This is a genomic window from Solibacillus sp. FSL W7-1464 (assembly GCF_038004425.1).
GTDB lineage: Bacteria > Bacillota > Bacilli > Bacillales_A > Planococcaceae > Solibacillus.
On the sequence record NZ_JBBORC010000001.1, the window covers coordinates 398014 to 513356 of the forward strand.

A 115343-nucleotide genomic window follows, 5' to 3' on the forward strand; every position below is an offset into this window, starting at 1 on the left:
TTTCCGATTCAGGATTTTGCGGGAACAATTGCCACAATGTTTTACCGATAACCCGTTTCGGTGTCCAGCGGCTTGTTGTTAAAAATGACTGGTTTGTTTGAGTAATAAAGCCGTCCTGGTCAAATGTAACAGTCATGAATGATTGGTGAATCCCATTTTTAAGGTCGACTAAATGCTGCTGTTCTTCATCCATCAAACGAACTTCATCATTTGGAATACAAAGAACAGAAATTGCCTGCTCTTTCGCAAAGACTGTCGGCTTCGTATAAAGGGTGCATGTTGTGGGAGATTGCCCTTTTAGCGAAAGAGGAATGTTGTGTAAACATAACGCTGCCGAACTTGTTAAAATGGATTCAATAACATCATCACCTACTTCTGAGAATAGCGTGTCATGTATGGAATTCCCGATTAGTTCTTTTGTCTCTTTTGTCGGATAGTCTAAATGATGGAGATTTCCATGAACGAGTGTACCATTAGGTAAAAGTACAAAAGAAGGGAAAGGGGTATCTAGTAGCGGCTCAGTACTAGTAGAATAGATTTGTTCTTTTGTCATAAGTTAAGTCTCCTTAATTAATTGATTCATTATTGCAATTATAATTAAATAACCTCGTTTAGTCATTTAAGATGAATTTTTATTTGAAAAAAATAATCATGCATAGGATTATTATACCTTATTATTGGGTAATAAGTAGTTAAAATTATGCATCTTTACTAGAAAAATTGTATCATGAATTTGTTTTATTTTTAATGAAAATAATATTTAAGGAAAGAGAAATTTAACGGATTTAGGCGTGAGTATTGCGTTACTTCAATAGCTTTACTAAAATAAAGAAATTATAGTAGTTAGAATTGGAGTAGAAAGAATGAATTTATCGGCAATAACAGTGTCGTTTCCTTTAGATGAAGAAACATATGAAGAAGTACAGCAATTATGTAAAACTGCGGCCGTTTGTGATGGCGTACTATTAAATCAAGTCATGAATTTACCGATAGCAAAAAGCTATGAAATGCGAGGATTTTATGTTCTTGTATATGATGATGAAAAGAATTTGCTTGTCGGAGCAGGTACTGCAGTCGATTTAATGGGGTTAAATACGTATGAATGGTCGATGCTCGTTGCACCAATGTATCGTCAACTTGGAATTGGCACAGCGATATTGAACGTGCTGAAAGAAGGAATGGCGATGCGCGAAAGTGAAGGGGAGCTCGCATTAATCGCGGAAGGCTCGCATTACGGTAAAGAATTTCTTCAAAAGAACGGGTATTTATACAGCTTTTCTGAAGCAACATTGGAAGCTCATGCAGAAGTTCTGCAAAAAGAGGGGCCTGTTACTTTACGCCCGTTTATGCAAAAGGACACGGAAGCACTTGTCGCGATTTTCAGTGATGCGTTTGGCGACATTCGTGAGGAATCATTGGAACTGATTGAGTTTAATACAACGACTGAAGGCCTAGTTATGTGGACAGCCGAAATTGATGGTGAAGTCGTTGGAACAGTGACGACCCGCAAAGAAGGCGAAGTACAGTGGATTACGGCATTTGCGGTTTCCCCGAAGAGACAGCGCCAAGGGATTGGCACGCAGATTTTGAATTTAGTGAAAGATTATTCGCTCCGTTCAGGTGACAAGACCATTTTACTTGATGTGGAAGTCGAAAACATGGCAGCCCTTCATGTATACGAAAAAGCAGGCTTTATGAAGTCATCCCAGCTAGATTATTACATTTATATTGGAATGTAAGCAGTAGATTCAAATGCTTGCAAAGTAAACGTTCATGATTATATGAACGTTTTTTTTATGCAAAAAAAGTACGATTATGAATGTTTTATTCGTTTTGAAGAGTCTTTAAACATGAATTATTCGAACGAAAGTATAGTGGAATTAGGCAATTTTCAAGGAAGGGGGGATATTTTGAAAGTACTGATTGTTTCAATGTCTACTTTGTTTATTGATGCATTACAAATAGCGATTCAGGATAAGCGTCCGACTTGGCAAGTAGATACTTATCCCATTCAAGCTCCTATATTTAATCAGACATTACTGAAAAAAATTAAAGAACAGTGTATTGATATTGTGGTGATTGAAACAACTAATCAGCATTTCGCACTGATCATTGAAAGTTTAAAGAAAGTGAAGGGTCCCGAAATAGACATCATGCTTCTTGTAGATTCTAGAATGGGAGAAGTTTACCATCACTTAAAGGATGAGGAGCGCTGGGCAAGTGTCACAAAAAATACAGGGCTGGACGAATTTTTATTGCTAATGGAATCTTTTAAAAGTAATACACCTCATTTAGTTGAGGTTTCTTTAAAAGAATTGGATAAAAAAATCCTGAAAGATTTAGCAGTAGGCCATACATTTGAATTTATTCAGCGTACAAGAGATTTAACGGCTGAAGAGATTGATCAGGCCCTTCACCGGATTACCACGTATTTTAAAGTACCAAATTATATTGAGTCGATCAGTAAGGCATTTGAGCAGAAAATCATTGCGTATTAATCATATAAGGAGGCAAATAAAATGAAAAACATTTTAAGGGCTGTAGTTGGAGTAGTTATTGGGGTCCTCGTTATTTCTATTGTAAAGATGTTCAGTTAGGAGGGAGATTTGCATAATGACATTTCAGATTCAAAATTTAAGTAAAAACTTTGGTGGTAAAAAAGCGGTGAACAATATTTCAATTCACTTAGAAGAAGGGCAAATCCTCGGCATGCTAGGTAGAAATGGCGCTGGAAAAACAACAACCATTCGAATGATGTTAGAACTGATTCCTAAAGACAGTGGAAAAATCTTATGGAAAGGAAAACCTTTCTCCAAGAAAAATTTAAAAATAGGTTACTTACCGGAGGAACGTGGACTATATGCAAAAATGAACGTTTTAGATCAGATCATCTACTTTGGTATGTTGGAAGGTATGAGCAAAAAAGAGGCGAAAAGAGAGGCACTAAAGTGGTTGGAAAAGCTTGAAATCTCTTATGCGGCAAAAAAGCGTACCGAACAATTATCGAAAGGGAACCAGCAAAAAGTACAATTAATTACGGCAATTATACATGACCCGAATTTTATCATTTTAGATGAGCCTTTCAGCGGGTTAGACCCTGTTAATGCAGATATGTTGAAAAGCGTCGTAAAAGAATTGATTGCTAAAAAGAAAACAATTATTTTCTGTAGTCATCAAATGGAACAGGTTGAATCTTTCTGCAGCCAAATCTGTATTTTAAAGGAAGGGAACCTGATTGTTTCTGATGAGTTAGCGAATGTTAAGAGTTCCTATGATTATCGCTACTTGGAACTGGAAACATCGGCTGCTGACTTGAAGGATTACCTTATGCTTAAACAATATGAATTTACTGAGGAAAACAACCGGTATAAGTTAAAAATTCCGAGAAGCGAAAAAATATATCAGCTCATTCAGGAGTTCGGAGAGAAATTCGAGCTGAATGGGATTTCATTAAAAGAGCCGAGCCTGCATGAAATCTTTATTGAACGGACAGGAGGGATGTAATTGCGTAACTTCAGTATTGTATTCAGCACTGTTTTCAAAGAAGCTGTTAAAACTAAAGCATATGTGTATATTACGCTCGGTCTGCTTGTGCTAAGTGTACTGCTCTTTGCATCCCCAACGATTTTGAGCAAATTCGTGAAGGATAGCTCGGAAGAAACATATAAACTCGTCAATCGTACATCTTTGGGATTAACTGAACAAGATCTTGCCAAAGTAGATGGGAATTGGGAGATTGTAAACGATGCAAGGATAGAAAAGCTAAAAGAAGAGATTAAATCAGAAGAACTGGCAGGATTCTTTGTGTTGGAAGATCGAGTGGATATGATGCAGCTGAATATTTTTATGCCAGAATTGAACAATGAACTACTGCTCATGTTAGAATCCTATATTGAACAAAAGAGAGTGGCATCTATTGTAGAAGCTCAATCCATTCATCCGACGGTTGTTCAGGCACTAAACGCCCCATTACAGACAAGCTTTGGATCATTATATGAAACAGAGCCAAATGCCTTACTTATTGTCTATGGATTGATTGCAATTATGTTTTTGGCCATTTCTATTTACGGGAATAATGTTGCAACAGCAATTGCGTCTGAAAAATCTTCCCGAGTTATGGAAGTCATGATTACAAAGGTAACGCCAGTACCGATGATGTATGGGAAAATTTTAGGCATTGGTCTAGCAAGCTTAGCGCAATTATTCATCTTTATCGGAGGCCTCCTATTATGGGCAAACTTAGGTATTTTTGAGATTCCTGAAGGGTCGTTTGTACAGACTGTAATTGAGACAATTACGTGGGGGACAGCCGCATATATCCTCATTTTCTTCATCATTGGGTACTTCATCTATGCGACATTATTTGCTATTGTAGGATCGATGGTAGGTCGTCCGGATGATTTATCGAGCGCAACAATGCCAATTGTAATTTTATTGATGGCGAGTTTGACAGTAGAAATATTGTTTGTCATGGATTATCCGGAAGGCACTTTGACAAAAGTAACTTCGTACATTCCATTTACAGCACCAATGAGTGTACTGATCCGTATTGTCTATAATACGATTGCGCCGGGAGAAATTATTATTTCAATATTGGTTATGATTTTATTTATTGGAGTATTTGCCGGTATAGCTGCGAAAATATATCCAAAGGGTGTTCTAAAATCAGATAGTTTAACATTTAAACAATTACTTCAATTTAAATGATAGTTGTTAGCGTTCCAATATTTTGCAACGTTTTAAGAGTTTTCTCAAAGGCTAAACCAGCTTTCGGGAAGACTTTTTAATTTCATGTATTAGTATATAATGGATATAAAGTAAATTTATAACGGAGTGTAAATGAGTGGACGGACTAACTATTGAAGCAATCATATTATTTCTTATTCAATACTTGATGCTACTATTTTTTAACACATATGTATTAGACTTGTCATGGTCAAAAAAACAATTACTCACGATTGTATTAATTATATTTTTACCTACTTCTATATTGTTTCAATTTATTGGTGCAATATCGATTCTATACTATTTAGCCATTTTCACATGGATGATTTATCGGAAAAACCGAGTAGTTATTCATATTTTCCATTCGTTAGTAGCCCTTATTTTTTTAGTCATTTCAGATAATATTTCAAGTATAGTGACTTTTCATTTGCTTGGTAGAATCGGCAATGATCAACTGACATTATTCAGCTATATATCATTATTCATCCTATTGGGCATTCTATTTGCTTTTTGTTATAAACGCATTGCAAATTTAATTAATAGGTGGGTATTCCACCGTGTTGTCTCTTATATACTCGTGTTCCTTGGTTTTGTTGCAGTAGTTTTTATGTATATCAATATTATGAAAATTGACCATGGAAATTTTAATGAGAGCGTCCAGGATAATTTGGTAATGTTTCTAACTTATGTAGCGATACTGACAATCAGTATTACTACCATTGTCTTTCTTGCGTTTAAACAATTCAAAATGGAGCAACGTGAACAGCAGATAAATAACTTTGAATCATATGTAGCGTCACTTGAACAAATTAATCAGGATATGCGTAAGTTTAAACATGATTACATCAATATTTTAACTTCTTTACGTATCTTTATTGATGATAAAAACTATGATGGCCTCCATACATATTTTTACGAATACATATTAGAAGCGAGTCATCAGGAACAGTTGAATCAGCACTCGATGATGGTATTGAATAACCTGAAAATCAATAGTTTAAAAGGGTTATTAACGACAAAGATTTTACAAGCTCAATCCCACCAAGTTCCGTTTCATATTGAGATTGTGGAAGAAATCACTGATATCCCGGTAGACCCAATTGTTTTAAACCGTATGGTAGGGATTCTGCTGGACAATGCAATCGAAGCAGCAAGAGAAACTGAAGATGGAGAAGTACGTGCAGCCTTTATTCATATGAAAGATGCGATTTTATTAGTCGTAACTAACAAATTTAATGAATCAACAAATATAAAAGTACATGAAATTTACAAAGAAGGCTTTTCAACAAAGGGAGAAAATCGAGGACTGGGCTTAGCTAATTTACGTCAAATGAAAAACAATTTAAAAAATGTTAGTTTAAACACAAAAATTAGCCCGCCTTATTTTATTCAGGAAATTGAGTTTAAAAAGGGGTAGATTAGATGGATATAGTTATTTGTGAAGATGATCGATTTCAATTGGATAGAACGAAAGAAATAATTGAGAACTTCGCCATGATGGAAGATAACGGCATGAAAGTAGTACTTGCAACTACGAATCCACATGATGTTGTCTCATTTTTAGAAAACGAAAAGGCGGATTGTTATTTTTTGGATATAGATTTAAAAGACGAAATTACTGGGATTACATTAGGAAGCAAAATTCGAGAGGATGATCCAGTTGCTAGCTTAGTGTATATTACAACACATGCTGAAATGAGCTTTCTTACCTTTATCTATAAACTGGCAGCATTAGATTTTATTATTAAAGACAATACGAATACGTTAAAGGAAAAGATACTATCCACTTTAAAAGAAGCTCATCGACGCTATTTAAAATTAGGCGAACAAGAAAGCGTTCAAAAACTGCAGATCAAAACTACGGGACGTACTTATACTATCGATTTCCAAAATATTTACTTTTTCGAAGCATCTTCGGATTCGCATAAAGTGATATTGCATTTGGAAAATGAACATATTGAATTTTACGGTCGTTTAAAAAATTATGAAGGGCTACATCCCGATCTTTACCGCTGCCATAAATCTTTTATAGTGAATAAAAGTAAGATTACAAACATTGATTCAAAAGAAAGATCTATTATGTTAGATAATGGTGAAATTTGCTATGCATCCGCAAGGCTGATTAAAGGTTTATTGAAGGAAACTGTTATAACTTGAAGGGATTTTGATTAAATTTTTAATTTATGAAGATGGCCTCTTTGTGCGTAGTTACGGCGTCTGCCACTGTAAGCGCCGACTTTATAGCGTAACGGGATAAAGCAGGGCACAATAGATTTAGCGAATTCTCATGCCACAATAAAAGCAGCAGTAAAGGCGCATCGTTTACGGTGTGCCTTTATTGCTGCTATGCGGCTTTCTTCAAAATATATTGGAATTAAATAAGAAACTATATGAGAACACTCTTTAATCTTTGAAGAAAAAGACGCATGTTGCTTCACTCACTTCATCAAAAAAGCCTTTTTCGATGGACCGATCAGATAAAGCTCATGCATGGCACGGGTTAAGGCAACATACAGCAGTTTCCGGTCAAGAGGGTTGTCATCATACGGTGTGTCAAATGACGTCAGAATAACCGCATCAAACTCTAAACCTTTTGCCAAATGACTTGGGATGACAAGAAGTTTTTGCTGGTCGATTGCTGAATTTTCATCGAGCAGCTGAGCAGGGATATCCGACTCCTCAAGCTGTTCTATTAACTGAACCGCTTCCTCAGTTGTTTTACAAATGAGTGCAATGGATTGATGCTGATTGTCGCGAATTTTTACAAGCACGTCTTGAATAATAGCGGCATCAAAATGTTCTGCGGTGATAAATTGCGGTACTTTCCCATGACGGACAACCGGTTCAACAAGCGGTAAATCCTCATTCATTTGCATCAGGATTTCATTGGCGACATCCATTATTTCAATGGTTGTCCGGTAGCTTTTTTGAAGAGTAGCATACGTTGCGCGCGGGAATAGAGAGAGCACGGGCTGCCAGTCTGTCAGTGACCGGTAGCTGTGGATTCCTTGTGCCAGATCTCCAACCATTGTGAACATATCCGTTTCAAGGCCTGCTTTTAGTGCTGCAAGCTGAAAATAGCTGTAGTCCTGCACTTCATCGATAAAAACAACGCGCATTTTCCATTTGTCATCAATGCCTTTAATCTTGGCCTGTAAAAAGTAAAGGGCCGCCAAATCCTCCAAGACCCAACGTTCTTTCTGATGCGCTTTTATAAAATGTGCGATTTCTTCCAAAGACCATTCAGGAGCAATTTCACCCAATAAATTACGATTCGTCAAAAGCTCACGGTACAGCTGCTTCACTTTCACTTTCATAAATTTCATCATATAGACTGTTGCAACGGATTTTGCTTCCTGTTTAATTTTTGGAACGCGGGCATCCCGTTCATCGATCAGTTTTGTTACTGTACGACGGCGTTTCTCCGCATCTCGCATGCCATTCAGTGCACGGCCGATTGCATCTTCATAGCGCGTATTCAGTGTCGAGAGCACAGCTGCCGTTTTCCGCTTCACCTCTGTTTGAATTACCTTTTTAATACGCTCAAGCCGTTTCTCGACAGGCATATAATGAAATTCAACCAAAAACAGCTTTCGTAAATGCTCGCCTTTCATAATGCGGTATTTTTCAATGAATACATCATCAAACAATGCGGCAAGCTGCTGTTCATGGTGTTCGATATAGCGGTTCATCATAAGCTCATAAAATGGACTGCCTTTTGTTTTTGAAATTATGGCATTTTCTTGCTGTACGGAAGGGTTCGCAATGAGCTGCTCGAGTTGTTCATTCGGATTTTGCAGTTTTAATTTCAGATTCAGTGCATCAAGCACATATTGCGCATACGTTGTCTGGCAAATTTTATCGACGCCAAGCTCCGGTAATACATCGGCAATATAGTCGATAAATAACCGGTTTGGAGCAAGAATCATCAACTGTTCGGGATTGAAATGCTCGCCCATAGTGTAAAGGAAATACGAAATCCGGTGCAGGGCAATCGTTGTTTTACCTGAACCTGCTGCACCTTGTACAAGGATTGGCTGACGAAGATGTGCGCGAATAATTTCATTTTGTTCTTTCTGGATCGTAGAGACGATTTCAGTTAACCGGACATCGGCTTTTCCTTCAAGCGCTTCTTGCAGGAGTTCATCATTTGTTGTTAGATCGACGTCACGGTAATTGATCAGCTTGCCGTTTTCAATTTTATATTGGCGCTTGGCAAACAAATGACCGGAATGTGTTTCATCCCGGACATCATAAGAAATATCGCCAAGGCGGCCATCGTAATAGACGTTTGCGACAGGGGAGCGCCAGTCAACGATAATCGGTTCATGGGTCTCACTATGGAAAAGTGAAGTCTTTCCGATATAAAGAAACTCCTCGTTTTCGTTTTCACGCTGGAAATGGATTCGTGCAAAATACGGTTTTTGGCGAATCGCTTCCAAACCTTCTTTTTGATTACGGGCAAGTTCGAAAAAACGTGTATTCATTAAAATATTCAGGAAGCTGTCACTGGAGTCCAAATATTCCACATTGGCCATCGCAGTACGGATATTTTCCTGTGCCGTTTCAATATCTCTTTTTGAGCTATTTAAAATCTGGTCCATATAATGGATCGTTTCGTGCAGGCGCTGTTGTTCCTGCTTAAAATCTTGAGCTGTCATTAAAATTTCCCCCTAACGCGTTACCACTTTGCAACATGTTCTTCAATGCAGCCAAGCATTTGCTGGATTTGCAGTGTTTTGCCATCATCGAGCTGAATAAATCCATCGTAATATCCGACCATCTGGTGAACAGAGGAAACGATGAGCTTCGCATTCGTTTCTGCCACACGTTCAAAAAATGGTGTGAAAGTTAAGTTGACGCGACCGCTAAATTTCGTTTTGATCGTCCACGGATGCATGAAATTAGTGCGATCATAGTGAAACAGAACATCTTCATGAATTTTCGTCATTTGACCATCGATAAAGATGGCATTTTCGGTCATGCCTGTCCCATCCGTCCACTTACCGCCAAAGTTTAAACCGATCCGCTGACCACGAACGCGCTGTGAAGCCATGCCCCAGTTCCATGTTGCTTCACGTGGCCAAACACCGCGGCCGTAATCGAGTACAGCAAAGCTTTCTTCCGGTGTGAACGTAAAGGTGCGATTTCCGATTTTTACCGTTCCCGAAGTTGGTAATGTGTGATGTTTCGCCGTAAATTGAAATGTACGTCGATTCCATGGAATGACTACATTGAGGGAATCATCGTCTTTCGGATGTGCTATTGTGAGCTCTGCGTGTAAAGGGTCACCATCAAAATCAGGCGCGGTTACTGTTAAATGGGTCTCGCGGTTGAAGTATGTAAGTTGAATGGACATTTCAGTATTTTTGTAGTGAATTGTTTCCAGTACTTGTGTCGGCATTTTTACTTTTGCCCCAAGCGGAATTAAAATTGTTTTTTCAAAGTAACGTTGTGTTTCATATTCGAGGAAATAAACAAAGCATACAGCCGCGTAATCCATATGACTGATTGTCGCGGAAAATAAAATCTCCTCGCCATATACACACCAGTAATTCCATTTTTTCTTGCGCATAAAATGCCCTGACAAATTACTGTCGATAATAGGTCTTCTTGCAAAACCGATTGCTTCCGGATTTAGATTCCCTTTTTTATCGCAAAGGGCTATAGGAAGAAAAATTTCCCTTTCTGCATGTTGTGTCATCATAATTCCCCCTAACTATTTCATAATTCCGATAAAATAATTGTAGCAGACATTTACAAAAACAGGGGATTTTTGCTCTACATTCACAACACTTTCATAATTAGAAAGTACTCGACATACGCTGTGAAAAAAGGAGAAGATCGTTGCCTACTTATAATCGGGATGCTGCTGTTGCTTATGCAAATAGATGGTGGGACAGCTTTAACCCGGAATATCCGGTATTTCGGGATGACTGCACGAATTTTATTTCCCAGTGTTTACGTGCTGGAGGGGCTCCAATGCGGGGGGCACCGAATCGGGGGCAAGGCTGGTGGATGATCGGGCAACCGGAGCGCTGGAGTTATAGCTGGTCTGTTGCACACTCTCTTCGCTGGTATTTGGAGACATCCACGCAGGGCTTACGCGCGACAAGGGTAAACTCGGCTAGTGAACTGCAGCTTGGGGATGTTATTTTTTATGATTTTACGGGGGATGGCCGTATCGATCACAGTACAATTGTGACGCGCATCAAGCAGGGGGTTCCGTATGTAAATGCCCATACATCCAACAGCAGTGACCGCCTCTATACGTATGAAGATTCCACAGCCTATACCCCGAACATGCAGTATTACTATTTCCATATAGCGGATGAATTTTGAGGGTGCTTATGGGGGAGGAGAGGTGAACTAAGCGGAGTTTTTCCACTTTTTAAAGCTGATGGAGTACCATATTGTGGTAGCCTGACTAATAATGAGTCTTTTTAATAAATTCCCTCAGTGTAATATATTAAATATAGATTATTCATGCTAATGTAATAGTAGTAATTGAAGGAGGATTTGGCGATGACTTTATCAGTAAGAGACGCAGTATTGCAACGCCGTTCGATTAAGCTGTTTAACGGACAGCAAGTTGACAAAAAGGCGGTAATGGAAATTTTGGATGATGCAAAGTGGGCACCGAATCACGGTAACCGTCAGCCATGGCGCATTGTAGTAGGTGCAGAGGAGCAGCTGCCAAAAGTGCATGAACTGCTTCGAGACCTGGCAGTTCCGAAATGGCAGGAGCTTTCGGAAGATGCGCTTGAAATTCAAATGAAAAAATTCACATTGGCCGGTGCGTACGCATTTGTGCTTGTGACAGAAGATGTTCGTCAAAAAGAACGACTGGAAGACTACGCGGCAGCCGCTTGCTATTTACAAAATGTGCAACTGCTGGCGTGGGAAAAAGGCATTGGCACGTGCTGGAAAACACCGGGATTCCTGGACAACCCGAAATTCCGTGAAGCATTAAACGCACAGCCACATGAACGTGTTATTTCGATGTTCCAGTTCGGTTATTACGATAATGTGCCAAATGTAAGAGTACGTAAAGAGCTTTCGGAATTTGTAACGGAATTTGGTCAATAATAGGATTGAATGCATGAGGAAACGATGATTTCCTTGTGCATTTTTTTATGGGGACCAACATGTGTGATTAATTATGACATTTATGTAAAATAATTTACAATTAATTAATTTGAATTCGAGATAATTACATAATAGAATTGAATGCTGTATATAGAAAATAATAAATGAGGAATTCATTCTGATATGGAAAGATTTCACCAAAGGAGTTATTATGCAGTTTAAAAGTTTAAAAACCCGACTAATGATAATCTTGTTATTAGTTGGAATTATTCCTGTTTTAACGATAGTTACATATAATTATTTTGCAACATCAACCAGCTTCGAAGACGCTCAGTTTGATCAGCAACAAGAAATCGAACAAGGTGTTTCCGAATATTTCGAAACAACGGCAGCCGACCTTCAACATTTAGTCGAGCTGTATGCAAAAGATCCGGAAATTCAGCAGTTGTTGACGAATAAAGACCGGGATGCTATTCAATCTGTAGGAGAGGTATTATTTAAAAGATTAAATGCACTGCATAAGCTGACCGTTATGGAGCTTGGTGATGAAAATGGCACGGTTTATTTAAGAGGCCATAATCCTGCAAAGTTCGGGGATGACAAGTCCGATATTCCAGCAATCCAAGGTGCACTTGATGGAAAGGTGTACAGCGGATTTGAATATGGCTCAAGCGGTCTGGCTGTACGAGCATTTGCACCGGTTGAAGTGAATGGGCAAATCGCTGGGACATTGCAAATAGGCCTTGGCAATGAATTTATTGCAGAAGTGCAAAAATTATTCCCGGGTATGTCACTTCAACTTCTGAATGGAGAGGGTGAAATTGTCGAATCCTCAGAAGAAGCGAGTATCGGTACAAAGCTAAGTGGTAAGACAATTGAGGATGTATTGGCCGGAAAGTCGAGCCAATTGAAAAATGACGACGAGCAAATAATCGAAAGCTTTTTACCAATGAGAGACCCGGCAGCTACTTCGGTTATTGGCGGGATCCATCTCAAACAAAATATAGAAAAATCGCAAACCGCGATGGTTAACATGATCAATATGAGTGCTGTGATTTTAATCACCACCATTATCCTATCTGTTCTTGTTGCCTTGTTCTTTAGTCGCTCATTAACAAAGCCTATTCTCAATACATCGCAACTGATGCATATGCTAAGTAAAGGAGATTTGACGCAGCGTATGGATGATCATATTCGTCAAGATGAAATAGGCCGGTTAATGACGGATATGAAAGTGATGCAGGAACAATTGCATGGGACAATTTCGGAAGTTTCCTTGGCATCAAGCAGTGTGACAGTGCAAAGTACAATGCTTGCCCAGTCGACAAATGAAGTTTCTACAGGTGCTTTGGCGATTGCCGAAACGATGGAAGCACTGTCGCGCGGGATAGAGACTCAAACGAATGAAATTGCCGAAGTGTATGAAGCGGTAACGGATTTTTCTGAAACATTGAAAGAAACGACCGAGCAAGGAACAAAGCTTGAAACGCTATCGCGAAACGTTCTTTCCCTTTCATCGGAAGGAACAAAAATGATGGAAACTTCAAATGGACAGATGGAACAAATTCATGACATGATGCATACGGCAATTGAAAAGATGGGAGACTTAGGCCAACGTGTCGGACAAATTTCTTCGTTTGTGAAAATTATTGAAGATGTCGCCAATCAGACGAATCTGCTTGCATTAAACGCGTCAATCGAGGCTGCTCGTGCAGGTGAACATGGTAAAGGGTTTGCCGTTGTAGCCGAAGAAGTACGCAAACTCGCGGAGCAAGTGGGTAATTCGGTAACAGAAATTACAACGATTGTCGGAACCATTCAGTACGGAACGAATGAATTAAGCAATTCATTACAGCAAGGCTTTACGAAAGTTGAAACAAGTTCAAAACAGCTTGCACATACTGCCGAAACGTTCAGGGAAATCGAACAATCGGTACTGAAAATGGACCAGTTTATGAGGCAAGTGCTTGTTCAGCTACAAACGATGAGAAAAGAAGGTCAGGATATTAATGATTCCATGCAGGAAATCTCAGCGATTACAGAGGAAACTACAGCCAGCGTAGAAGAAACGACGGCTACAGTCGTTCAAACAAGTGCCACAATGGAAAATGTTGCGGCAACGACAGAGCAGTTGGCTGAACTGGCCGAGAAGTTGGATGCTATTGTAAAAGAATATAAAGTGTGATGTTTATGTATAAGGAGTTGCCGCATCTTGTCGGCAGCTCCTTTAATTATTCCCTGACGAATAATTTGCGAGGATTGAGACTAACCTGGTATACAATTCATCTAAGAAAGGATGAGATATAAATGAAAAAAGTATTATTTCTGCTCGGGCTTCTATTATTGGCAGGGTGTTCGGAGGAAATAGTCGCGTATGAGGGGATGCCGTTAAAAATTGCTGTTTTAGGGGAGTTTCAAGATCATTACAATACCAATATAGAAATTGTAGAAATTACATTCGAGGCTCTTGAAGAAGCGGTTACGGATTCAACTTTACAATTTGATGCACTTTTTATAACGCCAACTGTTTTTGGACAAGCTTCCAGGGATGAATATATTAAGGTATATGAAGATGCGATCATCCCGATTGTTTATTATGAAGCAGCGAAAGGTCATTTTGCTTTTACGAAAGAGAACATAACTTACGATACACTGCACTTTCAAAATCTGATAAACGGGTCGCATTCAACGCTTTATTTACATAATGAAATTCTAGTAGGTGATGAATTGTCAGAGATAAAATGTGATGTCGATGTTTTTAATTTTTACTTGAATGGTGACCGTTATGATATTATGCTGAAAGAAATTTATGAAAAAATTGAAACATTAACCTGATGCAATGTGAAAAGTCCCGTTACAAAGTTTTATTAGCTTTGTAACGGGATTTTGCTGTTACTAAATAGCGATTTCGATTTCTTCAACGGAGATTTCTTCTGGCTTTGGTGCACGTTTACGGTGAGAGATTACGCCGGAAAGAACCGTCATGAAAAATACACTAGCAACAGTTACGATAATACAAGGGACTAAATAGTCGCGGTTCATCGAAAGCAGAATGTCTGTACGGAACCAGTTTTGAAACGGAATACCACAGCCGAGAAGAACGGCAAAGAATAACACTTTTACTCCGACAGATTTACCTTTCATCTTTTTTATCATTCCATTAATAAAGAGGCGCAGCATAGCTAAACCTAATCCGACAAAAACGAAGATGACCAAATACATCTTGCTGGATTCATCTAAAATAAACGCTTTTCCGATCATAAATGCAATAATGGCCAGTGAAGCAGCTAAAATTATTTTCGATATTTTATTCATATATAATTCCTCCTGAAAAAGTATTGAACAACTTGTTGATTACTGTAATTAGTTTAAAATGAACCGGTATAGGAAGCAATCAACAGAATATTTCAAGGTGTTGAGTGGAGAGGGGAAGTCAGCACTTTTGAGTAGATAAATAAACAAACGGAGCGAAAAAACGTCTCTTTCTTTAATGGGAAAGGGAGTTTACCGCCTGTATGCTATTTCAAAATAAGTTTTGGATGGGGGAGATGGGGAAAAGGTACTTACGAATAATTTAATGGAGGGATGCAAATGTTTTTTGATGAGCCGAAACAGAAAATTGATGTTGCCTATACGAAACAGGAATTGCTAGAAAAACTCCAGGAATTACGCAGACCGGATAATGAACTGGAAGGGACACATATTTATCTTTTAACAAAGGATGTAGACGAATTCCACTCGATTGCACGTGATCAGCAAGTGTCGCTTATTACAACGAATGGTGTCCGCAGTATATTGAAAACAGCTTTGACGAAGGAATCGCCAATAGAAGAGAAAATTCGCCGCCTCGGTTTACCGGAAAACAAGCGGCTGGAATACGAAAAAATTATTGAAGATGGCGGGAAACTGCTCATAACAGGCACCGATCCATTCGATGAAGAAGACTGGACAGGTCACACTCTCGATGATTGGATTACGAACCGCTCCAATCCCTCAAACCTCATTAACAAAGAGGTAATGGATGAACGCCCTGTCCCATTTGAGCCCGAGAAAAAGTATGAGACATTGCCGAATACAACGGTTGCAGGAGATTTTGGCCGCAGCAGTGATATCGATGATCCGGATATTATTCCGTTACAAGACGACCAGCGCATTGTTCGCGACCCGAATACAAAGGAACTTGGCATTTATCAGGCACCGCATGATAAACAAAATTAACAGGAAAGTCAGACTGTTCTTTAAGGGCGGTTTGGCTTTTTATGTGGGATGGGGGAGCAGGAATTTATTAGAAAGTTCGGGGAGAGTATTAGAAAATAACCGGCGTAGACCGTATTTTTAATCGGCAAAGATGCGGGGATTGACGGGGGCTGATTTTATTAGAACAAATGAAAGGGTTATTAGAAAAACGAGGGCAGTTTTTAGAAAATGAGTCAGAGCAGACTATATTTTTGATCTGAAAAGGTACGGGGGAAGACGGGGGCTGATTATATTAGAACAAATGACCGGGATATTAGAAGAAGCGAGGGCGTTATTAGAAAGTCCGGGGAGATTATTAGAAGATCGGTGTATTCGTGGCAAGAAGACTGTATTTTTGCCAGCATCAGGGACAGCGGAAGAAGGAAATCGGATTTTATTAGAACAAATGTACGGGATATTAGAACAACGGCGGAGTATATTAGCAAATGTGGTGGAGATATTAGAACAAAGCGCGGACTTATTAGCACATCTCGGGAATATATTAGAAAATCGGCAATTTATTAGAACAAATAAAAATATATTAGAACATTTTCAAATTTATTAGAAAGCCCATGCCAGCCAAACCGCCAAACCACAATAGAAAAACAGATTTTTAAAGGGAATTTCGTCTTTTTGTAGAATATTTTGTATGGATGTGAAAGGGGATAAGGACATGGACAAAGTAGTAGCTTCTGTACAACAGGCGATTCAGGCAATAGACGATGGAGCTGTATTATTAGTGGGGGGCTTCGGGTTATGCGGTATTCCGGAAAATCTAATTCAGGCGGTAAAAGATAAAGGTACAAAAAATCTGACGGTTGTCAGCAATAACTGCGGTGTCGATGATTTCGGGCTCGGCGTCCTTTTGCAAGACAAGCAGATCACAAAAATCATCGCTTCCTATGTAGGGGAAAATAAAACATTCGAACAGCAATATTTAAATGGTGAGCTAGAAGTGGAGTTGACTCCACAGGGCACATTAGCTGAACGCATTCGTGCTGGCGGTGCGGGCATACCAGGATTTTATACGGCAACAGGTGTTGGTACGCCAATTGCTGAGGGGAAAGAGACGAAGGAGTTTGACGGCAAGACATATTTGCTAGAACGCGCGATTACTGGGAATTTTGCGCTTGTGAAAGCATGGAAAGCGGATCGTTCCGGAAATCTCGTGTTCCGTAAAACATCGCGCAACTTTAACCCGCTTTGTGCGACAGCAGGTAAAGTGACCATTGTCGAAGTGGAGCAGCTTGTCGAAACAGGCGAACTCGATCCGGACGAAATTCATCTGCCGGGCATTTATGTACAGCATATTATCCATAGCGAGTCATTTGAAAAACGCATTGAACGCCGCACTGTAAGGGAGGAAGCATAATGGATGCACGCATGAAAATTATCCGACGCGCAGTGAAGGAAATTCAGGACGGAACATATGTCAATTTAGGTATCGGCATGCCAACTTTGATCGCAAATGAAATTCCGGAGCATTATAACGTGATGCTGCAGTCGGAAAACGGACTGCTCGGAATTGGACCATACCCGACAGAAACAGAAGTCGATGCAGACCTGATCAATGCCGGGAAGGAAACAGTGACAGCGAAAACAGGTGCGACATTTTTTGATAGTGCGGAAAGCTTTGCGATGATTCGCGGCGGGCATATTGATTTGGCGATTCTCGGTGGCATGGAAGTTTCGGAAGAGGGGGACTTGGCCAACTGGATGATTCCAGGAAAAGTAGTAAAAGGGATGGGCGGGGCGATGGACTTAGTTGTCGGCGCGAAAAAGGTCATCGTCATTATGGAACATACGAACAAGTACGGTGAATCGAAAGTAAAACGCGAATGTACATTGCCGTTGACAGGCAAAAGTGTTGTTCACCGGTTAATTACCGATTTGGCGGTCTTTGATTTTCAAGATGGACAGATGCAGCTGGTGGAGCTTCAGGATGGAGTGACGCTGGAGGAAGTGCAGGAAAAAACAGAGGCTATGTTTGAAGTCGCTATTTAATGAAAAAGGAGCAAGAGAGTCTTGTAATAGACTTCTTTTGCTCCTTTTCTGTGGTTTACTATTAATCTGCTTTATTCATTAATTTAGCATCTATTGGATATCGACCCGAGAGATCTGTAATCTCAAAAATGCAGGAACGCGTTTTTTATTTGTAGATTATAATCAACTAAAGATTAACTTTACATAAATATTTTGAGAATAAATAGGATTAGCTTTCGTTGTACGTTATGAAAAAGCTTTTTCAATAACATAGGGAGCGAAGTAAATGAATAGTTCATCAACAAACTTTATTAAGCGGTTAAAAAAACGAAAAGAAGATGCACTCGAATATATTATTGATGCCTATATGCCACTTGTTAAAACGATTGCTACGAAAATTTTATGCAATTTGAAAAGACAGGATATTGATGAGTGTATCAATGATGTTTTCTTAACAGTTTGGCAAAACGCACATCAATTTCAAGGAGATGCTGAAGATTTTAAGAAGTGGATTGGCATCATCACAAAATATAAAGCAATTGACCGATATCGCCAAACAGAAAAACAAATTGCTCGAGAACAATCCGATGTGCTGCTTGAACGAAAAGCCAGCAGTCTACAGACGGATCGATTTATTTTACAACTTGAGGATAAAAATGAAATATTACTAGCTATTAGTCAATTAGCAGAAATTGACCGGGATATCTTTATCATGAAATATTATTTGGAGCTATCCAATAATGAAATCGCTGAAAATTTAAGTCTTTCCAAAGCTGCTGTTGATAATCGCTTATATCGAGGAAAAAAAATATTAGCTACCAATACCAAATTAAAGGAGCGATTTTTATGAGTTTGAAAAAGTGGACAGAATTGGATATCGATCATCTCGATTTGCTCGAAGTGTCCGAGATGGAAAAAGCTCGTGTCAAACAACATGTATTAAAGAAACATAAAAGAGCACCTATTTGGCGAAATATTGCCGTTGCGTCCATCATCGTGCTAAGTGCGACAATCACAACTGGCTTCGCCTTTCCTACAATTGCATCGCAGATTCCGTTTATGGATAATATTTTAAGTTACTTTACGGATGATGAACGTTCTACTAACTTTGCTAACTTTTCTACTGATGTGGGACTTATTGAAACGAGCAATGGTACGACGGTGATGATAGAAAATGCTGTTTATGATGGAACGAATATTACCGTATCCTACGCAATAGAGACTGAGCGCCCATTTGGTGATGAGAGTAGTACACTTTCTCACCACTCATTTAATGTGGAAGATTCAATGGGGGGGAGTGGTTCACGTGAAATAAAGAAAATTACTGACACACGTTATGTTGGTATTGAGACTATTACACCATTTTTCAAAGATGCTCAACACCCAGAAAAGGTCCAGGTAACATGGGAGCCAACAATAATAAGAGATAATGAAGGTGCAGAAATAGAAGGTGATTGGTCCTTTGCCTTTTTTCTAGAGCGTTTAGAAGGAAACGTAGCACTTCTGAACGAAACTACGCAAAATGAAGACGTACTATTCACGCTCCAATCGGTTGAATATACGCCGGTATCAACGATTATTTCCTATGAACAAGTGGTGACGGATGAACTACTGAAATCTTGGGAAAGTGTGACACCTGTATTTAGAGTATCAGACGACCTTGGACACGTGTATTTAGATGAGCTTAGTGGTGGGGGTATGTCTCACGATAACGGTAAAACATTTAAGGGGACTACTGAATTTGGAAAAATTCAAGAAGGTGCAAGCCAATTGATTATCCAGCCCATTGAAATTGCCAGTCTTAACTTTGGAAAAGGTCATATAGAAATAGAACTTGATCCTATTGTGATTGAATTGAATCAATAATTTGGTGCTAGCTATTTGAAGTTGATTTTTGTTTAAGGGCGCTTTCTGAAATAGGAAAAGCGTCTTTTCATTTATTAGATAAGCAGTTAGAATGGATACTTACAATAGTAGCTATTTATGGAAATAGTAGAAGTATATGGGAGATTAGTGATAGAAGACTTTGAAATATACGGCCACGTTGAACATGAACACATATAGTAATTGGAAGGAAGATGAGTAATGGAAACGACAACACCTTGGTATTTAAAGAAAAAGACTTTATATTTTTTCTGTATATTAACCCCGCCAATCGGTTATCTAGTCTTACTAATGAATTTAAAAAAGTTTGAACAGACTCAAAAAATTGAGTATTTATCAATCGCAACCATTATGATGGGGATTTGGTTACTGAAATTTTTACCTGAAAAATTGAATACGTATGTATGGGCAATTATTATTACGTTTTTAGTTGGTAGTGCTATTATAAAATTCTCCAGGCGTAGTAAAGATACATATAAATAGCGTAATTTAAATGGAAAGCGTAGGAACTGCATATTAAAAGTTAATAATTACTTTTTAGAAAGGCTGATTTATTATTAAATGGAGTAAAACTAAAGCAACACTTGAAAGTTTCTTATGCGAAAAGCTGCAAGGAAGAATTAAAATATACGCAACGGTCTACCGGAAATTTCATGATGAACCAAGCAGGGTCTGGATTACATTTGATAAAAAGGAAATTATCAGTGCTTCGGATGTTACATATCAGACAAGGCATGAAGAAACATACCGCAAAATAAGAGAAGAAGAAAATCTGAAAGGCATTCCATTCAACCCGAATTGGGACGAGATGTTTCAATCCCCTGAGCGACAAGCATTGATAAAAGCATCCGATCAATCTGAAGAAATGATGATTAGCCAAAATATTTTCAGCAGTTATCACTTTTATGAGCCCTTTATGGAATATAGTTTACTGTCCATTGATGAAGCGTTAACTTCCGACAATATTTTAATACAGGCATTTGCCATGTTTGATAGAAGGCTGGGCAAAAGAAGGGTGAGAAACTTAAGCTTTAAGAGCGAAAATACGCACCCTTTAATTTTGAAGTTTTATAAAATACGATGTGATGTTGAAGGGATTTCAGTAACAGAAAATCCCCTGCCTAAATTTTAGGAGGGGAATCGTTTTGCATTTTATACCTACTTAGGATAAGTCTGACATACACGACCTATTTGTCCATCAGCCAATCGCACTTTAATGCCGTGTGGGTGGGAGCTGCTGTTTGTCAGTAAATCCTTAACGACACCGCGTGTTGTTTTGCCTGTACGCTGATCTTGTTTCAATATGATATCCACTTCCAAGCCTGGATAGACATCGCTTCGATTTTTACCGTTCATAGTAAAACGTCCTCTCATTCATAAGTTTCTCTAGTATAGCATGAAACTGAAGAGGACCTGACGTTACAGCTATTTCGGCAAATGCTTCAGGAAATTCGCAGACGTAAACCCTCGTACGTCCTGTTCACTGTAATGCTTTAACAGCTCATTAACGAGATTTTGATGCATTCCGGAATGTTCAAGATGGGGGATTTTCGCATCGATTCCATCAAAATCAGATCCAAGCCCGATCAAATGCTTCCCGCCAAGTGAGCAAATATAGTCAATATGACGAATCAAGTCCGTCATGTTCGCATTATTAGTACCGTTTATAAATTCAGGGTAGTATACGACATGAATCGGTGCGTTTTTTTCAATCATCGCTTTAATCTGTGCATCGTTTAAGTTGCGCTCATGGTTGCAGACCTCCATCGCATTTGAATGAGTTGCAATTACATAATCGGCATGCTCGATGACGTCCCAAAAGCTTCGTTCATGCAGGTGGGTGACATCGGTGAACAGCCGGTGCTCATTATTCAGCCTGATGATTTCCTTGCCGAACGGTGTAACGCCAATCTGTGATGTACTATGTAAGCCGTCTGCTGCTTCGTTTGAATAATTCCATGTAAGCCCGATCGACAACACGCCAAGCTCACGGAACCGGTGCCAAAAATCAATATCGCCCCCGAAAAAATCAACGCCTTCAATCGTTAAAAAAGCGCCGGTTTGTCCCGGCTGAAGCTTCTCAAAATCTGTCCACTTTTTCATATGGACAATTTGTTCACTTAGCACTTCCTGTTGGAAATGTGCAATTTGTTTGAAAGCAGCGGCCCGTTTTTCCTCCAATGTCAACGTTGGATACACATAGATCGCAAATGCCTGTCCCATTACATTTCCTGCACGCAGTTTATCGGCATTTACATCAAGCAGACCATCGTTAAACCGGTGGCCGTCCTGCTGCATGCGCCATAATGCATCACAATGTAAATCAATTACTGGAATACTCATCAAAGAACCCCCTCCATTTTGGTGGAAAAAAGGTGAATGACCGCAATCATCCACCTAATCTAAACTTTAATTTCTATGCATGATGCAGCCCTGCAAAAATACCGCCTTCTGCGACAAGCTCGTCATATGTGCCTTGCTCTTCAATACCATTTGGTGTGACAACGAAAATATAGTCCGCATCGCGAATTGTCGCTAAACGGTGTGCAATGATCAATGTCGTCCGGTTTTTCGCCAGATCATTCAATGACTGCTGGATAATCCGCTCTGTCGCTGTATCAAGTGCGGATGTCGCCTCATCCAAAATTAAAATTGGCGGGTTTTTCAGGAACATGCGCGCAATCGCAAGACGCTGCTTTTGACCGCCTGATAATTTCAGACCACGTTCACCGATTTCCGTCTCGAAGCCGTCCGGTAAATTCTCGATAAATTCCAGCAAGTTCGCCTGCTCGGCCGCTGCTTTAATGTCCTCGAAGCTTGCGCCTAATTTACCATATTCGATATTTTCACGAATAGTACCTGTAAATAAAAATACATCCTGCTGTACGGTACCGATTTGCTTACGCAGCGAGTGCTGTGTTAAATCGCGGATATCATGCCCGTCGATTGTAATCGCACCGTCCGTAATATCGTAAAAGCGGGGGATGAGCGCACTGATCGTCGTTTTCCCTGAACCGGATGGACCGACAAAGGCAACCGTTTTGCCTGCTTCTACTTTAAAGGATAAATCGTTCAACACTTGCTTGCTGTCCGCATATTTGAAGCTCACATTTTTAAACTCGATATCTCCATGCAATTGCTCAACATCAATCGCATTCGGACGGTCGACAATCGTCGGCTCCTGGTCAAGCAGATCGCAGAACCGCTTAAAGCCGGCCATTCCCTTTGGATACATTTCAAGCAATGCACTGATTTTATCGATCGGTCTAATTAATACATTCGTAAATAAAATAAAGCTCGCAAACTCCCCGGCTGTAAGGTTGTCGTTAAATGAAAGCCATGCCCCCACTACAAGAACAAGTAATGTCAGTAAACGAGTTAAAATATAAATGCTTGAATGTGTGCCGGCCATTACTTTGTACGCGTAAATTTTCGCTTTACGGAATAGGGCATTCTGGTTTTTGAAGCGGTTCTTTTCGAATTCTTCATTTGTAAATGATTTCACGACGCGAATACCCGAGAAGCTGTCTTCCACACGGCCATTGACGTTCGCGATTTCAGTGTACATAACGCTCCAGCCTTTTTTCATGCGTCTGTTACTCCAATACATAACCGCAATCAGAAACGGAACGAAAATCAGAATAATCGTCGCAAGGGTCGCGTTAATATTGAACATAATCGTAAATGCCCCGATGAATGTCATCATCGCGATGAACAAATCTTCTGGACCATGATGCGCAAACTCTCCGATATCGAATAAATCATTCGTTATACGACTCATTAAATGACCGGTTTTCATATTATCGAAAAACGTATAAGGCTGACGCTGTACATGATTGAACAGCTGCTGGCGCATATCGGTTTCGATATTGACCCCGAGCTTATGCCCCAAATAGTTCACGACAAAGTTCATGCCTGTACTTAAAATATACGTCAGTAAAAGAAGTGCACTGATTTTCGTGATCATGCCCCAATCGTTTGTCGGGAGCAGATCATCGATAAACCATTGCACAGCCATCGGGAACAGCAATTCCAAAATGGCCACAAATACCGCACACGAGAAGTCGATGATGAACAATCGCTTATGCGGCTTATAATACGTAAAAAATCTTGCTAGCATTGTAGTTCCTTTCTGTTAAACAACTCAAGACTGAGTGCAACCGGTTGTAATAGTAATGAAAATGATTCTTACTGGGATTATAACATTTTTTAGGAGCTTTTCGAGAGGCGAAATAGTGTGGGGTGGTAAAAATTGAAATTTAATTTTATTGAAGGGTTTAGAGATGAAACTATGAAAGTGAGAGTTATTTATAAGGCATGTTAGTTATGATAAGAAAAAAGAAATGGTACACTAAAAGAAAGTAAAGAAGCGAAGGTGTACGTATGAATTTTTATATCGTAATGCAAGGGCGTACATACGATGAGGCGAAGGAAAAGCAGGTCGTATGGTGCTCAATTTTAGATAATAGTGGACAAACACCGCATTCTTGGGAGCGGATGAAGGAAGTCAAAAAGGGCGATGCGATTTTTCACTGTGTGAAAGGGGAAATCGTAGCGATCAGTACTGCTCAGGAAGATTGTGGGGAAGGCGTGAATCCTTTTGATCAATCAGACGAAGTAGGGCATCAATTCCCGGCGGTGTACGAGGAACTACATTTTCCAATCTCGATAAAAGAACATTTTGTAGAAATCGAGCCACTGCTCCCAGTTAAATATTCACCATTCCAACATAATGGTGATGGTAACCAAGGCTTTTTATATCCTTGTAATGAAATGCTCGCAATCAAGCTGCTTGAGCTTATGAGTGATGCGAATATTTATGAGGAAAATGAAGAGCAGCTGGAATTTGCGATGGGTCTCATTGCGCAAAAAGAACGCAATACACTTGTGCCTGTATTAATTGAAACAGAAGCGGAAGCAAAGGTGAAAATACGTAAAGGCCAGCAAAAATTCAGAAAGCAACTGATGCCATTATGGGACAGTCAATGTGCACTATGCGGCATCTCGTTACCTGGATTATTACGCGCAAGCCATTCAAAACCATGGAAAGATGCAACAAATGATGAGCGACTTGATCCATACAATGGTATTCTGCTTTGTCATAACCATGATGCGTTATATGACCAAGGCTATATTGCATTTGATGGAACCGGGAAAATCCATATTTCCTCTGAAATTGATCAGATGGATTATGTGAAATACGGAATTCATGAGAAAATGCGCGTTGCAAGAGTAGAAGAGAACAAGAAATATTTCAAGTGGCATAAGCGGGAGATATTTAGGGGCAAAGAATAATCAATAGAAAAAACAAGGTGTAACCAAAACTTGGGCTACACCTTGTTTTATTTTATTCCTCTACTAAATAGTGGTAGATGTCGTATTGGATTGGTTGTTCCAGTACCATTTCCATTGTAACAACAGGATAATATTTTCCTTTATCTAAAATTCTTTCTGGCTTTGCAGAGCTCGGGTTTACAGCACAGCGACCAAGGTAATAGAAATCTTTACCTTCACCATTGTCTTTTTTTACAAATAAATAAACGTTTGTTCCATTTTCAATAGAGTGTATAAGAATTTGCATTTCCTTTGATTTATCGATATATCGATTTTTTGTTGAACACCATTTAAATGTATCGTCTGATAAAAATTCATCCATATAATTTGTTTCAAGATTGTTTTCGTCATTTTTATGATAATTTACGAAAATAGGGAAGTCACCATTTTTCGGTCGTCCACCATTTAATGTACCTTCCTCGTTTTTTTCCCAATCTAGTAAGCGGCATACTTCACGGCGAGAGTATTTTTCGTATAGTGTAAATGGCTCGTGATTATTGAATTGTTTGTTTTTCTTAAAGGCACATTCGAGTAAATCTACGAAGTACTGTTTGAAATTTTCATCTCGCAGTGAAAGTTGCAATTCCTCATTAAACATATAGCGTGAATTCGACTTAATAATTAAAGGTTTATTTCCAAATTTTTTATTGTCAGCTTCTACGAAAAAGTTTAAAGAAAACACATTTTCAATGCCTTCAATTGTACCTTTGTGAATGTAAGCATTTCGAGCTTGCAATGCTGAAATATAGCTTTGTTCTGAAATCGAGTCTTCTTTTAAAAGAAGTTGCAACAATAAAACTTCATGGATTCTTTTACCTGATAATAAGTCCTTTCCAATGAATGATAGAACAGATTTTTCGTAATCGGTAATTGAAGGGAGTTCTTCTTTCATCTTCATCAAAAAATCATAATAGGTAGGGATGTAGCTAATAATGACTTCGGGATCTAATGAATTTTGTTCAATAAAATCTTTAAGCATTGGAACTCGTCCAATCCGATTTTTAAGCTCAGAATAGCTATCCCTTAACATTTTTAATGTTGATAAATTTGCGTTATTTATCGCATCAAAAATTTGCTTCTTCGCGATTTCTTCAAAGTTAATTGTTGAAACCCCTTGAATGTAATCTGTGTTTACTGTGTTACGTCGAACATTATCTTTATTCATCGACTTATCACCAGATAGAGCAATCGGAATTAAATAGTTATTTTTATAGTTGCCGATAAAATCAATGATCGTTACATATTCCTTCACATCATGTTTCCGTAATCCACGACCTAGCTGTTGAATAAAGATGATACTAGATTGTGTTTGGCGAAGCATGACGATTTGGTTAATGAAGGGAATATCAATACCTTCATTAAAAATATCTACCGTCAAAATGTACTCCAGCTCACCATTTTCTAATTTAGCAATTGCTTCTTCACGTTCTTCTTGTGAGTGATCACCAGTCAAGGCAGTCGTTTTATATCCACGCACATTCAATAGGTTGGATAGGGTACGAGCTTCTTCCTTCGTACTGCAAAACATTAATCCACGAACACGATCCCCAGAAAACCCGTAATACGAAATCTTTTCGATAATATGGTCGATTCGTTCACGGTGACTTAACTTTTGTAAATCTGCTGTTTCATCGATGAGTTCACCATCAAGCTCATAGTCCGTCACACCGAAATAGTGGAAGGGGCAGAGCATGTCTTCTTCTAATGCTGCTTGAAGACGAATTTCGTAGGCTACATTATAATCAAATAGTTCGTAGATATTGAAGTTATCTGTACGTTCCGGTGTCGCCGTCATTCCTAATAAAAATTGAGGTTCAAAGTAATTCATGATTTTCAAATACGATTCGGCACCTGCTCGGTGAACTTCATCAATTAAAATATAGTCAAAATGGTCTTTAGCAAACTGTTGTAAATAAGGATCTCTTGATATTGTTTGAACGGTAGCAAATAAATAACGCGCATTTAACTCTTTTGTGTTACCTGATAAAATCCCATAGTCTTGCGGATCACCTAGTAAAATATTTCGGAAATCTTGCATCGCCTTTTTCAAAATTTGTTCACGGTGTACGATGAATAGCATGCGTTTTGGTGCAGCATTTCGAACATCAAATGCAGATAAATAAGTTTTCCCTGTCCCAGTCGCGGAAATGATGAGTCCATGGTTTGCACCACTTTGACGAAGGAGCTTTAACTGCTCAAGCGCGGCTGTTTGCATTTTATTAGGCTGTATTTTTAAACTCTCTTTTAATGGATTTGTTACATATAAAGGTGGTGATGCGACTTTACTGTTAAACTCTGGCTTCTCATAATTGATTTGATAGTGAGCAATCCATTCTTCACTTAACGGAATCGCACTATTCCATTGCTGTTCAAACTGATTTTTAAAATGGTTGATAACCTCGCCATTTTCTAGGGAAGTTAAATAGACATTCCATTCAAAGTTTGCTTTTAGTGCGCTATCCGTTAAATTAGAGCTTCCTACGATTAATGAATAATGTTGATCATGCTCGAAAATATAGCCTTTTGAGTGAAAGCCTTTCACATCGGTAACACGAACTTCTACATTAGTTAATTTGAGCAGTTCTTTAAACATTTTTGGCTGATTAAAGCTTAAAAAGGTAGATGTTAGTATGCGGCCATGAATGCCTTTTTTCTCCAGGTCATATAGCATCGTTTTAATTGTCGCTAAACCACCTTCAGTAATGAACGCCACAGAAAAGGTGAACGTTTTACATGTCTTCATTTCTTGTAAAAGTGTCGAAAGGACATTTTCATGTGCTTTATTGGATAATAACTTCGGCTTAAACTGTGTGGAGACGGACTTTGTTTGATCGATAAAACCTTTATGTAAAGAAGCTTCAAGTTTTTTAACTAACTGCTCCATAAAAGAACCACCTTTAAATACTTATTTTAATAACTTTTCAACTGCCGGAATATCTGCTGGTGCAAAATCTAGTTCATTGAGTGATGCACGCTTTACCCACTTCGTATCTGAATGCTCTAAAGCAACAGGTGTTCCATTCACAATTTTCGCCATATATGTTTCAAGACGAACGATAAACGTGCCATAATCATAAGTTGTATCTTCAACTTTATCGCCTACAGCAATTTCACAAGTAAATTCTTCTAATATTTCGCGCTTTAATGCTTGCTGTGGAGTTTCATCTTTCTCGATCTTTCCACCTGGGAATTCCCAATAGTTTGGTAATGACATTTGAGGGCTACGTTGTGCACAGTAAATTTCCTTTTTGTCGTTTTCGATAATAGCTCCAACTACGTGAACTTGTTTTTTCAAAATTATTCATTCCAATCTTTAAGTTTCATAATTTAATTATATACGAATGGGGTTACTTTTAAATCACTCCTTAATTTTATTTCATGAGTAGAGGATAAATGGGTAGGGAATTATATAATTCTTTTTTAGAGAAAGGATTATATCTATACAAGGCTTACACTGTTTTTCAACTAAAACAGTATGTTATTTACAATTTATTTTTAGGATATATAATAGGAAGAGAGTGGATTGTATAAAAGAGAATAAAAAAAGTTTATAAAAACTATTGACGTTTATTTAAATAGGATGTATAGTTATACAAGTCGCCGGGAGTTACCGAGACAAACGAACAAAATGAACCTTGAAAACTGAACAAGCAACGTTAATGAAACAGCTTCTTAAATGAAGCAAACAATAGATTTCAACTTCTAACGAAGTTGAATCGCTAGCAAAGCAAATGAGCTTTCAAACTACTTTTATGGAGAGTTTGATCCTGGCTCAGGACGAACGCTGGCGGCGTGCCTAATACATGCAAGTCGAGCGGAAATTTTATTGGTGCTTGCACCTTTAAAATTTTAGCGGCGGACGGGTGAGTAACACGTGGGTAACCTACCTTATAGATTGGGATAACTCCGGGAAACCGGGGCTAATACCGAATAACACTTTTGAACACATGTTTGGAAGTTGAAAGACGGCATCTCGCTGTCACTATAAGATGGACCCGCGGCGCATTAGCTAGTTGGTGAGGTAACGGCTCACCAAGGCAACGATGCGTAGCCGACCTGAGAGGGTGATCGGCCACACTGGGACTGAGACACGGCCCAGACTCCTACGGGAGGCAGCAGTAGGGAATCTTCCACAATGGACGAAAGTCTGATGGAGCAACGCCGCGTGAGTGAAGAAGGATTTCGGTTCGTAAAACTCTGTTGCAAGGGAAGAACAAGTAGCGTAGTAACTGGCGCTACCTTGACGGTACCTTGTTAGAAAGCCACGGCTAACTACGTGCCAGCAGCCGCGGTAATACGTAGGTGGCAAGCGTTGTCCGGAATTATTGGGCGTAAAGCGCGCGCAGGTGGTTCCTTAAGTCTGATGTGAAAGCCCCCGGCTCAACCGGGGAGGGTCATTGGAAACTGGGGAACTTGAGTGCAGAAGAGGATAGTGGAATTCCAAGTGTAGCGGTGAAATGCGTAGAGATTTGGAGGAACACCAGTGGCGAAGGCGACTGTCTGGTCTGTAACTGACACTGAGGCGCGAAAGCGTGGGGAGCAAACAGGATTAGATACCCTGGTAGTCCACGCCGTAAACGATGAGTGCTAAGTGTTGGGGGGTTTCCGCCCCTCAGTGCTGCAGCTAACGCATTAAGCACTCCGCCTGGGGAGTACGGTCGCAAGACTGAAACTCAAAGGAATTGACGGGGGCCCGCACAAGCGGTGGAGCATGTGGTTTAATTCGAAGCAACGCGAAGAACCTTACCAGGTCTTGACATCCCGGTGACCACTATGGAGACATAGTTTCCCCTTCGGGGGCAACGGTGACAGGTGGTGCATGGTTGTCGTCAGCTCGTGTCGTGAGATGTTGGGTTAAGTCCCGCAACGAGCGCAACCCTTATTCTTAGTTGCCATCATTCAGTTGGGCACTCTAAGGAGACTGCCGGTGATAAACCGGAGGAAGGTGGGGATGACGTCAAATCATCATGCCCCTTATGACCTGGGCTACACACGTGCTACAATGGACGGTACAAACGGTTGCCAACCCGCGAGGGGGAGCTAATCCGATAAAACCGTTCTCAGTTCGGATTGTAGGCTGCAACTCGCCTACATGAAGCCGGAATCGCTAGTAATCGCGGATCAGCATGCCGCGGTGAATACGTTCCCGGGCCTTGTACACACCGCCCGTCACACCACGAGAGTTTGTAACACCCGAAGTCGGTGAGGTAACCTTTATGGAGCCAGCCGCCGAAGGTGGGATAGATGATTGGGGTGAAGTCGTAACAAGGTAGCCGTATCGGAAGGTGCGGCTGGATCACCTCCTTTCTAAGGATTATTTCGGAATCATTCCCTCGGGGAATGAAACATTAACGGTTGCTGTTCAGTTTTGAAGGTTCATTCTTAATTGAATGGAATACTTCAATAACTTGCTCCTGACGCTTGCGCTTACGTCGCAAAGCTGCATGAAGCAAAATCAGTGAAGCTTTGTCACGATGTGATTGAAGTCAGCTGCTTCGTTCTTTGAAAACTGGATAAAACGACATTGAAAGCAATAAATCAAATTTCTATTTTATAGATATTTAAACAAGTCAAGCAATTGACGTGTGAACTAAATCTTGGATTTTATCCAAGTGTTAACTTTTGGTTAAGTTAATAAGGGCGCACGGTGGATGCCTTGGCACTAGGAGTCGATGAAGGACGGCACTAACACCGATATGCCTCGGGGAGCTGTAAGTAAGCTTTGATCCGGGGATTTCCGAATGGGGGAACCCACTATCTTTAATCGGATAGTATCTTCACGTGAATTCATAGCGTGTTGAAGACAGACGCAGGGAACTGAAACATCTAAGTACCTGCAGGAACAGAAAGAAAATTCGATTCCCTGAGTAGCGGCGAGCGAAACGGGAAGAGCCCAAACCAAAGAGCTTGCTCTTTGGGGTTGTAGGACACTCTATACGGAGTTACAAAAGAATGGATTAGACGAAGCGACTTGGAAAGGTCCGCGAAACGAGGTAAAAGCCCTGTAGTCAAAAGTTCATTCCCTCCAGAGTGTATCCTGAGTACGGCGGAACACGTGAAATTCCGTCGGAATCCGGGAGGACCATCTCCCAAGGCTAAATACTACCTAGTGACCGATAGTGAACCAGTACCGTGAGGGAAAGGTGAAAAGCACCCCGGAAGGGGAGTGAAATAGATCCTGAAACCGTGTGCCTACAAGTAGTTAGAGCCCGTTAATGGGTGATAGCGTGCCTTTTGTAGAATGAACCGGCGAGTTACGATTACGTGCGAGGTTAAGTTGAGAAGACGGAGCCGCAGCGAAAGCGAGTCTGAATAGGGCGAATTAGTACGTGGTCGTAGACCCGAAACCAGGTGATCTACCCATGTCCAGGGTGAAGGTGAGGTAACACTCACTGGAGGCCCGAACCCACGCACGTTGAAAAGTGCGGGGATGAGGTGTGGGTAGCGGAGAAATTCCAATCGAACCTGGAGATAGCTGGTTCTCTCCGAAATAGCTTTAGGGCTAGCCTCGTGATTGAGAATACCGGAGGTAGAGCACTGTTTGGACTAGGGGGGCATCTCGCTTTACCGAATTCAGACAAACTCCGAATGCCGGATATTTATACACGGGAGTCAGACTGCGAGTGATAAGATCCGTAGTCAAGAGGGAAACAGCCCAGACCACCAGCTAAGGTCCCCAAGTAATCGTTAAGTGGAAAAGGATGTGGCGTTGCTTAGACAACCAGGATGTTGGCTTAGAAGCAGCCATCATTTAAAGAGTGCGTAATAGCTCACTGGTCGAGTGACGCTGCGCCGAAAATGTATCGGGGCTAAACGATTCACCGAAGCTGTGGATGCATACTTTGAGTATGCGTGGTAGGAGAGCGTTCTAACAGCGTTGAAGTCAGACCGGAAGGACTGGTGGAGCGGTTAGAAGTGAGAATGCCGGTATGAGTAGCGAAACATGGGTGAGAATCCCATGCACCGTATGACTAAGGTTTCCTGAGGAAGGCTCGTCCGCTCAGGGTTAGTCGGGACCTAAGCCGAGGCCGATAGGCGTAGGCGATGGACAACAGGTTGATATTCCTGTACCACCTCCTCACCGTTTGAGAAATGGGGGGACGCAGTAGGATAGGGTAAGCACGCCGTTGGTTGCGCGTGTTCAAGCAGTAAGGCGTGTATGTAGGCAAATCCGCATACTATAACGTTGAGCTGTGATGACGAGCTCGTATGAGCGAAGTTCCTGATTTCACACTGCCAAGAAAAGCCTCTATCGAGGTGAGAGGTGCCCGTACCGCAAACCGACACAGGTAGTCGAGGAGAGAATCCTAAGGTGTGCGAGAGAACTCTCGTTAAGGAACTCGGCAAAATGACCCCGTAACTTCGGGAGAAGGGGTGCTTCTTTGGGTGCATAGCCTAGAGAAGCCGCAGTGAATAGGCCCAGGCGACTGTTTAGCAAAAACACAGGTCTCTGCAAAACCGTAAGGTGACGTATAGGGGCTGACGCCTGCCCGGTGCTGGAAGGTTAAGAGGAGCGGTTAGCGCAAGCGAAGCTGTGAATTGAAGCCCCAGTAAACGGCGGCCGTAACTATAACGGTCCTAAGGTAGCGAAATTCCTTGTCGGGTAAGTTCCGACCCGCACGAAAGGCGTAACGATCTGGGCACTGTCTCAACGAGAGACTCGGTGAAATTATAGTACCTGTGAAGATGCAGGTTACCCGCGACAGGACGGAAAGACCCCGTGGAGCTTTACTGTAGCCTGATATTGAATTTTGGTACAACTTGTACAGGATAGGTAGGAGCCAGAGATCTCGGAGCGCCAGCTTCGAAGGAGGCGTCGGTGGGATACTACCCTGGTTGTATTGAACTTCTAACCCATGCCCCTTAGCGGGGTAGGAGACAGTGTCAGGCGGACAGTTTGACTGGGGCGGTCGCCTCCTAAAGAGTAACGGAGGCGCCCAAAGGTTCCCTCAGAATGGTTGGAAATCATTCGTAGAGTGTAAAGGCATAAGGGAGCTTGACTGCGAGACCTACAAGTCGAGCAGGGTCGAAAGACGGGCTTAGTGATCCGGTGGTTCCGCATGGAAGGGCCATCGCTCAACGGATAAAAGCTACCCCGGGGATAACAGGCTTATCTCCCCCAAGAGTCCACATCGACGGGGAGGTTTGGCACCTCGATGTCGGCTCATCGCATCCTGGGGCTGTAGTCGGTCCCAAGGGTTGGGCTGTTCGCCCATTAAAGCGGTACGCGAGCTGGGTTCAGAACGTCGTGAGACAGTTCGGTCCCTATCCGTCGTGGGCGTAGGAAATTTGAGAGGAGCTGTCCTTAGTACGAGAGGACCGGGATGGACATACCGCTGGTGTACCAGTTGTCTTGCCAAAGGCATCGCTGGGTAGCTATGTATGGACGGGATAAGTGCTGAAAGCATCTAAGCATGAAGCCCCCCTCAAGATGAGATTTCCCATTACGCAAGTAAGTAAGACCCCTGAAAGACGATCAGGTAGATAGGTTCGAGGTGGAAGTGCGGTGACGTATGCAGCTGACGAATACTAATCGGTCGAGGACTTAACCACATTTTATTGCAAAAATTCAATGAAACGTTTATCCAGTTTTGAAAGAATGAAAATTCTTTTAACTAAATATTTAAGTGAAGTGATGATGGCAAAGAGGTCACACCCGTTCCCATACCGAACACGGAAGTTAAGCTCTTTAGCGCCGATGGTAGTTGGGGGCTTCCCCCTGCGAGAGTAGGACGTCGCTTCGCTTATTTTTTTTTGGAGGATTAGCTCAGCTGGGAGAGCACCTGCCTTACAAGCAGGGGGTCGGCGGTTCGAGCCCGTCATCCTCCACCATTTTAATCAAGAGCCATTAGCTCAGTTGGTAGAGCATCTGACTTTTAATCAGAGGGTCGAAGGTTCGAGTCCTTCATGGCTCACCAGTTTTATAATTATTATATATACTGTCAGAATAAAAATTCTCTAATGCATTTTGCGGAAGTAGTTCAGTGGTAGAACACCACCTTGCCAAGGTGGGGGTCGCGAGTTCGAACCTCGTCTTCCGCTCCAAAAAATGCCGGGGTGGCGGAACTGGCAGACGCACAGGACTTAAAATCCTGCGGTGAGTGATCACCGTGCCGGTTCGATTCCGGCCCTCGGCACCATCTTTACAATAAACAATATGCGCCCGTAGCTCAATTGGATAGAGCGTCTGACTACGGATCAGAAGGTTGTGGGTTCGACTCCTGCCGGGCGCGCCATATAACTTTTATCATCATGGCTACCTAGCTCAGCTGGCTAGAGCATTCGGTTCATACCCGAAAGGTCGTGGGTTCGACTCCCTCGGTAGCCATTTTATACTTTTGGAGGTATACCCAAGTCTGGCTGAAGGGATCGGTCTTGAAAACCGACAGGCGGGTAACACCGCGCGGGGGTTCGAATCCCTCTACCTCCTCCATTTTTACAAACTGGGTAATGAAACAAGTTCTAACATAATATTGTCGCGGGGTGGAGCAGTGGTAGCTCGTCGGGCTCATAACCCGAAGGTCGCAGGTTCAAGTCCTGCCCCCGCAACCAAATGGTCCCGTGGTGTAGCGGTTAACATGCCTGCCTGTCACGCAGGAGATCGCCGGTTCGATCCCGGTCGGGACCGCCATTTTTGGGTTTGTAGCTCAGTTGGTAGAGCATTAGATTGAAGCTCTAAGTGTCGGCGGTTCGATTCCGTCCAAACCCACCATATGCGGGTGTAGTTTAGTGGTAAAACCTCAGCCTTCCAAGCTGATGTTGTCGGTTCGATTCCGATCACCCGCTCCAGTTTTTAAATAGGGCCTATAGCTCAGCTGGTTAGAGCGCACGCCTGATAAGCGTGAGGTCGATGGTTCGAGTCCATTTAGGCCCACCATAATTATTCCGAAGTAGCTCAGTTGGTAGAGCATCCGGCTGTTAACCGGCAGGTCGCAGGTTCGAGTCCTGCCTTCGGAGCCATGGCCCGTTGGTCAAGTGGTTAAGACACCGCCCTTTCACGGCGGTAACACGGGTTCGAATCCCGTACGGGTCATTTCTAAGTATGTAGCAGAAGCTACATGCTTTTTTTGTTTGTAAAGGAATTTAAATATAAATAGAAATAGAAAACCTCCACAAAAAAGGAATTTCGATTATCCGTATGTAGATTATTAAGAAAAAGAAAAATTATGGTATTCTATTTCGTAGTTCCTATAAGTAATAATGTACAGCAGACAATAAAATATTTCCTTCAGAAAAGGACCTCCTTAGTTAGGTAAATTTCTAAGGAGGCCAATGCTACGTTTTGCATTAACCTAACATACTTGGCGTATTAGGGTGAAGAAATATATGTTTCATATCTACTGCTTCAAACTGTTCCTCTAACAGTTGCTCTAGCCGCCCATAATCAATCCGATACCATTTTGTTCGATCTGTGTAAAACTTATTAAGTGTATTTGTTGAAATAATAACACCTGACTTTTCTAGCTTTTGAATGATCCGCATAATTTTAGGGACATTCCAGAAAAACAGTTGCTTTGACCAATCCTCATATGATTGGCAATACCAGACTTCTCCGTTCCTTAAAACCCCTTGTTCTTCAAGTTTTTCATGAAGCTGTTGAAGTAATAATGCACCGTTTATACCAACTACTGTTGCTAAATCCTGTGATAAACTCATTTGTTCCCCATCTACTAAAAATATACTCATTTTCCATCCTCCTAAAAATTGATTTCACATTATATATAATTGATTGATACATAAAAAGGGGACATACAGTTAAAAGTTTTTTGAAATGTGTTACTTAATCCCACTCGCTCGGCCCTGTTTCTCCTTCTGACAAATCAAGTACAAGTGGGGGAGGCGGCATATCATAGCGTTTACGTGCAAGGGCATTGTTATAGTAGGATTCAAAGTTTTCTTCTTTAAACAATGTAGATGGCCGTAAATATTTTTGCATAAGTAAATCACCCATCCAGCTTCTGACTTGCACATCAATGACCATAAAGCAGTCTTCGATCGTAAAGCCATCATTTAAGCGTGAAGCGATATGTCGTTGGTTTGCTTTTAATTTTTTATTGAAGTTTGTTAATGCCTTTTCATTTAAGTAATCAATGACCATATAAATAGCATCTGTTTTATTTGTAATGTTTTTTTGAATGTCTTTAACTTCTCTTAAATAAGAGCGTTCCGTTTGAACCTGTTGCAATGGTTCCTCCTGTAACACTGGCATTGTTTTAGCCGTACCATTGGATGGACGGTTTTGACCGATAGGAGCAAAAAAATAGGCATCTACCATTTTGTAATCGATGCGATACCATTTAGTACGGTCTCCTAAATAACGATTGAAACGACTATTGGAAATAACCAAACCTAACTTTTCTAAGCGTAAAAATTTCTTTTTCACCTTTTGAACTCCCCAAAAAGGAAATTGCTTCTGCTAGCGTTCATAAGACTGGCAATACCATACCTCACCGTCCCGTGTCACACCTTGGTGATGTAACCTGAAATGCAATTGCTGTAACATTACGGCTTCTTCCAGACCGATTGCCATTGCTAATTGCGGATATATTAATAACGGTGCATCATTTACAAGTGGTTTCATCTAAAAAACTCCCTTCACCTTTTAAAAACTATATGTCATTCAAAAAACGAAAAAGGGACAAATTCCATTTTCTAAATTTGAGTAATCAAAAAAATGTATAATCCACTACTTCCCATAATATTTTTCAAAACTATTTGGAAATTAATTCCTTTATATGGGGGGCGTGTTTAAGCTGATATAAAAGTGACAAGTGGTCTATAAGACGGCATTTATTGCACACGCATTACTTCGTTATAGTGCAAAAAAAGAAATAAATAAAGCGCTAGATATGGTATTTATTTACATAATATTTAAGAATAATGTTGTTTTATTTAGATAATAATGTAAAAATTTAAAAAAATATGAAAATTTCATATTGTGAAATTTCCCTATGTATCCTTTTATACCATCTTGTTAATATGAGCTTAATATTTTGAAAGGGGGTTTTTATAATGGACGGTAAATTATTAAGACAGGCATTTGGAAAGTTTCCGACAGGTGTAACAGTTGTGACTTGGTTTGATGAAGATGGCATTAATGGAATTACGGTGAATTCATTTACATCGGTGTCTTTAGAGCCACCACTTGCACTTGTGTCGATTGATAAAAAAGCAAATTCATATAAACAGTTACAAAATAAACCTTTCACGATTAATGTATTGGCGGACGATCAGGAGGCGATTGCATGGCAGTTTGCGGGGCGCCCTCAGGATGGACTGGACATTTCTTGGAATAAGGATGGGGATTCGCCTAGTATTGCCGGTGTGTCAAGCTACTTTAAATGCAAGCAATGGCAACAATATGATGCTGGCGATCATGTGCTGTTTATTGGAGAAGTAACAGAGTTCGAATGTCAAGACGGCGATTCATTAACATTCTTTGAAGGCAAGATGGGAACTTCAGCAATGTATAAAAGCCAAGAAGTGCAATAAATACAAAGGGAGTGTATATGGTGGGGATTCGTACTGGAGCACAATATATTGAAGCTTTAAAGTCACGCAAGCCAGAAATCTGGTTAAACGGAAAAATCGTAGAAAATGTTTTGGATGAACCATATTTTAAACAACCTGCACAGGAAATTGCAAAGTTGTATGATATGCAGCATGATCCCGAATATCAGGATGATTTAACTGTAATGTGTGAGGAAACGGGAGAGCGTATGGCAACATCCTTTTTAATGCCACATAATTATGATGATATTATGAAGCGAAGTAAGGCATTTGAGGTGGTGGCACGTCAAACTTTTGGATTAATGGGGCGTACACCGGATTTCTTAAATACAGTTGTTACATCATTGGCTCAAAATTCTTGGTTTTTACGCAAATATAATGAAGACTGGGCAACGAATATTGAAAACTACTATAAGCATTTGCGAGATAACGATATTTTCTTGACACATGCGATTGTGAATCCTCAAAATGACCGGAGTAAAAATTCGCATGAACAGGCTGATAAATTTACGCATCTCGGTGTTGTAGAGGAACGACCTGAAGGAATTATTGTGCGCGGGGCAAAAATGCTGGCGACATTGGCGGCATTGACAGATGAAGTGATTGTTTATTCGTTCCCAGGTTTTGCGCCTGGCGATGAGCGATATGCGCTGGCGTTTGCCGTACCAGTTGATGTAAAAGGGTTGAAAATTATTTGTCGTGAGCCAGTGCAGGATGGTACACGTTCAACATTCGATCATCCACTTGCATCGAGATATGAAGAGATGGACGCTCTACTTGTATTCGAAGATGTACTTGTTCCTTGGGATAAAGTATTCCTATATAACAATGTTGAAGCAGCAAACTTGTTGTATCCTATGACGGGTATTGCTGAACAGCCAGCACATCAATCGGGTGTACGTGGCTATATTAAACTGAAATTTGCAGTGGAAGTTGCATGTAAAGTGGCAGATTCAATCGGAGCGGATCAATACTTACATGTGCAACAAGATTTAGGGGAGTTAATTCAAAATACAGAGGTTATTCGTTCACTTCTGCGTACAGCGGAGCATGAATATACAATTACAGAGTACGGAGAGGCTCGATTAAATCCAATCGTACTAGAAACAATTCGCGGTATGATGCCAGACATGTATCCACGTACAATCGAAGTAATGCAGAAAATTGGTGCAGGGGGCTTACTCATGATGCCAACAGAGGCAGACTTCTTAAGTGAGGAGCTGCGTCCAACGATTGATCGTCATTATGGAGGTCGTGCAGGTATCGACGCAGAGGCTCGAATGAAAATTTTCAAACTAGCCTGGGATTTATGTGGAGAGGCATTTGGGATGCGTGCATTGCAATATGAGCGTTATTATACTGGAGATCCAATTCGTAAACGCGCAATTTTCTACAACAAGTACAAAAAGGACAATGCACTTGATTTAGCTGATGCTATTTTAATGAAGGAAGATACGGTAAAAGAGCCACAGATAAACTAATCAGGAGGTAATAGGAATGATCGCTTCTGTAAGTAAAATGGCACAAATTATTGATTTATTTTTCGAAAGTGAGTCAGCTTTGTCAAACAAACAAATTGCAGAAATGTTAGGTCTTCCTGTTAGCTCAGCACACCATTTTTTAAAGACGATGTGCAAGGAAAATATACTAATGCAAGATAAAGACCGTAAATATCGACTCGGCTGGCGTATTTTAGAGTGGAGTAATAAAGTCATGTATCAGCAGGAGATAAATGAAAAGGTTACACCAATTGCAGCAAGTATTGTAAATCGCTTTAAAGGCAGCGTTCATGTTGGAATGTTCGATAATGGTCAAGTCCGATTCATATTTAAAAATGTTTCACCCCAATCAGAAGTATTGCCGACATATATCGGTGTAACAAGATTTCCGGCTCATGCCACAAGTATTGGTAAAGTTCTGCTTGCCTATAACCCTTCGTTTGTAAAGGCGGTTGAGCACTATGGTATGGAGAAGTTTACGGAAAATACGATAACTGATATTGCTGATTTGAAGGCAGAGCTAAAAGGGATTTATAAAAAAGGCTTTGCTGTTAGCAAGGGGGAAAATGATACAGGGACATTTGGAATTGCCGCACCAATTAAAAGCTATAGCGGGCAAGTAATTGCAGCATTGAACTTCGTATGTGATATCAATTACGTTCAGGAACATAATTTTCAGCTTATTTTAAATGAGGTTATCCGCTCTGCGCAGACAATATCGCGGGAGATTGGCTATATAACAATTTAAATGCTTAATGTAATCAGCTTACTTTCTATTAATAGAAAACTTGTAAGCCAGACGCATAGCACAAATAAATAGGAGGTTTTAAAATGAACAATTTTACAGAAGTTAGCAAAATGCAAGCACGCTCTAAAAATATTTGGAAAATCATAGAGGAAAACAAAGATTTATTAAAGCCACCAGTAAATAATACGGTACTTTGGAATGATTCTCAGTTTTTAGTGATGTTAGTTGGCGGTCCAAATGCACGTCGTGAGTTTCACGTAAGCCCTTCTGATGAAATTTTCTACCAAGTAAAAGGTTCTTGCTATGTTGAAATCATTAATGATGAAAAAAAACGAGAAGTAATCGAAGTAAAAGAAGGTGAGATGTTCGTATTACCAGGCAATGTACCTCATTCTCCGCACCGAGTAGCTGACACATACGGTATCGTGATTGAATATAAACGTCAAGAAGGTGAACTCGAGGACTTAGTATGGCTATGTGAAAAATGTGATCATGAAGTACACCGTGTAACGTTGCAAGTAACAAATATTGGACAGCAGATTGCAGAAGGGATTGCAAAGTTCAATGGCTCGGAGGAATTACGTTCATGTGATAAGTGCGGTCATGTAATGGCAGAAAAAGTTGAGGAATGGCAAGTATGAGAATCGACTTCCATACACACATTTATCCACTGAATTTACCGAATTTTGCAAAGAAGTACGATAACGATAAATGGCCGGTAATGGAGCAGAAATGTTCTTGTGGAGCAGACATTATGGTAAGCGGCAATGTGTTTCGGGAAGTAACGGATCAAGTGTGGGACCCCAAAAAACGTATTGAGGATATGGAAAAAGAAGGCGTGGATATGCAGGTTATTTCACCTGTACCTGTTACTTTTTCCTATTGGGCACCAGTGAAGCAAGCGCTAGAAATGGCACAATTCCAAAATGACTTTATCGCTAACATAGTAAAGGAATATCCGGCACACTTTGCTGGGTTAGGCACCGTGCCAATGCAGGATGCGCAAGTAGCAATTGAAGAAATGCGACGTTGCAAGGAGCTTGGATTAGCCGGTATTGAAATCGGAACAAACGTCAATGGCGAAAACTTAGATGCAGACTATTTGCTGCCATTTTTCAAAGCTGCTGAAGAGCTGGAGATGCCACTGTTTATTCACCCATGGGAAACGATGGCAAAAGATCGTACACCACGTCATAACTTTATGTACACAATAGGTATGCCGAGTGAGACAGCTCTTGCCGCTGCGAGCTTAATATGGAGCGGAGTGATGGAAAAATGTCCGAACCTCAAAGTATGCTTTGCACATGGGGGAGGGTCATTTGCATATATTTTACCTCGCCTAGATCAAGGCTGGGATGTCTGGCCGGATTTACGTCTTACAGAGCATCCGCCAAGTTATTACGCTAAAAGATTTTACTTCGATTCGCTCGTTTACGATAAAGACAATTTTGCCTTTTTGTTAGAGCGCTTTGGTCATGACAAGATCATTATGGGATCGGATTACCCATTTTTGCTACGTGAAATTAATCCAGGTAAAGTCATCGATGAATCGCTGCAGCTTTCAGACGAAGTGAAGAATGCTGTTCTTGGCGAAAATGCGCGCCAGTTTTTAAATTTAGCGAAGGTTGGTGTGAGTAAATAATGAATAGTACACAAACGCCAGAATCACAGTTGGAGAAGCTAGGCATCGAGCTAGGGAAACCACGTTCGGCAGTCGGGAATTATGTAGGGTGTGTTCGTACGGGAAATTTAATTTTCACATCAGGGCAAGGTGTTGATCAATATCACGGTAAGCTTGGTAAGGATTTATCAGTTGAAGAGGGCTATGCGGCGTCACGGCAGTCAATGATTAACTTAATTACAGTGCTAAAACATGAATTAGGAGATTTATCGAAGGTGAAGCGCGTTGTAAAAATTTTAGGAATGGTTAATTCTGCTCCTGATTTTACACAGCAGCCAAAAGTAATGGATGGCGCATCGGATTTACTTGTTGAAGTATTTGGCGAAAAGGGAAAACATGCACGTTCAGCAGTGGGAATGGCGCAATTGCCGAATAATACAGCAATCGAAATTGAGATGATTGTTGAAGTAGAAGAATAACAGCAAGTGCGGCAGCTTTAAGGAAGTAACAGCTTTATCTTCTTTAAGGTTGCCTTATTTTATACATCGAAGTAAAGCGAGGTGAATCCTACATATTAAATGTAGGAAGATATGCAACAAGTGCAGATAAAGGGAATTGATTGTCGCAATTTTATTAATGGACATTATATCGAGGCGACTGAAGATCGGAAGTTTTTAAATATTAATCCAGCAACTGAAGAAGTAATCGGTTGGGTAGCTGAAGCAACTCAGGATGAAGTCGATTTTGCGGTAAAAGCAGCTAAGGCGGCGGTAAAAGGCGAATGGTCTACGTTTACAGTGAAACAGCGCTCGCAGGTGATTCGCAAAATAGGTGATCTTATTTTGGAAAATGTAGAAGAGTTTGCAATGCTTGAAGCGCTTGATACAGGAAAACCTTACGCATTGGCAATGGAGATGGATATTAAACGCGCAGCACATAACTTTCACTTTTTTGCCGATTATGTGACGTCGTTAGGAAATGAAGCATTTAATCAGGACAATATTGCACTGCATTATACCGTAACGAGACCGGTAGGAGTTGTGGCAATGATTAATCCTTGGAACTTGCCGCTCTTATTATTAACGTGGAAGCTTGCCCCGTGTTTAGCTGCAGGGAGTACAGCCGTTATGAAACCTGCGGAACTAACACCGATGACCGCAACAAAGCTCGCAGAAATTTGTAAGGAGGCGGGTGTTCCTGATGGGGTTGTCAATGTTGTACATGGTTTCGGAAAAGATTCTGCAGGGGCATTTTTATCAGAGCACCCATTAGTGGATGCGATAACTTTTACTGGAGAAACCCGTACAGGAACTACAATTATGAAGGCTGCTGCCCCAACGTTAAAGAAAGTGTCATTTGAGCTTGGTGGTAAAAACCCTGCCATAATTTTCGCGGATTCAGATATTGACGAAGTGGTGGAAACGACACTGCATTCAAGCTTCCGTAATCAAGGGCAAGTATGCTTGTGTGCATCACGCATATACGTAGAACGTTCCATCATGGATGACTTTTTGAAAAAATTTGTGGCCCGTACGAAAGAGCTGGTTGTCGGAGATCCATTTGATTCTAAAACGAATATCGGTTCATTAGTAGGGAAGGAACATTACGCAAAAGTCATGCACTATATAGATATTGCTAAAGAAGAAGGCGGCACAATTTTAACAGGCGGAAGGCGACCGACATCTATGGAAAAGGGCTACTTTATCGAGCCGACAATTATTGTTGGATTAGATGAACATTCACGCTGTGTAAAAGAAGAAATTTTTGGTCCAGTCGTTACGGTATTGCCATTTGATTCAGAAGAAGAAGTAATTGGTTATGCGAATGATACAACGTATGGCTTAGGAGCGACAATTTGGACGAATGATTTACGCCGTGCACACCGTGTAGCTGGGCAAATCGAATCGGGAATTGTATGGGTGAATACATGGTATCTGCGGGATTTACGTACACCGTTTGGCGGTATGAAGCAAAGTGGAATCGGACGTGAAGGTGGCGCACATAGTTTCGAATTTTATTGTGAGCAATCGAACGTAACAATCAAATTATAAAAGCGGGTGACCCATGATGAGTGTAAATTTAATTGAATGGTCTAGCAGAATTTCGCAGGCAGAAAAAACGCGTCAAGGCATTACTCCATTGACGGAACAAATCGATAGTCTAAGTTTGAAGGATGCCTATTCAATTCAGCTTGAGCAGATACATCGTAAAGTAAATGCCGGTGATATTATTACAGGCAAAAAAATTGGCTTAACTTCACACGCGATGCAGCAGCTGTTAAATGTGGATGAACCAGATTATGGACATTTACTGGCATCGATGGCTATAACAAACAACGTCCTTAATTGCAGTGAATGTATTAAGCCGCGAGTAGAAGCTGAAATTGCGTTTGTCATGAAGGAAGATTTAATTGGTCCGAATGTTACGTTGGAACAAGTGCTTGCAGCAACCGATTACGTCGTTGCAAGCCTTGAAATCGTTGATAGTCGTATAAAAGATTGGAAAATTAAATTACTGGATACGATAGCGGATAACGCATCGTCAGCAAAGTATGTGTTAGGGGATTTAAAGAAGCCAATCGAAGAGATTAATCTACCCGCTGTGGAAATGAATTTTTATAAAAATGGTGAATTGATTAATAGTGGAAAAGGGACGGATGTTTTAGGCAATCCTGCCGCATGTGTTGTATGGCTCGTAAACCGTTTAGCTGATTTTAATATTGGGGTGAAAAAGGGAGAAGTGATTTTATCGGGTGCTCTATCTGCTGCACTTGATGCAAGCCCAGGGGACGAATTTACAGCGGACTTTGGTGAAGTGCTCGGAAAAATTCAACTAAGTTGTCGTTAATAGGAGGTTCTATGAAAAAAGTGAAAGTAGGAATTATCGGTTCCGGCAATATCGGTACGGATTTGATGAAAAAGGTCATGCGCTCGGACTCTTTGGAAATGTCCGTGTTAATTGGTATTGATCCGACATCTGATGGATTAAAGCGTGCGCAAGATGTTGGGATACACACAATTTCAAACGGTATTGAAGGATTTTTGCAGCAACCTGAGCTAGCAGATATATTATTCGATGCTACTTCAGCAAAAGTACATCAAACGCATATTGATGCATTGGTGCCTCTAGGAAAACGTATAGTTGACCTGACACCGGCAGCAATCGGACCGTTTGTTGTACCGGCTGTTAATTTACAAAAGCATATTGAACAGCCAGTTGTAAATATGATTACTTGCGGTGGACAGGCAACTATACCAATTGTATATGCGATTCAGCGTATACAAAATGTTGCTTATGCAGAAATTGTTGCCACAATAGCCTCAAAAAGCGCTGGGCCAGGTACACGAGCGAATATTGATGAATTTACAGAAACAACAGCGCGTGCCATCGAGCAAGTTGGCGGTGCTAAACAAGGAAAAGCGATTATTATTTTAAATCCTGCAGAGCCACCAATGCTTATGCGTGATACTATTTCATGTTTATTGGAGGAAGAAGTGAAAGATCCAGTAAAAATTAAGCAATCAATTGAAGAAATCGTGCAGGCGGTCAAGGAATATGTTCCAGGCTACCGGTTGAAGATGGAGCCTTTGGTGGATGGACTCGAAGTAAAGGTATTTTTAGAAGTGGAAGGGCTAGGAGACTATTTGCCGGTGTATGCTGGTAACTTAGATATTATGACGGCTGCAGGCTTAAGAGTCGCTGAAATGATTGCGCAGCAGCTCCAGCAAGAAGGAGTGCAAATATCATGAAAAAGTTATTGATAACAGAAGTAGCGTTACGAGACGGAAGCCATGTTGTAGGGCACCAATTTACAAAAGAACAGGTGCGCAGTGTAACAAAACAACTTAGCGAAGCTGGGGTCCCTTATATCGAAGTGACCCACGGCGACGGCTTAGGCGGATCCTCTTTACAATATGGCTTTTCAAAGGTATATGACATAGAACTCGTTAAAGCCGCGGTGGAAGAGGCCGGTAACTCAACAATTGCTGTTTTGCTTTTACCGGGAATTGGTACGATCGAAGACTTGAAAGAGGCGTATGATGCAGGTGCTCGTATGGTACGCGTAGCAACTCATGTCACAGAAGCTGATGTATCAAAGCAACATATCGAAACAGCAAAAGCGATGGGCATGGAGGTAGTTGGATTTTTAATGATGGCACATAGTGCTCCACCGGAAGTTGTATTGGAACAGGCAAAGCTAATGGAGGTATATGGTGCAGATGCTGTTTACGTAACAGACTCTGCAGGTGCAATGCTACCAAGTGATGTAACGGCACGCATTAGTTTGTTAAAGGCTCATTTGTCAGTAGACATTGGCTTCCATGCGCACAATAACTTATCCTTAGCAGTTGCAAACACTCTTGCGGCAGTTGAAGCTGGTGCAAATCGTATTGATGGAAGTGTATGCTGTCTAGGTGCAGGCGCAGGAAATACACAAACGGAAGTCTTAGTCGGGGTATTAGATCGCTTAGGTTATGAAACTGGTATTGATCTATACAAAATGCTCGATTTAGCAGATGAAGTGCGTGCTAATATTTTGCCAGCACCACAAGAGGTTACGAGTGGCAGCTTTATTATGGGCTATGCAGGTGTTTATTCAAGCTTTTTACGTCATGCTATCGTTGCCTCGGAGAAATTCGAGGTCGATGCCCGAGATATTTTAGTGGAGCTTGGTAAGCGTAAAGTAGTAGGTGGACAAGAAGATATGATTATTGAAGTAGCACAACAAATGGCAGAAAAAAAGGTGAGTGTATTGTGAGTACAATTTATGAATATGTAGAGCGCATTGCTTCTGCTCAATCAGAAAAAAAAGCAATCGAAAAAATTACGATTAGCAATCCATCGTTAACATTTGAAGAGGCATATGAAATTCAACGTCTTAGTATCGAAAAATCGATTTCATCAAGTAATGCATTTATAGGTTGGAAGATGGGCTTGACGAGCAAGGCAAAACAACTTCAAGTTGGTGTAGACTCAACGATTTACGGTCGTTTAACGAATAATATGTTAATGAACAACAATGAAATTACAGCAGCAGATCACATTCATCCGCGCATCGAACCGGAAGTCGCTTTTACATTTAAAAAACCAATTGCAGGAGAAAATTTAATGCCTTACGAAGTATGGTCGGCAGTGGAATATGTGTATTTAGCGCTGGAAGTTATTGATAGTCGTTACGAAAACTTTTCCTTTTCTTTAATGGATGTAATTGCCGACAATGCCTCATCCACAAAGTTTTTATTGGGTAGTCAGCCATATGCACCGACTACAACTGATTGGGCTCAAATAAAAGTAGATGTATATTACAATAATGAGCTGAAATATGAAGGAATTGGTGCAGCTATTTTAGAGCATCCGATTAATTCGGTAATAGACCTGCTTAATATGCTGAGCAAAGAAGGGCGTGGTATACAGCCTGGTGAACTTGTATTAGCTGGTGCGATGACTGATGCGGTGGCTGTGAAATCAGGTGATATCGTAACAGCAGATTATGGTGCACTAGGTAGCTTAACGATTAATGTGAAGTAATATAGATTACTAGATACTAATAACAGAAATTCAATTATTGTATTTTGCAATGCGAAACAAAAACAAACTACTATTTATGAAATGACACAGAGACACTTGTATTGAGTTGTTAATGCTCCGAAAGAAGATGCGTTCGCACAATTAATTATTAGAGATACCGCGAGTGAGAAGATGACCAAGTATAAAAAAACAAGGATAAAAGGGAGGAAATTTCATGAAAAAGTTTTTAAGTTTTGCAGCAATGCTTATGTTAATTCTAGTTTTAGCGGCTTGTAGTAATGATGAAGAAAAAGCAGATAATACCGCTTCAGCAGGAACTGGTGAATATCCAAAGGTAACGTTTAAACTAGCGCATATTACACCAACGGATCATATGTGGCATCAAGCTTCTGAAAAATTCAAAGAAGAGTTGGAGTCGATTACTGGAGGCAAAATGTCAGTTGAAATTTACCCGGCAAGTCAGTTAGGTTCTGAGGCAGATATGGTTCAGCAGGTGGAAGCTGGATCAGTTGATATGGCGATGATTACAGCGGCATATTTAACTTCTCGTACACCAGAAATGGCAGCATGGTTTGCACCATATTTGTTCGAAACATTAGAAGAAGCGAATACAGCAGCGCAATCAGACTTAGGTCAGCAAGTGTTGAAGAAAGTAGAAGGTACAGGACTTAAAGGCTTAACATATTTATTCGCTGGTCAACGTACGATCGTAACGAAGGACGCTAAAATTAACTCAACGGATGATTTAAACGGCTTAAAATTACGAGTAACACCAAGTCCAGCGCTACAATCATTTTATCGTAATGCAGGAGCAGCGCCAGAATCGTTATCATTAACGGAAGTTTATTCAGCTTTACAAACGGGTGTAATTGATGGCATGGATATGGATTTAGACGCAACGATTACAAATAAATATGCTGAAATTGCAAAATATGTGGCAGTAACGAATCACATGGTATGGCCTTCAACAATTTTAACAAATGAGAAAAAATTTAATGAACTTTCACAAGATGCACAAGATGCAGTTACACAGGCCTGGAAAGTAGCGAGTGAATATGCAGTAACAACGCGTGCTGGTCAGGAAGAGGACTTCCGCAAAGAACTGGAAGGACAAGGTATGGAAGTATATGACTTAGATGCTACCGTATTTAAGGAGCAAATTGAAGCATTCGATAGCGAATATGGAGGCCAATCAGAATTAATTAAGCAATTTATTGAAGAAAACCGTTAATTAAATATAGTATTCGAACAGGGATTTGGAGGGTGTAGGATGACGAAGCTCAGCAATTTTATTACAAGAGTAGAGGAAGTGATTATGGGTGTTTCAATGGCAGTTTTAACGATTGTCATGGTAACAGCTGTATTTTTCCGCTACGTATTATCGGATCCACTCCCTTGGGCAACAGAAGTTTCGATTTACTTATTCATTTGGTTTTCATTCATAGGAGGTAGCTGGGGCTTGAAGTATGGTACACAAGCCGCAGTTACTTTTTTACTCGATGCTTTATCAGAGAATAAGCAACGAATTTTAAAGATTGTCCAAGATGTGATTATGTTAGTCTTTTTAATCATTATTTTCGTATATTCTGTAAAGTGGCTTATGCTACCTTCAACAATGCTCCAAAAATCTACATCGCTTGGCATGCCAATGTGGATTCCGTATAGTGCGGTACCGACGGGCATTTTATTTGCGACAATCCACATTATCGCGCGTCTAGTTCGTCTATTTAAAAATGAAGAAAAACCAAAAGAAAAAGAGATTGGAGATGAGTTAGTATGACATTTATTACAATCGCAGTATTTGTCATTTTATTAATTTTAGGTATTCCGATTTCTTTAGTTTTGGGGATAACGACAGTTGTTTACTTTTTGATTAATGGGCAAGCTTTACTGCTTGAGTCGACACCGCTACGTATGTTTTCGGGGCTCGAAAATTTTGGTTTATTAGCAATTCCATTGTTCATGTTAATGGGTGAAATTATGAATGAAGGTGGTATTACAACACGGCTAGTTAATTTTGCAAAGCTGATTTTAGGACATTTTCGTGGTGGATTGGCGTATGTAACAGTCGTGGCGAATATGTTTTTAGCTTCTATTTTGGGCTCTGCCAACGCTCAAGCTGCGATGATGAGTAAAGTTATGGTGCCACAAATGGAAAAAGAGGGGTATAAGCGGGAATTTGCAGGAGCAATTACGCTTGCTTCATCAATTATTGCGCCCATTATTCCACCGAGTATGATTTTTATTATTTATGGAACATTGTCGAGTACTTCGATTGGCGCGATGTTCATGGCAGGAATCTTACCAGGAATTTTGTATGGATTGGCCTTTATGGGAATGATCGCATATATGGGTTACAAACATAATTTCCCTAAAAGTGAGCGCAGTTCTTTTAAGGAGATTTTTCAGGGGATACTTAAGACGTTACCGGCGTTATTGATTCCCTTAATAGTGGTGGTGGGTATTTTACGCGGTATTTTTACAGCGACAGAATCAGCGGCAGTTGCGTGCTTTTTAGCGATTATCATCGGGTTATTTGTTTACCGAGAGCTAGATATTAAAAAGTTTCCAAAAATGCTTGTCAACACAGTAACAAATACTGCGACGGTAACATTTTTAATTATAATGGCCAACATATTTGGTTGGATGATAGCATTTGAGCAGATTCCTCAATTAATGGCCGATTTAATTTTGAGCTTCACAGAGAGCCCATGGGTGTTCCTACTATTAGTTAATGTTTTATTATTAATTGTCGGGATGTTAATCGATGGTATTGCTGCACTTGTTATTTTAGTACCAGTATTAATGCCACTTGTACACGCGCTTGAAATTGATCCGATACATTTTGGAGTTATAATTTGTATAAACTTAACATTAGGTTTGTTAACACCACCAGTAGGTACGGGGCTCTTTATCGTATCATCTATGGCTGATATTAAGTTTGAACGGCTAGTAAAAGCTGTTTTCCCATTTATTATCGTATCGGTCGTTGTACTATTCATTATTACGTACATTCCCGATTTAGTGTTGTTTATTCCAAGATTCCTAGGATTTTAATATGAAACAGTTAAGGTGGTTCGTTTTACTCATCGTTATTTCTCAGCTATTTACCGCATTTGTAGGCCGTAGCTTAAATCCGTTTGCTGCGTATATTGGAGAAAGTTTTGCGCTTTCTAATTTTCAAATTGGCTTTCTACCAACTGCCTTATTTGTGGGACAATTTATCGCAACATTGCCGATGGGATTTATCGCCGATAAAGTCGCGACCCATCGACTTTTGTTAATGCTGATGTTAATTGTCGGTAGCGGTTTTTTGTTGCTTGCAACAATTGAAGGCAATTATTTTATCACGCTATTTTTTATTATGTTAGCAGGTATTGGTTATGGCGGGATGCATCCGGTAACGAATAAAATGCTTGTTCAACTTTATCCTATCGAAAAAATAGCGTTGCCAATGGGCTTAAAGCAAATGTCAATTACGCTTGGCTCTGCTTTAGCAAGTATACTACTAATCGCCATTGCCGAAGATTTTGGATGGCGGCATACCATTGCGATGGCATCCCTTTTTTTAATGATAATTGGTTTAGTTGTTTATTTTATCTTGAGGCCCTATGAGGAGAATTTCCGTTCACATAGTGCGATGGAAACGTCATTGATTTCACAGCTAAAAAAAATAATTAGTTCTGGGCCATTATTTTTTACTACTTTAGTAGCGCTCATTTTAATGGGCATACAAGTAACGTTTAATACGTATCTACTATTATATTTAATCGAGGTAAAACAATGGGCGATTTATTTAGCCGGATGGGCACTTGCTTGTTCCGAACTTTTCGGAGCACTTGGTCGTGTAATGTGGGGAGTAATTAGCGACAAGTTTTTAAACAGCAACCGCTGGATCGCGCTATTAATAATTGCAATTTGGCTGCCACCTGCTTTATATGCTTTACATATTGTGCAACATCATCTGCTGTTGTTAGCAGTCATTGCTACTATTGGATTTTCGCTATCAGGATTTAATGGTGTTTGGATGAACCTGGCTGTGGAAAGCGTGTCGAAAACCTTAAGTGGTTCGGCGAGTGGATATAGTGTGACATTTGCGTCCGTTGGTGTTTTTATTATCCCACCGCTTTTTGGGTTTATTTTAGATAAATCAAGTTATGTACAAGCTGGGGCTTTTTTAGTTTGTGTAAGCATTGTATGTGCACTCATTATTGTTGTGAGGCTTTTTTGTGAGAAGAAACTAAATAGTATGAATCAGTAGCTGTGATAAAGCGGTTGAGTGTCTTAGCACTATAACACCACACTTATATTTTGTTTCATTAATTTTGTTTGTTTTATATAAGAACAATCCCTCTAAGAACATTGCGGCCAACATTATAAAGCGTGTATCTTTAAGTAAAGGGGTGGATGAAATGAAGCATGAATATAAAAAGCACGAAAAAGAGCTGTACGGTACAAAAGCCAAGCCGGTATTACTGGACGTGCCCCGACAGAAGTATATCTGTATCAAAGGTGAAGGTAATCCAAATGGAGAAGACTTTAAAAAACGCGTGGAGGCACTGTACAGTTTGGCGTATACGATTCGCATGAGTCATAAAAATGGATTCGCGCCGGATGATTATTTTGAGTACACGGTTTATCCGCTTGAAGGGCTGTGGGATAAAAAGAATTATGATTCCAAAGAGCTCCACCTAGATGATCTTATGTATACGATTATGATTCGCCAGCCGGAATTTGTGGATGAAGCCATGTTCAAAAAAGCGATGGAAGTAGCGCGGAATAAAAAGCGAAATGAGCTGTTGTCCGAAATTTACTTTGACGAGATAGCGGATGGTTTATCAGTTCAAATGCTGCATATCGGGCCATTTGCTACAGAAAGTGAGACGTTTTCGGTCATGCGGGAATTTATTGAAAACAATAATCTGCACATTAAAACATTGGTGCACCGTGAAATTTATTTATCAGACCCACGGAAAGTAGCAGGGGATCGATTAAAAACGTTACTGCGCTATCGTGTGGAAAAAAATGAATGATAAAAAGGAAACACCAGCAGCACACTCGATGTTTCCTTTTTATCATTCATAATTTACTGAACGCGGGGCAAACCCGAATCCTGAAGCGCAGTAGCGAGTGGGCCCAAGATGGGTTTTGAACCCAAATTTCGCTGCTGAACCTGATGTTGACAAACATTGTTTTCGTACAAGTAGTTGCTTAATATGCTAGCTGGATGGCATTTTGTAATTATTTCATTACCTTTGACTTCATTAAAAAAGCATAGCCTTCAGCGCTCTCCAATGAAAATGAAGCACCGCGACCTTCCATTACATCAACAAGAACTTGCATATGCTTTAAATACTCCGCTTGATGCTTATCAATATAATACGGAACACCCGCAATTTCCCCGATGAGAACTAGCTGGCTGCTAATATAGTGCCCGTCCGCCTGAAAACACATCGGCACCGTACCATCACAGCATCCCGAAGACTGTTCAAAAACTAAGTTCCCATGCTTCACCTTCAACAGCTCAATAACCTCTATCGCTTTTTCGGTTGCGATTAGCTTTTCCATAAACATCCTCCCTATAAAAAAGAGGATGCACTATAAAAGCACATCCTCTAATCGTTCGCTTCGGCTTAGAAGAAACCTTGAGCGTTTTTGTTGTAGCTTACTAACATACATTTTGTTTGTTGGTAGTGATCTAACATCATTAAGTGGTTTTCGCGACCGATACCTGATTTTTTATATCCGCCGAATGCAGCGTGTGCAGGGTATTGGTGGTAAGTGTTTGTCCAAACACGACCAGCTTGGATGCCACGAACAGCGCGGTAAGCTGTATCCATGTTACGAGACCATACACCAGCACCTAAACCGAATTCAGTGTCGTTAGCGATTTCCATAGCTTCTTCGAAAGTAGAGAATGTTGTTACAGAAAGAACTGGACCAAAGATCTCTTCTTGGAAGATACGCATTTTGTTGTGACCTTTGAATACTGTTGGTGCCACATAGTAGCCGCCTTCTTGGTCAGCATCTAATTGGTTTTGGTAGCCGCCGATAAGTAGCTCAGCGCCTTCTTCTTTACCGATTTCGATGTAAGATAAGATTTTTTGTAATTGTTCATTTGAAGCTTGAGCACCCATCATTACTTCTGTATCTAATGGGTTACCGATTTTGATTGCTTTAACACGTTCTAATACACGTTCCATAAATTTGTCATAGATAGATTCGTGAACTAATGCACGTGAAGGACAAGTACAAATTTCGCCTGAGTTTAATGCGAACATTACTAAACCTTCAATAGCTTTATCTAAATACTCATCGTCATGATCCATTACGTCCGGGAAGAAGACGTTTGGTGATTTACCGCCAAGCTCTAATGTTACAGGGATAATATTCTCTGTAGCATATTGCATAATTAAACGACCTACACCAGTAGAACCAGTGAACGCCACTTTGTTGATACGTGGATTCGTAGCAAGTGGTTTACCAACTTCAATACCTAAACCATTAACAACGTTGAATACGCCTTTTGGTAATAAGTCTTGAATTAATTCGATTAATACCATGATTGAAGCTGGTGTTTGTTCAGCAGGCTTCATCACGATTACGTTACCAGCCGCTAATGCCGGAGCAATTTTCCAAGAAGCCATTAATAATGGGAAGTTCCAAGGAATAATTTGACCAACCACCCCGATTGGCTCATGGAAGTGGTATGCTACTGTATCGTTGTCGATTTCAGAAATTCCGCCTTGTTGTGCACGAATTGCACCAGCAAAGTAACGGAAGTGATCCACTACTAATGGAATATCGGCATTTAATGTTTCACGTACTGCTTTACCGTTGTCCCAAGTTTCGGCAACAGCGATTTTTTCCAGATTTTCTTCAATGCGGTCTGCAATTTTATTTAAAATATTCGCGCGGTATGCAACAGAAGTTTGTGCCCAGGCACCTTTAGCTGCATGTGCTGCGTCTAATGCTAATTCAATATCTTCTTCAGTTGAACGTGCAACTGTTGTAAATACTTTACCAGTTACAGGTGATTTTACATCTAGGTATTGCCCTTTAACAGGAGCAACCCATTCGCCACCGATAAAGTTCTCATATTTTTCTTTAAAGTTAACTACTGCACCAGCAGTATTAGGGTTTGCATAGATCATCTATTAACACCTCTATTATGTTATTAAAGTTGCGACAACTTTATGAACCTATTATGCATCTATGTATAAAAAATCGCAAATGAAAATGCTTACATACTTACTCGTGTTGTTATATTTGTAAAAAGAATTGCATGTGAATAACATTTTTAAGGCAATATTTATGTACTGATACAGAAGTGGTGGTGGTGTAATGGAATGAAAAGAACAGGCGATTAAACCTTATATTATTATAGTGAGTGGTTATTATATAACAAAATTAACAGTTGAAAACAATTGTATAAGTATACATAAAACATTATAAATATTTTTTGTGTAATCTATTTATTTCAGAACAATTTAGTAGTTCAAAATGAATTAATCTGCAAATATTTTCTAGTATCTACTTTTTATTGTCACCCTTAGGAGGTATTTTGGTTATTCGCTTTGCGAAATAATTTAAGTTAAAATAAATGTATTCATCAATAGAAAAGGGGAGGATTTATGCTTCTTGTATTCGTAATAGCACTCATTGGAGCACTTCTATTTTCCGCGCTTTCATTGCCGATCCCATGGCTGATCGGTCCGATTTTTTCGGTATTAATTGCACAATTTTTTATAAAAGATCGACTGAGATGGCCGGCAGTTTTACGCAATACCGGAATTGTAATCGTCGGTGTCGCGATTGGCCAGCAATTTGATTTCTCGCTATTTTCCGATTTCAAATCATTGCTGTTCTTTATGGTTATCGTCAATGTTCTGTTATTTGCGTTTTGTCTAGGTATTGCATGGGTCATTGCCAGGTCAACGGGGCTTACATTTAAAACCGCCGTAGCTGCCAATGTTCCGGGCGGATTGTCTCAGCTTGTATTGTTTGCGGAAGAAGAAGGGGATGTCCATCTAACAGCGGTCACGTATTTTCATATCGTCCGTGTGTTGGGGGTCGTGATGCTTATTCCGTTTTTAGTTTCAGGTCACGTTGTAGGGGGAGTGAGTATTCCATTGACATGGGACGTTTGGCAAGTAGTTCTGGTTATTTTGCTCGCTGCTGTTGCTGTACCGCTTGGCAGAAAGCTAAAGTTGCCTGTCGCGCACTTTTTAACACCAATCATTATTGTCATCGGATTAAAATTCTTTGAAATTGAAGCGCCGACAATGCCGAGTGATGTTCTTCATATTGCGCAAATTTTAATCGGTGCTTATATCGGACTGTTATTAAAACCGGAAACATTGCGTCTTCCATTGAAAGTTTTAATCGGCGGGGTGATCAGTACCGTTGCAATGATTATTCTTACATACGGCACAAGCTTGCTCATCGCTCGTTTTTTGGATTTGAGTTTTGCGACAAGCTTTTTAAGTACAGCACCAGGAGGACTTGATCAAATGGGGCTGTTGGCCGCTGCAGTAAAGGCAGATATTTCTGTTGTAACGGTTTTCCAGCTGTTTCGTCTGCTGTTTATTTTCCTGTGTGTACTGCCTATTATTAAATGGATTTACCGGGATCGGGGAGAACCTGTACAACAATAAATCCGATGCCGATGCGTTACGTGTGTGCCGAGTATCCAATCGATTAATTGTGACAGCATTATCACGACATTTTAAGTGGAAGATGAGAAAAAAAGCCTGGATGCTAACCCTTTGTGTCCCTTATAGGGTATACTAGAGAAAGTGATTAATTGAGGAAGTAGGATTAAGAACATGCAAACGCAATCGAATCGTCAGTTGTGGGCGCAAGCTGTGAAGACCGGCATTATTAAATCAAACTTAATTCCGATGATCGCGGCATTAATGCTCGCCCTGTATACGTATGAATTAAATTTTATTGAACATATTCCCGCTATTATTTATGCAATTATTGGTTCTGCGGCCGTCATAGCTGCTGCAGGTGCATATAACAACGTATATGACCGGGATATCGATCAAATTATGCCCCGTACTAAATCACGTCCAACCGTTACTGGAGAACTATCTGCAAAGTTAGTGCTGATCGTTGCGACGATTTTATTAATACTAGGATGTACGGCGCTCTATTTAGCATCACCGTTAGCTGCTTTGTTAGGGTTTTTAGGTGTATTTTTCTATGTTGTCCCTTACACAATGTGGACAAAACGCCGTACGATCTGGAATACAGAAGTTGGCAGTATTTCAGGCGCGATGCCACCACTTATTGGGTGGGCAGCCGTCGCTCCGGATCTTTGGCATCCGGCCGCATGGGCATTGTTTCTAATTATGGTTATTTGGCAAATGCCGCACTTTTATGCCATCGCCATTCGTAAAAAAGAAGATTACGCCGCGGCTAATATCCCGATGCTCCCTGTAGCAAAAGGGGAGCAGCGCACATATATTCAGTCAAATATTTATCTCGTGCTGCTAAGTTTATCGAGCTTTTTATTTTTACCGCTTAGCTTGGGGTTAACAATCGTTTCTCTTGTCCTTGGTGTCATTTGGCTCTGCATGAGTATAGCAGCGTCCAAAAAGCAGGGCGAGAAGAAATGGGCGAATATTATGTTCGGCTACTCGCTTTTCCATATGATGGCTGTATTTGGAACAGTCTTTATTTATGCAACAGTTGGCATGATTTTAAATGTGCTTTGAAGTTGTATAATCTAAAACTCATCCATATTCTATAAAAGGAATGGATGAGTTTTTGTTTGTAGTGGATGCTTTCCTTATTTGGTAATAAATGCGTATATGAAATAGTTTTATCTTATAAAAAATAAAATCTAATCAAAAATCAACTAAAATATATCAAAATATTATCATTTTATGTCCGCTTGTTGAGAAATTGTGAACAGAAAATGTGAGCATAATATGACAATGGAATCCCTCGTATTTTTTGATGGTAGGATACATGCTATCATTGATTTATCAAGTGGAGCAGGTTGCATGGTAGGCAGGCTTGCTCACTCATTGATATGCTATGTTACTCATAAATCTCGTACATGACTTCGACAACATATAAAACCCCCCTATTTTTTTATATGGTCACGTACGGATTACAAAAGACTCCAATGCTGTAGTGGGCATTGGAGTCTTTTTTGTTATGTCACGGCTAGGCTAAAGCGCCAACTCCTCGCTACATTAGGTCGGAGTTGGACGGGCGCTTTAGCACTTTTATTTTTATAACTTGATTGTTGCCACTTCATGCATGTAATCGCCAAGTACGCGTAGACCTTGGTCGAAGTTTTCCAGGTGGAAATGTTCGTTCGGGGCATGGAAGTTTTCGCTTGAAAGACCGAAGCCCATCAGCACAACAGGCAAGCCTAAAATTTCATCGAATGCCGCAACAATCGGGATTGATCCGCCACCGCGTGTATAAGCTGTCGGTACTTCATACACTTTTTCGTATGAACGACCTGCCGCCTGAATTGCCGGGTGGTCAAACGGTGTTAAATAAGGTTTACCTTTATCGAACTCAGAAATCGCTACTTCGACACCTGCTGGTTTATGCTTCTCGATATGTGCTTTCAGTAAAGCGACAATTTCCTCAGGGTCTTGGTCCGGTACTAAGCGGCATGTAATTTTTGCACCCGCTTCAGCAGGTAATACTGTTTTAATGCCTTCACCAGAGAAGCCGCCGAATACGCCGTTCACTTCCAATGTTGGTCGTGCCCATGTTTGCTCCAAATAAGAATAGCCGGCTTCACCGAATAATTCTTTTACACCGACTTCTTCTTTTAATGCATCTTCATCAAAGTTTAGATCGCGGTAGGCTTGACGCTCTTCTTCAGATAGGGGACGCACTGAATCATAGAAGCCTTCCACTTGAATTGTCCCATGCTCGTCACGGAAAGAAGCTAAAATTTCTGCAAGTGCATGGATCGCATTTTGAACACCGCCGCCATAAAGGCCGGAGTGCAGGTCACCTTTTGCACCGCGCACATCAATCTGCACACCTGTTAACCCGCGTAAACCGTAGCATACTGCCGGTTTTCCTTTAGCGTATAGTCCCGTATCGGAAATGACGATCAAGTCTGCCGCTAATTTCTCTTTATTGTCTTCTGTATACTTTGGAAGAGACGGACTGCCGATTTCCTCTTCACCTTCATAAATGAATTTCACGTTAACCGGTAATGTACCTTCCGTTGCGAATAACGCTTCAACCATTTTTAAATGCATGAACACTTGTCCTTTATCGTCCGAAGAACCACGTGCAAACAGTTTATTGTCGCGGATGGCCGGTTCGAAAGGAGGTGTCTCCCATAAGTTTAGAGGATCCACTGGTTGTACATCGTAATGACCGTAGAACAGGATTGTCGGTTTGTCTTCAGCATGAAGCCATTCCCCGTAAACGACCGGATGACCGTCCGTTTCATCTACTGAAACGTTTTCGATGTTCAATGATTTTAAGTGGTCTGCCAGCCAGTTTGCAGCAGACAGCATATCTGCCTTATGTTCAGATAAAGCGGAGATACTGGGAATGCGTAAAAATTCGTTTAACTCCGCTAAATGACGTTCACGGTTTTCTGTGAAGTACGCATCTAATTTTTCTAAATGACTCATATGGTTGAGTGCCTCCCTTTATTTCGATATTTCGGTTATGGAAATAATTATAGCATAGAACGAGTGGAAATCAGCTTCCCAACTTTCCTTTTTTTGAGCCTGTATCAAATACCCAATACATTGTCGCCGTTGCGATTGCAAAGACAATTCCGCCATATAAAGGCAAGTAGATGGATTCCATCATGAGGGAAATTGTCATTAAAAGCGTGAACGAGATGAGTAAGTGCGCAAAGTATTTATGGAACCGGTGATGCTGTGTTGTTTTTAATTCAATCAGAACATCGGATACCATGACAAGCCCAAATTCAATAATTCCGTAGACTAGGATGAACCAAATTAAGTTGCCCCAGCCTTCAAATTCAATTCCGACAAGCAGTAAAATGCCTACTTCCACGGAAATCGCGACGCCGATAATCGCTATAAATAATAAACCGATAAAGATAAAGCCGATAAAACCTCCGAAATTTTTCATATAGACTCCTAACAATTTTGAATAGATCATAGTTAGTATAAATGATTTCCGGAAAAAAGAGGGAAGTGCGCTCTCATCAAAGAATATAAAAAATACCTGTAGCAAGCACACTTTATCGAATGCCTCACTACAGGTATGAAGTTATGCTTTTACTGTCATGTTTTTCGTTAACTGACGAATCGTATAAACTAAAGCGCCGATTAATAGGACGTTGAGCAATACGATTAGAAAAGTGGAGTAGTTTTCGATGCTGATCATGCTGAAAATTGCTAATGGTAGCTCTTCACCCCATAACCCCGAATGAATGAAAATCACAAAAAGTGAAATTAAAATGAAACTCACACCCCTGTAAAGGTTCATTCGATGAAACCCTGCAGCAATAAACCAGCCGACTAAATAAAATACGACAATATCCAAAGCCAGTTTCACAAAGTATAATGTCATTTGTTCAAAGCCATTAGTGAAGTTGCCAAAGATGAAGTCTTCAATCTCGTATAAAATGGCTGTTAACATTGTAAATGAGGCAGCCAGCAGGAAAATACCGATGACATTTCCTTTAAAGTAAGCTTTCCTTGTAATGCCCATCGATACGAAATATTGAAGAAATGGCCCCATCGATAAAATCCCACATACTAGGAAAAAGATGCGCGCGGAATTACCGAGCAGGGCGGCAATCGAAGTTTCAGAACCTTCGTCCATAAAAGTAGGGACACTCATCTCAAAGCTGTTCCCAGAGAAATTAGAGAAAATAAGACTTCCAATATAGATGGCTAAAACAATCCCCATAAACCAAAGTGTCCAGCTGCCGATTACTTGAAACATGGCAGAGCCGACGACAAATGATTTTTTCGTTCTCATATTAAGATTCCTCCTCCGTCAAATGGATAAATAGCTCTTGTAATGTAATCTGTGCAATTTGTAATCCATTCGCACGTTGTTTTTCTTCTTCCGAAAGCTGTCCATAAACCATCGCCTGCTTCGTGCTCCCAAGAACTTGCTCTTTTAAAACGGTCTTCCCGATTGTAAATGCATCGACCTCTTCAATCGGACCTGTCACCGTAACTCCTCGTGATGTGAATGTATCCAGATCTTCGTGAATGATAATTTCACCTTGGTCGATAATAATAACTCCCTCAAACATCGATTCCATTTCCGAAATTAAATGTGTCGATAAGATGATTGTTCGCGGATGCTCCATATAATCATTTAATACTTCTTCATAAAATTTTACGCGTGCAGGTGCGTCCATTCCTAAATAGGCTTCATCAAAAATCGTAATTGCACATCGGCTTGCTAAACCGATGACGACATGCATGGCAGACATCATCCCGCGCGATAGGGAAGAGACCGCTACATCTTCAGGGAGTCGGAACCGTTGCATCAGCTCTTTTGCATAGTCTTCATCAAAATTCGGACGGAATGCTGCTGTTTGTTTAATGTATTTCCATACTTTTTCCGACTCGTCGAGCTTTATATCCCGGATAAAAATAATATTTTCCATTAAATCTTCATTTTCAAAAACAGAAACCCCGTCAATTGCTACACGTCCGGAAGTTGCCTGCACAAAGCTCGCGAGCAGTGAGAGCATGGAAGTTTTTCCGGCTCCATTACGACCGAGCAGCCCGTATATTTTATTTGTTTCTAATGTAAGAGAAACATTTTTTAATATTTGTTTATTTTTTAATTGAAGAGAGACATCTTCAAATTGAATGACGTTGTACATATTTGAACCCTACCTTTCGTATGAATCGAACATTTTCTGAATTTCCTCTTTCGTCATGCCAAGTTTTTTTGCCTCGGCGATTAGCGGTTCAATATATTGCTGTTGAAATTGGGAAATGCGTCGGTTTCGCAGCATTTCAAATGCGCCGTCCGCGACAAACATCCCGACGCCACGTCTTTTATAGACAATCCCTGAATCGACCAGCTGGTTAAAGCCTTTTAAAATCGTGGCGGGATTTATTTTATAATGGGCAACGAGCTGATTCGTTGAAGGAATTTGATCACCATCTTTTAAAACACCATTTACAATATCATCCTCAATCATTTCTGCAATCTGTTGGAAAATGGGCTTCGTATCATCGAATGTTAATCGCATTGTTTTCCTCCTCTCCGTTTCTGTTATATGGTTAACTATATGAGTAACTAACTAAAAAGTCAAGCAGGAATGTAATATATTTTTAGATAAATTTGGAAAGCAATCGATGCAACTTCTGCTCAATTGCGCTACGATAAACATAATAAATCCAAAAGGGTGATCAGGATGTTCTATCTATTGCTAAGTTATTTATTCGGTACAATCCTTTTTGCAGTCGTTATAGGGAAAATAAAAGGGATTGATCTGCAATATGCAAATAGCGGCAATCTTGGGGCACGAAATGCCGGACGTACATTAGGTAAGTGGGCTTTTATCCTCGTGGCAGTGGGGGATGGACTAAAAGGGCTGATTGTAGTAGTAGCAGGGCGTATGCTTGAGCTTCCTGAACAGATGATTGCGCTTGCCGTCATCGCTGTAGTGCTTGGCCATCTGTACCCGTTTTGGAATCACGGAAAAGGCGGAAAAGGAGTCGCAACAGTAATCGGAGCAATGGTCGCTTTTTCTCCGTTACTCCTATTGGTATTTTTAGCCGGCTTTTTATTGAGTCTGCTCATCACAAAAAGTGCAACACTTAGTATGACAGGCGGATTCATCATGTACGGACTAGTCGCGAGCGTATATATGGATGCAGGGTTTATCGTAACGATTGCACTTATTCTCGTGATTTGGAAACAGCGTCATAGCATTGTAGAAAGGGTGAAACCGAATGTACTGGAGTAAGATTGCAGCAACAGATGAAGAATTTGATGCAATTGCAGCATTAAACTATGCAACATTTGTGGAGGAAATTCCCCAGCATGAGCACAATCCATCGCGGCGACTCATCGATAAATTTCATGATGAAAATGTGTATGTAATTGTTTATAAAAATACGGAAATGGTCGGTATGGTCGCATTCCGCGATACTAGGCCATTTTCAATTGACCGTAAAATCGGGGATGTTGAAAACCATTTGGACCCAGAAGTTTGCGAATATTTATGCGAAATCAGGCTGCTCGCGGTAAAAAAGAATCACCGGAACGGACGTGTTTTTACGAAGCTTGCAACAGCGATCTACCGCTATTTTTACGATGCGGGATATACGGCATGTGTCATTTCCGGTACGGTACGTGAAGAGAAAATGTATACACAAATGGGGTTCAGGCAATTCGCTTCAGCTGTAGGGACAGAGGAAGCTCGTTATTTGCCGATGGTTTTAACACGGCAGGACAGTACAGTTTTCCGGGAGCGTCTGCGTGAACAGAATATGGTGTTTTTCCCGGGACCGGTTGCATTGGAAAAGCCGATCATCCCATCAACGAATTCCCACCGCTCCGTAAAATTTCAGCAAGAGCTTGAGCAGGTGAAAGGTGAGTTATGTAAGCTTGCAAAGGCAAATTTCGTCATACCGCTTGTCGGTACAGGAACACTTGCTAATGATGCGATGCTTGGTCAGTTGAAAAGTGAATTTCCCGATGAAGCCGGACTAGTATTAGTGAACGGAGAATTCGGCGATCGTCTTTATAACCAGGCAAAACAATGGGGACTACATATTGAAAAGATTGATGTTGGATGGGGAAGTCCATTCGATATTGCGCAAATTGAAACGTACTTCCAAAAAGGCAGTTATCGTTACATTGTATTTGTTCATGGCGAAACGTCGAACAGTACATTGAATCCGCTCGAGGAGTTAGGAGAGCTGGCGGACAAATATAATATTAAGCTATGTGCGGACTGTATTAGTTCGTTTGGTTCCGTACCATTTTCGATGCAGGGGCTTCATTATGCAACAGCGGTCAGCGGAAAGTCGCTCGGTACGGTGGCAGGACTTGCTTTCATCTTTTGTAAGGAACGGCCGGTTTCGAGTGATGCGCCGTTATATATGAATTTGCCGTATTATATTGAGAAGCAAATTCCATTTACATTGCCGCATTATTTTGTCGAGGCTGTCAAAGATGCACTAAAGTTGTATCCGGAGCGCTTTGACGTGTTGGAAAAGCGGATGGCAACAATAAAAAATTCAGCACTTAATGTAACAGCAACTTATCCGATGATTGCAACATGGGCACACCCGAAAATGGCCGAAATACTAACAATATGCGCATTAAACGGCTTTTTGCTGCATGGTGACAGCACTTATTTAAAGGAATGCAACATCGCTCAAATCAGCACAATTCAGCCGAGTTTTGATAAGGATTTTAAAAGGTTACAAGAGTTGCTTACTTATGTAATGGAAACGTTGTAGGGGGAGGGATAGTAGGGTAGGTAATGCAGAAACATTTAGTTCATTCAAATGATTACAATCAATCTTACAGCATTGTAAGGTAATTGAAAGCCAATCCGATAGAGTGTAATAGTTTAATTTGGCACAATAAGGTCATAAGGAAATTTAACATACACATACGATGTAATTATGCCGAGGCGCTCTTCATATAAAATCTATCGGAGGACTTTCAAATGAATGAATTATTAACGACTATTTATGATGAATACAACCGCTACATTTACCATCTTTGCTTAAAGCTTACACGCAATCAAAACGAAGCAGAAGATTTAATGCAGGAAGTTTGGGTAAAAGTTGTACGCTATGAAGAATCAGTTTCAAAAGTAGACCATGTAAAAGCATGGCTTACAACAATTACGATGAATACATTCCGCGACCGTTATCGCAAAAATGTACGTCGGAGTAAATACATGATGAATCAACCTGAACAATTAGACGTACCGATTTTAGATTTGGTTCCCAACAATGATTTTACGACAGAAGAACTTGTGGAAAAAACAGAAATTACAAAAATTGTGCAAGAGAAAATGGGTCAGCTTGATAGCATTTACCAAAAAACATTATGGTATTTCTATGTGGATCAATTCTCATTAGCCGAAATTTCCGAGCTGATGAAAGTATCAATCGGTACCGTGAAATCTCGCCTGTTCCGCGCAAAAGCACGTTTAAAAGAAATTTTGTTATCCGACAATGGTGTCGCAGAAACAGTATTGGCTTAGTAATAGTTAGGACGAAAGCTATGGCAGAAAGTTGCCGTAGCTTTTTTTGTGTGAATGGAAAGTGGCTGATATCTTATTGTGGTTGACTAATATTAGGGGAGAAATGGCTAAAATCTAATAGAGTTTGACTAATAACCAAGAGAGTTTGACTAATATCCGCAGAAAAGTGACTAAAAAACGAAACACGATGACCTTCTGATACTTTTCAAAGTAAGGGGCGATTCAAAATCGGGGAATAAGAGGAGCCATACAAAAAACACATGAGCATACGGCTGCTCATGTGTTTATAACTTCGTACATTTATCAAAGATTGCCGTTAAAGTCTTAATTTCATCTTCTGTTAACATGCCGAACAGGTTTTCGAAAAGATTGTCTACTTGCTGACGAGAGCGTTCGAGCACTTCGATTCCTGCTTCGGTAATATGAATTTGCGAAGCGCGGCGATCCGTTTCATTTTGTGTTTTTTCAATGAGCCCCGCCTTAATGAGCTTCGTCGTCAAAACGGTCACGCCACCTGTTGTCACTTTCAGCTTTTCTGCAATGGCAGAAGGGCGCTTTGGACCATCTGTGTGCAAGTAAGCCAAAATTAAAATATGTGATTTTGAGAAGCCTAACTGATTTTGACTGTTCCATTGATTAGCAATTTTGCGTTCCAACGATGTCATTTTTTCAAAAAGTTCGGTTAACTGCTCGCGTTTATGCTCATTCATCAGTGTCAACTCCAAATGTTATCACTATTCTACGGCTAATTTCTGAAGGGCATTTAATTCAAATGCACGCACTTTACGAGGGATGAAACGACGAATGTCCATTTCGTTATAGCCGATCTGAATGCGTTTTTCATCAAGTAAAATAGGGCTGCGCAACATACGAGGATGCTGCTGGATTAAGTTGTACAGCTCTTGAATGGATAGCTGGTCAATATCAATGTCCAGGTTTTTGAAATCATTGGAGTTTGTCGCAATAATTTCATCCGTACCATCTTCTGTCATACTTAAAATATGTTTAAACTCTGCTAAAGTCAAAGATTGAGAAGTTGTTCTTTTTTCAGTATAAGTAATATTATTTTCATTTAGCCATTTCAATGCTTTTCGTGATGAGGAACAGCTCGATTGTGTATAGATTGTTACTGTCATAATTAATTTCCTCGCTTTCCCATAATCAATAATTTGGTGATAGCTTAGTTGTAAGACATTTACTTATAATAATATCTTACCAGTAAGCTATTTATAATGCAATAAGTTTATTATATGTTTCCCTTTAACTGTTTACCCATTCTTCTAATAAATTATACGTATAAAACTATAAAAAGTTTCTATTTTAATATTACAGTTTTGTAAAGTATAAACTAGAAGAGAGAGGGGACTGCTGGGCGCGGTTAGTTTTGTACAGAAAATTAATCTAATATGTAGTGGAAGTGCTTTAAAAGACCGCGACTTTTTATTATATTCCTGAAATATTCCAGATAGAACCGGCTATGAAAAAAGGTTTTTCTGAAATACAGAAGATATTGCGATTACCCAATAAAACAGTATCTGTTCCAATAAGTAAGGGATGTTTTCTAATAAATACTCGAACATCTACTATATTCGTCATATATACTGTAAAGTCCTTGCAACGTCGCTATTATATTGGTAAATAATTCTAAAAATTATTGTATTTTTCAAATATTTGCCATAATCCTCCCGAGAAAAATACTCGCAAAAAAACAGCACACTCCATAAAATAGAGGCGCTGCTTCATTAATACTATTTAAATTCGTTCAATTCCTTCGTTTCACGAGTCGTGAACCAGTCTTGCACGTTCCAAACTTTTGTTGCCAAACCTTCATAGAACTCAGGTTCATGCGATACTAGAACGATTGTACCTTTGAATTCTTTCATGGCGCGTTTAAGCTCTTCTTTCGCATCAACGTCCAAGTGGTTTGTCGGTTCGTCAAAGATCAGCCAGTTTGTTTGATCCATCATCAGCTTGCAAAGACGTACTTTTGCCTGCTCACCACCAGAAAGGGAATTCAGTGGGCGAGTAATATGGTCCGTTTTCAGACCGGCACGTGCCAATGCTGCACGAACTTGTGCTTGTTCCATAGAAGGGAAGGCATTCCATACATCATCGATCGGTGTGATTTTATCAGCTTTTACTTCCTGTTCGAAGTATGACGGCTCCAGATAGTCACCTAAAATCACTTTACCGTCCAATGGCTGAACTTTACCTAACATTGTTTTCAGTAACGTCGATTTCCCGACACCGTTCATGCCGACTAATGCGATTTTTTCACCGCGTTCGATTTGGAATGTAAGTGGCGGCAATAATGGTTTTTCTTTATCATAGCCAATTACCAAGTTTTCTGCTTCCACAATATAACGGCCAGGTGTTCGCGCTTCTTTAAAGCTGAACTCCGGTTTCACGGCAGTTTCCGGGCGATCAATACGCTCCATACGGTCCAGCTGTTTTGCACGTGATTTTGCACGGCCGCTTGTTGAGTAACGTGCTTTGTTGCGGGCAATGAAATCTTCCTGCTGCTTAATAAATTCCTGCTGTTTTTCATATGCATCAATATGCTGGCGCTTATTGATTTCTGCAAGCTCGATAAATTTCTCATATGTCGCAGTATAACGCGTCATTTTCGTAAATTCTAAATGTAAAATTACATCGACAACATTGTTCATAAATTCCGTATCATGTGAAATTAACAGGAATGCATACGGATAGTTTTTCAAGTAGTTTTTCAGCCAAGTAACATGTTCTTCATCAAGATAGTTCGTCGGCTCATCCAGTAATAATACTTTTGGTTTTTCAAGTAAAAGTTTAGCAAGTAATACTTTTGTACGCTGACCACCAGATAATGCGGCAACATCGCGTTCCAGACCAATCGCATCCAATCCTAAACCGCGGGCGATCTCATCGATTTTCATGTCCAGGCTATAGAAATCACCAGCATCAAGTGCATCCTGGATTTCCGACATTTCTTCCAATAGGCTGTCGTAATCTGCATCAGGCTCGCCTAGTTCCACTGAAATTTCATTTAAACGCTCTTCCTTCTTATATAAAGGTGCAAACGCGTCACGTAATGCATCGCGCATTGAACGGCCGGCAGTTAAAACCGTATGCTGATCCAAATAACCGTAATGTGTGCCAGGAAGCCATTCGACTTTTCCTTCATCGTGAATTGCTTGCCCTGTAATAATGCTCATCAATGTCGATTTTCCAACACCGTTTGCACCAACAAGTCCGATATGATCGCCTTCAACAAGACGGAATGAAACATCTTTAAATAACGTACGGTCACCAAATGAATGACCTAAATTTTCAACAGTTAATATTGCCATATATAATCCTCCGAGTGTTTTAGTGTTTTCTGCTAACAGCGTTGATTTTCGTTTCGGCGCACGGTTTCCGCCTACACTCCAATCAACTAGATTCTTCTTTAAAAAAAATTTTATCCATTAAAAAACCCGCAACATTAAAGTGCTGCGAGCTGTTTGTTTAGTTCTGCTAGCCGTGCTTCCATATTTTCAAGGCGTGTGAGCGCTTGTTTTACTGAGTCTGCATGGCCAAGTGATTCTAGCTTTTCCATATCGCCTTGAAGATTGATGTAATCATTCTTTAATTCGGCGATTTCCTGCTGAAGCTGGTCCTTTGTTTGCATCGTTAATTACTCCTTTATTTTCGGAAATTAATCTTTTCATATTGTAACATAATGCATACATTTATGTGATGGGGAAAGCCTGATTTTTTAAGTTAAATATGTGCCATATTATGACGTGCATAAGCTAAATCGAGCAACAGGTTTTTCAGTATTTCATTGTTTGTCAAAATTTCTAGACTGCGCTGCTTGCGGACAGCCCGTTCACGGCGCTGCTCATGAAGCAAGAGCTCCATCACGGCATTTTGAATAATGGACTGCTTCATTTTCCGGCCTAACCCGATATGGATAAAGCCGTTCATCTCGCGTGTAAATGCATAATTCAGTTCATTATCCTGTTGAGCCGTTGTAATACAAGGAATGCCGGCTGCCGCCACTTTATAAGGCGTATAGTTGGCATTACAAATAATCAAGTCTGCTTGCGGCATCAACTCGAGCAGGGCATCATGTTTTTGAACGATGACGGTATTTTTCCGGCTTAACGCCATCATTTTTAGACTATCGATGTCATGATGATAGTCATCGTCAATCGCGACTGAAATTTTTAAAGGGATTTGCAGCTGTGTTAAGTGGCGTAAAGTACGATAAGTAAGGTTGTTGCTATCCCCATCTTCAAATGCGACAACAATATGCGGAAGTGAATCTTTAATCGAGCTATCGGGTTTTTCAAGGATTTGGTGTGCGACTTTTTCTAAATTTGGCGGAACGGCAAACGCATAGCTGCCGGCTAGCTCATGTGTATGCGGCTCTTCATGGGATTCCCCAAACAACGCAACAATATGACAGTCGCTAAGCTGTGCACCCATGCCAAAATCATCAAAATGAACAATCGTCGAGCAAAACGGTTTAATCATTTCAATTTGTTCAACTTGGGTATCTTTACCTTCATGGATAATTAAATGCGGCTCCAATTCACGAATTTTCTTTTTAAGTTCGATAAAACGATCAAACTTTACAATATTTAAGCCGGTTTGGGCCAATTTATCAAGAAGCTGTTGATTTGCAGTTTTCACAAAGAGAACGATCTCTTCTTCCTGCAACAGATTTGCCAAAGTTACTGCACGCTCAAAAGGATATGTTCCTTTAATCTCACAATGCTCGATAATCCATATAATTTTTCTTTTTTGCACGTAAATCCCATCCTTTCCACTATCTCTATAAAATATGGTGGAATTGCCGAAATTATGAATGAGAGAGTTTTCTGCATATACATACATCAAAATAAAGAAAAGAGGAAACATATGAAAACGATGCGTTCAGCGTTGGTCGTCGGTGCAACAGGATTGGTCGGTTCTTCCCTTGTGAAGTTATTATGCGAGAGTGAGGAGTATGTTGCAGTCAATGTCATTTCAAGAAGACCGCTTGATTTTACGCACCCAAAATTAGTTGTAAAGCTGTGTGAATTTAATCAGATTGCCGACAAGGATATTGAATTTGCTCATGAGGTATTTTGCTGTTTAGGAACGACGATGAAAAAAGCGGGTTCAAAGCAGCAGTTTGAAAAGGTCGATTTCGAGTATCCGCTAACGATTGCAGCGATTGCAAAAAATCGCGGGGTCGGTCATTTTATTGTCATTTCGGCAATGGGAGCAAATGAAAAGGCACTTGCTTACTATAGTCAGGTAAAGGGGAAATTGGAGGCAGAGCTCATTAAAATGGATTTCCCGCAACTATCCATCGTACGTCCCTCACTTATTACAGGGGATCGCCCGGAATTCCGTCTTGGAGAAACGATTGGCGATAAAATATTAAAGGTGCTTAATCCGATTTTAGTCGGACCGCTGAAAAAAATCCATTCCATTCCGGCGACGCAGATTGCATTGGCGATGAAAGTAATCGCACTACACGGAAAAAAGCAGAAAGTGGCGATTTACTTATCCGATGAGCTGCTGAAAATGCATATGCCCAATATTGAAAAGGAAGAAACTTTAGCAGATGATGAAGTGACTTTTAACTGGGATAAATACAAAGAAGACTCGTTGCCGCCAGTAGATATTGAGGATAAAGAGTTCAGTCGGAAAAATGAAACGCGGGGTAAATAAGGGGAAACAACCCTCATCTTATATTTTGGGAAATTATTCAAATTCCTTTCCCGATATAACAATGTAAGACGAAAGACTGAAATTGTACTTTACTAAGCAACTACCTATTAAAAAGCAAAGTTATTCTGATACAATATGAGTACAATGATTTGCATGGAGGAACTTTTATGAAAATATTACTTGTCGATGGAACCATTTTTGGTCGTAAAACCGGCGTTCTTTTGGAACAGGTTCAACAATATATTCAAGCTTTCAACCCTTCGCTAGAATTAGAGATTTTATACTTCTCAAAATTACAGCATCAAATTTTAGACGGCAGTCCGCTAAATGATGATATGAAAAAAATGATTCAAAAGTTTGAAGAAGCGGATGCCTACATTTTCGCATCGCCGATTTTCCAGGCATCAATCCCGGGCGTACTGAAAAATGCCTTTGATATGATTCCACCAAAAGCGTTACGTTACAAGCCGGCAGCTATTATCGGCAATGGCGGAACATACCAGCATCATTTAGTACTGGAAAACCAATTGCGTCCGATTCTTGATTACTTCCGCTGCCTAGTTACGCCAAACTATGTATACACACACGCGGATCACTTTGATAAAGAAAATAAAATTATCGATGAAGATGTGCACAACCGCCTGCGCGAACTGGCGCGTGTATTCGTTCAATATTGCGAAATGACAAAAACATTATCAAAACAAGCAGTAGATATGCAATAACCATTAGGAAGCCTCCATTAAATGTGGAAGCTTCTTTTTTATTTCCTTCAGCAAACGCATCATATCCCTTCAAAAATTCATGAATATAAACTCGCGTATAATATATTTCTTTATTCACCATAATTTAAAGTTAGGATGATGCTATAATGGTATTGTAAAAATTTGTAATGACAAGGGAGCGCAAATAGTTTCATTTGAATCCACCGTCATTTTGAAGTACCATGAATACTTATGTCAAAGTGAAGATTTTACTTCCGGAGCATTTGGAGGCGAACCGATAGATGGAACAAACGATATGGCAACAGGAAGAGACACATTTAAAAGAAATTAGTGCTCTTCTCAAACAACAAATAAAGGTCCAGTCCAATCATTTAAAAAAGCAAAAAGGCGACATTGTAGAGGAACGCTCACAAGCATCTTCGGAGTTTAACGATGTTTCAGGGGAAAGTGCCATCCAATTTTCGCAAATACTGCAAACGATGCAATTGCACGAACGGGAGTATCTGAATGCCAGCGAACAATTAAGCAAAATGCAAATACTATATAAAAGTCCGTATTTTGGACGAATATCAATTGAAAATGAAGAAGGCGAGCGTGAACATTTATATATTGGCTTATCAACATTCCGCGAACCAAAAACGGATGATGTGCTCATATATGACTGGCGTGCGCCAATCTCAAGCCTTTTTTATGAAAATAAAGTCGGAAATGCGCGCTATCAAATTCCGGACGGGGAATATATTCCGGTTACGATTCAAGGCCGTCGTCAGTATAAAGTGAAGTACGATGAGCTGTTGCAAGTACTGGACGCGGATATTTATGTAGGCGATGAAGTGCTGCAAAGCCTGCTGTCGGATACGGCAAAAGAAAAGATGAAATCGATTGTCGCAACGATTCAAAGTGACCAGAACATCGTCATTCGTTCATCAAACAAAGATAATTTAATCGTACTAGGACCGCCTGGCAGCGGAAAAACCTCTGTTGCGATGCAGCGAATTGCTTATTTGCTGTATGAATACCGCCAAACAATGAGTGCACGCAGTATTTTGCTCATTTCGCCGTCTGATTTGTTCAATGACTACATTTCAAATGTATTGCCGGAACTCGGCGAGGATAATGTCCAGCATACGACATATTACCGTTTACTGCGCGATTTAAAATTGTCTTATTATAAAGCAGAAACGAGCTACGAAAATATTGAACGACTTCAAAAGGCGAGTAAGGAAGAACGTGAGCACTATGCATTTAAAGGCTCACATAGCTACGTAAAGCAACTGCTGAAATATATTGAAAGTCTCAAGAAGAGCGGTATGCCGTTTTATAATTTAAAAATCGAAGGAAAGCTGTTCGTATCCGCCAAAAAACTGACAGATCTGTTTTATGACAAGTTCGGCGCATTGGATATTGATTTTCGTCTGAAAAAGATCCGTACAGTACTGCTGGAAAAAATCGAGCAGGAAAAAACAAAAGACCGCAAAGTATTGATGAAGGAACTAAAAGCGGTCAATACGTATATTGGGACAGATAAGGAAATCGAGCAGCAGGCAAATGAAAAGCTGCAAAAAAGGTACGGCAAGCTTGAAAGTGCGATTCATCAGCTAGGATTTGTGAATTTAAACAAAATGTATCTGCATTCGTTAACATACCAAAATGATAATCTAAAGACACAAACGATTCAGGCCGCTACGACTGAAACGCTGAAACAACGCATATTATATTACGAAGATTTGGCACCGATCATGTATATGCAAGCCGTTGTAAAAGGCTTGTATACAGATAATACGATCAAACATATTGTCATTGATGAAATCCAGGACTATTCGTATTTACAGCTGTTGACGATTAAAGCGATGTATCCGAAAGCGCATTACACATTGCTTGGAGATAAAAATCAGGTCGTGCATCCGCAAATGAAGGACTCGCTTGCAGGTCCATTGTCCAAGCACTTCAAAGCAGTAGAGCTAAATAAATCGTACCGGTCAACAAATGAAATTACCGATTTTATGAGTGCAATTTTAAACAATACGACAACCGAATCCCTTGGTGTATCAGGAGATAAGCCAAAAATTATTGAAACGAATGCAGTGCGCGAAACAATTACCCAGCTCGTCAAAACACATTATAAAGATGAGGATAGCTTCGTTATTTTATGCAAAAATAAACTGGCTTCCGAACAATTATACAATGAATTAAAACCGCTTCTTCCTCAGCTACAGCTCGTTACAGAAGAACAGAAAGTATATATGAAGGGACTGCTCATCATGCCGGGCTATATGGCGAAAGGCTTTGAGTTTACGACGGTTCTTGTAGCAGATGCAAATGCTCATGTATACAAGGAAGAGATGGATGCGTATTTGCTGTATACAATTGCTTCACGTGCGACACGTCAATTATTTTTAGTAACGGACGGAACATTGCCAAAAGCGCTTGCCCATATCGGTGAACAGTATTATCGTAAAGAAGTGAACATTTAGGCGTCTTTATCGTCTAACAGAAGAGAACTACTTTTTTAGGAGATATAAATGGAAAATTTTGATTTGATTTTAGTTTTAAAGCATTTTATTATCGGTATTGTCCAAGGCTTAACTGAACCGATACCGGTGTCATCAAGTGGACATGTCATGATTGTAAGTGAACTTCTGGGAATGGGTGAACAAGGTTTTACTTTCGCGATCCTGACGAATACGGCATCATTAATTGCGATCATGTTTATTTACCGTGAAGATATTATTCGGTTAATTACTGGGTTTTTACTGTTTATTAAAACACGTAATGCTCGATACCGTGCGGATTTTAATTTTGCATTGTTCGTCATTATCGGCTCGATTCCAGCAGGTGTTCTAGGTGTTCTGCTGAGCGATGTTATTGCAGATAATGTGAGTATGACGACAATCGCGATTATGCTGTTTGTGACAGGGATTGCCTTATGGTTAATTCGGAATTTACGCGGAACAAAACGTGACGGGGATTTATCAGCAAAGGATGCCTTATTAGTAGGTTTTGGGCAGGCAGTTGCATTAACACCGGGAATTAGCCGATCGGGTGCAACAATTATTTCGGCAATCGCTGTCGGAATGAAACAGGAGACGGCACTGCGTTTCTCATTCATGCTGTATATTCCGGTGAGTTTAGGCGGTGTTGTGCTAGGGTTTACTGACTTCCTCGATGAGCCAAACAAAGCGGATTTAGCCATTCCGTATACCGTTACATTCCTTGCGACCTTGTTTATGACATATTTCGCCATGCGCTGGTTCATGGGCATTATGAAAAACGGAAAGCTGCACTACTTTACGTATTACTGCTTTTTAGTTGGTATTTTATTATTAATATTCTATTAGAACGGATAAACACGCTCGTAGTCTTAAAGGCTATAAAGCGTGTTTTTTGTTTAAAGTAAGAGTGGTTTTCCATTTATTTTGAAAAATAAACTGGATTACTTCTTCTATTTTTTTGAGGAAGTATATAACCTGATTAATCAGCCTTCCTAACCAATTTAGCAACCTATATTATTTCAATTTCAATCTGATTTAATAAAAAATTATTGACAAACGGAGCAGATTTCTATTTAATTAGTTAGGTTAACTAACCATTTTAGAAAAAATAGGGAGGTATCTAATTATGACTTTCTTTTTACAATTGCACCGTTTTCATAAACGATATATGCAGCGTCTGACTAATATACTGGCAGGGTATGAACTGTCCAATGCCAACTGGTCTTTAATGCAATATTTGGCGAATGAAGAGCTGGCAACGATGAGCCAAATCGCAAAATATTGGGATGTTGAAAAGCCGACTGTTTCTGCAAATGTTAAGACATTGACGAAACTGGAGATTATTCAAATGAAGCAAGGTAATGACAGAAGGGAGAAATATATAAGTTTGACGGAAAAAGGAGAAAGATTGTATAAAAATATTTCCCCGGAAATTAAATTTCTACAAAATCAGCTATTAAACAACCTGTCAGAAGAACAACAGGAGCTTTTTGAAAAAGTACTGTCTGATATGGAGAAAATATTGAAAGAAGGGCTAGAATGAAGGAAGTAAAAGAGCCAATTTGGACGAAGGATTTTATCATTGTATCAATCATTAACTTTATAGCAATCTTAATATTCTTCCTGCTAATGGTGACCATTTCAAGTTATGCAGTAGAAACGTATCAAGTTTCAACAAGTATTGCAGGACTTGTTTCGAGTATTTTTATTATCGGATCATTGATTGGTCGGATAGGTGCGGGGCGTCTCATCAGCAATATCGGGCCACAGAAGATGCTTTTAATCGGTCTTATCGTATTTTTCGTATCTACAACACTTTATTTAATGGAATGGGGCGTTATTTATTTATTGATCGTCCGTTTATTGCAAGGGATTGCTGTCGGGACAGTCGGAACAGCGACAGGTACGATTGTTGCTATGATATTACCGGCATCACGTAAAGGGGAAGGGATTGGATACTTTAGCTTAAGCGCAATTTTGGCAACAGCAATCGGACCGTTTGTCGGCATGTTTATGCTGAAGCTTGAAAACGGCTTTGATGTCATTTTCTATATGAACATGGCCCTTTCACTTATTTTACTGGTCGCTTATTTCTTTGTTAAAATTTCTTTACCGCAACCTAGTAAACAAAATGGGAATGAGCCTGAGAAGCTTTCATTCCTTGAAAAATTCATCGAACCAAAAGCGCTTCCGATTTCATTTATTGCCTTATTAATTGGCTTTGCATACTCGGGAGTTATGACGTTCATCACATTTTATGCAAAAGAAATCAATTTAGTGGAAGCGGCAAGCTACTTTTTCTTAGCCTATGCGGGGATTGTCGTTATTTCCCGTCCGATTACCGGGAAAATGATGGATGTGCGCGGTCCAAATATTATTGTTTATCCATGTCTTGTTGTTTTCGCGATTGGAATGCTGCTGTTCAGTCAGGCATCAGCAGGCTGGATGCTGTTACTTGCAGCTGTCCTTATTGGATTTGGCTACGGGAACTTCAATTCCATTGCCCAAACGATTGCAGTTAAAGTAACAGAGCCACATCGGTTCGGATTAGCAACATCCACATACTTCATTTTATATGATTTAGGATTAGGTGTCGGGCCATTTATTTTAGGGATGATTGAACCTTATACAACATACCGCACAATATTCGTATCGATGATTCCGCTCATTCTTATCTGTATTCCGCTTTACTATTTATTAGTAGGAAGAAAGCGAAAGCTGGCATAAGTCTGTCAAGGTAATTGGTCAAAATGACAGCTTCATGTCATTAACTTACTAGCAATAAGCATGTATCTTCTTAAATGGTACATGCTTATTGTTTATTCAGATAGAAAGTGATAAAATTTTGAAAATTACAAAAAGGAAGAGAGTTCATTATGCAATATTCTGATAGTATTTTAAAAACACCGTCATCATTCATCCGAAATATTTTAAAGGTAACGGATGCATGCGACGTCATTTCATTTGCAGGAGGCTTACCAAATCCAATCTCATTTCCAATTGATGAGTTAAAGCAGTCGGTAAATGATGCGATTGATGCAAATGGTGCAAAGGTCTTTCAATATTCAACGACACAAGGCTATTTGCCGCTACGTCAGTATATTGCAGAGAAATATAATAACAAGCAATCGAATTTAAATTATACAGCTGATGATGTCCTTATTACGACAGGTTCGCAACAAGCATTGGAACTTATTTCCAAAGTTCTGCTGAACAAAGGTGATGGGGTTGTAATTGAGGAACCGGGCTATTTAGGGGCGATCCAGGCATTTACATTACGCGAACCAAAATTCTACGGTGTCACACTGGAAACAGAAGGTGTGAATGTAGAACAATTAAAGGATGCGTTAAAACAGCCGAATGTGAAAATGGTATACACAGTTCCGAATTTCCAAAATCCTACTGGGTTAACGTATACAAAAGAGCGCCGTGAAGAAGTATTTGAAGCGGTAGAAGACCAGGATATCATTTTTATCGAGGATGATCCATACGGAGAGCTTCGTTTTACTGGAGAACATTTGCCATATATCGCAGCAGGGAAGATGACAAACAGTGTCGTACTAGGTTCATTTTCAAAAACGGTGACACCGGGTATGCGCCTAGGTTATATTTTGACGAAAAATCATGAACTACTAAATCATGTCGAAACAGCGAAGCAGGCAACGGATTTACATACAAATATTTTCGCGCAATACATTTTGCATCAGTATTTAACGACTAACGAGTATGAAGCACATGTTGAAAAAATTATAGCGCTGTACAAAACACAAGCAGATGCGATGCTTGCTGCAATGGAAAAGTACTTCCCGCCATATGTGGAATATACGAAACCTGAAGGCGGTATGTTTATATGGGTAACTCTCCCGGAAGGCGTAAATGCGCTTGGCAAGTTTTCGGAAGCGATGGAGAAAAAAGTAGCATTCGTACCGGGAAATCCATTTTACACTGACAAAGAGTCGGTAAATACACTGCGCCTGAACTATACAAATGCAACACCTGAAATTATTGAAGAGGGTATTAAACGATTAGCGGAAATTTTATAAGTAAATTTAGGGAAGCTGTTGCCAGGAGGAATCCGGGTGATAGCTTTTTCTTATTTTGTTAATTTACAAATGAACAAATGAGTAATTAATCTTTAATCCGCCAAAAATCGATTATATCGAAAGTGAGGAGGGAGGGGGAGAAGTGTTTGAAGTACAAACAAATCGGAAGTACATTATCACGCACAAAACTTACGGAGTTAAAAGAAATTGTCGGAATATAGATTTCCTGGGAAATAGCACGTACATTTCATCGATTCTATAATACCAAACACCATTAATTTTTCGACAATTCACCGGCAAATAATGTTTCCAGTTTTCATTAAATTCAAGGCAACAAAAATGAGAGGGAAACAAATGATAGCAAACAATATTGAAGAAAATCTATTGCTGTACTGTAGTTTATATAATCCCCCTGAACGTACGATAGGAGAGGCAAAAAGAAGGGGGACCAGCTTTCAAAAAGGGATGATGCAACGTGTTATTTTGGCATTTACGATTATGCACAACGTGAAAAATAGAAACAGCCGTGCCGAAGTTAATCTTCGGCATGGCTGTTTTTAAATCATTATGAAACTATAAAAAGAAGCATACCCGATAGAGTATGCTTCTTGCAACTAACTATGTGAACTTAATTCGTTAGAATTAAAGTTTTGTTACGTTAGTAGCTTGTGGGCCACGGTTGCCTTCTTCAACGTCGAATTCAACTTTTTGACCTTCGTCTAAAGTTTTGAAACCTTCGCCTTGGATAGCTGAGAAGTGTACGAATACATCGTTACCGCCTTCAACTTCGATGAAACCGAAACCTTTTTCTGAGTTAAACCATTTTACTGTACCTTGTTGCATGAGAGAAAACCTCCAAAAAATTAATTAATTGAATTGCTAAATGTATAAAAAATTCACACATTAAAAAAGGGAGCGTAGCGTACACGTTCACTTTTTTAATATGTGAATTAATCGTTAACAGCTAAAGCAATTTAATTAAGTTTATTGTATAACAACAATATCCAAATGTCTACTAAAAATATTCGAAATGAAGAAGAAAATTTTGATTTTTCATACAAATGAAGGGAAAGTATGAGTAAATTACATCGTTTTTATAGTACTATACTACTGAATTAGACGCATTATATGTAAAATTTTATGTAATATATAAACTTTTTACCTTTAATTTTGAGATATACTCATAATCAACAACCCTAAAAAATTTTTAAGTTTTATTTGAATTATTTTGTTGTTAATAATAATATACCCTACCTTTTAAAATGCTAAACATCATATTATATTCTTATAACAATTTATTGTGATATCCAATAATATTTTTTCCGTCCATGGGTCGTGAAGCATTACGTCTAGATGCTCTTGATGTATGGTATAGTTGGTTCAAAGAGTTACGAAAGGATTGTTTACAATGGTTAAAAGCTTAGTATTAGCAGAGAAACCTTCAGTAGCACGCGATATTGCAAATGTGCTGAAGTGTCATAAAAAAGGTAATGGATTTTTAGAAGGAGACAAATATATTGTCACATGGGCGTTAGGACATTTAGTAACGCTGGCAGACCCGGAAAGCTATGACGAGAAATATAAGAAGTGGGATTTGGCCGATTTACCGATGCTGCCGGAACGTCTGAAACTAACAACAATCAAGCAGACAAGCAAACAATATAATGCGGTTAAATCACAGCTGACGCGCAATGATGTAAATGAAATTATCATTGCAACAGATGCCGGTCGTGAAGGGGAGCTTGTTGCCCGCTGGATTATTGAACGTGCAAAAGTAAATAAACCGGTTAAACGTTTATGGATATCTTCTGTTACCGATAAAGCAATTAAAGAAGGCTTTGCAAATTTAAAGCCAGGGAAAGCATATGAAAACTTATATTATGCAGCGGTTGCCCGAAGTGAAGCCGACTGGTATATCGGACTGAACGCAAGTCGCGCATTATCGACGAAATTTAATGCACAGCTTAATACGGGTCGTGTGCAAACACCGGTTGTTGCAATGGTCGCAGCCCGTGAAGATGAGATTAAGCATTTTAAACCTCAAACGTATTATGGAATCGAAGCTCAAACAAAAGAGCTGAAATTAACTTGGCAGGATCAAAACGGCAATTCACGCAGTTTCGATAGAGACAAGATTGAACGAATCGTCAACGCTTTAGATCATCAAAATGCAAAAGTAATCGATATTGAACGAAAACCGAAAAAGACGTTCTCGCCCGGACTATATGATTTAACTGAATTGCAACGTGATGCCAATAAAATATTTGGCTATTCGGCAAAAGAAACGCTGAATATTATGCAAAAGCTATATGAATCACATAAAGTGCTCACATATCCTCGTACCGATTCACGTTATCTGTCGTCTGATATTGTCGGCACATTACCTGAACGCCTGAAAGCATGTGCTGTAGGGGAATATCGCACATTAGCAAACAAAGTACTGACAAAGCCGATTAAAGCAAACAAATCGTTTGTTGATGATAGTAAAGTATCGGATCACCATGCCATCATCCCGACTGAAGAATATGTAAACTTTGCGAACTTCAATGATAAAGAGCGCAAAATTTACGATTTAGTCGTAAAGCGTTTTCTTGCAGTGCTTTTCCCTGCACATGAGTTTGAGCAGTTAACGGTTCAGGCAGAAATCGGGAAAGAGAAGTTCATCGCACGCGGTAAAACGGTAATTACTGCGGGGTGGAAAGAAGTGTACTCGAATCGTTTTGATGACGAGGAAACTTCAGAGGATGTAAAAGAACAGCTGTTGCCGCGCCTTGAAAAAGGACAAGTGCTGAACGTGTCATTACTAGCCCAAACTTCGGGACAAACAAAACCGCCAGCACGCTTTACAGAGGCGACGATATTGACGGCGATGGAGAATCCGGCAAAATATATGAACACGCAAAATAAAGCTCTTGCCGATACATTAAAATCAACTGGCGGGTTAGGGACTGTTGCGACACGTGCCGATATAATCGAAAAATTGTTCAATTCATTCCTTATTGAAAAGCGCGGAAAAGACATTCATATTACGTCAAAAGGCCGCCAGCTGCTGGATTTAGTGCCGAATGAACTGAAATCACCGGAAACGACAGCACAGTGGGAACAAAAGCTAGAGCAAATTGCTAAAGGTAAGCTGAAAAAAGATGTCTTCATTAATGAAATGAAACAGCACACGAAAGCAATCGTTGCTGATATTAAAAACAGCGATAAGAAATTCAAGCACGATAATATTTCAACGAAGTCCTGCCCGGATTGCGGAAAGCCGATGCTTGAAGTGAACGGGAAAAAAGGCAAAATGCTCGTATGTCAGGACCGTGAATGTGGTCACCGCAAAAACGTCTCACGCGTAACGAATGCCCGCTGTCCGCAATGTAAGAAAAAGCTGGAACTGCACGGACAAGGCGACGGCCAAATTTTTGTATGTAAATGCGGTTACCGCGAAAAATTATCCGCATTTGAAGCACGCCGTAAAAAAGAAGGCGGCGGTAAAGTCGATAAACGCAGTGTTCAAAAATATATGAAGCAACAAGAAAAAGAAGCCGAGCCAATTAATAACGCATTTGCGGATTTATTAAAAGGCATGAAGTTTGATGATTAATCATTAATCATTTAAATAATTAAATGCAAGATGGAAAACCGTACTTTAAATAAGTGCGGTTTTCGTGTTTTAAAGGGATTCTGTAGTTACTTCTATTTAATCAATAAACAGAGTGAGAATGGAATCTATTGAGGCTTCTCCATTCGCAACAGCATTCACTTTATCAACATATTGCTTGTCGATTAAATATTTTAACGGCTGCTCTACTGCATTAAAATATTTGAATGTTTCCCGTGCTATCTCATCCCATTCTTCATAATAGGTTAAATAGTCATTTGCCGTTACTTTTGTTCTTGATGTGCCTTCCTCGGGGATGCACTCAAATTCCTCATCATCACCCAAAGTTCCGTAATCGCATGTTAATTGCTCGCCAGGTTGAATGGCTTTTGCAGCCATTTGAAAATTATAAGCTGTATCGATACAATTTGGATTGAAACTGTGATTCATATATTTTGCGTGATCCCAATGAAGAACATAGATGCCGTCAGACTCTAAATATGCGTATTTATAGACATCCGCTTTTTGCAAATCACCTAGGCTTTCGATAAAGTCCTCAGTCAGCATGAGATCAAGGTCATCTTTAATCCAGACTATCGTTCCTTTTGGGATTAATTTTGTTGCAAAGACGCCGACGCCTACCTGCTCACTGACGAATTGGATTTCTGTATCGGGGTGCATCATTTGTTATTCCTCCTTAAAAGTAAACCCGTTCAACTACTATGTTGAGTGGGGGATACATCATTTCCTTGAATTCAGATTGTTTTAATATGTTTATGTCATTACTTTCTATTTTGAATAGGCTTTCGTCTTATTTATAACGCCATGATGCACGTGAATTTTAAGTTGTACTGCGGATTCCATTTCATTAGAAAACCATGTAGAATAATTCCTGTTCTACATGGTTTATTTAACAAATGTAATGCAATTATTTAATTCTCTTTATTCTTTCGTGCAATAATCCATCCGAGCTGTTATTCTCACCATAAACAAAATCCTGCATATAGTAAGCTAAATATTTTCCGTAATTACTTTCCGTCTTCATTAATAACTCATCAACATAATAGGCACCTAAAGGAATCGTATCTAATAGTAAACTTGCGGTACCTGCATATATGCCGCACGCTACCTGAAAGTATGTGGCACTCGTGTTGTATTTTTTGAATATATCTTTACTTCTCATCTTGTTATACATATAGATTTCCTTATCTTCGTAAACTAAAAGAACCCCGACAAGATCTTCTCCTTCAACTTCTCCCTCAGCAGGGTCGATTAACGTTTGATTCCAGTTCCAAAGGTCATCCACATCATCTAAATTATTGCGGATTAATTCCGTTGTATGTTCATTGACTCGATAAATAAAGCCCAACTCAAAATCAAATAGTTTTCCTAATGACAGTACTTCTTCATGGGGCATGAGGCATCCATAAAATTCTCGATCCTTTAAAGTAATCTTAAATTCGGTCGCATACACATGATCGTACATGTAAAGTGGAATCTGATCGCGGACAAACATAGGATAGCTTAAAATGGCTTCATCGAGAAAACACTCAACAGACCATGTCGTATATATCGTTTTAGAATCAACAAGGTTTTCGTCTTTATAAAAAGAACTGTCGTGCTCAAAAATATAACAAGCTAAAGGTGGGTCACTCGTATGATCCTTCAATAATTTAATCGCCATCCATTGCACGACACCAGGATTCATACCTGAGCCGATAATAGCTCTCGTATTGGTAAAGGCATCTTTCTTTTTTTCGAACCGGGTATACCGTTCAGTAAGCGGAAAACCATACAAGCTTTCGTCTAGATCAACTGCAGTGTTTTCCAAAGCCGAGTTGATATAATGAACGCCAAGCTTATTGCAGCATTCGACCATTTCAATTGTATCAGCCCAGGATACATCAATAACTAGTTTGGTGCTCGTCGACCGTAAATGTTCCGTAAATTGATCAAGATCATTCAAATCAAATTGAACAGCAATTATTTTATCCTTTAAATTAGGGAACAGTTGCTGATAGTAATCCATTGTTTTTTGATTGATATCAATTAGGTAAAGCTTTGAATTTACAATAACTCGATGGATAGGATCATTTTTATCGGTAGCTGAGTGATTTAAAATCGATAAGACCGACTTCGCAACACCCCCTGTACTTCCAAGAATCGTGATTGTATATTCATTTAGTTGGACCACAGCAAAACATCCTTTTCCTTTAATTCCTATAGCGTATGAAATTTTGAAGAGGGATGTATGTATGTGTAACTAGTTATAAGAAATTTATTTAAATATAAAAATGCCATTTTCCTCCTAAAGAGAATAATGGCATTTCTGTGATTTCATTTTAAGCAATATTTAGCAACGACTTCTGCACCAGCTTTTGCTGCAACTAATAATGCCCGTTCATCAATATCAAACTTTGGATGATGATTCATATAAGGTACATCTATATACGTTGGTTGGCAGCCAATATAATAAAATGTGGAAGGCTTTGCGAGTGCATAATAGGCAAAGTCCTCGGATCCAGAGAATAAAGGTGCTTCTTCGACGGCAATGATTTCTTCCTGTACCGAAGCTTCCAATGTTTCCACAACAAAGTTTGTCAGGTCTTCATCGTTTACTAACGGCGGATAATCCTTTTCGTATTCGAGCGTACAAGTAACACCAAACTGTACTTCCAAACCATTTACTAAACGTTTGATTTCCTTCTCAATCGTAGTGTGAACCACGTCGTTCATATATCGAACATCACCTTCAAGTGTTACCGCATCTTTAATAACATTAAACGTACCTTTCCCATCAAAGGAACCGATTGTCACGACACCCATATCATAGGGGTTTAACCGTCTGCTAATAACCGTTTGTACTGTCGTTACAAAATTTGCGGCGGCAACAATTGCATCATTTGCGAGGTGAGGGGACGAACCATGCCCTCCTGTACCATGGATGACCAGTTTGAAAAATGAGCGGCCGGCCATTGCAGCACCAGCACGATAGCCGATATGTCCAACTTTAAATGTTGGAAATAAATGTGCTCCGACAATAATTTCACAGTCATCGAGCAAACCGGAAGCCATCATACTTTTCGCACCACCAGGGGGTTTTTCCTCTGCATGCTGATGAATAATTTTTACTGTTCCGTGCAATTCTTCTTTTAATTGAATAAGGCAGTCCGCTAAAACAAGCAAATACGCGGTATGACCATCATGCCCGCAAGCATGCATGACACCCGGGTTTTTCGATTTGAATGGGACATCAGTTTCTTCTTCAATCGGTAAAGCATCAAAATCGGCACGTATCCCGATGACAGGACCTGGATAAAGGCCTTGAATTTCTACAATAATTCCGTAGCCATTGCCAACATTACGATGTATTTTTACGTCTTTATTTTCATAGAAATCCATAATATACTGAGCCGTTTGCTGTTCTTCAAAGGAGAGTTCCGGATGTTCGTGCAGATGACGGCGGATTGCAATCATCTCATCATTCCGCGCTGCTAACATACCCATTAACTGTTGTTTAATTGTCATGATGCTTGTTCACTCGCTTTCATTTTTTCTAGTATTACGGCAAAGAGTACTGTTCCTGCAATACAAATAAATGTTTGGAACGACGGCGGAATAGGGCCAAGCGCTGCGAAAATACCTAATCCTATTGCACCGATTCCCCAAACAGGTTTTTTTAAGGCAAACTGCGCAAGTACTCCCCCAAATATAGCCGGCAATACAAAGCTGAAGCTCGCGCGGATTGACTCTGGCAATGCATTAATTAAGTAAGAACCACCTAAAATAACAGCAATTAGCATTGTTGTATTCACAATCGAAGCAGCAGAAATTGCTAACGTCGCTGTAACTTCACCTTTGCGCGTCCCTGGCTCTGCTTTCACGATGGATTGTGCAATAGATGCGCTAGGTAAGCACATATTTCCGATATTACCTGTTAGAAAGGCCAAATACGTACCCGACACACCTAAAATAGGGTAGTAGCTAATTGGCTCGACAAACCAGATAATTCCTACAACGGCCCCGTAACTTAAAAATCCTGTTAAAATAACAGACCAACCTGGATGATACCCTAGACCGAATGATAAATAGAGGGGGAGGGCAATCGTACAAATGATGACACCCCAAATAGTAAGACGTCCCCAGAAATGTGCTTGACTATGAAACGTTGCAAAGTTTTCTTCGCTTTTTGCAGGTGAAGCAGCTGTTGTGTGACGCTCTAAAACGACCATGTTAATCATCCTCTTTCGTTTAAATTAAGAAATACCCGACGCTCATACCGACTAAAATAACTAATCCTAATGACCATTCACGAAGCCAATTTAGGTTGAAACGTTTTGCTGCCCACATAATAGCAGGCATTACAATTAAAGCGATTATAAAAATAATTGTTTCATTCATCCCTTTTGCAATCTGGCCGCCACCAAAGTATCCGAAAGCCCCAATCATTGCTGCAGTCGAAATAACACTTAACCATTTTGCCCGGTTGCCGCCACCGCTCGTTAATTTACCCTGAAGACGACCAAGAGATTTCGTGAACAACGCTGTAACAATCAACCATCCCATGCCGCCTAAACACATTGTCCAAACTGCTGCTGTAAATGCTTGTGCTGAAAAGCTTTTGTCATTTAACTGTTCACCTGCCGCTTCTGCCCCAAGACTCGCTCCTACTGTTTCGATTGGTGCTGACCCTACAATACCAATTCGCATCATTGTCGTTGGTTCACCAATTAAAGTAATTAAAGAGATGGCCACGATGATAATGGCAAATGAAGGACCTAGTGAGCTAATTGCCCCTGTTCGTATGATTGAAGTGACTTCCTTATTTGTTAAACCTACTTCCGGTGCTACTTTCTTTGAAATACGTATAAAGACAATGGCCTGGAAAATCACGATGAGTACAACGACAAACGCTATAACCCATAAAACCGGATGATCCATAATTTCTGATGCTAAGTTCAATAAAACCCCTCCTCTAAATTGGCGAACAATTCAGTTTTTTTACACTATACTTTGTTTTCATATTGCGAAACAATGGTTAATCCTCTATATTTATAATTAAAATTATGGAATATTCTATATATTTCAGAAAGAGGTGAATGTCTATGTCAGATGGACAAGGAGCAATTCTACGTCAATTAACACTTTCAAATAAACAGTTATCTATCCTCGTGGAAAGTATTCGGACAATCACTTCCAAACTCCATATTGATGAAGTATTACATACGATTATGCGACATGCACTGAATGTCATTCCGGAAGCGGATGCAGGGTATTTAATGCTTTTTGATGAACAGAAACAATGTCTAATTCCTAAAACCTATCTTCATTTCCCGCCGATTATTGAACAATTTCAAACAAAGCCAAATGAGGCCATTACGGGTCGTGTATTTGTGACAGGAATAGGTGAGTTCTTTAATAGTTACGATGAAATTATGGAAGCTATGTACCATCAAAATGTAAGCCCTCAAAATTTACAAACGATACTAAAGAGCGTACATATACCGCAAGCAGCTCTTTGTGTACCGATAACCGTTGATGCTAAGCCAATCGGCATTATGATCCTTCACCAACTTCAAAAGAAAAGAGACCTCACACAAGAAGATCTATTATTTTTTCAAGCCTTTGCCGATCAGGTAGGGGTGGCAATCCAAAAAGCCCAGTATTATGAACAGATGATTGAAAAAGTAAAAGAAGCGCATGAATTATCTCTGGCACTAGAGACAAAACATGCCCTTCTTAAACAGCGCTATGATGTGCATGCTACATTAAATCAATTGCTCTTGCAAAATGAACCAATACCCGTCATTTTAAATGAACTGCAAAACCTAACCCAATTACAAATAGGTTTTTATGATGCATATGATGATGTATTTTTAGAAGATGATCTGTTGATTCCCCATCACTCAAAAATTAAAATCAAAAAACAATTATTTTTAAAAATGAAGCCATTTGAGTACAGGCTTAAAAATGACCGCAGCTTTATTGTTTATCCTCTCTATAATTTGGATATTTGTTTAGGGAGCATGATTATAGAACAGAAAGGCATCATTTCCTATAAAGAACAGCAAACACTGGAGCAGGGAGCCAATATTTTAACACTGCAAATTTTACGCAATAAAAATGTTCTGGAGCTTCATAACAAACGAATCCAGGAAACATTCCAGCAGATTGTCGATGAACCTAATCAAAAATCAGTGGCTACTAGGGCATACCAACAGAATCTAGATATGAAGGACTACTACCGAGTATGTATTTTTGAGTTCAAACAAATGGCGGACATGTTATCAATTGATCAATATTTACATCAGTTCATCTCATTGCTGAAGGAACAATTTTCAAGTGAACGGAAGTTACTCTTTTACGAAAAAAACAAAATCATTTTTTTGATCGGAGTGCCGTCACCAACAATACTTTCAACATTAAGCGAAACACTAACGCGTCTTCAAAAAAAGTGGCTATCACAGCATAAACCGCTTTTCCGTTGCGCAATCAGTAAACAATATAAAACCCTTCAGACGGTTTCTACTCTATACGAGGAAGCGCTGCAAACATTGCGTTTTTTACATGTACGTGATGAATGGACCATTACGAGCTACGATAAAATCGGTCTTAACCAGTTGATTTTACAAGTCCCGCCAAAAGATTTAACAAACTTCATTCATGAACAGATCGGTGAGTTATTGACTAAAGCCAATAAAAATCATCTGTATGAAACATTGTTGGGCTATTTCAGATTTAATCGTTCCATTCAACAAACAGCGCAGCATTTACATATCCATACCAACACCCTGTACCAGCGCTTAAACCGGATTGAGCAAATGTTAAATATCTCTTTGCAAATACAGGAGGACGCTTTAAAAATACAGCTAGCGTGTTATTTAAAAGAAAATTATTTAACGCCCGTAGAAAAACGAGAGTAAATACAGAGATGATACTGAGATAATTGTTCTGCTAGAAAATTAATACATCTTAATAAAAATGTGTACTAAAATTTCAAGTGAGTATAAAATAGGACAAGTCAACATTGGTAGCTGAATGTTGCTCATTACGTTGGGCTTACGGTTACGGTTTGCGTAATAGTGTAGGAATGTAGCTTTGTGTTTAGAGGATGTTAGTACAGAACTTTAATAGTTGACGAGGCAGGGCGGTCTACATACAAACAGGAAAAGTTGAAAAAATAGAGGATGTGAAGCAATGGATTGGTTTGGCAATATATTGGGAGAAGTAAATACAATATTATATTCATATGTATTGATAGTTTTATTAGTAGGAACGGGTATATTTTTAACGATCAAGACAAAGTTTATTCAATTTCGATTAATCAAAGAAATGTTTAAACTTATAACAGAAGCAGCGCCTACAGATAAGTCAGGGAAAAAAGGTATATCTTCTTTCCAGGCCTTTACAATATCTGCGGCTTCCCGTATCGGAACAGGTAATATAGCGGGTGTTGCAACAGCAATTGCTCTTGGTGGTCCAGGTGCAATTTTTTGGATGTGGATGATTGCGCTCATCGGTGCGGCATCTGCGCTGATTGAAAGTACATTAGCACAAGTATATAAAGTTAAAGATAGTGGTACTGGGTTGTTTCGTGGTGGTCCTGCTTATTATATGGAAAAAGGTTTAAATAAAAGATGGATGGGCATTCTTTTCGCCGTGGTCATTACGATTACTTATGGCTTTATTTTTAATTCCGTTCAGGCAAATACGATTTCCATTGCCTTTGAAGAGAGTTTTGGTGCCAATCGTTTTGTTGTAGGTTTAGTATTGGCTGCCTTAACAGGGGTTATTGTTTTTGGTGGACTGAAGAGAATCGTAAGTTTTACTCAAATAGTTGTTCCTGTTATGGCAATTTTGTATATTGTAATCGCACTTATTGTTGTATTCCTCAATATTTCCGAAATTCCGGGTGTGTTTCTCCTTATCATAAAGTCTGCCTTTGGATTGGAAGAAGCTTTTGCCGGGATGATCGGTGCGGCGATTATGAATGGAATTAAACGCGGATTATTCTCCAATGAAGCGGGGATTGGGTCAGCACCAAATGCAGCAGCAACAGCAGATGTTTCCCACCCAGTGAAACAAGGATTGATTCAATCGCTTGGTGTATTTATTGACACATTAGTTGTTTGTACTGCAACTGCGGCAATCGTACTATTAGGCGATGCATATATGCTATCCGATGCAACTTCAGTCAATTTAACGCAAGCCTCTTTAGTTGGAAGTTTAGGTGATTGGGCAGGAAGCTTCTTGGCGATTATTGTCTTTATGTTTGCTTTTAGTACAGTTATCGGGAATTACTATTATGGTGAATCAAATATTAGTTTTATAAAAGAGTCAAAAATGGGCTTGTTAGTATTCCGTATTTTTGTCGTACTTTTTGTTATGTTTGGCTCAATTGCAAAAGTACAAATTGTATGGGATTTAGCGGATCTATTTATGGCCTTTATGGCAATCATCAACTTAATTGCGATTCTTCAACTTTGGAAAGTAGCCAAACCGGTTATTAATGATTATTTAAATCAGCGCAAACAAGGCAAAAATCCAGTGTTCTATAAGAAAAACGTACCTAATATAGGGGAAGTGGAATGCTGGGGGGAAGATGAAGAAATAGAAGTACAAGGGAAACGTTAAATATGCCCCACATTAATTGATCGAGCACATAGTGCAGGCTGGGACATAAGTAGAATGACCGTAAATAATAGGAAAACCTTTATTAAGAAACGGATATTGCAAAATTGATTGGAAAGCGTCCCGGAATGGAAATCAATTTTAACGCTCAGCAAAAAAATGCTATTTTTCTCTCTCAGAGAAAAATAGCATTTTTGGGTTATGTCCCGGCCTCTTTCTTACGATTAGTCAAGTGTATTTAATTAATTTCTTTTGTTTTGATGATTTAGTTTTAAGGGTGAGGGGTACCCCTCACCCTTAAAACTAAATTTTCACATGACGAAAAGACCTAACGATTTCTATTTTTTTCGAAAGGTCTGTATGGTATAGTTGAATTACATTTCATTACGATTTCTGAGCTGGTAGTGCGGACTCATAATCGTACATAATGCCACGTGTCAGTAACTGAAATGTCACTTTCAGAAATTTATTGACGCAGGCGATGATCGCAACCTTATGAGGCTTTCTCTGAGGTTGCGTTTTTAATTTATAATAGTAATCCGCAAAATGATTGGGTTTGTCTTTTAACATAAGCATTCCTTGCATCATGAAATATAAAATTTTCCGCAAATGTTTATTGCCACGCTTATTGATACGATCCCGATATTGTGTGTTACCGGATTGATACCGCATGATGTCTATGCCTGCATAAGCGTTTAATTGTTTCGCATTTTGGAAGCGGCGAATATCACCGATTTCACCAATCAGACGACAAGCGGTTGAATCGCCCACACCAGGAATCGAACGGAATACAAGATATTCTTGACGTTCTTTTGATAGCTCTGTCATCTTTTGGACGATTGCTTCTTTCTTCTCTTTTAATTCCGCAATACGAGTGGCGTAATCCTTTACTTGTTCGCATCGAACATCTGACGACTTAATTGCCGGATAACTATTTTGAGCTGCTTCTATTAGCTCCATCGCCTTTTTCTCGGCACGGGTAAGTGATAGATTCTTTTTCGTATTTGATTTCAAACGATTTTTAATGACCGTTTTTGAATGCGACAAAACAAGTGCTGGATGTGGATATAGTTGTACGATATTCAAAAATAAAGCAGAACTTGGCGTAATGAGTTTTTCAAGCTCTGGAAAGCTCATATGTAAAATCGCATGCATACGACTTTTTAATAAAATCATTTCCTCATCGATTTCATCGTAATATCGGGTTAAAGCACGCATTTGTTCATAATAATCATCTTGTATATAAGTTGCTTCACGCTCCATTTTAAAGTGCGTTCTCGCTAATTCATGGGCATCACTTCTATCCGTTTTATGGCGTCGCATTTTCGCCATCTGTAAATTCGCTTCCAGTGGATTCATACGACTGTATGTATAACCATGATTTTTGAAAAACGCTTCAACTGGTTTTGAATAAACACCTGTCGCTTCAAATACAATTTGAGGAGTTTGTCCATCAAGTCTTGAGATTTCTTCAATCCGTTTGTGTAAACGTTCAAAATCAACTCGAGTATGATAGAGTTCTCCTTCAAACTCACATTGACGATAGCCATCGTAAATAACCATCGAACTTTTCCCTTTACTTACATCAAACGCAATGACATGTTTCATATAGTTTCTCCTTTTTAGCCAAATATAGAAGTCTTCACAATACCTTATCGATTCCACTTTCTTATACACGATCTCTTGGACCCAACATACTAAACTGATTCATATAAGGGCGTGAAGTTAGCCGGTTTATTATACGGACTCAGAAATGGTCCCAGAGGCTGGTCGACTTTTCTTCACTTCTACTATAAAAAAATAGTAGCACAAACCATGGCCTTGGTTTGTACTACTAATGTTAGTATGTTTATTTTTAATTATTAAACTATAGTCCTATTTTCTGAATATATAAAGTACTTCAAAAGGATTGTAAACAGTACTTCTTTACAGTAATATTTTATCATTAATGTTTTTGGAGGTACTGATGAAAATTTTTTCGCCGATTATTAAAATGCTCAACAAAATGAAGTATCCAATGAAGTTTTCAGTTATTGGATTTATATTATTAGTTCCATTATTGTTAGTTAGCCTATTTTATTTAAATACGATGAATGATGAGATGAAACAGATCGAGAAAAAAATGGAAGGGGCAACGTACAACACTGTATTAAAAGAGGTTCTGCAATACAGCCAACAAACAAGGGCATTAAATGTCTCTCTTTTAACCGATGCGTCAGTTGCCAAACAGTTGGATGAAGTAACCGAAAAGGTCAATCAAGCGTTTGAAGAAATTGAAGCGTTGGAATCTGAAATGGAATATGACTTTAGTACGAAGGAAGAATTCCAGGCGATTCAAGAAAATTGGAATACGCTACAGCAAACAACTTGGAAGGATTCGGGGCAGATTACTTCACAATATAAAGCCTATATTGAGGGAATTCTAAACCTTATGACCGATGTAACGAATAATTCGGAATTGCTGTTAACTGATTCGAAAGAGATGTTTAATTTAACGTATAATACATTTATCGAATTACCAAAATTAACGGAACAATTTGGGCAAATGCGAGCTTTAGGTGTAAGTACCATTAACAGTAATGCTACAGATGAAGCCCAATTAGAACAATTGAATATGATTTATTTCCCGACACAAAACGCCATTGAAAATATGAATAAAAGCTCGTCGGTCATATTTAATAACCCGGAGTTTGAAGCTGCATTACAACAGCCTTTAAATTTAGTGAAAGAAAGTACAGAAACATATTTTGAAGCAATTGACAGCATTGCAAAGGGTGCAATTTCATCAACCGATTATTCTGATATTGCCACTGCGTCCAACAATACAAACTTTGACTTTTATACAGCAAGTCTAGATGAAATGGAGAAAACTTTACAGCAACATTCTGATAATTTAAAGCAAACGATGATGATCATCTTTATCGCACTTTCAATTATATTTATTGTAGCATTACTCCTGTTTGTCAGCTTATTTTTAGCAATTCGTCAATCTATACAGTTATTGGAAGCGGGTACTACAAAAGTCGCTAGTGGAGATTTGAATGTAAAAGTTACATTAAATACAAATGACGAAATGAAAAATGTAGAAACTGCATTTAATAGCATGACCGTACAATTAAATGAACTCGTTCGAGAAATTACAACAAGTGCCGAACATGTGGCTTCTTCGAGTGAAGAATTAAATGCAAGTGCAGAGGAAGCAACTGCAGCTGTGGAGCATACAACAACTGCGGTCAATCAAATGATGACGGATACAGAAATACAGGAAGTAAGACTAAATGAAAGTGCACAGGCAATGGATGAAATGGTAACAGGGATTGAGCGTATTGCAGAAAATAGTGTACGCATTTCTGCTCTGACAAATGAAACAACGGGCTTTGCCAATGATGGAAATACAACCGTTGAAAAAGCACTGCAGCAAATGGATATAATTAAACAAACTGTCGGGGAATCGAGCGGGAAAATTAACGAATTAAATAAACAATCTACTAAAATCGATTCTATTGTGCGTGTCATTACAGACATTGCGGATCAGACAAATTTACTGGCATTAAACGCTGCTATAGAGGCGGCACGTGCCGGAGAACATGGGAAAGGCTTTGCTGTAGTGGCTGATGAAGTACGTAAACTGGCTGAAGAATCACGCAGTTCTGCTAAGCAAATAGCCGAGCTTATTGAGACGATTCAGATAGATACAACGGACTCTGTAAAAATGATGAGTCTTGTTACGGATAATGTCGATGTCGGTATAAAAGTGACGGAAGAAACCGCATATAAATTTGGTCATATTTTAACAAGTATGCAGACATTGAATCCTCAAATGGAAGAAATATCAGCAACAGCGACGGAATTTTCAGCTCAGGCCGAGCAAGTTGCTTCGGCAATGCAACATCTGTTGGAAATGGCAAAACAAACGAGCGATGCAACAGCGGAAATTGCCTCAACTTCAGAAGAACAATTAGCGATTATGGAAGAAGTATCGTCTTCCTCAAATTCTTTATCAGAAATCGCTGAATCATTACAAGGTTTAGTCATGAGATTTAAGCTATAATTTTTGCACTTACATTAGCAGGTGCGTTTTTAAAGCAGTTTCAATTATAATAGTTGAAGCTGCTTTTAAATTTACATATCTGTCCGGCAGTTAAAAGAAAGGGGGCAAAAATTATGCACTCTATACACAAATTAGGGGAAAGTTTTTGGTACATCACTCCAGTATCGCTGACGGACCGTCCGATTTTAGGGATGGTGGCTGGCAGTAAAAAGACATTAATGATTGATGCGGGGAATTCGGAAGAACATGTGAATTATTTTCTGAATGAACTTAATAATAGGGGGATTTCTACTCCGGATTTAGTTGTGCTAACGCATTGGCATTGGGACCATATTTTTGGTCTTTCCGCATTATCTGATACTGTTTCCATTGCGTCCAAAGAGACGAAAGAGGAAATGGAGAAGCTTATCCCGTTTTCGTGGTCAGATGAAGCGATTGATGCACGAGTAAAGGAAGGCGTGGAAATTGAATTTTGTGCGAAAGCAATTAAGGAAGAATACAAAAATCACCGGAATATCATCATTACTTTGCCGGATATTACATTAGAGAATAGAGCAGAGATAGATCTAGGTGGTGTCACGTGTATCGTACAGCATGTTGGAGGGGATCATGCTGCAGATTCTGTCATTGTGTATATTAAAGAAGAAAAGATTCTGTTCCTTGGGGACTGCATTTATCCGAGAATGTATGCCGAAAAAGTACACTATACAATTAGTGAAACGTTACGAGTATTAGATCTATTGGAAACATTTGATGCAGAAACTTATATCCCTTCGCATCAACAGCCAATGGCAAAAGAAGATTTTGCTCTGGAAGTTGCGATGCTTAGAACGATTGCAAAATATACAGAGGAATGTAATGGGGAGCATCCGGAAATAGTGAAGAAATATGAAGACTATGTAAAAAGAAAACTTACCGAAGATGAATTAGACACGATTTCCGATTTTGTAAATGGATTCTAAATGATCGCTTCAATTAAACAATATAAATGTGAAAAGAACCGCCCAGTTGCTGAAGAACAACTAGGCGGTTTTTGTATTGCTGATTTGACAAAAGTAACAACCTATTTATAATTATAAGTTGTTAGATATTAATTTTTACATATAAACCACTATCGGCAAAACAATCAGAAAGGGAGATTTTATAATGAAATTCATTAGTTTACCAAAGCTAGGATTAATTTTAGTGTTTAGTTTATTACTAGCTGCATGTTCTTCGGAGGTTGACGGTACAGAGAAACAAGCTGTCAATTTAGCTTATGTAGAGTGGGAGACTGAAGTTGCCTCCACTCATGTAGTAGGGCAAGTTCTGGAAGATCTAGGATATAATGTAACTCTCACGCCTTTAGATAATGGGATTATGTGGGAAGCTCTTGCCAATGGAGAAGTTGATGGCATGGTTTCAGCATGGCTACCACAGACGCATGCCCCGCAAGTTGAGAAGTACCAAGGTCTTATAGATGATTTAGGAGAAAACCTGATAGGTGGAAAAATCGGATTAGTAGTCCCAAGCTATATGGATGTGGACTCCATCGAAGATTTAACAGATGAGGCGGGTAAAACGATTACGGGCATTGAACCAGGAGCAAATATAACGGGAACTACGGAAAAGGCATATGAGATATATCCTAACCTTGAAGGGTGGACGGTACTCAGCTCATCTTCAGTAGCAATGGTAGGAGCTCTTAAGCAAGCAATTGAGAACGGCGAAGAAATCATTGTGACAGGCTGGTCTCCTCACTGGAAATTTAACGCATTTGATTTGAAGTACTTAGATGATCCGAAAGGGATGTATGGAACTGAAGAGTATATCGGTACATTTGCACGTAATGGATTTAAAGAGGATAATCCTGGGGCGCATAGTGTTCTCGATAATTTCCACTGGACTCCGGAAGATATAGAAAGTGTTATGATGGATATTATGGAAGGCATGGATCCGAAAGAGGCAGCAAAAAAATGGATTGAAGAAAATGAAGATAAAGTTGCCGAATGGACAAAAGAAGTTTAATAAAGTTCCATGTACCGGGTGCACTAATCCAAATTTAATCTGTCTTAGGATATAAACAAAAACGTGAGTCTCCGTACTAAGGGGTTGCGATTTTTGAAAAGAACCACCTAATTGTTGATGGACAACGAATTAGGTGGTTCTTTTTCTGGATACAATAAGAAAGTGAATTGTAAGTAATTTTTCCTGCTATGCAACGTATTTGAATTTGCCCGATTTTAAGCAAAAAAAATACACCTGCCAAATGCATTGTAAAATATGCCGACACGTGGTAAATTTATATAGATATGCGCGAAAATAAAAATTATGCGTATATTATCCCTTACTATAAGTATATATAAAAATTCTTTATTAGTCAACTCTTAAATACTTTCAAGGAGTGAATGTTATGAAAGCAGATTTCCTGAACGAACAAAAGCGGTTAAATAGTGTTGTGAGTGTAATTAATGATCAAACACATCAACTCGAATCAGAAACATTAAAGCTCCGAAATGAAGTAGTAAATACCCGAAAGCATTTTTGGGATGAGATTAAAGTGAATACGGATTCGTTTGATGACTTTTTGGAAACCGTTATTAACTTAAGACAAGAAGCGCAGGCATTAGCTGTTGGCGAAAGTACGCATCATCACGCATCCAAAAGATTAGCTGTCTTGCATCGGATGAAGTCAGTCCCCTATTTTGGACGGATTGATTTTCTTGAAGAAGGTTTTTCAGAACAGGAGAAAATTTATATTGGTATTTCATCCTTGATGGATGCAAGTGGGGAGGACTTTCTCATTTATGACTGGAGAGCCCCGATTTCAAGCGTCTATTATGATTATGAGCCGGGTCCTGCACAGTATACAACGCCTGGGGGCAAGGTTTACGGCGAGCTCGAGAAAAAGTGGCAATACGTTATTCGTGACGGAAAACTGCAATTCATGTTTGATACAAGTCTCACGATTGGTGACGAAATTTTACAGAAGGTGCTTGGAAAAGGCGCGGATAAGTATATGCAAAGTATCGTAGCAACGATTCAAAAAGATCAAAACCGTATTATTCGCCATGATCAAGGGCGTATGCTCATTGTGCACGGTGCAGCAGGAAGTGGTAAAACTTCGGCTGCATTACAAAGAATCGCATTTCTTCTGTATAAATACCGGGATCGTATAAAAGCTGATCAAATTATATTATTTTCACCGAATGCGATGTTTAATAGCTACGTTTCCAACGTACTTCCGGAGCTTGGGGAAGAAAATATGCAGCAAGTTACATTTCAGGAATATTTGGATCACCGCCTAAGTAAAGATTTCCACTTGGAAAATCCATTTCATCAACTGGAATATGTGCTGACTGCAGCAAATAGCCCTTCGTATAGCGCAAGGATTAAAGGAATTCAATTTAAAGCATCTGTTAAATATGTTGAGGCGATTAAACTATACCGAGAAACTTTGGAGAAGTCGGACCTGCTATTTAAAGATGTAAAGTTCAGAGGGAAAACAATCATTTCGGCTCAGCAATTGTCGGAGAAGTTTTATGGGGATCATATTTCACTGAGTTTCCAAAGCAGACTTGAAAAACTGAAAGACTGGCTAATGAATAAAATAAAAGAAGTAGAAAAAATAGAACGTTCTCAGCCATGGGCAGAGGAGGAAATTGAGTTACTGAGCGATGAGACGTACCACAAAATTCATAAATATTTAGCGAAGAAAAATGGCTTTGAACGAGAGGAGCAGGCAGACTATGAAATGGATCATGACGCGCTTATTCAAGTAATTGTCCGCCTGAAAATGAAGGTAGTAAGAAAACAAATTCAAACACTGGACTTTATCGATTTAGAAGGGATCTATAAGCAGCTATTTACAGATCCATTACTGATGCAACAGCAATTAAAAGTAGAAGTACCGGATGAGTGGGAAGCGATATGTGATGATACACTTCAAACGATGGAATCAGGAACGCTGTATTATGAAGATGCGACACCATTCCTGTTTTTGCAGGAATTGATTCAAGGTTTTCAAACGAACCGTTCGATCAAGCATATTCTCATTGATGAAGCACAGGATTATTCGCCGTTTCAATTTGAATTTCTGAAGCGTTTATTCCCATCTGCCAAAATGACGGTGCTAGGTGACTTCAATCAGGCAATTTTTGCTCATGCGAGTGGAGTAGCAGATTTTCAAATGCTAAACCATCTCTATGGGGAAGAAGAGACGGAAGTGATCGACATGACCCGAAGTTATCGTTCGACGAAGCCGATTATTGAATTTACAAGAAGTCTCATTGCTAATGGAGAAGAGATCATTCCGTTTGACCGTGGTGGTGAGCTGCCGGTATTAAACCAAGTGGAAAATCATACACAATTGCACGAGCGCATTATGTCCAGCATTTCGAAGTTGCAAAGTGAAGGCTATGGCAGTATCGCAGTCATTTGTAAATCAGCAGAAGAAAGTAGGACAGCATTTGAGACGTTAAATAAAATTGACGGAATTAAGCTGATAAAAAGTGGTACAGCAGAATTTGAGCAAGGAGTTGTCGTCATTCCTTCATATTTAGCGAAGGGAATCGAATTTGAAGCGGTCATCATTTACGACGCATCCGAACACGTATATGGAGATGAAAGTTTACGGAGAATTTTTTATACAGCCTGCACAAGAGCAATGCACGTGCTGCAATTGTACAGTGTAGGGAAACCGAGTCCTTTTATACGAAAGGCTTTGGAAGAGAACCTCGTACAACTTGAGTTGAATTCAGAGAGCATTAGGTAAACACAGCTGTTTCATTAAATCCTTAAGAAAACGGAGTCCGGGAGCGTATCGGACTCCGTTTTAATTTTGGACCATTTTATTTCCAACACTATTTCTCCTAATACGTATAGCGTGCTACTTGCTCACCATCAATAACAAGACCGTCTATTTCCCGGAAGCCCATTTTTTCATAGATACGCTTTGCATGATCATTGTCAGGTTCATAGGAAAGGGTAATCGTTTGATGGTGAGGTTCTTTTAATGTTTGAATATCCTCTATGACGAGCTGAACTGCCTCTTTGCCGTAACCATTCCCCTGATATTTTTGGTCGATCATCATACGGTAAATCCAGTACTCATGGTCATCTTCATCCAGACCATAAAGTGTGAACCCGACCATTTCTTGACCATAGTAAATTCCTTTCGCATGGAAATTTTCCAGAAAGTTCAGCTGTGCCAGTGACACCGCATTCGAGGCTACAAACTTTACTTGATCCTCTCGTACTTTGAGCGAAATCGCTTTTATCCAATTGTCTTTTGAAATCGTTTTTAAATGCAGCATTCCTTTTAACCCACTCTCATGTAAAATGACTTGTCGTACTTCCTTACTAACAATTAATACCATAAAAGAAGTTGGAATTGAATGTTGTGTATGACCAAATTTCTTTCAACTAAGATAAATTGGAAAAACTGCTGAAAGTCCCAAAAACCTCTTGTTTATATAACTGAGGGTAAGTGGACATGAAGTTAAGTATGATGAATGCATTGTCCAAAACCGGATAGAGCTCAAATAACAAGCGGTCGCCGTACCGGATGGCTGCCAATGCAAGCGGCAGTTCGCGCCGGAATACTTCATACCGCCGCATAGCTGTATCGAAATCCTGATTTTCTTTATTAATTAATATATAGGCGCTGTAATACAAATAATGTCCATCTGCTTTCCATTCACCGAGCACTTCATCTCTAAGTTGGGGATTTACTTTGTTCCAAGCGAACTTTGTCCCGATTGTTAAAAATAAATCTCCTGTATCATCTGAATGGGTCAGAGTGTGATGTCTAGAAATAATAGGTTCCGTTACTGTTACACCTTCCCTGTATTCAACAAACAGTCTTTCCGGATTGAAATTGCTCATGTCATAGCTCCAATCATTTTCTTTATTCATATGCATTTTTCTGTTGGAGGTGAAGGGGAATACAATGAACAATTAACGTTTTACCGCTTATTTCAAATGTCTATATTACGAAAAACCATGAACATATACTAGGGTAGAGGTCAAACTTAGTAGGAGGTGAAAATATATGCCATTTTATGGGCAAAATTCTAGAGCGGGAATGTTTCCGCCAAATGGACAGCAATTTGGTCCTCCACCGCAAATGGGAAGACAGCAGATGGGAATGCCTCGTCCCAATGAATTCGCAAGACCGAGGGAAGCCTTTTATCCACCATATCCGGTGAATCCGAGACAGGGGCAACAGCAGAACAATTTTTATCCGCCACAGCCACAGCAGCAGCAAGGTTCTCGCTTTAGCGGTCTATCTGATAACTTAAATACAATGATGGGCCATGTAGGGACAATAACGAATGGAATTAATACAATGAGACAAGTAGGCGCAATGCTGAATCTCTTTAAATAACAAATAGATAAGAAAGAATATCAATTTAGCCTATCAATTATTATTATTGATAAGCTTTTTTGTTTCTGTACATAAAAACGCTAACCAACGGCGGCCATACAGCTTCGAATAACGAAATCCCTACAGTTGAGTAGAAATTATTGACAACTAAAATAATTATATGATAAATTTATCTCGAAATAAAGATATTTTAATTTGAAATAAATTACAAGGAAGAGGTAGCACATTATGAACTTTGAAGAATTAGTAAAATCTCGCCATTCCGCAATGAACTTTATTGAAAATGAACAAATGACAGAAGAGGATTTTAAAAATATATTTGAGCTGACAAAGCTGGCTCCAAGCGCATACAACCTGCAGTTTACGAATTACTTGGTGATTACAGATCAAGAGAAGAAGGAAAGAGTAAAAGAATTAAGCTACAACCAATATAAAATCCATACAGCAAGCGGTGTCGTTATTGTTATGGGAAATAAAAACAGCATTGAAATGCCGGAAGTTGAAAGAATCTACAGTCCACTGAAAATGCTGAAGATGATGGATGAAGTTGAATACGACATGACGATGGAATTGATTAAAGGGTACAGTGACGGCTTAAAGGACAATCCGCATGAATTAAATTTAGAACTGATGCGAAACGCAGGGATTCACGCGATGCTCTTTATGATGAGTGCCAAAAATTACGGTTTTGATACTTGTCCAATGCATGTCCATAATGTTGATGAATTACGAAAAGAGTTCAATATACCAGATCATTTAGAGCCGGTTATGATGATTACGATTGGGAAAAGCGTAGAGAAAGTGCGCGCACGAGGCTACCGTAAACCTGTCGGAGAATTTGTGAATTACAACGGCTATTAGTTAATTAAAATTAGGCGACTGAACATCCGGTAAGGATATTCAGTCGCCTATTATATTATCAGGACTTCATATACCGCTTGGATCTTTTCCTTCTATTAAATTCTCGTGAGGACGCCCGATTGCATAGCCTTGCGCATAATGAACGCCGACTGATTGGATGAATTCATATTCCGCCTTTGTTTCTATACCTTCAGCAATCACTTTTGTCCCCGATTCGATCGCATAATTTAAAATGACTGTTAAAAGCTGCTGCTGTGCTTTGTGCTGATTGATATGTCGAATAAGTGAGCGATCCAGCTTAATAAATTCCGGTTTTAAGTAAATTAATGTTTTTAAACTATTGTAGCCCGAACCAACATCATCAACCGCAATCCGGTAGCCTTGTGACCGGTAGTGGGAAAGTACCCGTGCAAATTCCTCGAAATCTCCGACAGCACTGCGCTCGGTCAGCTCAAATACGACCTGTTCAGGGGATATATTCAATTTTTCCAGTAAAGCTCTCGTTTCACCGCTATGATAATTTTTATCGAGTAAAACATTTGGATGGATATTGATAAACAATGTGAAATCTTTCGTCTTATTGTAATTGAGCCACTTTTTATGATAGCGTACGAGCGAAAGATTGCGGCAAAAACATTCAAACAGAAATACTTTATCCGATCGTCCAACAAATTCATAGAAAATATCGGCTGTCTGAAAAAGCTGCAGCGCAACAGGACGGTTCAATGCTTCAAAACCGAATGTCGTATTGTTATTTACATCATAAATAGGCTGAAAATATGTATTCATTGCCTCTTGCGCAATAATTTTTTTCAATGCTAGTGACCGGGATAGATGGCGGATTATTTTGCTCTTTAACAGAAATCGCTGCATCATTGCCTTGAAGTCGATCAAGTAATTCGGTTTTGAATTTATTATTGTTTTCATGGAATGCTCCTACCTATAGTAATGATTCCTAATTTTAAACAGAAATTGTTTCCGTACTATAAAGCCAGTGTAAAGATTGTTTTTTTAATATAGGTAATGGGTACTTTAATTAAGACTACAAATAGTCCATTTTGTAAGATAAAACGCGGAGAGAGTTGGTAAAAAAGTTCTGAATATGAACAAACGGTGAATATTCTCTATATAAAAGCGGTATATGTTGGTATATTAATAAAAAATTAATGTAACTTTTACAAAAGGGGTGAAGAAGATGAAGATTAATAGCTTGGCACGAGGCTTTAATTCAGAGATGGATGAAAGAAAACGCACCCAACTTCGCAAAGAGGCAGGCGAAGTATATAAAAAGCATGCACAATATACGAATCCAAGTAAAAATCCACTGCTGAAAGTTCTGGAAAACCTGCTTTCCGGTAAAACAGAAAAAGATTTGCTGGAACAGGACAATGCCAATCAGTCCGAAAATCTTCCAGTAGGAAATGACATCACGTATACACAAACACCAACATTGGATAATATGCGTCTAGCATCAGCTGTCCCTTCATCTCAAGACTTACTTACAGCAGCAAATGTTTCAACCTCCATTCCGCAAATGCCGGTAAACACTCAAAATGAACATACAACGCAAGTACAAACCGAGGAAGCAATCTCGTTATTTAACGGAAGTCCTTCCCTAACAATACCGGAAAAGTTCCAACGAAATTTTGTACGTAATCCAGACGAGCAAACAGTATTTGGTCGAGAGTTGGAAAAGCGTTCATTCCAGCGTTCATTCAATTTAGCTGCACAAAAATACAGCACACATATTGCAATGGTGAACAACGGTTACCGTTCAATAGAGGAATCGATTTTTTCTCAGATTGCATGACAATAAACCCGCTCATTTTGGAGTGGGTTTTTTACATTTAAGTAAATTATAAAATTTTTTGAAGCAGCACTTAGAAATCATTCAATGGTATACTATTTCCAAAGTTGAGAATTTGGAGTGGTCTTTTTGGCGAAGAAGCAAGCAAAGACGAATGCAGTTCGTTTAATTGAGCAAAAAAAAATCGCACATGAAATTTTTGAGTATACGATCAACGACGGGGAATCCGTCGATGGACTGACTGTTGCCGGCAAAATCGGTCAACCTGCCCTTCACGTATATAAAACATTGGTCGCCACTGCTGGAAAAGGCAATTATTTCGTTTTCGTCATCCCGGTCAATGCGGAGCTTAATTTAAAGGCCGCCGCAAAAGTAGTAGGGCAAAAGAAAATCGAGATGCTGCCTGTTAAGGAGTTGCTTGGCTTAACCGGCTATATTCGCGGAGGCTGCTCGCCGATCGGGATGAAAAAGCTGTTTCCGACAATTATTGAGGAAGCAGCGGCTGCACTTGATTATATAATTGTGAGTGCCGGCAAAATCGGGATGCAAATCAAGCTTGCACCGGAAGATTTACAAAAGGCAACGAATGGGCAATTTGCATCGATTGTCTCTTTATAAGAAAGAAGGATTGTTGTGTCGAAGAAATTTAAATGGCAATGGGGAAGTTTTTTTGTAGGAATGATGATCATGGCGCTTGGTATTACGATGACGATTAAAGGGAATGTCGTCGGAACAGCTCCATGGGATGTTTTCCATATTGGTCTTTACAAGCAAATCGGATTGACGATCGGTTCTTGGTCCATTTTAACGGGTCTGACGATTATTATCGGGACATCGATTTATTTGAAACGCATTCCGAAGCTTGCGACGTTTTTAAATATGCTGTTCATCGGTTCATTTATCGATTTGTTCAACTGGCTTCTGCCGGAAACAAGTATATTTGTACTGGAGCTTGCGTATTTTACTGCCGGCTTTTTTGTAATGAGCATAGGCTGTGCGCTCTATATTGCGGCAAGTCTTGGCGAAGGTCCGCGTGATACGATCATGATGATTATTGCGAGCAAAGGCTATTCTGTGAAAACAGGGCGGCTCGTAATGGAAGTATTTGCGACAGGTGCCGGATGGCTGCTTGGTGGTCCTGTTGGTTTCGGGACGGTTATTTTAGCGCTCGGCACAGGTTATGTCATTCAGCCTTCACTGTTTTTCTTTAAAAGAAAGCTTGAGGAAATAATCGGAGAGCCGCTTACATAAAATTTTCATTCTCTGTGCTAAAATATAGTGGAAATAGATATCGAAAGGATGAACGCGCATGTCAAATGTATTAAACACCTTTTTAGATGAAAATTTACTGGCACTACAAGCACAAGGTTTATACAACGAAATCGATCCGGTGGAAGGTGCAAACGGTCCGATCATTAAAGTTGCCGGCAAACAGCTCATAAACCTGTCATCAAATAACTATTTAGGTTTGGCGACGAACGATGAGCTGAAAAAGATTGCTCAGGACACAATCGCCTCATACGGTGTTGGTGCAGGTGCTGTTCGTACAATTAACGGTACGCTCGATCTACACGTGAAATTGGAAGAAACATTAGCGAAATTTAAAGGTACAGAAGCAGCAATCAGCTATCAATCAGGCTTCAACTGTAATATGGCGGCAATTTCTGCTGTTATGGACAAAAATGATGCGATTTTATCGGATGCATTAAACCATGCTTCAATTATCGACGGCTGCCGTTTATCTAAAGCGAAAATTATTCCATTCGCTCATGCGGATATGGATGATTTACGCGCAAAAGCAAAAGACGCAACAGAATCAGGCCTCTACAATAAAGTAATGGTTATTACAGATGGTGTTTTCTCGATGGATGGCGATATTGCCAAGCTTCCGGAAATCGTGGAAATCGCAAAAGAATTTGATTTAATCACATATGTAGACGATGCACACGGTTCTGGCGTTACAGGTAAAGGTGCCGGAACAGTGAAGCATTTCGGTCTGCAACATGACATCGACTTCCAAATCGGTACATTATCAAAAGCGATCGGTGTTGTCGGCGGCTATGTAGCAGGGAAGAAAAATCTGATCGACTGGCTGAAAGTGCGCTCCCGTCCGTTTTTATTCTCAACAGCATTGCCACCAGGGGATGTTGCGGCGATTACACGTGCGGTAGAGATGATTATGGAATCGACAGTGCTGCATGACAAGCTTTGGGAAAACGGTCAGTATTTAAAAGATGGCCTAGCAAAACTTGGCTTTAATATCGGAGAATCGGAAACACCGATTACACCATGTATTATCGGCGAAGAAAAGCTGACACAACAATTCTCGAAACGCTTGCTTGAAGAAGGTGTGTACGCAAAAGCAATCGTGTTCCCGACAGTACCAAAAGGAACAGGTCGTGTGCGCAATATGCCGACAGCTGCACATACAAAAGAAATGCTCGATGAAGCACTAGCGATTTACGAAAAAGTAGGCCGCGAGTTGGAAGTAATTAAATAAACGATGTATGCTCAGCGCTGTTTTTGATGGCGCTGAGTTTTTTGTTGAGGATTAAAAAAATGCGGCGAATAAAGCACCGCATTTCCGATAGTAGCATCTACACCAAAAATTTATTTCAAAACCGACTGCGCAAACAGCCCAAGCTTCGCGATACGCTGCATTGCTTCACGCAAACGTTCTTCATCAACGAGCAGCCCGACACGAATATAGCCTTCGCCGTACTCACCAAACCCATTGCCGGCTGCAACAGCAATATCCGCTCTTTCCAGCAGAAAGTCGGCGAACAGTTCACTCGTATATGGTGCAGGTACTGGGAGCCAGGCAAAGAATGAGCCTTTCGGAGCGGTAACTTCCCAGCCGATTTTACGGGCCTCTTCAACGAGTACATTGCGGCGGCGCTCATATAATGCACGCAATTCCTCTACACAGGATTGTTCCTCATTCAGTGCAACGGCTGCTGCATGCTGAATTGCAGGGAACTGGCTGCAAAACAGATGGTCCTGAATAATATTGATCGCTTCAATGATTTTTGCGTTACCGACAGCAAAGCCGATGCGCCAGCCTGCCATATTGTACGATTTGGACAATGTATAAAGCTCAATGCCGACTTCTTTTGCACCGGGTGCCTGCAGGAAGCTTGGCGGGCGTTCACCATCAAAGCCTAGTGCCCCGTAAGCGAAGTCATGGGCAATCGCAACGTTATTTTCTTTAGCGAACTGTACGGTCTGTTCAAAAAATTCATGCGTTGCGACACCGCCAGTCGGGTTGTTCGGATAGTTTAAATACATCAATTTTGCCCGTTGTTTAATGTCTGCGGACAAAGCCTCGTAGTCTGGCAAAAAGTGATTTTCCTCTTGAAGTGGCATCGTATCAAACTTTACATCTGCAAGTGCGGCACCGGATAAGTAATCCGGATAACCCGGATCTGGGAGAAGCATATAATCCCCAGGATTCAGGAGACCGAGCGGAAGTTCGACTAAACCGATTTTCGTTCCTCCAAGAACGGCCACTTCTGTAGCAGGATCAATATCGACATTATATTCACGTTTATAAAAGTCCGCAGCTGCCTGCTTAAGCTCTGCAATACCGCGGAACGGAGAATATTTATGTGTTTGCGGGTCGTTTGCCGCATTTTGCAGTGCTTCAATAATATGCGCCGGTGTTGGCTGGTCCGGATTTCCCTGACCTAAATTAATCACATCGCGTCCTTGGGCAAGCGCTTCATTTACTTTGTTTACAAGTGCTGCGAAAAACTGTGGTGGTAACTGCTGCAGCTTTTTCGAGAATTCAATCATTCTTTATCACCTCTGAAAAATAGTAAGGTTAATGTTAGTCCAAAACTTCACTTAAGTAAAGTGAAGATTTTGACAACTTGAGGTGAAATGTTACAATGAGTACGAATATGCGAAAATAGATTCGCACGGAATTTTTAAGGCGGTGGCAGTTATGAAAATCGGTTGTATTCAATTGAATGTTGGTTTTGGCAAGGTAGATGAAAACTATGAACGCGCGGAGAAATTTATTCGCGAAGCAGTAGCAGGCGGTGCTGAAATCGTTGTATTGCCGGAAATGTGGAATACGGGCTATGCGCTCGAAAAACTGGAAGAGCTGGCGGACGAAAATGGTGAACGTACAAAAGCATTTTTAAGCAGCCTTTCAAAAGAACTGGCAGTACATATTGTAGGCGGGTCGGTATCGGTGAAGCGTGATGATAAGTTTTACAATACGATGTACACGTACAATCGCGATGGTGAATTAGTCGGCGAGTACAGTAAAGTGCATTTATTCCGCTTAATGGATGAGCATATGTATTTGGAATCCGGCAGTGATATGAACCGTTTCGCATTAGGCGAGCTCGAAGCGGGCGGAGCGATTTGCTATGATATTCGCTTCCCGGAATGGCTGCGTTCTCATGCATTGGATGGTGCTAAGGTGCTGTTCGTACCAGCACAATGGCCGACACCACGTATTGATCACTGGAAAATATTACTGCAGGCACGAGCAATTGAAAACCAGTGCTTCGTCGTTGCGGTAAACCGTATTGCCCGTAAAGTGGAGAATTTCAATGGTCAGTCAATGATTATCGGGCCATGGGGTGAAGTGCTTTGGACAGGTGCAGAAGATGAGGAACTGGCGATTATTGACGTTGATTTTTCGACGGTCGATGAAGTGCGCGGCCGCATTCCTGTATACGAAGATCGCCGTCCGGGTCTTTATGAAAAAGTAGTGAAAGAATAAAGTTAAAAGTGTACCGGATGAATGCCGGTGCGCTTTTTTTGCATTAAGCAGCAAATCAACTCAATCCTACAAAAAAAATTCCCCAACAACCAAAACAACCACTACTTTCCACTTGCCATCTCACACGTCTCATTTTAATATAAGAACAAATGTTCTATATAAGGAGATGAGCTTTATGTATGAAAATGCGCCGGAACGTTCGATTATATGTATTGATATGCGCAGTTTTTATGCAAGCTGTATTGCATCGGTTGAAAATTTAAATGTAATGGAAGTCCCGATTGCGATTGTCGGAAATTTTCAGCAAAAGGGAAGTGTTGTACTTGCAGCGTCCCCTCCGATGAAAAAGCGCTTTAATATTCGCACAGGTTCGCGATTATACGAAATCCCGCCACATCCGGATATTCGGCTTTTTGAACCGCGGATGTCATTATTTATACGCATATCAATGGAAATTACACGTCTGTTCAACGAGTTCGTTCCAAAAGAGGCCATTCATGTATATAGCGTCGACGAAAGTTTTATCGATTTAACCGGAACCGAAAAGTTATGGGGACCGCCCGAAGAAACGGCAAAATACATTCAGCAGCTCGTCTACAATCAATTTGAAATTCCATGTGCAGTCGGTTTCGGCCCGAATATGCTAATGGCAAAATTGGCGCTCGATATCGATGCAAAAAAGACGGGATTCGCGAAATGGACATATAATGATGTACCGGATAAACTGTGGCCGATTATGCCGCTATCCACAATGTGGGGTATCGGCAGCCGTACGGAAAGAACGCTGAACCATATGGGCATTTATTCGGTCTACGATTTGGCGCATGCCGATTTAGCATTACTTGAAAAGCGATTCGGAGTTCTTGGCAATCAGCTTTATTATCATGCTTGGGGAATTGATCATTCGACAGTCGGTGCGCCGATTATGCAAGGGCAGATCAGCTTCGGTAAAGGCCAGATGCTGATGCGCGATTATCGCAGTCGAAAGGAAATTTTAGTCGTACTGCTGGAAATGTGCGAAGACGTGGCAAGGCGGGCACGGGAAGCGAAAAAAATTGGTCGGACGATTTCATTGGGGCTTAGCTACAGCAAAGATGCCTTCGGGGGCGGATTTCATCGTTCACGCACAATCGATGAGCCGACAAACGATACACTGAAAATTTTCGAAGTGTGCAAGCAGCTGCTCGACGAGTCTTATGCCGAACGACCGGCACGTAAAGTGACGATTACATTAAGCAATATTGAAAGTGAATATTCGATGCAGCTCAGCCTGTTCGATGAAATGCGTTGGCGCAACCGCAAGCTTGGAGAAACGATGGACCGTTTACGTACAAAATACGGCACAACAGCGATATTGCGTGCGGTTTCCTATACGGAAGCGGGTACTGCGCTGACAAGGGCTAAATTAGTAGGCGGGCATAAACAATAAGGAGTGAAGGCGATGAACAGAGATAGAGGAACAATTAAATGGAGCGCAATGATGCTGCCGGAGCATGTCAAACTATTGCGTGAATGGCAAGAAGAGGACGCAATTGTTACCCAACCCCAACTCGACGAAGCCCAGTTAGAACAAATTAACATCAATCTGCAGCGAGCCTACACAGAGCATTGCCCGATCCAACTAAAAGTATGGGAACAAACAGGCATCTATACAGTTTCCGGGGCAATTCAAAAAATCAGCATCCACGAACAATACGTAAAACTGACGAACAGCGAGAAAATTCAGTTCCACCATATTTATGAAGCACTCTTGGATGAGTAGACTTTCCGATTGTCCAATAAAAATAGACAATAAATGGGGAGATAACTCCAGCGGAAAGGTCCGACCCGGAATGGAAATCAACCCCATGTTAGAAAGAGAAATTAATTTCTCTCAATCTTATAACGAGAACCACCCTAATAGAAGAAATTTTTCTATTCGAATATTTCACACGTACAAATGTATTGCTCAAAAAGAATATTTTTAAAATATTGTTTTTTACAAAAGAACACCCTATAATAAATTTCATGAAAATGTTTGAACACTAAGTTTTGCGGATGGTTCTATGTATTTTCCACAAGGACATTTGTTTTAATAGATGAGAAATAATAGACGGTATATTCAGCGGTAACAGGCTGAAAAACTGTCTTTTAAAGGATAGGGAGGCTTCAGCTTGAAGAAAATTATGGTGACCGGTGCTTTAGGTCAAATTGGTTCGGAATTAGTAGAGAAATTACGCCATACGTATGGCACAGATAATGTATTGGCAACAGATATTCGAAAAATTGATCAGCATGAAGGTCCATTTGAAGTATTGGATGTAACAGATGGGAAACGCATGCACACACTTGCCCATGATTTTGGTGCAGACACGATGATACACATGGCTGCATTACTCTCGGCAACAGCAGAAAAAAATCCGGTATTCGCCTGGAATTTAAATATGGGCGGTTTAATGAATGCACTTGAAGTGGCACGTGAACTGGATATGCAGTTTTTCACGCCAAGTTCAATCGGTGCATTCGGTCCTTCTACGCCAAAGGACAATACACCGCAAGATACACTGCAGCGTCCAACAACGATGTACGGTGTCAATAAAGTAGCAGGCGAATTATTATGCGATTACTACTACACACGTTACGGACTGGATACACGCGGTGTCCGTTTCCCGGGGCTGATTTCTTATGTGACGCCACCTGGTGGAGGAACGACGGACTATGCGGTAGATATTTATTATAAAGCAATTGCGGAAGGACGCTACACATCGTATATTGCAGAAGGTACGTATATGGATATGATGTATATGCCGGATGCACTGCAGGCCATTGTGGATTTAATGGAAGCAGATTCGGCAAAGCTTGAGCACCGCAATGCATTCAATATTTCGGCGATGAGCTTTGAGCCGTCTCAAATCGCAGCCGAAATTAAAAAGCATATTCCAAGCTTCACAGTGGATTATGAGGTGGACCCGATCCGTCAGGCAATTGCCGACAGCTGGCCAAATGCAATCGATTCATCAGCAGCGATTGAGGAATGGGGCTTTAAAGCAAGCTACGATCTGGAAAAAATGACGATCGATATGCTGGAAAAACTAAAAGTACGACTGGCACAAAACGCGATTTAACTTAAGAAGCGAGTGAAACTGTGGAAAAACAGTTCACTCGCTTTTTTTTTTAGGTGCCTGCGGAAATCCTTGATGCGGGAGACCCTAAAAGCGAAATTCTATACTATCCGCTTTATCTGGTAAAATGAAATTCTTGCATTATTAACAAAATATTTTCATTTTTCAGTATATTATATTAGAATGATATTGTGGGAGAAATTAGGAGGTGTTTTATCGGAAATGGGGATTGCCGGTAAAAGAGAACGCCTCATAAAAGGGGGAAATATATTATGATGATGCAAACACCACTCGTTCTAACGGACATGATCAAGCGTGCAGAAACGTATTATGCACACAAAGAAATTATTTCACGTACAAGTGAGGAAAAGGTGCATCGCCTTACATACGGGCAATGGGTGAAACGCACAAGAAAACTGGCGCATGCATTAACAAAGCTGGGCATGGAGCGCGGCGACAAAATTGCTTCATTTGCCTGGAACCAGCACCGCCATTTAGAAGCGTATTTTGCGGTCCCATGTACAGGCGCAATTTTGCATATGGTCAATATCCGCCTGTCACCGGAACATATTGCGTACATTATTAATCATGCGGAAGATAAAATAATTTTAATAGATGAAGATTTAGTACCGCTCATTGAAGAAGTGCAGTCGGAGCTGAAAACAATTGAACATTACATCATTATGGCGGATGGGGAGCTGCCGGAAACAACATTGCCGAATGTCCTGTCATACGAGGCATTGCTGGAAGAAGCAGATGAAAACTTTGCGTTTCCGGAAGACTTGGACGAAAATGCGCCGGCGAGCATGTGCTATACAAGCGCAACAACGGGAAATCCAAAAGGGGTCGTGTATACACATCGTTCGCTCGTGCTGCATTCCATGTCGATCTCAATGGTGGACACAATGGCGATTTCGGAACGTGACACGATTTTACCGATTGTTCCGATGTTCCATGTCAACGCCTGGGGGATGCCGTTTGCAGCAGTGAATGTAGGGGCTACGCAAGTATTGATCGGTCCGCAATTTACACCGGCATTAATATTGGATTTCATTGAGAGATATAATGTAACAAAAACGGCAGGTGTCCCGACAATCTGGCTCGGTGCATTGCAGGAGCAGGAAAAAAGAGCCCGTAATTTATCGACATTACAGGAAATTTTCTGTGGAGGATCTGCTTCGCCAAAAGGACTTATTAAAAAATACGAAGAAATGGGCGTCAACTATATTGTGGCATACGGCATGACGGAAACTTCACCGATCGTTTCGATGTCACGTGATCTATCACATATGGATGACTGGTCGTTGGATGAAAAAATCGAAACACGCGCGATGCAAGGGTTAACGGTTCCTGGGATTGAATCGAGCATTGTCAATGAAAATGGAGAAGTGCCTTGGGATGGCGAAACAATGGGCGAGCTGCGTCTGCGTGGCCCATGGATTGCGGCCGAATATTATGAGGATGAGCGTACAGCGGAAGCATTTTCTGATGGGTGGCTCTATACAGGAGATATCGCGGTTCGCTCAAAAGAGGGATTCATTAAAATAACAGACCGAACGAAAGATCTGATCAAATCCGGTGGTGAGTGGATATCGTCCGTTGATTTGGAAAATGCGCTCATGTCGCATGAAGCGGTATTTGAGGCGGCGGTGATTGCCATTCCACACGCGAAATGGCAAGAGCGACCGCTGGCATGTGTTGTTCTGAAAGAGGGAGCAAATGCGACGAAAGAAGAGCTGACGGCATTTTTGGAAGGTCAATTTGCGAAGTGGTGGCTGCCGGACGATATTGTATTCTTAACGGAGATTCCGAAAACTTCTGTCGGGAAATTCTTAAAAGCAAAACTGCGTGAAAATGTGAATGAAATTTATCCGCAGCTCCAACTATAGTGTGGAATGAAATAAAAAACGGGGACGCATCGGATTACCGAGCGTTCCCGTTTTTCGTCGTCCCGCCTACGAAAAAGCGTTTCATAAGGGATAGTCCTAAGTTGAAAAGGAAAATAATGAGTGCAACACGAAAGAATGCGACAAAGTATTGCCAAGTCGTTGTATTGTCAATGAATAACTTTGACATGCTATCTACTAATACATACGTAAAATAACCGGCAATCGCGATAAAAAACAAACCACCAAAAAAATCCTTTACATTCATCTGGAACCTCCACTAAATAGATTTAATCAAAGGATACCATATAAAGGAAACATAATATATATAGAAGAAAGCAGGATGCAAAGACATGTAAAGAGAAGGGGTCCTCCAATTCATCAAGTCGTTGCATCCTCTTACTCAGCAATTAAATCACGGCCGATTTCTTCGTTGCCTGTACAAGCGCTTCGATTGTTGCCCAGTCCTGCTCGACGAGTGCCGTCACAATTTTACTGCCGACAATTACTCCATCCGCAATGTCGCCGAAGCCTTTTACATGTTCAGTCGTAGAAATCCCGAAGCCCGCTAGCACCGGGATATTGCTCGCTGCTTTCAAGTTCGCAAAATGCGCGGCAAGTTCCGTGGCAAAGCTTGCACGTTCACCGGTAATACCATTTACCGTTACGGCATAAACAAACCCTTCACTTGCAGCAGCTAATTTTTTTATGCGTTCAGGAGGGCTCATCAACGATACGAGCTGGACAAGCGCAATACCGTTTTCCTTTAAAGTATCATGTAGTAAAGCACTTTCTTCAAAAGGCATATCCGGTACAATCAGTCCTTCGACACCACCAAGTTTTGCATCCTTTGCAAATGCTTCAATCCCATAAGCCAGAATCGGGTTTAAGTACGTCATGACAACGAGCGGAATATGGATTTCCTGTGCAAAGCTTTGCAGTTCATCCAGTACTTTTTTCAATGTCACACCGTGAGCAAGTGCACGTTCGCCCGCTTGCTCAATTGTTGGTCCATCTGCTACAGGATCGGTAAATGGAATGCCGACTTCAATTGCGGAAACTCCAATTTGCTGTAGTTTCAATATAGTAGGTTTTAATGTTTCAAGCCCGCCATCACCTGCCATAATATAAGGAACAAATGCTTTGTCCCCTGCTGCTAATACGTTTTCAAGCTGTTTTTGCAATGTCATTTCACGCCACCTCCGAGTTTATCCATTAATGTATGAACATCTTTGTCCCCACGACCTGATAAGCAAACGACAACAATTTCATCAGCAGGACGGTTTTTGGCAAATTGACTTGCATAGTAAACGGCATGGGCACTTTCCAAGGCCGGTAAAATTCCTTCCGTTTCACATAACAGCTTCACACCTTCAAGTGCCTGTTCATCTGTAACAGAAGGGTAGGCAGCACGACCTGTTTCATGTAAATGACAGTGTTCCGGCCCAACTCCAGGATAATCGAGTCCCGCTGAAATTGAATGAGCTTCTTGAACAAAACCGTTATCATCCTGCAGTAAATACATGAATGCACCGTGAAGGACACCTGTTTTTCCGACATGAATTGCTGCCGCATGCTTGTCGGTATTGACACCGGACCCTGCAGCTTCCACTCCGTATAATGCTACATCCTGATCTTCCACAAACGGGTAGAACATTCCGATTGCATTACTGCCGCCACCGATACAAGCAATAACTGTATCCGGAAGACGTCCTTCCTGCTGTAAAATTTGGGCACGTGTTTCATCCCCGATGACACGCTGGAAATCACGGACAATTGTAGGGAAGGGGTGTGGTCCAAGTGCCGACCCTAAAATGTAATGCGTATCTTCTATATGAGTAACCCAGTGACGCAACGCTTCATTAACCGCATCTTTCAATGTAGCGGAACCTTTTTCGACCGCCACAACTTTTGTTCCGAGCAGCTCCATACGGAAAACATTCAGTTGCTGACGGCGTACATCTTCTGCCCCCATGTAAACGATACATTCCATATCAAGCAGTGCACATGCAGTTGCTGTTGCGACACCATGCTGACCTGCGCCAGTTTCAGCGACAATCTTTTTCTTCCCCATACGTTTTGCCAAAAGTGCCTGGCCGATCGCATTATTTATTTTATGTGCACCCGTATGGTTTAAATCTTCACGTTTTAAATAGATTTTCGCACCGCCGACTTTTTTCGTTAAACGCTCCGCAAAATAAAGGGGGGTTTCACGTCCGACATATTGCTTTAAATAATAGTCAAGTTCTTCCTGGAAAGAGGGGTCCTTTTTTGCTTCCTCATATGCAAGCTCCAATTCCTCAAGTGAAGTCATCAATGTCTCGGGCACAAACTGACCGCCGAATCGCCCGAAGCGTCCTTTTACTGTCGTCATAAAATCAACTCTCCTTTTGCTGTTTCAATAAAATTCGTAATCGCTGCTGAACTTTTTCGGCCATCTACTTCTACACCACTTGAAACATCTACTGCAAATGGCTCGACAAGCATAATCGCCAGTCCAACATTTTCTTCATTTAGTCCACCTGCCAAAATGACCTTTTCAAGCGGGATTTTTACTTTATCAAGAAGCATCCAGTCAAAGGACTTTCCGCTACCTCCACGGAAGTCAGTTCCAGGCGCATCGAACAAATAATAGTCCACATCATATGTTGCCGCACGTGTCACATCGTCTTCACTACGAATCGAGAACGCTTTAATTGCCGGCAGCCCGATTTCCTGAATCTGCTCGGGCGTTTCATCCCCGTGATACTGGATATAATCGAGTCCGACTTCTTTTGCAATTTGACGAATTTTGGCCGGCTCTTCATTGACAAAAACCCCGACCTTTTTGACCGTCCCCGGAATTGCCTTTGCAAGCTTCACTGCTTCCTCTACCGTAATGCGTCGTTTACTGGGCGCAAACATAAATCCGATAAAATCAGCACCTGCTTTGACCGCTGTTTCTACATGTTCGATTTCTTTTAATCCGCAAATTTTTACTTTTGTCATCGATTTTCGCCAACCTTTGCTGTTATGTCG

At 40.1% G+C, this 115343-nt stretch carries 106 protein-coding genes, 14 tRNA genes and 3 rRNA genes (2 of these 123 only partly in view); 83 read left to right on the forward strand and 40 right to left on the reverse strand.

The genetic code is table 11. The features are described 5' to 3' along the window. Positions 1 to 553 carry the start of a sensor domain-containing protein gene (locus MKZ25_RS01950; RefSeq protein WP_340799904.1) on the reverse strand. 1451 nt of this gene lie to the left of the window's left edge, so 553 of the gene's 2004 nt are visible here — the first part of the coding sequence; its start codon is at positions 551 to 553; its stop codon lies off the left edge, out of view. Between the two features lie 310 nt (positions 554 to 863). On the opposite strand from MKZ25_RS01950, the gene MKZ25_RS01955 reads away from it, so the two are divergent. The 6 genes from MKZ25_RS01955 to MKZ25_RS01980 all read left to right on the forward strand — a co-directional run bounded on the left by MKZ25_RS01955 (position 864) and on the right by MKZ25_RS01980 (position 6882). Further along, complete coding sequence (locus MKZ25_RS01955) at positions 864 to 1739, forward strand: GNAT family N-acetyltransferase (RefSeq protein WP_340799905.1); 876 nt, start codon at positions 864 to 866, stop codon at positions 1737 to 1739. A gap of 171 nt (positions 1740 to 1910) precedes the next feature. After that, positions 1911 to 2498, forward strand: coding sequence for a glycosidase (locus tag MKZ25_RS01960; RefSeq protein ID WP_340799906.1), 588 nt, complete (start codon positions 1911 to 1913; stop codon positions 2496 to 2498). 115 nt (positions 2499 to 2613) lie between these two features. Continuing rightward, a complete protein-coding gene (locus MKZ25_RS01965) occupies positions 2614 to 3504 on the forward strand; it encodes an ABC transporter ATP-binding protein (RefSeq protein WP_340799907.1) in 891 nt (296 codons plus the stop codon). Continuing rightward, positions 3505 to 4707 carry an ABC transporter permease gene (locus MKZ25_RS01970; RefSeq protein ID WP_340799908.1) on the forward strand — a complete coding sequence of 401 codons (1203 nt, stop codon included), beginning with the start codon at positions 3505 to 3507 and terminating at the stop codon, positions 4705 to 4707. Between the two features lie 136 nt (positions 4708 to 4843). Then, positions 4844 to 6142, forward strand: coding sequence for a sensor histidine kinase (locus MKZ25_RS01975; protein WP_340799909.1), 1299 nt, complete (start codon positions 4844 to 4846; stop codon positions 6140 to 6142). Between the two features lie 5 nt (positions 6143 to 6147). Further along, positions 6148 to 6882 (forward strand): LytR/AlgR family response regulator transcription factor, encoded by a 735-nt coding sequence (locus MKZ25_RS01980; RefSeq protein WP_340799910.1) that lies wholly within the window; start codon positions 6148 to 6150, stop codon positions 6880 to 6882. A gap of 281 nt (positions 6883 to 7163) precedes the next feature. Here the strand turns inward: MKZ25_RS01980 and helD (MKZ25_RS01985) are convergent, their stop codons facing one another. Further along, positions 7164 to 9386, reverse strand: coding sequence for an RNA polymerase recycling motor HelD (gene helD / locus MKZ25_RS01985; RefSeq protein ID WP_340799911.1), 2223 nt, complete (start codon positions 9384 to 9386; stop codon positions 7164 to 7166). A 20-nt stretch (positions 9387 to 9406) separates the two neighbouring features. Further along, a complete protein-coding gene (locus tag MKZ25_RS01990; protein WP_340799912.1) occupies positions 9407 to 10429 on the reverse strand; it encodes a DUF2804 domain-containing protein in 1023 nt (340 codons plus the stop codon). A 143-nt stretch (positions 10430 to 10572) separates the two neighbouring features. Here MKZ25_RS01990 and MKZ25_RS01995 point away from each other — a divergent pair, with 143 nt between their 5' ends. From MKZ25_RS01995 to MKZ25_RS02010, 4 genes are all read left to right on the forward strand, one after another. Further along, positions 10573 to 11067, forward strand: coding sequence for an amidase domain-containing protein (locus MKZ25_RS01995; protein ID WP_340799913.1), 495 nt, complete (start codon positions 10573 to 10575; stop codon positions 11065 to 11067). 183 nt (positions 11068 to 11250) lie between these two features. Continuing rightward, a complete protein-coding gene (locus MKZ25_RS02000; RefSeq protein ID WP_079523800.1) occupies positions 11251 to 11814 on the forward strand; it encodes a nitroreductase family protein in 564 nt (187 codons plus the stop codon). Between the two features lie 211 nt (positions 11815 to 12025). Next, on the forward strand, positions 12026 to 13999 hold the full coding sequence (locus MKZ25_RS02005) for a methyl-accepting chemotaxis protein (protein ID WP_340799914.1): 1974 nt from the start codon (positions 12026 to 12028) through the stop codon (positions 13997 to 13999). 122 nt (positions 14000 to 14121) lie between these two features. Beyond that, positions 14122 to 14649: a hypothetical protein gene (locus MKZ25_RS02010; RefSeq protein ID WP_340799915.1), complete on the forward strand. Its 528-nt coding sequence runs from the start codon at positions 14122 to 14124 to the stop codon at positions 14647 to 14649. Between the two features lie 60 nt (positions 14650 to 14709). Here MKZ25_RS02010 and MKZ25_RS02015 read toward each other — a convergent pair whose 3' ends face one another. Further along, entirely contained in the window at positions 14710 to 15129 is a 420-nt protein-coding gene (locus tag MKZ25_RS02015; protein ID WP_340799916.1) for an MFS transporter permease, read from the reverse strand. Positions 15130 to 15405: 276 nt separating this feature from the next. Between MKZ25_RS02015 and MKZ25_RS02020 the strand changes: the two genes are divergently transcribed. The 8 genes from MKZ25_RS02020 (at position 15406) to MKZ25_RS02055 (ending at position 21049) form a co-directional block, all read left to right on the forward strand. Next, on the forward strand, positions 15406 to 16032 hold the full coding sequence (locus MKZ25_RS02020) for a general stress protein (protein WP_340799917.1): 627 nt from the start codon (positions 15406 to 15408) through the stop codon (positions 16030 to 16032). Between the two features lie 373 nt (positions 16033 to 16405). Then, positions 16406 to 16615, forward strand: coding sequence for a phosphomannomutase (locus MKZ25_RS02025; protein WP_340799918.1), 210 nt, complete (start codon positions 16406 to 16408; stop codon positions 16613 to 16615). A 108-nt stretch (positions 16616 to 16723) separates the two neighbouring features. Further along, positions 16724 to 17422: a CoA transferase subunit A gene (locus MKZ25_RS02030; RefSeq protein WP_340799919.1), complete on the forward strand. Its 699-nt coding sequence runs from the start codon at positions 16724 to 16726 to the stop codon at positions 17420 to 17422. Then, entirely contained in the window at positions 17422 to 18054 is a 633-nt protein-coding gene (locus MKZ25_RS02035) for a 3-oxoacid CoA-transferase subunit B (RefSeq protein ID WP_445326847.1), read from the forward strand. Before MKZ25_RS02030 ends, MKZ25_RS02035 begins: the two co-directional genes overlap by 1 nt. Positions 18055 to 18319: 265 nt before the next feature. After that, positions 18320 to 18883, forward strand: a complete 564-nt coding sequence (locus tag MKZ25_RS02040; protein ID WP_340799920.1) for a sigma-70 family RNA polymerase sigma factor — start codon at positions 18320 to 18322, stop codon at positions 18881 to 18883. After that, complete coding sequence (locus MKZ25_RS02045) at positions 18880 to 19899, forward strand: DUF4179 domain-containing protein (RefSeq protein WP_340799921.1); 1020 nt, start codon at positions 18880 to 18882, stop codon at positions 19897 to 19899. Before MKZ25_RS02040 ends, MKZ25_RS02045 begins: the two co-directional genes overlap by 4 nt. A 219-nt stretch (positions 19900 to 20118) precedes the next feature. Then, complete coding sequence (locus MKZ25_RS02050) at positions 20119 to 20400, forward strand: hypothetical protein (RefSeq protein WP_340799922.1); 282 nt, start codon at positions 20119 to 20121, stop codon at positions 20398 to 20400. A 73-nt stretch (positions 20401 to 20473) separates the two neighbouring features. Beyond that, positions 20474 to 21049 (forward strand): SF0329 family protein, encoded by a 576-nt coding sequence (locus MKZ25_RS02055; RefSeq protein ID WP_340802954.1) that lies wholly within the window; start codon positions 20474 to 20476, stop codon positions 21047 to 21049. Positions 21050 to 21075: 26 nt separating this feature from the next. On the opposite strand, the gene MKZ25_RS02060 is transcribed toward MKZ25_RS02055, so the two are convergent. From MKZ25_RS02060 to MKZ25_RS02070, 3 genes are all read right to left on the reverse strand, one after another. Next, positions 21076 to 21273, reverse strand: a complete 198-nt coding sequence (locus MKZ25_RS02060; RefSeq protein WP_340799923.1) for a YwbE family protein — start codon at positions 21271 to 21273, stop codon at positions 21076 to 21078. 69 nt (positions 21274 to 21342) lie between these two features. Beyond that, entirely contained in the window at positions 21343 to 22260 is a 918-nt protein-coding gene (locus MKZ25_RS02065; protein ID WP_340799924.1) for a dipeptidase, read from the reverse strand. A gap of 73 nt (positions 22261 to 22333) precedes the next feature. Then, on the reverse strand, positions 22334 to 24037 hold the full coding sequence (locus MKZ25_RS02070) for an ABC transporter ATP-binding protein (protein ID WP_340799925.1): 1704 nt from the start codon (positions 24035 to 24037) through the stop codon (positions 22334 to 22336). 263 nt (positions 24038 to 24300) lie between these two features. On the opposite strand from MKZ25_RS02070, the gene MKZ25_RS02075 reads away from it, so the two are divergent. Next, complete coding sequence (locus tag MKZ25_RS02075; RefSeq protein ID WP_340799926.1) at positions 24301 to 25212, forward strand: HNH endonuclease; 912 nt, start codon at positions 24301 to 24303, stop codon at positions 25210 to 25212. A 52-nt stretch (positions 25213 to 25264) separates the two neighbouring features. Here MKZ25_RS02075 and MKZ25_RS02080 read toward each other — a convergent pair whose 3' ends face one another. Then, the gene (locus MKZ25_RS02080; RefSeq protein WP_340799927.1) at positions 25265 to 28135 is read right to left on the reverse strand and encodes a DEAD/DEAH box helicase; all 2871 of its coding nucleotides are present in this window, start codon (positions 28133 to 28135) and stop codon (positions 25265 to 25267) included. A 21-nt stretch (positions 28136 to 28156) separates the two neighbouring features. Further along, on the reverse strand, positions 28157 to 28546 hold the full coding sequence (locus MKZ25_RS02085) for a (deoxy)nucleoside triphosphate pyrophosphohydrolase (RefSeq protein ID WP_340799928.1): 390 nt from the start codon (positions 28544 to 28546) through the stop codon (positions 28157 to 28159). A gap of 454 nt (positions 28547 to 29000) precedes the next feature. Between MKZ25_RS02085 and MKZ25_RS02090 the strand changes: the two genes are divergently transcribed. The 17 genes from MKZ25_RS02090 to MKZ25_RS02170 all read left to right on the forward strand — a co-directional run bounded on the left by MKZ25_RS02090 (position 29001) and on the right by MKZ25_RS02170 (position 35284). Then, a 16S ribosomal RNA gene (locus MKZ25_RS02090) occupies positions 29001 to 30558 on the forward strand. A 317-nt stretch (positions 30559 to 30875) separates the two neighbouring features. Continuing rightward, a 23S ribosomal RNA gene (locus MKZ25_RS02095) occupies positions 30876 to 33804 on the forward strand. Positions 33805 to 33879: 75 nt separating this feature from the next. Then, positions 33880 to 33995, forward strand: a 5S ribosomal RNA gene (gene rrf / locus MKZ25_RS02100). The 16S, 23S and 5S rRNA genes sit together here with 14 tRNA genes alongside, the layout of an rRNA operon. A gap of 12 nt (positions 33996 to 34007) precedes the next feature. Next, a tRNA-Val gene (locus tag MKZ25_RS02105) sits at positions 34008 to 34083 on the forward strand. Between the two features lie 10 nt (positions 34084 to 34093). Continuing rightward, positions 34094 to 34169: transfer RNA gene (locus tag MKZ25_RS02110), tRNA-Lys, on the forward strand. Positions 34170 to 34221: 52 nt separating this feature from the next. After that, positions 34222 to 34296, forward strand: a tRNA-Gly gene (locus MKZ25_RS02115). A 6-nt stretch (positions 34297 to 34302) separates the two neighbouring features. Continuing rightward, positions 34303 to 34391 (forward strand) — tRNA-Leu (locus MKZ25_RS02120). A gap of 19 nt (positions 34392 to 34410) precedes the next feature. Further along, a tRNA-Arg gene (locus MKZ25_RS02125) sits at positions 34411 to 34487 on the forward strand. An 18-nt stretch (positions 34488 to 34505) separates the two neighbouring features. Continuing rightward, positions 34506 to 34579 (forward strand) — tRNA-Met (locus MKZ25_RS02130). A gap of 12 nt (positions 34580 to 34591) precedes the next feature. Further along, positions 34592 to 34684, forward strand: a tRNA-Ser gene (locus MKZ25_RS02135). A gap of 44 nt (positions 34685 to 34728) precedes the next feature. Continuing rightward, a tRNA-Met gene (locus MKZ25_RS02140) sits at positions 34729 to 34803 on the forward strand. Positions 34804 to 34806: 3 nt separating this feature from the next. Next, positions 34807 to 34882, forward strand: a tRNA-Asp gene (locus MKZ25_RS02145). A 5-nt stretch (positions 34883 to 34887) separates the two neighbouring features. Further along, positions 34888 to 34963: transfer RNA gene (locus MKZ25_RS02150), tRNA-Phe, on the forward strand. A 3-nt stretch (positions 34964 to 34966) separates the two neighbouring features. Continuing rightward, positions 34967 to 35040: transfer RNA gene (locus MKZ25_RS02155), tRNA-Gly, on the forward strand. An 11-nt stretch (positions 35041 to 35051) separates the two neighbouring features. Then, positions 35052 to 35128: transfer RNA gene (locus tag MKZ25_RS02160), tRNA-Ile, on the forward strand. A gap of 7 nt (positions 35129 to 35135) precedes the next feature. Beyond that, positions 35136 to 35211, forward strand: a tRNA-Asn gene (locus MKZ25_RS02165). 1 nt (position 35212) lies between these two features. After that, positions 35213 to 35284, forward strand: a tRNA-Glu gene (locus MKZ25_RS02170). 254 nt (positions 35285 to 35538) lie between these two features. On the opposite strand, the gene MKZ25_RS02175 is transcribed toward MKZ25_RS02170, so the two are convergent. The 3 genes from MKZ25_RS02175 to MKZ25_RS02185 all read right to left on the reverse strand — a co-directional run bounded on the left by MKZ25_RS02175 (position 35539) and on the right by MKZ25_RS02185 (position 36832). Then, entirely contained in the window at positions 35539 to 35937 is a 399-nt protein-coding gene (locus MKZ25_RS02175; RefSeq protein ID WP_340799929.1) for a hypothetical protein, read from the reverse strand. Between the two features lie 94 nt (positions 35938 to 36031). Further along, positions 36032 to 36634, reverse strand: a complete 603-nt coding sequence (locus tag MKZ25_RS02180; protein WP_340799930.1) for a conserved phage C-terminal domain-containing protein — start codon at positions 36632 to 36634, stop codon at positions 36032 to 36034. A 33-nt stretch (positions 36635 to 36667) separates the two neighbouring features. Continuing rightward, positions 36668 to 36832 carry a hypothetical protein gene (locus MKZ25_RS02185; protein WP_340799931.1) on the reverse strand — a complete coding sequence of 55 codons (165 nt, stop codon included), beginning with the start codon at positions 36830 to 36832 and terminating at the stop codon, positions 36668 to 36670. Positions 36833 to 37263: 431 nt separating this feature from the next. Between MKZ25_RS02185 and MKZ25_RS02190 the strand changes: the two genes are divergently transcribed. From MKZ25_RS02190 to MKZ25_RS02265, 16 genes are all read left to right on the forward strand, one after another. Beyond that, entirely contained in the window at positions 37264 to 37743 is a 480-nt protein-coding gene (locus MKZ25_RS02190; RefSeq protein WP_340799932.1) for a flavin reductase family protein, read from the forward strand. Positions 37744 to 37763: 20 nt separating this feature from the next. Then, positions 37764 to 39242, forward strand: coding sequence for a 4-hydroxyphenylacetate 3-hydroxylase family protein (locus tag MKZ25_RS02195; RefSeq protein ID WP_340799933.1), 1479 nt, complete (start codon positions 37764 to 37766; stop codon positions 39240 to 39242). Between the two features lie 16 nt (positions 39243 to 39258). Continuing rightward, entirely contained in the window at positions 39259 to 40008 is a 750-nt protein-coding gene (locus MKZ25_RS02200; RefSeq protein ID WP_340799934.1) for an IclR family transcriptional regulator, read from the forward strand. 83 nt (positions 40009 to 40091) lie between these two features. After that, positions 40092 to 40649 (forward strand): 3-hydroxyanthranilate 3,4-dioxygenase, encoded by a 558-nt coding sequence (locus MKZ25_RS02205; protein ID WP_340799935.1) that lies wholly within the window; start codon positions 40092 to 40094, stop codon positions 40647 to 40649. Next, positions 40646 to 41650 (forward strand): amidohydrolase family protein, encoded by a 1005-nt coding sequence (locus tag MKZ25_RS02210; protein WP_340799936.1) that lies wholly within the window; start codon positions 40646 to 40648, stop codon positions 41648 to 41650. Before MKZ25_RS02205 ends, MKZ25_RS02210 begins: the two co-directional genes overlap by 4 nt. After that, a complete protein-coding gene (locus MKZ25_RS02215; RefSeq protein ID WP_340799937.1) occupies positions 41650 to 42108 on the forward strand; it encodes a RidA family protein in 459 nt (152 codons plus the stop codon). The genes MKZ25_RS02210 and MKZ25_RS02215 overlap by 1 nt, the downstream gene beginning before the upstream one ends. Positions 42109 to 42219: 111 nt before the next feature. Beyond that, the gene (locus tag MKZ25_RS02220; RefSeq protein ID WP_340799938.1) at positions 42220 to 43680 is read left to right on the forward strand and encodes an aldehyde dehydrogenase; all 1461 of its coding nucleotides are present in this window, start codon (positions 42220 to 42222) and stop codon (positions 43678 to 43680) included. Between the two features lie 16 nt (positions 43681 to 43696). Further along, the gene (locus tag MKZ25_RS02225) at positions 43697 to 44476 is read left to right on the forward strand and encodes a 2-keto-4-pentenoate hydratase (RefSeq protein ID WP_340799939.1); all 780 of its coding nucleotides are present in this window, start codon (positions 43697 to 43699) and stop codon (positions 44474 to 44476) included. A gap of 11 nt (positions 44477 to 44487) precedes the next feature. Then, the gene (locus MKZ25_RS02230) at positions 44488 to 45378 is read left to right on the forward strand and encodes an acetaldehyde dehydrogenase (acetylating) (RefSeq protein ID WP_340799940.1); all 891 of its coding nucleotides are present in this window, start codon (positions 44488 to 44490) and stop codon (positions 45376 to 45378) included. Beyond that, complete coding sequence (gene dmpG, locus MKZ25_RS02235) at positions 45375 to 46388, forward strand: 4-hydroxy-2-oxovalerate aldolase (protein WP_340799941.1); 1014 nt, start codon at positions 45375 to 45377, stop codon at positions 46386 to 46388. The genes MKZ25_RS02230 and dmpG overlap by 4 nt, the downstream gene beginning before the upstream one ends. Next, positions 46385 to 47158: a 2-keto-4-pentenoate hydratase gene (locus MKZ25_RS02240; RefSeq protein ID WP_340799943.1), complete on the forward strand. Its 774-nt coding sequence runs from the start codon at positions 46385 to 46387 to the stop codon at positions 47156 to 47158. Before dmpG ends, MKZ25_RS02240 begins: the two co-directional genes overlap by 4 nt. A 214-nt stretch (positions 47159 to 47372) precedes the next feature. Continuing rightward, positions 47373 to 48389, forward strand: a complete 1017-nt coding sequence (gene dctP / locus MKZ25_RS02245; RefSeq protein WP_340799944.1) for a TRAP transporter substrate-binding protein — start codon at positions 47373 to 47375, stop codon at positions 48387 to 48389. 39 nt (positions 48390 to 48428) lie between these two features. Further along, positions 48429 to 48938 (forward strand): TRAP transporter small permease, encoded by a 510-nt coding sequence (locus MKZ25_RS02250; protein ID WP_340799945.1) that lies wholly within the window; start codon positions 48429 to 48431, stop codon positions 48936 to 48938. Continuing rightward, on the forward strand, positions 48935 to 50215 hold the full coding sequence (locus MKZ25_RS02255; RefSeq protein WP_340799946.1) for a TRAP transporter large permease: 1281 nt from the start codon (positions 48935 to 48937) through the stop codon (positions 50213 to 50215). The genes MKZ25_RS02250 and MKZ25_RS02255 overlap by 4 nt, the downstream gene beginning before the upstream one ends. A 1-nt stretch (position 50216) precedes the next feature. Beyond that, positions 50217 to 51419, forward strand: a complete 1203-nt coding sequence (locus MKZ25_RS02260; RefSeq protein WP_340799947.1) for an MFS transporter — start codon at positions 50217 to 50219, stop codon at positions 51417 to 51419. 151 nt (positions 51420 to 51570) lie between these two features. Further along, complete coding sequence (locus MKZ25_RS02265; protein WP_340799948.1) at positions 51571 to 52191, forward strand: GyrI-like domain-containing protein; 621 nt, start codon at positions 51571 to 51573, stop codon at positions 52189 to 52191. A gap of 208 nt (positions 52192 to 52399) precedes the next feature. On the opposite strand, the gene MKZ25_RS02270 is transcribed toward MKZ25_RS02265, so the two are convergent. Together MKZ25_RS02270 and exaC are read right to left on the reverse strand one after the other, a co-directional pair. After that, positions 52400 to 52726, reverse strand: a complete 327-nt coding sequence (locus tag MKZ25_RS02270; RefSeq protein ID WP_340799949.1) for a DUF779 domain-containing protein — start codon at positions 52724 to 52726, stop codon at positions 52400 to 52402. 65 nt (positions 52727 to 52791) lie between these two features. Further along, a complete protein-coding gene (gene exaC / locus MKZ25_RS02275) occupies positions 52792 to 54312 on the reverse strand; it encodes an acetaldehyde dehydrogenase ExaC (protein WP_340799951.1) in 1521 nt (506 codons plus the stop codon). A 480-nt stretch (positions 54313 to 54792) separates the two neighbouring features. On the opposite strand from exaC, the gene MKZ25_RS02280 reads away from it, so the two are divergent. Together MKZ25_RS02280 and cyoE are read left to right on the forward strand one after the other, a co-directional pair. Next, on the forward strand, positions 54793 to 55815 hold the full coding sequence (locus MKZ25_RS02280; RefSeq protein ID WP_340799952.1) for an AbrB family transcriptional regulator: 1023 nt from the start codon (positions 54793 to 54795) through the stop codon (positions 55813 to 55815). Between the two features lie 171 nt (positions 55816 to 55986). Beyond that, positions 55987 to 56883, forward strand: a complete 897-nt coding sequence (gene cyoE, locus MKZ25_RS02285) for a heme o synthase (RefSeq protein WP_340799953.1) — start codon at positions 55987 to 55989, stop codon at positions 56881 to 56883. A gap of 525 nt (positions 56884 to 57408) precedes the next feature. On the opposite strand, the gene MKZ25_RS02290 is transcribed toward cyoE, so the two are convergent. The 5 genes from MKZ25_RS02290 to MKZ25_RS02310 form a co-directional block, all read right to left on the reverse strand. Further along, the gene (locus MKZ25_RS02290; RefSeq protein WP_340799954.1) at positions 57409 to 58791 is read right to left on the reverse strand and encodes a dipeptidase; all 1383 of its coding nucleotides are present in this window, start codon (positions 58789 to 58791) and stop codon (positions 57409 to 57411) included. Positions 58792 to 58861: 70 nt separating this feature from the next. Then, a complete protein-coding gene (locus MKZ25_RS02295; protein ID WP_340799955.1) occupies positions 58862 to 59263 on the reverse strand; it encodes a YrvL family regulatory protein in 402 nt (133 codons plus the stop codon). Positions 59264 to 59404: 141 nt separating this feature from the next. Next, complete coding sequence (locus MKZ25_RS02300) at positions 59405 to 60121, reverse strand: hypothetical protein (RefSeq protein WP_340799956.1); 717 nt, start codon at positions 60119 to 60121, stop codon at positions 59405 to 59407. 1 nt (position 60122) lies between these two features. Then, a complete protein-coding gene (locus MKZ25_RS02305) occupies positions 60123 to 60986 on the reverse strand; it encodes an ABC transporter ATP-binding protein (protein WP_340799957.1) in 864 nt (287 codons plus the stop codon). 9 nt (positions 60987 to 60995) lie between these two features. Further along, positions 60996 to 61361, reverse strand: coding sequence for a GntR family transcriptional regulator (locus tag MKZ25_RS02310; RefSeq protein WP_340799958.1), 366 nt, complete (start codon positions 61359 to 61361; stop codon positions 60996 to 60998). 165 nt (positions 61362 to 61526) lie between these two features. On the opposite strand from MKZ25_RS02310, the gene MKZ25_RS02315 reads away from it, so the two are divergent. The 3 genes from MKZ25_RS02315 to MKZ25_RS02325 all read left to right on the forward strand — a co-directional run bounded on the left by MKZ25_RS02315 (position 61527) and on the right by MKZ25_RS02325 (position 64343). Continuing rightward, positions 61527 to 62081 carry a glycerol-3-phosphate acyltransferase gene (locus MKZ25_RS02315; RefSeq protein WP_340799959.1) on the forward strand — a complete coding sequence of 185 codons (555 nt, stop codon included), beginning with the start codon at positions 61527 to 61529 and terminating at the stop codon, positions 62079 to 62081. Then, positions 62068 to 63585, forward strand: coding sequence for an aminotransferase class V-fold PLP-dependent enzyme (locus MKZ25_RS02320; RefSeq protein WP_340799960.1), 1518 nt, complete (start codon positions 62068 to 62070; stop codon positions 63583 to 63585). Before MKZ25_RS02315 ends, MKZ25_RS02320 begins: the two co-directional genes overlap by 14 nt. A 212-nt stretch (positions 63586 to 63797) precedes the next feature. Beyond that, a complete protein-coding gene (locus MKZ25_RS02325; protein ID WP_340799961.1) occupies positions 63798 to 64343 on the forward strand; it encodes an RNA polymerase sigma factor in 546 nt (181 codons plus the stop codon). A gap of 284 nt (positions 64344 to 64627) precedes the next feature. Here the strand turns inward: MKZ25_RS02325 and MKZ25_RS02330 are convergent, their stop codons facing one another. From MKZ25_RS02330 to MKZ25_RS02350, 5 genes are all read right to left on the reverse strand, one after another. Continuing rightward, a complete protein-coding gene (locus MKZ25_RS02330; protein ID WP_339175007.1) occupies positions 64628 to 65053 on the reverse strand; it encodes a MarR family winged helix-turn-helix transcriptional regulator in 426 nt (141 codons plus the stop codon). 24 nt (positions 65054 to 65077) lie between these two features. Next, positions 65078 to 65479, reverse strand: a complete 402-nt coding sequence (spxA, locus tag MKZ25_RS02335; RefSeq protein ID WP_008404676.1) for a transcriptional regulator SpxA — start codon at positions 65477 to 65479, stop codon at positions 65078 to 65080. Between the two features lie 612 nt (positions 65480 to 66091). Next, positions 66092 to 67672 carry an ABC-F family ATP-binding cassette domain-containing protein gene (locus MKZ25_RS02340; protein WP_340799962.1) on the reverse strand — a complete coding sequence of 527 codons (1581 nt, stop codon included), beginning with the start codon at positions 67670 to 67672 and terminating at the stop codon, positions 66092 to 66094. A gap of 134 nt (positions 67673 to 67806) precedes the next feature. Beyond that, positions 67807 to 67992 (reverse strand): SE1832 family protein, encoded by a 186-nt coding sequence (locus MKZ25_RS02345; RefSeq protein ID WP_340799963.1) that lies wholly within the window; start codon positions 67990 to 67992, stop codon positions 67807 to 67809. Positions 67993 to 68084: 92 nt separating this feature from the next. Continuing rightward, positions 68085 to 69119, reverse strand: coding sequence for a PseG/SpsG family protein (locus MKZ25_RS02350; RefSeq protein WP_340799964.1), 1035 nt, complete (start codon positions 69117 to 69119; stop codon positions 68085 to 68087). A gap of 111 nt (positions 69120 to 69230) precedes the next feature. On the opposite strand from MKZ25_RS02350, the gene MKZ25_RS02355 reads away from it, so the two are divergent. The 8 genes from MKZ25_RS02355 to MKZ25_RS02390 all read left to right on the forward strand — a co-directional run bounded on the left by MKZ25_RS02355 (position 69231) and on the right by MKZ25_RS02390 (position 77849). Continuing rightward, the gene (locus MKZ25_RS02355) at positions 69231 to 70031 is read left to right on the forward strand and encodes an NAD(P)H-binding protein (RefSeq protein ID WP_340799965.1); all 801 of its coding nucleotides are present in this window, start codon (positions 69231 to 69233) and stop codon (positions 70029 to 70031) included. A gap of 167 nt (positions 70032 to 70198) precedes the next feature. Then, positions 70199 to 70753: an NADPH-dependent FMN reductase gene (locus MKZ25_RS02360; protein WP_008404666.1), complete on the forward strand. Its 555-nt coding sequence runs from the start codon at positions 70199 to 70201 to the stop codon at positions 70751 to 70753. Between the two features lie 281 nt (positions 70754 to 71034). After that, positions 71035 to 73227, forward strand: coding sequence for an RNA polymerase recycling motor HelD (gene helD, locus MKZ25_RS02365; protein ID WP_340799966.1), 2193 nt, complete (start codon positions 71035 to 71037; stop codon positions 73225 to 73227). 48 nt (positions 73228 to 73275) lie between these two features. Further along, positions 73276 to 74091, forward strand: coding sequence for an undecaprenyl-diphosphate phosphatase (locus tag MKZ25_RS02370; RefSeq protein WP_340799967.1), 816 nt, complete (start codon positions 73276 to 73278; stop codon positions 74089 to 74091). A 280-nt stretch (positions 74092 to 74371) separates the two neighbouring features. After that, positions 74372 to 74788: a MarR family winged helix-turn-helix transcriptional regulator gene (locus MKZ25_RS02375; protein WP_340799968.1), complete on the forward strand. Its 417-nt coding sequence runs from the start codon at positions 74372 to 74374 to the stop codon at positions 74786 to 74788. Then, complete coding sequence (locus MKZ25_RS02380; protein ID WP_340799969.1) at positions 74785 to 75972, forward strand: MFS transporter; 1188 nt, start codon at positions 74785 to 74787, stop codon at positions 75970 to 75972. The genes MKZ25_RS02375 and MKZ25_RS02380 overlap by 4 nt, the downstream gene beginning before the upstream one ends. Before the next feature lie 149 nt (positions 75973 to 76121). Beyond that, complete coding sequence (locus tag MKZ25_RS02385) at positions 76122 to 77288, forward strand: aminotransferase-like domain-containing protein (RefSeq protein WP_340799970.1); 1167 nt, start codon at positions 76122 to 76124, stop codon at positions 77286 to 77288. A 354-nt stretch (positions 77289 to 77642) separates the two neighbouring features. After that, on the forward strand, positions 77643 to 77849 hold the full coding sequence (locus MKZ25_RS02390) for a hypothetical protein (protein ID WP_340799971.1): 207 nt from the start codon (positions 77643 to 77645) through the stop codon (positions 77847 to 77849). An 81-nt stretch (positions 77850 to 77930) separates the two neighbouring features. Here the strand turns inward: MKZ25_RS02390 and MKZ25_RS02395 are convergent, their stop codons facing one another. Further along, a complete protein-coding gene (locus MKZ25_RS02395) occupies positions 77931 to 78131 on the reverse strand; it encodes a cold-shock protein (protein WP_008404655.1) in 201 nt (66 codons plus the stop codon). 565 nt (positions 78132 to 78696) lie between these two features. Here MKZ25_RS02395 and MKZ25_RS02400 point away from each other — a divergent pair. Further along, complete coding sequence (locus MKZ25_RS02400) at positions 78697 to 80886, forward strand: DNA topoisomerase III (RefSeq protein ID WP_340799972.1); 2190 nt, start codon at positions 78697 to 78699, stop codon at positions 80884 to 80886. A 96-nt stretch (positions 80887 to 80982) separates the two neighbouring features. On the opposite strand, the gene MKZ25_RS02405 is transcribed toward MKZ25_RS02400, so the two are convergent. The 5 genes from MKZ25_RS02405 to MKZ25_RS02425 form a co-directional block, all read right to left on the reverse strand. Beyond that, a complete protein-coding gene (locus MKZ25_RS02405; RefSeq protein WP_340799973.1) occupies positions 80983 to 81567 on the reverse strand; it encodes an SET domain-containing protein in 585 nt (194 codons plus the stop codon). 244 nt (positions 81568 to 81811) lie between these two features. Further along, positions 81812 to 83077 carry a saccharopine dehydrogenase NADP-binding domain-containing protein gene (locus tag MKZ25_RS02410; RefSeq protein WP_340799974.1) on the reverse strand — a complete coding sequence of 422 codons (1266 nt, stop codon included), beginning with the start codon at positions 83075 to 83077 and terminating at the stop codon, positions 81812 to 81814. Positions 83078 to 83220: 143 nt separating this feature from the next. After that, positions 83221 to 84411 (reverse strand): amidohydrolase, encoded by a 1191-nt coding sequence (locus MKZ25_RS02415; RefSeq protein WP_340799975.1) that lies wholly within the window; start codon positions 84409 to 84411, stop codon positions 83221 to 83223. Beyond that, entirely contained in the window at positions 84408 to 85115 is a 708-nt protein-coding gene (locus tag MKZ25_RS02420; RefSeq protein WP_340799976.1) for a small-conductance mechanosensitive channel, read from the reverse strand. The genes MKZ25_RS02415 and MKZ25_RS02420 overlap by 4 nt, the downstream gene beginning before the upstream one ends. A gap of 19 nt (positions 85116 to 85134) precedes the next feature. Further along, the gene (locus tag MKZ25_RS02425) at positions 85135 to 85845 is read right to left on the reverse strand and encodes a DUF5058 family protein (RefSeq protein WP_340799977.1); all 711 of its coding nucleotides are present in this window, start codon (positions 85843 to 85845) and stop codon (positions 85135 to 85137) included. Positions 85846 to 85988: 143 nt separating this feature from the next. Here MKZ25_RS02425 and MKZ25_RS02430 point away from each other — a divergent pair, with 143 nt between their 5' ends. Then, positions 85989 to 87806: a helix-turn-helix domain-containing protein gene (locus MKZ25_RS02430; protein ID WP_340799978.1), complete on the forward strand. Its 1818-nt coding sequence runs from the start codon at positions 85989 to 85991 to the stop codon at positions 87804 to 87806. A 274-nt stretch (positions 87807 to 88080) separates the two neighbouring features. Continuing rightward, positions 88081 to 89517, forward strand: coding sequence for an alanine/glycine:cation symporter family protein (locus MKZ25_RS02435; protein ID WP_340799979.1), 1437 nt, complete (start codon positions 88081 to 88083; stop codon positions 89515 to 89517). A gap of 381 nt (positions 89518 to 89898) precedes the next feature. Here the strand turns inward: MKZ25_RS02435 and MKZ25_RS02440 are convergent, their stop codons facing one another. Beyond that, positions 89899 to 91122 (reverse strand): IS110 family transposase, encoded by a 1224-nt coding sequence (locus MKZ25_RS02440; protein ID WP_340799980.1) that lies wholly within the window; start codon positions 91120 to 91122, stop codon positions 89899 to 89901. 358 nt (positions 91123 to 91480) lie between these two features. On the opposite strand from MKZ25_RS02440, the gene MKZ25_RS02445 reads away from it, so the two are divergent. The 4 genes from MKZ25_RS02445 to helD (MKZ25_RS02460) all read left to right on the forward strand — a co-directional run bounded on the left by MKZ25_RS02445 (position 91481) and on the right by helD (MKZ25_RS02460) (position 98318). Further along, positions 91481 to 93565, forward strand: a complete 2085-nt coding sequence (locus MKZ25_RS02445; protein WP_340799981.1) for a methyl-accepting chemotaxis protein — start codon at positions 91481 to 91483, stop codon at positions 93563 to 93565. A gap of 113 nt (positions 93566 to 93678) precedes the next feature. Continuing rightward, positions 93679 to 94527: an MBL fold metallo-hydrolase gene (locus MKZ25_RS02450; RefSeq protein WP_340799982.1), complete on the forward strand. Its 849-nt coding sequence runs from the start codon at positions 93679 to 93681 to the stop codon at positions 94525 to 94527. A 184-nt stretch (positions 94528 to 94711) separates the two neighbouring features. Beyond that, the gene (locus MKZ25_RS02455) at positions 94712 to 95572 is read left to right on the forward strand and encodes a glycine betaine ABC transporter substrate-binding protein (RefSeq protein WP_340799983.1); all 861 of its coding nucleotides are present in this window, start codon (positions 94712 to 94714) and stop codon (positions 95570 to 95572) included. 385 nt (positions 95573 to 95957) lie between these two features. Then, complete coding sequence (gene helD / locus MKZ25_RS02460; protein ID WP_340799984.1) at positions 95958 to 98318, forward strand: RNA polymerase recycling motor HelD; 2361 nt, start codon at positions 95958 to 95960, stop codon at positions 98316 to 98318. Positions 98319 to 98415: 97 nt separating this feature from the next. On the opposite strand, the gene MKZ25_RS02465 is transcribed toward helD (MKZ25_RS02460), so the two are convergent. Continuing rightward, positions 98416 to 98859: a GNAT family N-acetyltransferase gene (locus MKZ25_RS02465; protein ID WP_340799985.1), complete on the reverse strand. Its 444-nt coding sequence runs from the start codon at positions 98857 to 98859 to the stop codon at positions 98416 to 98418. Between the two features lie 109 nt (positions 98860 to 98968). Next, complete coding sequence (locus tag MKZ25_RS02470; protein WP_340799986.1) at positions 98969 to 99430, reverse strand: staygreen family protein; 462 nt, start codon at positions 99428 to 99430, stop codon at positions 98969 to 98971. A 166-nt stretch (positions 99431 to 99596) separates the two neighbouring features. On the opposite strand from MKZ25_RS02470, the gene MKZ25_RS02475 reads away from it, so the two are divergent. Next, on the forward strand, positions 99597 to 99932 hold the full coding sequence (locus tag MKZ25_RS02475) for a hypothetical protein (protein WP_340799987.1): 336 nt from the start codon (positions 99597 to 99599) through the stop codon (positions 99930 to 99932). Positions 99933 to 100160: 228 nt separating this feature from the next. Next, entirely contained in the window at positions 100161 to 100793 is a 633-nt protein-coding gene (locus MKZ25_RS02480) for a nitroreductase family protein (RefSeq protein ID WP_340799988.1), read from the forward strand. A 66-nt stretch (positions 100794 to 100859) separates the two neighbouring features. On the opposite strand, the gene MKZ25_RS02485 is transcribed toward MKZ25_RS02480, so the two are convergent. Continuing rightward, positions 100860 to 101720 carry an EAL domain-containing protein gene (locus MKZ25_RS02485; protein ID WP_340799989.1) on the reverse strand — a complete coding sequence of 287 codons (861 nt, stop codon included), beginning with the start codon at positions 101718 to 101720 and terminating at the stop codon, positions 100860 to 100862. A 268-nt stretch (positions 101721 to 101988) separates the two neighbouring features. Between MKZ25_RS02485 and MKZ25_RS02490 the strand changes: the two genes are divergently transcribed. From MKZ25_RS02490 to MKZ25_RS02505, 4 genes are all read left to right on the forward strand, one after another. Further along, positions 101989 to 102603, forward strand: coding sequence for a hypothetical protein (locus tag MKZ25_RS02490; RefSeq protein WP_340799990.1), 615 nt, complete (start codon positions 101989 to 101991; stop codon positions 102601 to 102603). Between the two features lie 126 nt (positions 102604 to 102729). After that, on the forward strand, positions 102730 to 103218 hold the full coding sequence (gene ybaK / locus MKZ25_RS02495; protein WP_340799991.1) for a Cys-tRNA(Pro) deacylase: 489 nt from the start codon (positions 102730 to 102732) through the stop codon (positions 103216 to 103218). Between the two features lie 15 nt (positions 103219 to 103233). After that, entirely contained in the window at positions 103234 to 103851 is a 618-nt protein-coding gene (locus tag MKZ25_RS02500; protein ID WP_340799992.1) for a YczE/YyaS/YitT family protein, read from the forward strand. A 58-nt stretch (positions 103852 to 103909) separates the two neighbouring features. Then, positions 103910 to 105100 carry a glycine C-acetyltransferase gene (locus tag MKZ25_RS02505; protein WP_340799993.1) on the forward strand — a complete coding sequence of 397 codons (1191 nt, stop codon included), beginning with the start codon at positions 103910 to 103912 and terminating at the stop codon, positions 105098 to 105100. A gap of 110 nt (positions 105101 to 105210) precedes the next feature. Here MKZ25_RS02505 and MKZ25_RS02510 read toward each other — a convergent pair whose 3' ends face one another. Then, the gene (locus MKZ25_RS02510; RefSeq protein WP_445326848.1) at positions 105211 to 106395 is read right to left on the reverse strand and encodes a pyridoxal phosphate-dependent aminotransferase; all 1185 of its coding nucleotides are present in this window, start codon (positions 106393 to 106395) and stop codon (positions 105211 to 105213) included. Between the two features lie 151 nt (positions 106396 to 106546). Between MKZ25_RS02510 and MKZ25_RS02515 the strand changes: the two genes are divergently transcribed. From MKZ25_RS02515 to MKZ25_RS02535, 5 genes are all read left to right on the forward strand, one after another. Then, positions 106547 to 107338 (forward strand): carbon-nitrogen family hydrolase, encoded by a 792-nt coding sequence (locus MKZ25_RS02515; RefSeq protein WP_340799994.1) that lies wholly within the window; start codon positions 106547 to 106549, stop codon positions 107336 to 107338. Positions 107339 to 107513: 175 nt separating this feature from the next. Further along, on the forward strand, positions 107514 to 108767 hold the full coding sequence (locus tag MKZ25_RS02520; RefSeq protein WP_340799995.1) for a Y-family DNA polymerase: 1254 nt from the start codon (positions 107514 to 107516) through the stop codon (positions 108765 to 108767). A gap of 12 nt (positions 108768 to 108779) precedes the next feature. Next, entirely contained in the window at positions 108780 to 109100 is a 321-nt protein-coding gene (locus MKZ25_RS02525) for a YolD-like family protein (protein WP_340799996.1), read from the forward strand. Between the two features lie 391 nt (positions 109101 to 109491). Then, positions 109492 to 110442 carry an L-threonine 3-dehydrogenase gene (locus MKZ25_RS02530; protein WP_340799997.1) on the forward strand — a complete coding sequence of 317 codons (951 nt, stop codon included), beginning with the start codon at positions 109492 to 109494 and terminating at the stop codon, positions 110440 to 110442. Positions 110443 to 110714: 272 nt separating this feature from the next. Beyond that, the gene (locus MKZ25_RS02535; protein ID WP_340802956.1) at positions 110715 to 112328 is read left to right on the forward strand and encodes a long-chain fatty acid--CoA ligase; all 1614 of its coding nucleotides are present in this window, start codon (positions 110715 to 110717) and stop codon (positions 112326 to 112328) included. Positions 112329 to 112362: 34 nt separating this feature from the next. Here MKZ25_RS02535 and MKZ25_RS02540 read toward each other — a convergent pair whose 3' ends face one another. From MKZ25_RS02540 to trpC, 5 genes are all read right to left on the reverse strand, one after another. Continuing rightward, positions 112363 to 112593 (reverse strand): sulfate permease, encoded by a 231-nt coding sequence (locus MKZ25_RS02540; RefSeq protein WP_340799998.1) that lies wholly within the window; start codon positions 112591 to 112593, stop codon positions 112363 to 112365. A 142-nt stretch (positions 112594 to 112735) separates the two neighbouring features. Then, positions 112736 to 113515, reverse strand: coding sequence for a tryptophan synthase subunit alpha (trpA, locus tag MKZ25_RS02545; RefSeq protein ID WP_340799999.1), 780 nt, complete (start codon positions 113513 to 113515; stop codon positions 112736 to 112738). Continuing rightward, a complete protein-coding gene (gene trpB, locus MKZ25_RS02550; RefSeq protein ID WP_340800000.1) occupies positions 113512 to 114699 on the reverse strand; it encodes a tryptophan synthase subunit beta in 1188 nt (395 codons plus the stop codon). Before trpB ends, trpA begins: the two co-directional genes overlap by 4 nt. Beyond that, the gene (locus tag MKZ25_RS02555) at positions 114696 to 115313 is read right to left on the reverse strand and encodes a phosphoribosylanthranilate isomerase (protein WP_340800001.1); all 618 of its coding nucleotides are present in this window, start codon (positions 115311 to 115313) and stop codon (positions 114696 to 114698) included. Before MKZ25_RS02555 ends, trpB begins: the two co-directional genes overlap by 4 nt. Then, on the reverse strand, positions 115310 to 115343 hold the final stretch of the coding sequence (gene trpC, locus MKZ25_RS02560) for an indole-3-glycerol phosphate synthase TrpC (protein ID WP_340800002.1). The gene runs 761 nt beyond the window's last position; 34 of the gene's 795 nt are visible here — the last part of the coding sequence; the start codon falls outside the window, past its right edge; the stop codon is at positions 115310 to 115312. Before trpC ends, MKZ25_RS02555 begins: the two co-directional genes overlap by 4 nt.

Coding starts and splice junctions, on each gene's coding strand:
- MKZ25_RS02520 (WP_340799995.1), top strand. CDS start 107,514: ATGTATGAAAATGCGCCGGAACGTTCGATTATATGTATTGATATGCGC.
- MKZ25_RS02255 (WP_340799946.1), top strand. CDS start 48,935: ATGACATTTATTACAATCGCAGTATTTGTCATTTTATTAATTTTAGGT.
- MKZ25_RS02030 (WP_340799919.1), top strand. CDS start 16,724: ATGGACAAAGTAGTAGCTTCTGTACAACAGGCGATTCAGGCAATAGAC.
- helD (WP_340799911.1), bottom strand. CDS start 9,386: ATGACAGCTCAAGATTTTAAGCAGGAACAACAGCGCCTGCACGAAACG.
- MKZ25_RS02260 (WP_340799947.1), top strand. CDS start 50,217: ATGAAACAGTTAAGGTGGTTCGTTTTACTCATCGTTATTTCTCAGCTA.
- MKZ25_RS02535 (WP_340802956.1), top strand. CDS start 110,715: ATGATGCAAACACCACTCGTTCTAACGGACATGATCAAGCGTGCAGAA.
- MKZ25_RS02490 (WP_340799990.1), top strand. CDS start 101,989: ATGAAGATTAATAGCTTGGCACGAGGCTTTAATTCAGAGATGGATGAA.
- MKZ25_RS02050 (WP_340799922.1), top strand. CDS start 20,119: ATGGAAACGACAACACCTTGGTATTTAAAGAAAAAGACTTTATATTTT.
- MKZ25_RS02000 (WP_079523800.1), top strand. CDS start 11,251: ATGACTTTATCAGTAAGAGACGCAGTATTGCAACGCCGTTCGATTAAG.
- MKZ25_RS02390 (WP_340799971.1), top strand. CDS start 77,643: ATGATAGCAAACAATATTGAAGAAAATCTATTGCTGTACTGTAGTTTA.
- MKZ25_RS02035 (WP_445326847.1), top strand. CDS start 17,422: ATGGATGCACGCATGAAAATTATCCGACGCGCAGTGAAGGAAATTCAG.
- MKZ25_RS02380 (WP_340799969.1), top strand. CDS start 74,785: ATGAAGGAAGTAAAAGAGCCAATTTGGACGAAGGATTTTATCATTGTA.
- MKZ25_RS02270 (WP_340799949.1), bottom strand. CDS start 52,726: ATGGAAAAGCTAATCGCAACCGAAAAAGCGATAGAGGTTATTGAGCTG.
- spxA (WP_008404676.1), bottom strand. CDS start 65,479: ATGACAGTAACAATCTATACACAATCGAGCTGTTCCTCATCACGAAAA.
- MKZ25_RS02330 (WP_339175007.1), bottom strand. CDS start 65,053: ATGAATGAGCATAAACGCGAGCAGTTAACCGAACTTTTTGAAAAAATG.
- MKZ25_RS02220 (WP_340799938.1), top strand. CDS start 42,220: ATGCAACAAGTGCAGATAAAGGGAATTGATTGTCGCAATTTTATTAAT.
- MKZ25_RS02015 (WP_340799916.1), bottom strand. CDS start 15,129: ATGAATAAAATATCGAAAATAATTTTAGCTGCTTCACTGGCCATTATT.
- MKZ25_RS02450 (WP_340799982.1), top strand. CDS start 93,679: ATGCACTCTATACACAAATTAGGGGAAAGTTTTTGGTACATCACTCCA.
- MKZ25_RS02020 (WP_340799917.1), top strand. CDS start 15,406: ATGTTTTTTGATGAGCCGAAACAGAAAATTGATGTTGCCTATACGAAA.
- MKZ25_RS02005 (WP_340799914.1), top strand. CDS start 12,026: ATGCAGTTTAAAAGTTTAAAAACCCGACTAATGATAATCTTGTTATTA.
- MKZ25_RS02320 (WP_340799960.1), top strand. CDS start 62,068: ATGTACTGGAGTAAGATTGCAGCAACAGATGAAGAATTTGATGCAATT.
- MKZ25_RS02420 (WP_340799976.1), bottom strand. CDS start 85,115: ATGGTCGTTTTAGAGCGTCACACAACAGCTGCTTCACCTGCAAAAAGC.
- MKZ25_RS02080 (WP_340799927.1), bottom strand. CDS start 28,135: ATGGAGCAGTTAGTTAAAAAACTTGAAGCTTCTTTACATAAAGGTTTT.
- MKZ25_RS02295 (WP_340799955.1), bottom strand. CDS start 59,263: ATGAAAAATTTCGGAGGTTTTATCGGCTTTATCTTTATCGGTTTATTA.
- MKZ25_RS02515 (WP_340799994.1), top strand. CDS start 106,547: ATGAAAATCGGTTGTATTCAATTGAATGTTGGTTTTGGCAAGGTAGAT.
- helD (WP_340799966.1), top strand. CDS start 71,035: ATGGAACAAACGATATGGCAACAGGAAGAGACACATTTAAAAGAAATT.
- MKZ25_RS02360 (WP_008404666.1), top strand. CDS start 70,199: ATGAAAATATTACTTGTCGATGGAACCATTTTTGGTCGTAAAACCGGC.
- MKZ25_RS02280 (WP_340799952.1), top strand. CDS start 54,793: ATGCTTCTTGTATTCGTAATAGCACTCATTGGAGCACTTCTATTTTCC.
- MKZ25_RS02510 (WP_445326848.1), bottom strand. CDS start 106,395: ATGATTGAATTCTCGAAAAAGCTGCAGCAGTTACCACCACAGTTTTTC.
- MKZ25_RS02485 (WP_340799989.1), bottom strand. CDS start 101,720: ATGAAAACAATAATAAATTCAAAACCGAATTACTTGATCGACTTCAAG.
- MKZ25_RS01955 (WP_340799905.1), top strand. CDS start 864: ATGAATTTATCGGCAATAACAGTGTCGTTTCCTTTAGATGAAGAAACA.
- dmpG (WP_340799941.1), top strand. CDS start 45,375: ATGAAAAAGTTATTGATAACAGAAGTAGCGTTACGAGACGGAAGCCAT.
- MKZ25_RS02175 (WP_340799929.1), bottom strand. CDS start 35,937: ATGAGTATATTTTTAGTAGATGGGGAACAAATGAGTTTATCACAGGAT.
- MKZ25_RS02310 (WP_340799958.1), bottom strand. CDS start 61,361: ATGCGATTAACATTCGATGATACGAAGCCCATTTTCCAACAGATTGCA.
- MKZ25_RS02060 (WP_340799923.1), bottom strand. CDS start 21,273: ATGAACGGTAAAAATCGAAGCGATGTCTATCCAGGCTTGGAAGTGGAT.
- MKZ25_RS02505 (WP_340799993.1), top strand. CDS start 103,910: ATGTCAAATGTATTAAACACCTTTTTAGATGAAAATTTACTGGCACTA.
- MKZ25_RS02430 (WP_340799978.1), top strand. CDS start 85,989: ATGTCAGATGGACAAGGAGCAATTCTACGTCAATTAACACTTTCAAAT.
- MKZ25_RS02070 (WP_340799925.1), bottom strand. CDS start 24,037: ATGCTAGCAAGATTTTTTACGTATTATAAGCCGCATAAGCGATTGTTC.
- MKZ25_RS02190 (WP_340799932.1), top strand. CDS start 37,264: ATGGACGGTAAATTATTAAGACAGGCATTTGGAAAGTTTCCGACAGGT.
- MKZ25_RS02290 (WP_340799954.1), bottom strand. CDS start 58,791: ATGAGTCATTTAGAAAAATTAGATGCGTACTTCACAGAAAACCGTGAA.
- MKZ25_RS02075 (WP_340799926.1), top strand. CDS start 24,301: ATGAATTTTTATATCGTAATGCAAGGGCGTACATACGATGAGGCGAAG.
- MKZ25_RS02265 (WP_340799948.1), top strand. CDS start 51,571: ATGAAGCATGAATATAAAAAGCACGAAAAAGAGCTGTACGGTACAAAA.
- MKZ25_RS02525 (WP_340799996.1), top strand. CDS start 108,780: ATGAACAGAGATAGAGGAACAATTAAATGGAGCGCAATGATGCTGCCG.
- MKZ25_RS02465 (WP_340799985.1), bottom strand. CDS start 98,859: ATGCTGCATTTAAAAACGATTTCAAAAGACAATTGGATAAAAGCGATT.
- trpA (WP_340799999.1), bottom strand. CDS start 113,515: ATGACATTGCAAAAACAGCTTGAAAACGTATTAGCAGCAGGGGACAAA.
- MKZ25_RS02440 (WP_340799980.1), bottom strand. CDS start 91,122: ATGAAACATGTCATTGCGTTTGATGTAAGTAAAGGGAAAAGTTCGATG.
- MKZ25_RS02215 (WP_340799937.1), top strand. CDS start 41,650: ATGAATAGTACACAAACGCCAGAATCACAGTTGGAGAAGCTAGGCATC.
- MKZ25_RS02325 (WP_340799961.1), top strand. CDS start 63,798: ATGAATGAATTATTAACGACTATTTATGATGAATACAACCGCTACATT.
- MKZ25_RS02210 (WP_340799936.1), top strand. CDS start 40,646: ATGAGAATCGACTTCCATACACACATTTATCCACTGAATTTACCGAAT.
- MKZ25_RS02395 (WP_008404655.1), bottom strand. CDS start 78,131: ATGCAACAAGGTACAGTAAAATGGTTTAACTCAGAAAAAGGTTTCGGT.
- MKZ25_RS02435 (WP_340799979.1), top strand. CDS start 88,081: ATGGATTGGTTTGGCAATATATTGGGAGAAGTAAATACAATATTATAT.
- dctP (WP_340799944.1), top strand. CDS start 47,373: ATGAAAAAGTTTTTAAGTTTTGCAGCAATGCTTATGTTAATTCTAGTT.
- MKZ25_RS02200 (WP_340799934.1), top strand. CDS start 39,259: ATGATCGCTTCTGTAAGTAAAATGGCACAAATTATTGATTTATTTTTC.
- MKZ25_RS02375 (WP_340799968.1), top strand. CDS start 74,372: ATGACTTTCTTTTTACAATTGCACCGTTTTCATAAACGATATATGCAG.
- MKZ25_RS01990 (WP_340799912.1), bottom strand. CDS start 10,429: ATGACACAACATGCAGAAAGGGAAATTTTTCTTCCTATAGCCCTTTGC.
- MKZ25_RS02250 (WP_340799945.1), top strand. CDS start 48,429: ATGACGAAGCTCAGCAATTTTATTACAAGAGTAGAGGAAGTGATTATG.
- MKZ25_RS02445 (WP_340799981.1), top strand. CDS start 91,481: ATGAAAATTTTTTCGCCGATTATTAAAATGCTCAACAAAATGAAGTAT.
- MKZ25_RS02540 (WP_340799998.1), bottom strand. CDS start 112,593: ATGAATGTAAAGGATTTTTTTGGTGGTTTGTTTTTTATCGCGATTGCC.
- MKZ25_RS02555 (WP_340800001.1), bottom strand. CDS start 115,313: ATGACAAAAGTAAAAATTTGCGGATTAAAAGAAATCGAACATGTAGAA.
- MKZ25_RS02415 (WP_340799975.1), bottom strand. CDS start 84,411: ATGACAATTAAACAACAGTTAATGGGTATGTTAGCAGCGCGGAATGAT.
- MKZ25_RS02010 (WP_340799915.1), top strand. CDS start 14,122: ATGAAAAAAGTATTATTTCTGCTCGGGCTTCTATTATTGGCAGGGTGT.
- cyoE (WP_340799953.1), top strand. CDS start 55,987: ATGCAAACGCAATCGAATCGTCAGTTGTGGGCGCAAGCTGTGAAGACC.
- MKZ25_RS02300 (WP_340799956.1), bottom strand. CDS start 60,121: ATGAGAACGAAAAAATCATTTGTCGTCGGCTCTGCCATGTTTCAAGTA.
- trpB (WP_340800000.1), bottom strand. CDS start 114,699: ATGACGACAGTAAAAGGACGCTTCGGGCGATTCGGCGGTCAGTTTGTG.
- MKZ25_RS02385 (WP_340799970.1), top strand. CDS start 76,122: ATGCAATATTCTGATAGTATTTTAAAAACACCGTCATCATTCATCCGA.
- MKZ25_RS02305 (WP_340799957.1), bottom strand. CDS start 60,986: ATGTACAACGTCATTCAATTTGAAGATGTCTCTCTTCAATTAAAAAAT.
- MKZ25_RS02340 (WP_340799962.1), bottom strand. CDS start 67,672: ATGGCAATATTAACTGTTGAAAATTTAGGTCATTCATTTGGTGACCGT.
- MKZ25_RS02475 (WP_340799987.1), top strand. CDS start 99,597: ATGCCATTTTATGGGCAAAATTCTAGAGCGGGAATGTTTCCGCCAAAT.
- helD (WP_340799984.1), top strand. CDS start 95,958: ATGAAAGCAGATTTCCTGAACGAACAAAAGCGGTTAAATAGTGTTGTG.
- MKZ25_RS02065 (WP_340799924.1), bottom strand. CDS start 22,260: ATGAGTATTCCAGTAATTGATTTACATTGTGATGCATTATGGCGCATG.
- MKZ25_RS02405 (WP_340799973.1), bottom strand. CDS start 81,567: ATGATGCACCCCGATACAGAAATCCAATTCGTCAGTGAGCAGGTAGGC.
- MKZ25_RS02040 (WP_340799920.1), top strand. CDS start 18,320: ATGAATAGTTCATCAACAAACTTTATTAAGCGGTTAAAAAAACGAAAA.
- MKZ25_RS02315 (WP_340799959.1), top strand. CDS start 61,527: ATGTTCTATCTATTGCTAAGTTATTTATTCGGTACAATCCTTTTTGCA.
- MKZ25_RS02470 (WP_340799986.1), bottom strand. CDS start 99,430: ATGAGCAATTTCAATCCGGAAAGACTGTTTGTTGAATACAGGGAAGGT.
- exaC (WP_340799951.1), bottom strand. CDS start 54,312: ATGATCTATGCAAACCCTAATACTGCTGGTGCAGTAGTTAACTTTAAA.
- MKZ25_RS01980 (WP_340799910.1), top strand. CDS start 6,148: ATGGATATAGTTATTTGTGAAGATGATCGATTTCAATTGGATAGAACG.
- MKZ25_RS02400 (WP_340799972.1), top strand. CDS start 78,697: ATGGTTAAAAGCTTAGTATTAGCAGAGAAACCTTCAGTAGCACGCGAT.
- MKZ25_RS02225 (WP_340799939.1), top strand. CDS start 43,697: ATGAGTGTAAATTTAATTGAATGGTCTAGCAGAATTTCGCAGGCAGAA.
- MKZ25_RS02480 (WP_340799988.1), top strand. CDS start 100,161: ATGAACTTTGAAGAATTAGTAAAATCTCGCCATTCCGCAATGAACTTT.
- MKZ25_RS02345 (WP_340799963.1), bottom strand. CDS start 67,992: ATGCAAACAAAGGACCAGCTTCAGCAGGAAATCGCCGAATTAAAGAAT.
- MKZ25_RS02370 (WP_340799967.1), top strand. CDS start 73,276: ATGGAAAATTTTGATTTGATTTTAGTTTTAAAGCATTTTATTATCGGT.
- MKZ25_RS02455 (WP_340799983.1), top strand. CDS start 94,712: ATGAAATTCATTAGTTTACCAAAGCTAGGATTAATTTTAGTGTTTAGT.
- MKZ25_RS02355 (WP_340799965.1), top strand. CDS start 69,231: ATGAAAACGATGCGTTCAGCGTTGGTCGTCGGTGCAACAGGATTGGTC.
- MKZ25_RS02045 (WP_340799921.1), top strand. CDS start 18,880: ATGAGTTTGAAAAAGTGGACAGAATTGGATATCGATCATCTCGATTTG.
- MKZ25_RS01965 (WP_340799907.1), top strand. CDS start 2,614: ATGACATTTCAGATTCAAAATTTAAGTAAAAACTTTGGTGGTAAAAAA.
- MKZ25_RS02230 (WP_340799940.1), top strand. CDS start 44,488: ATGAAAAAAGTGAAAGTAGGAATTATCGGTTCCGGCAATATCGGTACG.
- MKZ25_RS02205 (WP_340799935.1), top strand. CDS start 40,092: ATGAACAATTTTACAGAAGTTAGCAAAATGCAAGCACGCTCTAAAAAT.
- MKZ25_RS02185 (WP_340799931.1), bottom strand. CDS start 36,832: ATGAAACCACTTGTAAATGATGCACCGTTATTAATATATCCGCAATTA.